Genomic DNA, 115,343 nt, shown 5'->3' with positions numbered 1-115,343 from the left:
TCTCCCGCGGGAACCGGAATTATGAGAGTTATTTTATTAACGGCAGGTATATTAAGAGCAAAATTATCTATAAAGCCATTGAGGATGGGTATAAAACGTTCACCATGGCCCACAAGTATCCGTTCGTATGCCTGAACATAGAAGTGGAGCCGGAACTTCTGGACGTCAATGTACATCCGACAAAGATGGAGATCCGTTTCCGCAACGAAAAAGAACTGTATGAGCTTTTGGCGTCGGGCATTAAGGAGACGCTGTCTCACAGAGAGATGATACCGAAAGCAGAGCTCGGAAAGCAGAAGAAAGAAGCAAAGCCTGTGCTTCCGGAAAAAATGCCGGAGCCCTTTGAACAGGTGAGAAGAGAAGAGCGTCACGAGGAGAAAGCAGCAGAATATACTGCTCCCGAAATTCCGGCCGGACCACAGGGGACTCTGAAGAAATATGCTGTGAAACCAGAGGCAAAGAAGTCTGTTTTTGCCGGAGTCAATTATAGAAACGATGACGGGAAAGAAGATTTACAGCAGATGACACTCAATGAAACCTCTCTTCTGGATGAGGAGGCAAAGCCGGACCGGAAAGTGATTGGACAGCTTTTTAAGACTTACTGGCTGATCGAGTACGAAGACCAGCTGTTTATCATGGACCAGCATGCGGCACATGAGAAAGTGAATTATGAAAAGCTCATGAAGAGCTTCAGAGAAAAAAAGATTTACAGCCAGGGAGTGGAGCCGCCCTACGTGGTAACGCTGTCTATGGCAGAGGCAAAAGTGCTCGAAGAGACAAAAGACATCTTTCAGGAACTCGGATTTACGATCGAGGCGTTCGGAGGCAATGAGTTCTGTATCCGGCAGGTGCCCGCAAATTTATACGGCCTGAAAGAGAAAGAACTGTTTATGGAGCTTTTGGACTCTCTCACCGCGGATGGGGTGAAAAAAGATCCGGAGATGATCACGGATAAGATCGCTTCCATGGCATGCAAAATGTCGGCGAAAGGAAACCAGAGAATGTCTCTTCCGGAGGTGAGAAATCTTTTAGACCTCCTGATGGAATGTGAAAATCCGTATACATGTCCCCATGGGCGGCCGACGATGATCAAGATGAGCAAGTATGAAATAGAGAAAAAATTCAAGAGAATAATATGAGTTTTTTATCACTATTGTTGGTTTTCAGGGAAAGGATGGGATTATGAACGATAAAGATTTGCTGGCTCTGGCGAAACGGGCCCGGGAGTTTGCTTATGCGCCCTATTCCGGGTTTTTGGTTGGCGCGGCTCTTTTGTGTAAGGACGGGACCGTCTTTACCGGGTGTAATGTGGAGAATGCCTCTTACGGCGCGGCGATTTGTGCGGAGCGCAATGCCGTGAGTACAGCCGTGGCTGCGGGATACAGGGAGTTTGAATCCATCGCCATTGCGGCAGAGGGAGACGGATGTGTTTATCCGTGCGGCATTTGTCTGCAGGTGCTGAACGAATTTTCGAAGGATCTGCGGGTGATCTGTCAGGACGGAGATGACTTCCGGAGTTTCCCGCTGAAAGAACTTCTGCCGAAAGGATTTGACAGCCTATGAAGCCGATGATCATATTGACCGGGCCCACGGCAGCGGGGAAGACAGAGCTGTCCATCAAACTGGCAGAGGCAGTCGGCGGAGAGATCATTTCCGCCGATTCCATGCAGGTCTACAAAAAAATGAACATTGGGACTGCAAAGATCATGCCGGAGGAGATGGATGGAATCCCTCATTATCTGGTAGATGAATTGGAACCGGATGAGGAGTTTCATGTAGTCCGGTTTCAGCAGATGGCGAAACGGGCGGCAGAGAAGATTTATGAAAAAGGGAAGATTCCAATCGTCGTCGGCGGAACCGGTTTTTATATTCAGGCTCTTTTATATGATATAGATTTTTCAGAAGAGGATGCAGACCGGGGATACAGAGACAGACTGAAGAAGCTGGCAGAGGAAAAAGGAAATGGATATCTCCACCGGATGCTTGCGGAAGTTGACCCGGAATCCGCACAGGCTGTCCATGAAAATAACATAAAAAGGGTGATCCGGGCATTGGAGTTTTACGAAAAGACGGGAACCAAGATTTCCATGCACAATGAACAGGAGAGAACCAAGGAATCCCGTTATAATTTTGTCTATTTTGTCCTGACTCATGAGCGGAAGATTCTGTATGACAGAATCAACCAGCGGGTTGACCGGATGATAGAGGCAGGGCTGATCGATGAGGTCAGACAGCTTGCCTGTGAGGGATATACAAAAGACATGGTATCCATGCAGGGGATCGGTTATAAAGAAGTTTTTGATTATCTGGAGGGGAAACAGGACCTTGCAGAGACCGCAGAGCGCATCAAAAAAGATACGAGGCACTTTGCAAAGCGGCAGCTCACGTGGTTTCGTCGGGAAAAGGAAGTTACGATGATCAACAGGCAGGATTACCGAATGGAAGATGAAATTCTGGCATTTATGCTGGAAAAAATCAGAGAGAAAGGCATATGGGATGGATCAGTTAAAAGAATACTATAAAGAACTAGGTGTGTCCGGAGAAGTATATGACTATGCAAAGAACATTGAGTCATCGCTTTCCGAGAGATTTGCAGAATTTGATGCAGTGGCAGAATTTAATCAGCTTAAAGTGCTGAAGGCTATGAAGAAGAACCGCATTTCAGAGGCACATCTCGGAGGAACCACGGGATACGGATATGATGATATCGGGAGAGAGGCGATCGAGGGAGTTTACGCGGATATCTTTCAAACTGAGGATGCTCTGGTACGCCCGCAGATTACCTGCGGCACCCACGCTTTAGGACTGGCACTGAGCGCAAATTTAAGACCGGGCGATGAAGTCATGTCTCCGGTCGGAAAGCCTTATGACACATTGGAAGAAGTGATCGGCATACGGCCTTCCAAAGGCTCTCTGGCTGAGTATGGAATCACCTATGCCCAGGCGGACCTGAAGCAGGACGGCTCTTTTGACTATGATGCCATAAAAAAAGCCATAAACGAAAGGACGAAACTGGTCACGATCCAGAGGTCCAAAGGCTATGCCACCCGGCCGACACTTTCTGTCGGGAGGATCGGGGAACTGATCTCATTCGTAAAGGATATAAAGCCGTCAGTCATTGTCATGGTGGACAACTGCTATGGAGAATTTGTCGAGGAGACAGAGCCGTCCCAGGCAGGAGCAGACTTAGTCGTTGGCTCGCTCATCAAAAATCCGGGAGGAGGGCTGGCACCGATCGGAGGTTATATCTGCGGAAAGAAGGAGTTGATCGAGCAGTGTGCATACAGACTGACGACACCCGGACTCGGAAAAGAAGTTGGGGCATCTCTGGGAGTCAACCGCCAGTTCCTGCAGGGATTGTTTCTCGCGCCCACAGTGGTGAACAGCGCCCTGAAAGGAGCCGTATTTGCGGCCAACCTGTATGAAAGTCTCGGGTTTAAAGTGGTCCCTGACGGAAAGGAGAGCCGTCACGACATCATTCAGGCGGTAGAGTTCAATGACCCTGAAAAGCTGAAAGCTTTCTGTCAGGGAATCCAGGCGGCTTCTCCGGTGGACAGCTATGTAACTCCGGAGCCGTGGGATATGCCGGGCTATGACAGCCAGGTCATTATGGCAGCAGGGGCATTTGTCTCAGGCTCCTCCATCGAACTCAGTGCAGACGGCCCGATGAAGCCTCCGTATGCAGCCTATTTCCAGGGGGGACTTACCTATCCCCATGCCAAGTACGGGATTACAATGTCTCTTCAGCGGATGGCGGAAAAAGGGCTTGTGCGGCTGTGATGTCGGATGCCGGTTTTTTGTGTCGGGGGAATAAGAAAAACTTAAGGAAACCGTCATAGTTCCTGGGTATACAAGAAAAAGATCTTATGGTAAGATTTATTAATGAGAAATGTTTTTTTGCGTATTCCTTTGAGGAAAGGAATCTATGGAAAAGAGACATTACACAATCAAAGAGCTTCCGGAGTCTGAGCGCCCTTATGAAAAATGCGAGCGGCTGGGACCGGAGGCGCTGACAGATGCGGAGCTTTTAGCTGCCGTTTTAAGAAGCGGTGCGAAGGACAAAAGAGCCACGGCTCTGGCTGTGGAGATCTTAGGCCTGCATCCATATTATGAGGGGCTTCTGGGTATCTGTCATGTTACAATGAATGAACTGATGAGGATCAGAGGCATCGGCAGGGTAAAGGCAGTACAGATTCTTTGTATTGCAGAGCTTTCCATGAGGCTGTCCTCTCAGAAAGTACATAAGAAGATCAGTTTTCATACTCCAAAGTCCATTGCGGATTATTATATGGAAAAAATGCGTCACTTGAACAGGGAAGAAATGATTTTAATTCTTTTTAATGGGAAGAATAAAGTCATCAAAGAACTGAAGGTATCCGTAGGTACGGTCAATCAGACAGTGGCGTCACCCAGGGAAGTATTCCTGGAAGCATTGAAGTATGAAGCGGTCTATTTAATTTTGCTGCACAATCACCCTTCCGGGGACCCCACTCCCAGCAGGCAGGATGTATCTGTCACGAAACGGATAAAAGAAGCAGGAGAACTGCTCGGCATTTATCTGTCCGACCATATCATCATCGGAGACCGTTCTTACGTAAGTTTTAAAGAACAACAATTACTATAGCCCGATGGGCGGTATGGAATGGAGTGCTTATGAAGAAGGGACTGATTGGAATCGAGCTGGGCTCAAAGAATCTGAGAATCTATTCGAAAGAAAAAGACCAGATTCTAAGGCTTAAAAATGTCATTGCCCTGACAGAAGATTCGGAGACAGCAGCGGTAGGAAACGAAGCGTTTTCAATGTATGAGAAAGAGCCGCATCAGATACAGATCATTACACCGATGGTCCACGGGGTGATCGGCGATTATACGAATATGCGCAGGCTTCTTGCCCAGATCCTCAGACGTTATCTGAGGAAGTTAAAAAAATATGAATTTTACATGGCTGTGCCGTCAGACATCACCGGTGTGGAACGCAGAGCATTTTATGATTTGATGCTTGAGTCATTCCGGTCGGTAAAAGAGGTCAGGCTATGTCCAAAACCGATGGCGGATGCAGTTGGACTGGGCATTGATGTAGGGGCTCCCTGCGGCAACATGGTGATCAATATGGGAGCCGATACGACCGAGATCTCTGTAATCTCCCTCGGGGGCATCGTGAGAAGCCGCCTGGTAAAGCAGGGAGGCAGTCAGATCGACCAGTGGATGATCTCAAAGCTAAAGAGAAACCACAATATTGAGATCGGGATGAAGAGCGCGGAGCGGTTAAAGCTTTTGTATGCCAGAAGGGAAAAAGAAGGGAAACCTGCCTATGTAAAAGGCAGAGACCTTGTCAGCGGGCTGCCAAAGAAGATCCAGGTTCCGGGAGATCTGGCTGAAGAAAAGGTAAGAAGTTATGTCAACGACATTATTATCGAAGCCAAAGCCATGCTGGAAGTGATTCCTCCGGAACTGGCATCGGATATCATGGTGGAGGGCATTTATCTGTCAGGGGGAAGTTCCTCCTTTCAAAAGATTCCGGAGTGGATGGAGGATGCCATCGGCATTCATATCCGCACCGGGGAACAGCCGGAGGAGAGTGTTGTCCGCGGCTTGAAGACGATGATGAACAAAGATTACAAATACCAGTGAGGAAAGTGAAATGAAATTTCAGAAGAAAAATATGCGTTCGAGGCATTACCTGTTCATTTTTGCAGGGGTGTGCTTTTTGTTAATCGGGATCAGTGTTTTTGCAGGGGGTGTGCTGTCTCCGGTCAAAGCATTGGCCACAGGAATTTTAAGTCCTATGCAGAAAGGGATTAATTCCATCGGGAACGGTATTTTTTCCTGGAATGAAAATATAAAAACCAAAGAACAGCTGAAAGAAGATAACAAAGTCCTTCAGGAGAAGATCGATTCCCTGAAGATGCAGAACCGGATTCTGTCTCAGGATCAGGTAGAGCTTGAGCGGCTTCAGGATCTTTTGAAGCTCAAAGCAAAATATAAAAAATACAGTACGGTCGGGGCCAGAGTCATCAGCAAGGGTTCCGGCAACTGGTTTGAAATCTTTGCCATCGACAAAGGCAGCAAAGACGGCATTAAGAAAAACATGAATGTGATTGCAGACAATGGGCTGGTAGGCATCGTATACGATGTGTCTGATCATTATGCAAAGGTGCGGACGATCATCAATGATACCAGCATGGTCAGCGCCATGTTTTTGAAGACAAAGGATTCCTGCATCGTCAGGGGAAGTCTGAGCACGATGTCTGACGGCTACCTGGAAGTCGTATATATTGATAAGAACGCAAAGGTCAAAGAAGGCGATGAGCTGGTGACCTCATATTTGAGTTCTAAATTTGTGGAAGGAATCTCCATTGGTAAAGTATCCGATATCAAGCTGGATTCCACAAAGCTTACAAAGACCGCAAAGGTCACACCGATCGTGGATTTCAAGCACTTAAAGGAAGTCCTTGTGATCACGGACCTGAAAGAAAATGTTAATCTGGATGAAAAGACAAAAGAATAGGCAGGTGGGATGATGAGACTGAAACGGACTTTATTTTATATTCTATCTGTAATCTTTTGTTTCCTTCTGCAGACATCGGTGTTTCAGTTTTTAAAGCTTGCCGATGTCATGCCGAACGTTCTGCTGATCCTGACGGTGACCCTGGGACTGATCAGGGGAAAGAAAGCAGGGATTGGCATCGGATTTTCCTGCGGTCTGCTGATCGATATATTTTTCGGTGACGTTCTCGGGCAGTATGCCCTTCTTTATCTGCTCATCGGCTATATCAACGGATGTTTCAACTCTTTTTTTTATGAAGACGACGTCCTTCTGCCGTTCGGGCTTTTAGTCATCAATACCCTGGCTTACAGCTTTGCAATCTTTTTCTTTTTCTTTGCACTGAGAGGAAGATTTGCATTTTTCAGTTACTTAAAAGATATTATGATACCGGAAGCGGTCTATACGGGGCTGATCGCGCTGCCTCTGTATAAACTTCTTCTGTTCATCGACGTACGCATCAGTGATTCAGAAAAAAGGAGCATGTTCTAGTGTTTAGAAAGTTACAAAACCGGGTTGAAAAATTATTGGCAAACAGGCTTCTGGCAATGGCTGTTTTATTTGCAGTTCTCTTTCTTGTACTGGTCTGCCGGCTGTTTGTCATTCAGATCGTTCAGGGGCAGTCACATAAAGAAGACTTCACCTACAAAGTAGAAAAGACCGTCAAGACTTCCGGTACGAGAGGAAATATTTATGACTGCAACGGAAAACTTCTGGCATATAACAAAATGGTTTATACGGTCAATTTTCAGAATGACAATAAGTTTAAAACACTGGCTCAGGAAAATAAGACTTCTGAGAACTATGAAAAAAATAAGGTGATTTATGAAGTGATCAAGATCCTGGAAAAAAATAAAGATTCCTTCAAGAGCGATATTCCGATCGAGATCACAGGAAACGGCACATTCCGCTTTACGGAGAAAGGCTCCAGACTGGAACGGTTCAAGAGGGAAGCATTCGGCATCGGGACAGATACGAAGGGTCTTTCCAAGGAACGTTTAAAGCTCCGTCAGCAGCAGCTGAATGCCAGTGCGGAGGAAGTGTTTGAATACTTAAGAAACGGGACTATGGGAAGTCCCGGGGTCGGGAAAATGTTTGACATCGATGAGAAGTATTCAGACAAAGATGCTTTAAAGATCATGTCTGTCCGATACAGCGCCTACTTAAGCCGCTATTCTCAGTATATGAAGGTGACCTTTGCCACGGAGGTGAGCAGCAGGAGCATCGCGGAGATCGAAGAACGCTCCAATGAGCTTACCGGCATCGACGTGAGCACCAAGTCCATCCGGGTTTATAAAAACAGTGAAGCCATGTCTCATGTGATCGGTTATACCGGTACCATCAATACCGAGGAGCTTGATGACTATAATAAAGGAAAAAAGGAAAGCGACAAAGATTATTATGCGATGGACGATGCGGTCGGAAAGGCAGGCATTGAAAAAGAGCTGGAGTCTTATCTGCACGGCAGCAGCGGCAGCCAGAGCATGATCGTTAACAATATAGGAAAGATCGTAAAAACGACTAAGACAGAAAAGGCAGGAACGGGAAATAACGTAGTCCTGTCGATCGACAGCGATCTTCAGGAATATGCATATAACTTGCTGGAGAGAAGAATCACAGGCATCGTTCTGTCCAAACTCACCACCTCTGATTCCAAGGGTGACAGAAGCAATATAAGAATTCCGATTAAAGATGTCTACTATTCACTGATTGGAAACAGTATTGTAGATATCACGGACCTGAACGGAGAGCGTGCAAACTCTTACGAAAAGAGCATGTATAAAAAGATTCAGAGCCTCAAAAAGGACAGTATTAAAATGATTCGGAAGAATCTTACGGTCAGTACAAAGGCTTACAAAGACGAGAGTGAGGAAAAGCAGAATTATGCTGACTATGTGTATAAGATGCTTTCCAGGAAAAAAGTTCTCTTAACCGGCTCTATTGACACGAAGGACAAGACATATCTCAGATGGAAAGATGAAAAGATCGGCCTGGGTGAGTTCCTCAAATATGCCATCAATAAAGAATGGATCGATATTTCCATGCTGGATCTGCCGTCCAAATACAGTGATACAGAACAGATCTTTGACGCGCTTGTGTCCTATGTGGAAGAACAGCTTGAAAAGGATGATGAATTTGATCTGACGGTTTGCGAACAGAAGATCGGAACCGGTGAACTCAGCGGAAGGTCTGTTTGTCTGCTTTTGTACGAGCAGGGGGTACTGAATAAGAAAAAAGACGCAGGGACCTATCAGAGCCTGAAGAGCGGTTCCCTGGATGCCTACTCCTTTATACGCCAGAAGCTTTCAAAAAGAGAGATCACACCGGCCCAGCTCGGACTGGATCCATGTTCCGGCTCCATTGTGATCACAGATCCCGACACGGGAAAAGTGAAAGCCATGGTCAGCTATCCGGGATATGACAGCAATAAGCTGTCCAACGGAATCGACAACGACTACTACCGGCAGCTGGCCAATTCCACGGCGACGCCTCTTTACAATCAGGTGCTGAACCACAGAACGGCTCCGGGGTCCACTTTCAAGCCTTTGTCTGCGATCACCGCCCTGAATGAGGGAACAATTTCCACTGGCACTCAGATACAGTGTACCGGCGTGTTTGACAAGATCAGTCCTGCGGCCCACTGCTGGATTTATCCCAACGGAAAGCACGGCTACAATAATGTGGCCGGGGCATTAGAAGTCTCTTGTAATTGCTTCTTTTATGAGGTAGGATATGACTTAGGCATGACAGGGTCATCATACAGCAGCAAGAAAGGCCTGGAGGCTTTGAAAAAATATGCGACCAAGGTAGGACTGAATAAAAAGTCCGGCATAGAGCTGAGCGAGATGGCTCCGCATATTTCAGATGAGACCTCTGTGCGTTCTGCCATCGGACAGGGAACAAACAGCTTCACGCCGAGCCAGATTTCCAACTACGTGACGACGCTGTCAAATAAGGGAACTGTCTACGACCTGAGTATCTTAGATAAAGTTACCACATCGGGCGGAAAGACAGTGAAAAAATACGGTGTCAAGAAGAAGAGCAAACTCACGCTGAATGATGACTCTTACTGGGATGCGGTCTGGTCCGGCATGCGCAGGGTTGTTTCCGGAAAGAAAGGCGCTGTGACCAGTATATTTAAAGGGCTCAATGTGAAAGTGGCGGGCAAGACAGGAACCGCCCAGGAAGATAAGAAACGGCCAAATCATGCGCTGTTCATATCTTTCGGTCCCTATGAGGATCCTGAGATCACGGTCACCGCGGTCATCCCTTACGGATATACGTCATCCAATGCGGCAGCCGCGGCGAAGGATGTCTATAAGTATTATTTTGCAAATGATAAAGAGAAGGCGAAATTAAGGAAGGACAAGAAAGTAATTTCTGCGGCCGGTTCAGTATCCGATTAAGAGAGGTGAATATATATGAAAGAACCAGTATTGTTAAAGGGTAACAATTTTGGTTTGACGATTGTCCTGGATGACAAGATAGAATTTGAAGAACTGCTTACCATTATTGCGAAAAAGTTTGTGGAGGCCGCAAAGTTCTTCAACACCAAGACCCAGGTTGTGTTAAAGATCGAAGGAAGGGTGTTGAGTGTGGAGGAAACCGAACGGGTTCTGGAGACAATCTCAGAAAACAGTTCCCTTTCTATTGCTTATGTAATGGAAGGGGACCAGGTTTTGGAAACGAAATTTAAAAAGGTGATCGAAGAACGGTCAATCAGGCTGAAAGAGTCCCAGAACGAATCCCGGTTAAAAAGCGGAGGAGTCTCCTTCGGACAATTTTATCAGGGGACTTTGAGATCCGGACAGAGTCTGGAATCCGATGCCAGTGTGGTAGTCATCGGGGATGTGAATCCCGGAGCCACCGTGAAGGCAAAAGGCAATATCGTCGTACTGGGATGTGTAAAAGGCTATGTGTTTGCAGGAGTGGACGGGAATGACAAAGCTTTCATCGCTGCCCTGGAGATGAAGCCGATGCAGATTCGGATCGGCAGTTATATTGCGAGATCATCCGATCAGGAATCTGCAAAGAAGCGGCTGTTTGGAAAAAAAGCAAAGCAGGGTGACGAGGAAGCCAAGATTGCATTTGTAGAGGATGAAAATATTTACATAGAACCTATATCAAAATCACTTCTGAATGAAATTACAGCTTAAAACAATGGAGGAAGAAAACAATGAGTGAAGTAATCGTAATCACATCAGGAAAAGGCGGCGTTGGGAAAACAACCACGACGGCCAACGTAGGAACCGGTCTGGCAAAAGAAGGGAAAAAGGTTGTACTGATCGACACGGACATCGGACTCAGGAATCTGGATGTGGTCATGGGGCTGGAAAACAGGATTGTCTATAATCTTGTCGATGTGGTAGAGGGAAACTGCAGGATCAAACAGGCGATGATCAAGGACAAAAAATATCCTGATCTTTATCTTCTGCCTTCTGCACAGACAAGGGATAAATCTTCTGTGAGTCCAGAGCAGATGAAAAAAGTTGTGGATGAGCTGAAAGAAGAGTTTGACTATATCCTTCTGGACTGCCCCGCAGGGATTGAACAGGGATTCCAGAATGCCATCGCAGGAGCCGACCGTGCACTGATCGTGACGACCCCGGAGGTATCTGCGATCCGTGATGCAGACCGGATTATAGGGCTTTTGGAGGCAAATGAGATACATAAGATCGACCTGGTCATCAACAGGATCCGTATGGATATGGTAAAAAGAGGGGACATGCTTTCCAAGGATGATGTGCTGGATATCCTGGCTATTGAGCTGATCGGAGTTGTGCCGGATGATGAGAACATTGTCGTCTCCACAAACCAGGGAGAACCTCTTGTGGGCAGTGACAGTATAGCAGGAAAGGCTTATACAAATATCTGTAAGAGAGTTATGGGACAAGAAGTACCGTTTTTGGATTTGGATACCAAATCATTCTTCGAGAAACTTGCCGGTATCTTCAAAAAATAGGGAAGGGGTAGAAGAATGGGTTTGTTTGACAGCTTTTTTAAAAAGAAAAATTCGGCGGATGAAGCCAAAGACCGGTTAAAGCTCCTGCTTGTTTCTGACCGTTCCAATTGCTCTCCGGAAACGATGGAACTGATTAAAAATGACATTATCAAAGTGATTTCAAAATATATGGAGATCGATGCCCAGGGACTGGACATCCAGATCACCCAAAACGACGAGGAACACACAGGACCGGCTCTGTTTGCGAATATCCCGATCCGGGAAATGAAAAAGAAAAAATAGACATGGAGTGATAAAATGCTTAGAAACTACCGACTGCAAAACTACAATATAAAGCTGGTTCTCAATGTATTGGTGCTGGCCACATTAGGAATTATTTTTATCCACAGCGCAAATCCGTCTTTTGTGATGAAACAGGGCTTGGGTCTGATCCTTTGTTTTGCGGTCATGGCAGTAGTTTCACTGATCGATTATCAGACGTGGCTTCGGAGTTCCAATCTGCTCTATATCATCAATCTTTTGCTGCTGATCGGCGTTAAGCTGTTCGGAAAAGACGTAAACGGGGCAAAACGCTGGTTTTCACTGGGCCCCCTGGGTACGCTTCAGCCGTCAGAACTCAGCAAGATCGTGATGATCATAGTCATCGCAGATTTCGTAGTCCGCCATGAGGATGATCTGAACGAACCGAAAGTATTGGGCAAACTTGCGCTTTTATGTGCACCGCCGCTGTATCTGATTTTAAAACAGCCCAATCTGTCCACGACACTGGATATCGTTTTTATCATTCTTGCCATCGTCTTTGTGGGAGGATTAAGCTCAAAGCTGATCCTTAGAGTTTTGATCATAGGGATTCCCCTCTTTGCAGTGTTTATATGGTATGTCCAGACACCGGGACAGATTCTTTTAGAGTCTCATCAGGTAGCACGGATTATGTCCTTTTTAAACCCGGCAGCCTATGCGGATTCTACGGCACTCCAGACAGCCAATTCTGTCATGGCCATCGGGTCCGGCGGTTTGTTCGGGAAGGGATTTGGGTCGAATACGATCTCGGATGTCTCCGCCAGCGATGTAAATCTGGTTTCAGAACGCCAGACAGACTTTATATTTTCTGTGGTGGGAGAAGAGTTCGGATTTTTAGGATGTCTTGTTGTGATCGGACTCCTGGTTCTTTTAGTAGCCCAGTGCCTGAATGTGGCCCGGAAAGCCGATAATGGAGCAGCCAAAATGGTAGCTGTGGGCGTGTCTGCCTATATGGGATTCCAGTCTTTTATCAACATTGGAGTCGCCACGGGAACTCTGCCCAATACAGGACTTCCGCTGCCGTTTATCAGCTATGGCCTGAGTTCACTCTTGTCGGCATCCATTGCCATCGGCCTGCTGCTGAATATCTATCTTCAACGCAAAAAATATTAGGAGGAACCTTTATGAATGTAGGATTAGTTGCGCACGATGCGAAAAAAATGCTGATGCAGAACCTCTGCATTGCTTATCAGGATATTTTGAGGCGGCATACGCTGTACGCCACAGCCACCACGGGAAAGGTGATCGAGGAAGTGACAAACTTAACGATTCACAAGCTTCAGGTGGGACATTTCGGCGGCATGCATCAGATCGGAGCGCTGATCGAAAACAATGAAATGGATCTTCTGATCTTTCTGCAGGATCCGGACAACAAGCAGAGGACACAGGGCTTCTATGACGTACTGAACCTTTGTGACAAACATAACATCCCATGTGCCACCAATCTGCCGACGGCAGAGGCTCTGATCATGGCCCTGGACCGGGGGGATCTGGACTGGAGAGAGATGTATACTCAATAGGCTGTCACATGGCAGTCTTTCTTTTCATTTCTCAGGGCATTTACTTGAAATCAGGAGGACAGAATGAAAAAACGAATTTTATGTATATGTTTGACGGCAGTACTGCTCATTTCTCTGACCGGGTGCAGCGCGGCGGATACACTGACGCAGCTTTCCGTCACTTATGAAAAACATCTGGAGAAGAATCAGGATGAGCTTAGGACGGAGACTCTGGGGGATAACTGGAAGTCGAAAGGAGCCTATGTAGGCGTTATATCCAGGGAGGATGCCGATACAGAGCAGTATTCCGGAGTGAAAGAAGCGCTGCTCGTCAACAATACGACAAATCAGGTGGTCGCTGCGCAGAAGGTATTTGACAAGGCCTACCCTGCGAGTATTACAAAAATCATGACGGCCCTTCTGGTGTTGGAAAACTGCAGGCTCGACGATGTTGTAACCATTGATAAAGATATCACCTTCGATGACCCGGCAGCGGTGAGCCTGCATCTGAAAAAAGGTGACAAGATTACAGTAGAAGCACTTTTAAACGGACTGATCGTCATGTCGGCCAATGATACTGCCATCGCTCTCGGAAGAAAGGTTGCATGCAGTGACAAAAAGTTTGTGGCAATGATGAATAAACGGGCCCGTGAACTTGGAGCTACCAATACAAATTTTGAGAATCCAAACGGCCTGCATTTGAAGAATCATTATACGACTGCGTATGACCTGTACCTGATCTTCCAGGAACTGGTGAAACATAATGAATTTTTATCCATTGCAGGAAAGGCGAGCAGTTATATAGAATATACAAACCAAAAAAACAAACTCCAGGCATTTGATATGGCAGCGACCAATCAGTACCTGCTGGGCAATTATAATCTTCCTCACAAAGTATTTATGCTGGGAGGAAAGACGGGGACGACAACAGAAGCAGGTTCCTGTCTGATCATTCTCACAAAAAACGAGGAGGGTGAAGAATTCATCTCTGTCATTTTAAAAGCTTCCAGCAAACAAACTCTATATCACACGATGACAGAAGTATTGAAAAAGGAAAATTAAGAAGATGGAACTCTACAACACTTACTCGGCACATTTGAAAAAGAGATTTGGGGAGAAAGTATATAAGCTCCCGGTCAATCTTCCTGTGACCTGTCCGAACCGGATGGAAGGCAGAGGCTGCAGTTTCTGTGCCGGAGTCGGGACCGGCTTTGAAGCCATGTCTGAAACAGTGCCTGTAAAGGATCAGCTGAACAGGACAAAAGCTTATATCGGCAAACGGTATGGGGCAAAAAAGTTTTTAGCCTATTTTCAGAATTACACGAATACATTTCTGCCTCTTGGGGAATTTCGTAACTATGTGCTAGAAGCACTGGAGGAAGAAGATATTGTGGGAATTTCAATATCCACAAGACCTGACTGTATCCGAAAAGATTATCTGGAGTTTTTAAATGAGATACAACAGGAGCGGGGAGCCGCCGTGACCATAGAATTTGGACTTCAGACGGTCAATTACCATACATTGAAGAAAATGAACAGGGGCCATACTCTGGCAGAGTATTTAAATGCGGTTCTCCTAACGGCCCCCTTCGGGTTTGAGATCTGTACCCATGTCATTCTAAATCTGCCCGGAGACACAGTAGAAGATGCAGTGGAGACAGCCAGGGTGATTTCTGCCCTGCCCGTGTCTGTGGTCAAGGCCCATTCTCTTTATATTCCGAAGAACTCCGTATTGTATGAAGAATACAGGGATGGTAAAATATCATTATGCACAAAAGAAGAATATATCAACCGGCTGGCAGAGTTTGTGGCAGAACTTAGAAAAGATATTGTCATCGAGAGGCTTTTCAGCAGAGTACCCGAGGAAGATGCCGTATTTTCAAACTGGGGAGTCAGCTGGTGGAAATTAAAGGATCTGTTTGAGGAAACGATGAAACAAAAAGGATATGTCCAGGGATGCAGATGTAATTATTTAGACGGGGCAGCTTTGAGGCGCTGGAGGATATAGATGGCTAGAAAAAAATCGAGATGGAATATAGGGACTATTGTTTTTCTTGTCCTGCTGATCTATGTTCTGATCAATGTATTGATCTTCGTAGGCAAGGAAAAGCTGACGGTTTATAAAGTGACAGAGGATAAAATTTCATCGACATATTCCCTCACCGGAATCGCCCTCAGGAACGAGAAACTCTTGAAGGCCGAAGATGACGGTTATATTACTTATTATACGGAAGAGGGAAAAAGGGTCAAAAAGTCCGGCATGCTTTATGTTTTGGACAAGAACGGAAAGGTCCAGAAAGAGTTTGCCAATCAGGTGGAAGAAATGAAGGGAAGAGGAGATATCCAGGAGAATACCAGGATCAAAAGCCGGCTTTCCGAGTTTAAATCTATCTACTCCGACAAAGATTTTGAAGATGTCTATGACTTGAAATATGATCTGAAAAATGCTGTGCTGGGCATCAATGAAAAATCTCTGAAGAAGGTCATGGAACAGGTCAAAGAACAGGTCGGGGATGCGTCGTTTTCTACCAGAAGGAGCAGTATCAGCGGCATTGCAAGCTTCTATTCGGACTCCTTCGACGGCAGGGAGGCAGGCCAGATAAAAGCGAGTGATTTTGAGAGAGAAAATTACAGGGTTACAAAACTGAATTCTACAGACAAAGTGAAAAAAGGGGACACCGTATGCAGGGTGACGAAGAGTGAAAAATGGACACTGGCGGTCCTTCTTGATAAGGAGCAGTATACCAGCCTAAAAGGCAGAAAGACTGTAACCGTGAAATTTGTGGATGATCAGATGAAAGCAGAGGCCGGCGTTGAGACCGAAAAAAAAGAAGACGGCTATTTTGCCTATCTGTCTCTGGATCAATATCTGATCCGCTACATCGGAGAACGGTATGTAGATATCGATCTGCTCCTGGATACGTATCAGGGACTTAAAATTCCGGATTCTGCGATCGTCTCAAAACAGTTTTATCAGGTTCCGGTCAAGTATATTACAAAAGGTAATAACGGAGCCGGCGAGGGGTTCAGTGTCAGAACCACGTCCAAGGACGGAAATGTCAAGGTGGAACAAAAAGAATTTAAGATTTATAAAAAGACAAAGAATTACTGTTATCTTGATCCGGAAGAGGTGGAGGAAGGCACTACCTTTGAGGCAATGGATGCCGGTGACCGCTTTACGGTAGGAGAAAAGAAGAGACTGAAAGGAGTCTACTGCACGAATCAGGGCTATGCTGATTTCCGTCCGGTACAGGTTATTGTAAATAAAGACGGCTATACCATAGTAGAGACAGATACGTTAAACGGCATGCGGCTGTATGATTTTGTCGTTCTCGACAGCAAAGCGATCAAAGAAAACCAAATCATATATTAAAGTTAGGAAGTGTGTGATATGTTAATCGACCAGTACAAATTAGTGAAAGAAAATGTAAAGGCTGCCTGTGAAAAGGCGGGGAGAGATCCAAAAGAGGTGACTGTGATCGCGGTCAGCAAGACAAAACCTCTGTCTATGATCGAGGAGCTGATGGACTGCGGGGTCATGGATTTCGGGGAAAACAAGGTCCAGGAAATCATGAAGAAATATGAGGAGATCAAGTCTCCGGTGCGCTGGCATATGATCGGCCATTTTCAGACAAATAAAGTAAAATATATAGTGGATAAGGTGGCGCTGGTCCACTCTGTGGATTCTGTAAAGCTGGCACGGCAGATCAGCAAAGAAGCCCTAAAGCATAAGATTCAGGTGCCGGTGCTGATCCAGGTGAACCTGGCAAGGGAAGAGACAAAATCCGGCTTTATGGAAGAAGAGCTCTTCGGTGCGCTGGAAGAAATTTCTAGGCTTCCGGGGGTTTTGGTGCAGGGACTCATGCAGATCGCACCATTCGTGGAAAATCCAGAAAATAACCGGGTATATTTCAGAAGGATGCGGCAATTATTTGTTGACATCAAAGAGAAAAACTTTGATAATATAGCTATGAACATCCTTTCCATGGGTATGACGAATGATTATCAGGTTGCGGTGGAAGAAGGCTCTACCATGGTGCGGGTAGGAACAGGTATTTTTGGGGAAAGAGACTACAACAAATAGTGGAGGATAAAGAGCATGGGTGCAGTGGATAAGCTGTTGAATTTTATGAAGCTTACGGAAGATGAAGAATATGATGAGTACGACGAATACGAAGAGGAGGAAGAAGAACCGGATACAGAACGGCGCTCATTCTTCCGGAAAAAAGATACGGTCAGAGAAGAGTCAAATGTGATTGAACCGATCACATACACAAGCAGAGAGACGAAAGATCCAAAACCCCGCCGCTTCGGCTCCGGGAAAGTGGTATCCATGAACGGTCACGGTGTAGAAGTTTACGTGATTAAGCCACAGGATTTTGCAGAGGCCCAGACGGCGGCAGATCTTCTGAAAGAAGGCAAGACAGTTGTCATCAATCTGGAAGGAGTTGAACTCACGGTTGCCCAGAGAAGCATCGACTTTGTGGGCGGAGCGACCTATGCGATTGACGGCTCCCTTCAGGCTGTTTCCAACAATATTTTTATTGCGGCACCGGACAGCATCGAGGTCAATGGAGATTTGAGAAGTGAGATTATGAATGAAAATATTATCTCACCTCAGTTAAAATAAGCCATGGACGAGCAGCTGTTTAAAAAGCGACTGGAAGAATTGGCTCAGACTGCATTTATGAATTCAGTGTATACCCATACACCGTTTCTGTCGGAGAGGGAACAGAGCCTCTTTCATGAGATGAGACAGGAACTTTCTTTTGCAGACGCATCACTTTATGGCGGCCATGAAGATTATGACCGCTGTATTGTTGTGTTCGGCTCAAAAGAGATGTTTGGATATGAAGGTGAGATTCCATTGGCATGTGCCAAAATCTCGCCTCTTTTTAAGAAGTTTGCAGAAACGCTCACCCACAGGGATTACCTCGGTGCTCTCATGAATCTGGGGATCGAGAGAAACCAGATCGGCGATATTTTAATTTCGGACGGGGAGGCTTATGTTTTCTGTTTCAGACATATGGCTGGATTCCTGTGCCGGGAACTTACAAAGGTCAGGAATACACAGGTGGAAACCGTCGGTGTAGATTTTAAGGAAATTCATTACCGGCAGGAATATAGTACAAAAGATGGATTTGTGTCTTCACCAAGGCTGGATGCTCTTGTGGGGCTGGCTTTCGGGCTCTCGAGGAGCAAGGCTCTTTCTTTATTTCAGAGTCAGAAAGTATTCATCCGCGGGAAAATGGAGACAAGGAACAGTTACCAGGCAAAACCAGAAGACGTTATATCTGTCCGGGGATTCGGCAAATTCCGGTTTCAGGAACTGGGAAGAGAGACGAAGAAGGGCAGGTTTCACGTAAAGCTGCAAATTTATAAATAGGAGGATGCACATGATTACACCAATCGAGTTATTAGGTAAGGAACTGAAAAGAGGATTTGGCTATAAAGCTATTGAAGTCGATGAATTTCTGGAGGAAGTGGCCAGAGATTACGAGAAAGTCTACAAAGAAAATAACGAACTGAAAGAGAGAGTCTCAGCCCTTACAGAGAATCTCGACCATTACCGTGTCATCGAAGAGTCATTGAAAAAGGCACTGGTGCTTGCGGAGGAAACTTCCAAGGAGACGATCGCAAATGCCGACAAGGCGGCCAAAGCCATGGAAGAGCAGGCTGAGATGGAAGCCAGGGAGATCTTAGAAAAGGCCAGAAGAGAAGCCGAGGATTTTGCAAGGCAGGCGAGAGAGGCATTTGATAAAGAAAACCAGGAAAAGCTGGAAGAGATCGCTTCTCTGGAAAAACAGATCAACAAACTGACCGGGGATTATGTGTCATACAAATCCAGAATGATGCAGTTTATCAACGGGCAGCTGGATTATCTGAAAAATCCCGTATATGATCTGGAGATCACAAAGAAATCAGAAAAAGAAGAGACAGAGGCAGCGGCTGCTGAGGAGCCTGAATATGATGGAAGAGAGTAAGCTTAGCGTCAGGGAACAGGGGAAAAAAATATACGATATCTATTTCAGGGACTCTTTTGATGACCTGACAGAGGCACTCTCTGAGGCCGGACTGTTAAACAGAAAAGTGTGCATTGTGACAGAGAGCAATGTGGCGCCGCTCTATTTAAAAGAGTTGTATGACTTGCTAAACCCTGTCTGTACGAAAGTGACCACATTCAGCTTCAGTGCCGGAGAAGCCCGCAAGCAGTTAAAGACCGTGGAACATTTATATGAGCAGCTGATCCGGAATCATTTTGACCGGAAGGACCTGATTGTGGCTCTGGGCGGCGGTGTGGCGGGAGACATGGCCGGGTTTGCCGCAGCGACTTATTTAAGAGGGATCGATTTCATTCAGATTCCGACGACTCTGCTTTCCCAGGTGGACAGCAGCATTGGCGGAAAGACCGGCGTGGATTTTATCCAGTATAAAAATATGATCGGAGCTTTTCACCAGCCGAAACTTGTATATATTAATGTAAATACGCTGAAGAGTCTTCCGGAACGGGAGTATGTTTCCGGAATGGCAGAAGTGATCAAACATAGTCTGATCAAAGATCAGGCTTATTACTGCTGGATCAGAGACCATAAAGATCAGATTCTCTCGAAAGATCCGGATACAATGCTTGAGATGATCCGAAAAAGCTGTGATATCAAACGGCAGGTTGTGGAGGCAGATCCGAAAGAGCAGGGAGAGCGTGCGCTGTTAAACTTTGGACATACGCTGGGGCATGCAGTGGAGACACTGATGGATTTTTCACTGCTCCACGGAGAGTGTGTGGCGATCGGGTGCCGTCTCGCCCTGAAGATCTCCAGAAACCGCGGTATGATTTCTGAAAAAGAAACAGAGGAAATATGTGCGCTGTTTGATGCCTTTTCCCTGGATCAAAGGTTTGACAGGCTGACGCCGGAACGGATCATTGAGACAACAAAATCCGATAAGAAGATGGCAGGCGGACATATCCGTTTTATCCTTTTAAAAAGGATCGGGGAGGCCTGTATTGACCTCACGGTCAGCGACGAAGAAATGATGGAAGTATTAGAGGAAGAGCTGAGATGAAGCAGATAAAAGTGTTTGCCGCGATCGCAATTTTTCTGGCCGCAGACCAGATTTCAAAGGCAGCGGCGGTGATGTCCCTGAAAGGGAGAGAAGGGATTTCAATCCTGAAAGATATATTTGAACTTCAGTACGTGGAAAACAGGGGTGCGGCTTTTGGAATTCTTCAAAACCAGCAATGGCTGTTTTTTGTTATCACAGTGCTTGCTGTGGCGCTGCTTACATTTGCTTATTCTAAGCTTCCGGATGAGAAAAAATACCGTCCGCTCCGCTTTTGCTATGTTTTTTTATGTGCCGGAGCCGTCGGCAATCTTATAGACAGAATTTTCAGGGGATATGTGGTGGACTTTTTCTACTTTAAGCCGATCAATTTCCCTGTGTTCAACGTAGCTGATATCTATGTGACAGTATCTATGGCAGTACTGTTTTTTCTCATTCTTGTTTATTATAAAGAAGACGATTTTGCATTTTTGGAAAAAAGGAAACAGGGCTGATGGAACAAGAGAGACAATTTACAGTTTCGCAGAAAGAGACTGGCAGCAGACTGGATGTCTGTCTGGCCGGAAGGTTCCCTGAATTTACAAGATCCTATTTACAGAAGCTTTGCAAAGATTCAGCGGTGCTGGTAGATGACGCTGAAAAAAAGAGCAATTATAAAGTCCGGGAAGGGGAACGGGTCATTTTGAAGGTTCCGAAGCCGACGGAGCTCTCCATTAAGCCTGAAAAAATGGATCTGGACATTGTCTATGAAGACCGGGACATTATTCTGATCAATAAACCCAAGAACATGGTCGTTCATCCGGCACCTGGCCACTATGAGGGCACTCTGGTTAACGGGCTGATGGAACACTGCAGGGATGAGCTGTCGGGGATCAACGGGGTACTGCGCCCCGGCATCGTCCACAGAATCGATAAGGATACCACAGGAATTCTCATCGTCTGCAAAAACGATATGGCCCACCAGTGTCTGGCAGAACAGCTGAAGGCTCATACGATCACAAGGCGATATCACGCCATTGTCTATCACAACATAAAAGAAGAATCAGGAACAGTGGATGCACCGATCGCAAGGAGCAGGAAAGAGCGAAAAAAGATGGCCATAGACCGGGAGGCCGGCAGGAGAGCAGTCACTCATTACCGGGTGCTGGAACGCCTGAAAGAAGGTTTTACCTACATCGAATGCAGCCTGGAGACGGGAAGGACCCATCAGATCCGGGTGCATATGGCATCCATCGGACATCCGCTTTTGGGCGATACCGTCTATGGTCCGAAAAAGTCTAAGTATTCCCTTGAAGGGCAGTGTCTTCACGCCAAAGTCCTCGGGTTTACCCATCCGAGGACGAAGGAATACATGGAGTTTGAGGTGGGGCTTCCTGCATACTTTGAAGAACTCTTAAAACGTTTAGGTTAAAGAAAGGAAATCAGCATGGAAATTGGATTTATCGGATGCGGAAACATGGCGAAGGCCATGATTTCGGGAATTCTTGCGGAAGGGACATTTACAAAAGACGAGATGATCGCTTCCGGGCCCTCTGAGGACAAAATGAATCAAATCTCAGAGCAGCTAGGCATAACAACAACGTCAGACAACATAAAAGCGGCGAAGAATTCAAGAATCATTGTTCTGTCTGTGAAACCGCAGATGTATGATAAGGTGATCCGGGAGATTCGGGACGAGGTCGGCAAAGACCAGATCGTTGTCACTATTGCGGCAGGACTTTCTATGGAGACTGTGGAGAGAAGCTTCGGAAAAGAAACAAAAATCATCCGTACCATGCCGAATACACCGGCTCTGGTAGGGGAAGGCATGACCGGCATGTGTATGAATCCATATGTTGAGGAGGAAGAAGCACGGGAAGTCCGGAAGATTTTTGAAAGTTTCGGGAAGGTAGAAATTGTGGATGAAAAGCTCATTGACGCGGTTGTCGGTGTCAGCGGAAGTTCACCGGCCTACGTCTATATGTTTATCGAGGCGCTGGCGGATGCTGCGGTGCTCGGAGGGATACCGAGAGAAAAAGCATATACCTTTGCTGCCCAGGCAGTGCTGGGCAGTGCAAAAATGGTTCTTGAGACAAAGGAACACCCCGGGAAATTAAAAGATGCGGTTTGTTCACCGGCGGGAACTACTATTGAGGCAGTCAGAGTACTGGAGCAAAAAGGACTCAGGAGCGCTGTCATAGAAGCAGCTAATGCAGCTGTGGAAGTGAGCAGAAATATGTAAATGATCCTTTACAGGGGATTTTTTCTGTGATATACTCATCAAGTTGACCGGTACTCAGATTTCGGACATCTCCGACCAAGTCTTAGTATCTGGCGGCTATTTCATATAATTTAAGGAGGAAACAAAATGATTTCATCAGAAAAGAAAAAACAGATCGTTGCAGAATTCGGAAGGGATGCCAATGACACCGGTTCACCGGAAGTGCAGATCGCGATCCTTACAGCAAGGATTGAAGAACTTCAGGAGCATTTTGATATGCACAAGAAGGATCACCATTCCAGAAGAGGTCTGTTAAAGATGGTAGGTAAGAGACGTAATCTTTTAGCATACTTAAAGAATAAGGATGTTGCTAGATACCGTGCGCTGATCGAGAGACTCGGACTGAGAAAATAGCAGAATTATGGGGACAGGAATTCAAATTCCTGTCTTCTTTTTTTCATTCAGTTGTGATACAATAAAAAAGTTGTGAAAGACGTATTCCGAGACTACTAAGGAGTCCACAGACTGTGCTGTGGACCGCTTAGTTGTTTCGGCGTCTTTTAAATATTGTTTTAAGGAGAATTAAACATGGTAAAAAAATTTAGTATGGAACTTGCAGGCAGGACTTTGACCGTAGAAGTGGGGCGTGTGGCGGCACAGGCAAACGGTGCGGCATTTATGCACTACGGAGACACCGTTGTCCTCTCGACAGCTACGGCTTCCGATAAACCGAGAGACGGAATTGATTTCTTCCCGCTGAGTGTCGAATATGAAGAGAAACAGTATGCAGTGGGTAAAATTCCGGGAGGATTTTTAAAGAGAGAGGCAAGACCTTCTGAGAATGCGATTCTCACAGACCGTGTAATCGACCGTCCGATGCGTCCTCTGTTTCCGAAAGATTACAGAAACGACGTACTGCTGGACAACCTTGTTATGTCCGTAGACCCGGACTGCAGCCCGGAGCTTACCGCAATGCTCGGTTCAGCTATCGCGACATGCATTTCTGATATTCCTTTCGACGGACCTACCGCATCCACGATGGTCGGATTGATTGACGGAGAGTTTATCATCAATCCGACGGCGGCTCAGAAAGAAGTATCCGAGATGTCACTGACTGTGGCCTCTACGAGAGAAAAAGTTATCATGATTGAGGCTGGCGCCAATGAAGTGCCGGAAGATATAATGATTGAGGCGATCTTTAAAGCACATGAGGTAAATAAAGAGATTATTGCATTCATCGACACGATCGTTGCAGAATGCGGCAAAGAAAAGCATGAATATGAGCATCATGAAATCGATCAGGAGATGTATGAGGATATGGTTTCCTTTATTACACCGGAAGCCATGGAAGAAGCGGTCTTCACCGATGAAAAACAGGTGAGGGAAGAAAATATCCGCGGTATTGAAGATAAATTAGCAGAGCGCTATGCCGACAATGAAGAGTGGCTGTCTCAGATCGGGGAGGCTGTGTATACCTTCCAGAAGAAGACCGTGAGAAAAATGATCTTAAAAGATAAAAAGCGTCCGGACGGAAGGGATATCACGGAGATCCGTCATTTGGCGGCAGAGGTTGACTGTCTGCCGAGAGTCCACGGCTCTGCACTGTTCCAGAGAGGACAGACCCAGGTTATGACCGTGACCACTCTGGGCTCTCTTTCAGAAGCGCAGAGACTGGACGGCATGGATCAGGACGAGACGAGCAAGCGCTACATGCACCACTATAATTTTCCTTCCTATTCCGTAGGAGAGACCAGACCGAGCAGAGGTCCGGGACGAAGAGAGATCGGACATGGAGCGTTGGCAGAACGTGCACTGATACCGGTGCTTCCGACAGAAGAAGAGTTCCCGTATGCGATCCGTACCGTATCTGAGATCATGGAATCCAATGGTTCCACATCCCAGGGAAGCATCTGTGCATCTTCTCTGTCTCTGATGGCAGCAGGTGTGCCGGTCAAAGCGCCGGTAGCCGGTATTTCTGTAGGACTGGTGACAGGAGACAGCGACGATGATTATCTGATCCTCACCGACATCCAGGGTCTGGAAGACTTTTTCGGAGACATGGACTTTAAGGTGGCAGGAACCGATAAGGGAATCACAGCCATCCAGATGGATATCAAGATCCACGGACTTACAGACCAGATTATCCGTGAAGCGATCGCAAGGACAAAAGAAGCGAGAACCTATATTCTTCACGACGTTATGAATCCGGTCATCGGAGAAGCGAGAGACCATGTAGGAAAATATGCGCCTAAGATCTCCCAGTACACCATTGATCCTGAGAAGATTTCCGAAGTCATCGGCAAACAGGGCAAGACGATCAATGCTATTATTGATGAGACCGGCGTGAAAATTGATATTGATGAGTCCGGAAGAGTGGATATCTTAAGTGAAGATCAGGAAATGATTGATAAAGCGATTGGTATTATTAAATCTATCGTGGAACCGCTGAATGTGGGCGATATCTATGAGGGCGAGGTCGTGAGAATCATGCAGTTCGGTGCCTTTGTACAGGTTTCACCGAACAAAGACGGACTGATCCATATTTCCAAACTTGCAAAAGATCGCGTGGAGAAAGTGGAAGATGTGGTCAACATCGGGGACCGCGTAGCCGTCAAAGTACTGGAAATTGACAAGATGGGCAGAATCAACTTAAAACTGGAAGAAAAATTATCATAGGGAAGAATATGAGACGAAAAGCACAAGCGTTTGGCATCCTGGCAGTGTTTGCGGCTGTGATGACTCTTACAGGATGTGCAGACAAAAAATCAGATAATGTAAAGCGGATCGGAATTCTGCAGCTGGTAGAACACGATGCGTTAAATGACGCCAGAAAAGGATTTGTTGACGGCCTGAAAGAAGACGGATACGTGGACGGCAAAAATATTGAGATTCAGTATAAAAACGCCCAGAATGATCAGTCCAACTGTCAGACCATCGCTTCCCAGTTTGTCGGGAACCGGAGTGATCTGGTGCTGGCCATTGCAACACCGGCTGCACAGGCTATGGCTACGGAGACGAAGGATATTCCGATCCTTGCCACGGCAGTGACAGACCACCAGGCTGCCAAGCTGGTAAAGGATAATAAAAAACCGGGTACAAATGTGTCGGGAACTTCTGACATGGCCCCGGTGAAAGAACAGATAGGGCTGATCAAAAAGCTGGTGCCGGAGGCAAAAAAGGCGGCGTTTCTCTATTGCTCTGCGGAAGCAAATTCTGTGCTTCAGGTAAAACAGGCCCGTTTGGCGGCTGAGGCACAGGGCTTTGAGACGATGGATGCCACAGTGTCGGAATCCAGTGAGATCCGGCAGGTTGTGGAGTCTTTAAAAGGCCGGGCAGACGTTATCTATGTGCCGACGGACAATATCATTTCCGCCAGCATGAATACTGTCAGCATGGTGGCCAATGAGGCTAAGATCCCGGTGATCGTTGGAGAGGAAGCTCTCTGTACGGGAGGCGGGCTTGCAACATACGGCATCAATTATTACCGGCTCGGAAAGCAGACCGCGAAACAGGCGGAAGAGATACTGGAAGGCAGGAAAAAGATTTCTGAACTGCCGGTAGGATATCAGGATCAGTATGATCTGATCATCAATGAAGACCAGGTGAAAAAACTGGGGATTCGGGTTCCGGATGAACTGAAAAAAACAGCCAAGTTCGTTAAAACACAGAATAAGAGCAAATAGAGAACTGCTCCGGGAGACCGGGGCAGTTTTTTGTTTCATAGGAAAGTTTGCCCTATGGGATAAAAACGCTCCGCGGGCTGTACACAGATGCATAGGGAAATCATTTGACTGCATCAAATTGAATCTGGTACGCGAAGTTGTCAAGCCCCTCAAAGATTGAGGGGTTGGGGAGTTCAAGCGGCTTGCCCACTTTGTTCTCTGCTTGACAATGAGGAACGGCAGTGCTATAATTTAGCACATAAAAGCGTTGAAGTGATGACGCAACAACAAGGACGGAGGACAGAGTTATGAGATTAAAGAAGTTTATGGCAGTGGGGCTTGTAGCCGTGATGAGTGCAGCGGTACTCTCCGGATGCGGGGGAAGTGACAAGAAAGACGAGGCAAAAAAGGAACAAAAGAAGATCGGCGTTGTGCAGCTTACCGAGCACGCAGCTTTAGATGCGGCTTACAAAGGCTTTAAAGAAGGCCTTGAGGATGCCGGATATAAAGACGGAGATAAGATCAAGATTGAATATAAGAATGCTCAGAATGAGCAGTCCAATTGTCAGACCATCGCATCTCAGTTTGTCAATGACAAGTGTGATCTGGTTCTGGCGATTGCCACACCTGCGGCTCAGGCGATGGCGAATGAGTCAAAGGATATTCCGATTCTGGTGACAGCCGTGACAGATCCGGCTGCATCAAAACTTGTAAAGAGCAATGATGAGCCAGGCAACAACGTTTCCGGAACTTCAGACCTGACACCAGTGAAAAAGCAGATGGAACTGTTAAAACAGATGCTTCCGAAAACAAAGAAAGTAGCTATGTTATACTGTTCAGCAGAAGCAAACTCAAAGATCCAGGTCGCTATGGCGAAGAAAGAAGCAAAGAAGTTAGGATTTGAGACCATAGATGCTACTGTATCCGAATCCAGCGAGATTCGTCAGGTAGTGGAATCCCTGAAAGGGAAAGCGGATGCCATCTATGCGCCGACAGACAATCTGATCGCAGCCGGAATGAATACCGTGTCTATGGTAGCCAACGAAGCCAAGATTCCTGTTATCGTGGGAGAAGAAGGTATGTGCACCGGCGGAGGCCTTGCTACATACGGAATCAACTACTACGAACTTGGAAAACAGACCGCTGCGCAGGCAGTCAAGATCTTAGAGGGCAAAGCAGAGACAAAGACAATGCCAATCGAATATCAGAGCAATGCTGATTTGATCATCAACAAAGATACCGTAAAGAAGCTGGGAATCAAGGTTCCGAAAGATTTAGAGAAAAAAGCTAAGATGGTGACAACGATCACAGAAAAGAAAAAATAAATCTACCGTAATAAATGATAGGTATATAAGCTGTCTTCTTTCATGGAGTGAAAGAAGACAGCTTTTTTCTTCAGGAGAATTAGTCCGCCTTTTAAGAAAGAAAATGGCAGTTATATTCATGGACAGCTTTCTCAGAACTTCACTGGTGCAAAGTCTTAAATCGTGGTATAATAAATTCTCGTGGACAGTAAAGTAAGAAAAGGAGAAGAAGAATGGATTTAGCAGTAAACATGCAGAGTGCGATTGCCCAGGGTACACTGTGGGGAATCATGGCGCTTGGTGTCTATATTACATTCAGGATATTGGATATTCCGGATTTGTCCTGTGAAGGTACGTTTGCCCTTGGGGGATGCATCAGCGCAGTTATGATCGTAAAAGGAGTGAACCCTTTTGTATCTCTTGTCATCGCATTGGCGGCGGGAATGGCGGCAGGAGCAGTTACCGGATTTTTACATACGAAATTAAAAATCCCTGCGATTTTAGCCGGTATTCTGACAATGATCGCCCTGTATTCGGTCAATATCCGCATCATGGGACAGCCAAACACATCACTGCTGGGAGAGGATACCGTATTCACCCAGGCTATTGATGCGCTGAAACTGGACCAGACGATGGCAACTCTGCTCGTTGGAGCAGTGATCAGTATTTTTGTGGTGCTGTGCATCTACTGGTTCTGCGGCACAGAGATCGGATGTGCCCTGAGGGCGACCGGAAACAATGAATATATGGTCAGGGCTTTGGGGGCTAATACGAATACATCAAAAGTCATCGGCCTTGTCATTTCCAACGGGATGATCTCCGTCTCAGGTGCTCTGGTCGGACAGAGCCAGGGATACGGTGATATTAAGATGGGGACCGGAGCCATTGTCATCGGTCTGGCATCCATCGTGATCGGAGAAGTAATCTTTGGAAAACGGTTTAATTTCATGTATATACTGGCTTCTGTCGTGTTTGGCTCTGTCATTTACCGCATGATCATTTCACTGGTGCTGTATATGGGACTCAGCACAGACGATATGAAGCTGTTTACGGCATTAGTCGTAGCGTTAGCTCTGGGTATCCCGGCGATCAAGTCCAGATACTCCCAGAAAAGAATTCCTGGAAAAGGAGGGAACACCGCATGTTAAACATCATCGATGTGCACAAGACATTTAATAAAGGCACGGTCAATGAAAAGAAGGCGCTGGACGGGATCGATCTTCACCTGAATCCGGGGGATTTTGTGACTGTGATCGGAGGCAACGGGGCAGGCAAGTCAACGATGCTGAACATGATCGCAGGCGTATATCCCATTGACCAGGGAACTATCCTTCTGGACGGCAAAGACATTTCGGACCTGCCGGAGCACAAACGGGCCTATATGCTTGGGCGTGTGTTCCAGGACCCTATGATGGGAACCGCAGCCGGCATGGAAATTCAGGAGAATATGGCCATGGCTCACCGCCGTGGGAAGAACCGCGGCCTGCGCTGGGGCATTACAAAGAGCGAGAAAAAGATGTATAAAGAAAAGCTGGCGATGCTGGACTTGGGACTGGAGGATCGTCTTACCTCAAAGGTAGGCCTTTTGTCCGGAGGACAGAGACAGGCCCTGACACTGCTCATGGCGACACTGAACAAGCCGAGTCTTTTGCTCTTAGACGAGCACACTGCGGCTCTGGACCCAAAGACGGCGAAAAAGGTATTGGAACTTACGGAGAAGATCATCGCAAGAGACAGTCTGACCGCTATGATGGTAACTCATAACATGAAAGATGCCATACGCATCGGAAACCGTCTGATCATGATGAACAGCGGCAGGATCATCTATGATGTTTCAGGAGAAGAAAAGAAGAACCTGAAAGTTGCTGATCTTCTGCAGAAATTTGAAGAAACCAGCGGGGAAGATTTTGCCAACGACAGAATGTTATTATCATAAGAGAAAGGAAGAATCATGAGCGATTATAAAATTGAGACAAAATGTATCCAATCCGGATGGGAGCCGAAAAAAGGGGAACCGAGGGTGGTGCCGGTTTATCAGAGCACTACATTTAAATATGACACAAGTGACCAGATGGGACGCCTTTTTGACCTGGAGGATGCGGGATATTTCTATACGAGACTTCAAAATCCTACCAACGACGCGGTGGCGGCAAAGATCTGTGATCTGGAAGGCGGAGTGGCGGCAATGCTCACTTCTTCCGGACAGGCGGCCAACTTTTATGCCATCATGAACATCGCGGAAGCGGGAGATCATATCATCTGTACAACGGCTCTGTATGGGGGGACCTATAATCTGTTTGCACATACCTTAAGGAAGATGGGTGTGGAAGCAACGTTTGTAGATCCGGAGGTCAGCGAAGAAGATTTAAATGCGGCGTTCAGAGACAATACAAAGGCCGTGTTCGGAGAGACGATCTCAAATCCTTCTTTAGTCGTTCTTGATTTTGAAAAGTTTGCAAAAGCGGCTCACGGACACGGAGTTCCACTGATTGTTGACAATACATTTGCGACACCGATCAACTGCCGCCCGTTTGAGTGGGGTGCCGATATCGTTACCCATTCCACAACAAAGTATATGGACGGCCATGCAGTATGTGTGGGAGGAGCCATCGTCGACAGCGGAAACTTTGACTGGGATGCACAGGGTGATAAGTTTGCATGCCTTACCCAGCCGGATGAAACGTACCATGGCGTGGTTTATACAGAAAAGTTTGGTAAAGGAGCCTATATTACAAAGGCAACGGTCCAGCTGATGCGGGATCTGGGCTCTATCCAGTCGCCTCAGAACGCATTTTACTTGAACATCGGTCTGGAGACTCTGCACTTAAGAGTGGCAAGGCACTGTGAGAATGCAAAGGCTGTTGCTGCATGGCTCAGGGACAACGATAAAGTCGCATGGGTACACTGTCCGATGCTGGAAGGTGATGAGGCTTATGAGAGAGCACAGAAATATATGCCAAACGGAGCCTGCGGAGTTATTACGTTTGGCCTGAAAGGCGGCCGTGAGGCATCCATCCAGATGATGGACAGCTTAAAGCTGGTAGCCATCGTAACACATGTGGCAGATTCCAGAAGCTGTGTGCTGCATCCTGCCAGTCATACCCACCGTCAGATGAATGACCAGGAACTTTTGGAGGCGGGAGTACAGCCGGACCTGATCCGTTTCAGCGTGGGAATCGAAAATGCTGAGGATATCATCGCAGACCTTGACCAGGCGCTGAGGCAAGTGAAATAAATACGAAATATAATATAGTGCCCGGAACTTTCTGAGAGGAATTTTTCCGGGCATTATTTATACGTTTAATTTCTGAGAAACAGAAAGGTATACAGCATCTAAAAGTAATCGAAAGAACACATCAAAGAGACATAAATTTATTTGCCCGCATTGCCCAAAATAGGTATGATATGCTTTCTTTGGACAAAGTAATAAGTTTTATTATAAAGGAGATTATATGGATATTTGGGCAAATACAGTATTGACAGATAAGGGGAGAGCATTACAGTTAAAACTTTTGCAGGGGCAGACATTGCAAATTAACAGAGCGGTAACAGGGGCGGGCAAGGTCCCGGAAGTGAATCTTCGCCAACAAACAAATGTTACAGAAGGGGGATATGAGATTAATTTGCAGCCTGTAAGAATAGAAGGGGAAAAATTAATTATTCCGGTGATGCTTGAAAATTTAGGACTGCAGCAAAGCTATAATTTGTGTCAGGTTGGATTCTATGCCGAAGATCCGGATGAAGGAGAAATTTTATTCTGTCTTGCTCAGGCATCTCATGAGAAATATATTCCTTAGAAATCAATAAAATTACTGAAACATTAAGTAATGTAGATTCTGTATTAGATCAAAAAGCAGACTGTACTGATATAGAGATCCAGGCAGAAAGGATTGCTAATCTTGTATCTTTTGCTACGGCATGTCTTGAAGCTGATAAGATATTGACGCAGACGGCATCCAAGCTGAATTTAACAAGAGGCGCAGACAGATATGGAAATTTAGATTTTTATAATCAGGGAATCCGCTGTCTGAAAGACGGTTATATCATTGTTTCTGCACAAGTCCGCTGTAACAGTAACTTTAATGATGGGGATACAATCACAATAAGAGTGTATCGAAATGCAGTGGACAGCGGTTATTCTCAAAATCGGATGTCAGGTAACAGCTACAATGTAATTCATTTTTCTCCACTGGTTATTAAGGTTCTTGCAGGTGATACGATTTATCTCTATGCAGATAACGGATCGGGCAGCCGCGGCACTGTTTCCAATACTTTTACGAGGATGACAGTGCTGCATTTTTGTGTCTGATAAAAAAATAATAACAGGTATCAGATATTATGCAGTTGGGGATATTGAACGTATGGGGGTAAATATCAATGTGCGGACGTTTTTTTATTGATGAACAATCTATACGTAAGGCAGAAAATCTTGTAAAAATGATCGATCTGAGCCTGGCAGGCAGAAGAGAAATCTTTCCGTCACAAAAGGCGCCGGTTATCTTTAAACAGGGAGAAGAGTATGCAGAAGAACTTTTCAGCTGGGGATTTTCCCGCTTTGACAAAAAGGGGCTGATGATCAATGCACGGTCTGAGACCGCTTTGGAGCGGAAAATGTTCAGAAAAAGCCTGTTGGAGCACCGATGCCTTATTCCGGCGGCAGGATTTTATGAATGGGACAGGGAGAAAAATAAAATTGCTTTTTTTAAAGAGACATCTCCGGTCATATTTATGGCCGGCTTTTACAGGCCGGATCAAGACAGCAGCAGATTTGTCATATTGACAACCAAAGCAAACCGATCGGTCAGGGGGATACATGAACGGATGCCCATGATAATTGAAGAAAGACACATCGAGAATTGGTTCGGTAATGAGACGTTTGAACATCTGCTGCATATCGAACCTGAGAGCTTATCCCATGTAGCAGCGGAAGCAAAAAATTAGAAAATCCCAGGACACTGTTTGTCCTGGGATAAACCTTATTCTGAGATCTTAAGACCAGCTTTCTCGGCTAACTTCAGAACTGATTCCCTGGATACTTTCTTTCCTTTGTATTCAATGAGATCCTCCATCTCCCCGGTAAAGATGTCTGCCGGCTGATACTTCTTAAGCAGAATTGTATCCTCATCTACAAAAATCTCCAGGGGATCTTTATCTCCCACACCTAAATTTCTCCTCAGTTCGATTGGTAAGGTAATACGCCCCAATTCATCGAGTTTTCTCACAACACCTGTACATTTCATTTATGACTCCTCCTATGTATTTTGGTGCTTTTATTATAAAATATCTACGAAATATTTCCAATGGAAAATAATACAAGCAGGGCAAAGGGCGGAAATACAGCAATAAATTATTGAAACTTCATAAATCAAAAAAACCGAAACACCGCATAAATACGATGTTCCGGTTGTATGACCCCAACGAGAATTGAACTCGTGATTCGACCTTGAGAGGGTCGCGTCTTAACCTCTTGACCATGGGGCCGTTTTGCTGTCACCTTTATCTATTATATAGGTTTTTTAGAAAAAGTAAAGACAAAATTTAAAATTCTTTGTATATTTTTTCAAACATAGAAGAATCGTAATGCTAAGGTGCTTTTTCCATTTTTAAATTTGTGCTATATTATACAGAAAGCAAAAGAAGAACAGACAGTATAGAAGAGGGTGCAGTGCGATGTTAAAAGAACAGCAGGCAATGCTGGAACTGGTTTTTAATTTAGTAAGAGGAAACACAGAACATATAAGCAAAGTAGATTTTATTCCGCAGAAGCCGTCATTTTACAGTCTGCCCGAGTCAGGACAGAAGCTGCCCAGGTCGATGCCTGAGGAGCAGGGGATCGATTCGGATCAGGTCAGGGGATTGATGGAAGACCTCTTGAGTCTTTCTAAAGTGGATATTCATCAGGTGATGATATTAAGACATGGATATGTAATCGGGGAATGTCATTACGCGCCGTATCCGGAAAATCTCTGGCATATTACCCATTCCCTGTGCAAGAGCATCACCGGAATGGCGATTGGCATGCTGATCGAAGAAGGCGGGTTAAGGCTTGATGATAAGATTCTGGGGATCTTCGACAAAAGTGTATTTTCTATCAGAGGATTTCAGCAGAGGAATCTTACAGTGGAACATCTTCTGACCATGACCAGCCGGGTGGCATTCAACGAAAAAGGTGCCGTGGCATGTAATGACTGGGTACAGGGCTTTCTGGATTCGCCGGTAAACGGCCCGGCGGGCTTGGAATTTGAATATAACAGTATGAACACCTATATGCTGTCCGCTATTGTGACGGAAATAACCGGACAATCTCTGATGGAGTATTTGAAGCCCAGGCTGTTTGAACCCCTCGGCATAACCAGGATCTTTTGGGAGAGCTGTCCCAAAGGCATCACGAAAGGAGGATGGGGGTTATTTCTCTGTCCGGAAGATGCGGCAAAGATCGGACAGCTTTGTCTTCAGAAAGGAGTATGGAATGGGCGGCAGCTTATACCACGGAGATGGATTGATGAGGCGTCCACATGTCATGTGGAAACCCCGAAGCAGTTCGGGGAGTATGGCTACGGCTATCAAATGTGGATGGCAGGCCGTCCGGGGAGCTATGCCTTTAACGGCATGCTGGGACAGAATGTCATGGTATATCCTGATTTGGATATGGTCATTGTCACCAATGCGGGAAGCAATGAACTATTCCACACATCCCTGCTCCTAGACACAGTGGCCAAATATTTTGAAGGCGGGTTCACTCCCGGGGAAAAGTTAAAGAAAAACCGGCGGGCTTATGATAAACTCTTAAAATTTCAGAATAGGACAGGACTCTATGATACCAGATTTCCGGCGGTCTCTTATCGCGGGCTGAAAAAAATTCTCTGGAACGGAAGTGAATCCTATAAGAGAAGAAAACTGATTCTTGGAGTTAAAGGCAGGTTTTTTAAGCTGAAAAAGCAGCATGTAGGACTTTTCCCATTGATCATGCAGGTGTTTCACAACAACTATACGGACGGAATCAGCGAGGCAGGTTTTTTTACAAAAGACCGTAAATTTTATTTTTGTTTCCGGGAAGGAGAAAAACCTTATTGTCTGGAAGTGGGGTGGAAGGAAGCCAGGATCACGGAGATGGATATGCACGGAGAGTCTTATTTGGTAGCAGTAAAAGGACAGGCAGCTTTTGATGAGGACGGATATACCGTGCTGAAACTGAAAATTTCCTTTATCGAGGAGGCGTCGTCTCGTCTGCTTAAAATCCGCTTTATCGGTGAAAACATAGAAATGCTGTGGAATGAGTGTCCGGGAAAAGACCTTCTTATGACCGGACTTGATTCCGTAATGACCGGTGGGACCAGCAGTTTTCTCTTAGACAGTCTGATGGAAAAGGACACAATCGGTCTGATGGATCTTCTGATGGATCAGACGGTCTGCCCTAAAGTTTTGGGAGAAGAAGACCATGAGGCAGGGGAGAGATTCCTTAGAGAGGTTCCAATTTCTTTTACTTTATAGTATGATAAAACATAATGTGTAATTTTTAAGAGGGAAAGAATCAGACTGACTGATAAAGAAGGAGTAAGATTTATGGAGTTTAAATTAGACGTGCATTCTCACACGATTGCCAGCGGACATGCATTTGGAACCGTCAGCGAGATGGCGGCTGCTGCAGCGGAGAGCGGTTTTGAACTGTTTGGGATCACGGAACATGCCAAAGGGATTCCGGGAACCTGTACAGACATTTATTTTAAAAACTTAAGAGTACTGCCGAGGCAGCTGTACGGCATCGAGATGATGTTTGGGTCAGAAATCAATATTATCGATTATAACGGAAGACTCAGCCTTGATAATGAATTGATGGAGGAATTTTTAGATATCAGAATTGCGGGAATCCATGAACTTTGTTATAAAATAGGAGATGAGGAACAGAATACTGCCGCATACTTAGGAGCTATGAAGCATCCTCTGGTGGATATCATAAGCCATCCCGACGACGGCAGGATTCCGATCAATTATGAAGCACTGGTTTTGGGTGCAAAAGAGACAAAAACACTGTTAGAGGTCAACAACAGTTCCCTTTGCCCCGAAAGCTTCCGGGTCAATGCCAGAGAAAACTATTTTATGATGCTGGATCTGTGCAGGAAGCATAATGTTCCTGTGATTGTCAACAGCGATGCGCATACTCCATATGCGGTAGGTGACCTGAATGAAGCAAAAGCCCTGCTTTCAGAAGTTGATTTTCCGGAAGAACTGGTGGTGAACCGCTCTGTTAAGGCGTTTAAAGAAGCTCTGAGCAATAAAAGAAACTAAGAAAAAAACCCCGCGTAAATTTTTTTGCGCAGGGTTTTTTATTCCATAAGAAAGTTCGTCCCATGGAATAAAAACGCTCTGCGGGTTGTACACAGATGCGTAAGGAAATCATTTGACAACTTTGTTCTTAGAAAAGTATTAATGCCAGAATGACCGTGATGATACCGGAAATCCCTATGGAGATGCCGCTCATGGCTCCTTCGATTTCACCCAGTTCCACTGCTTTGGAAGTTCCGACGGCATGGCTGCATGTTCCGATGGAGACACCGGCGGCAGCAGGATCTTTGACTTTAAACATTTTGATCAGCAGAGGGCTGATCACGGCTCCTAGAATTCCGGTGATAACAACTGCAGCCACCGTGATGGACGGAATGCCGGAAAGCTGACTGCTGATTTCTATGGCGATCGGGGTTGTGACGGATTTTGGAATCAGGGAGGCCGTCAGATGTTCATTGAAACCAAAGAGACGGCAGAGGACACAGACACTCAACATAGATGTCACAGAACCTACAAAACAGCTCACGAGGATTGGCAGCCAATGCTTCTTCAGCAGATCAAATTCCCGATAGATGGAGAGAGCTAATGATGCGGTGGCCGGAGCCAGGAACATGGAGATGACAGCGCCTCCGCTGTTATAATCCTCAAGAGGTATGGAAAATATCTTCAAAAACAAAATGATGAATGCAATTGAGAGCAGAAGAGGATTCAGCGCAGAAACTTTTGTTTTTCTCTGCAGGATACGGAATCCTTCATAGACACAGAGAGAAAGCGCGATTGGAAACATTGGATTAGCAGTTAGTTCTTTCATAGTCATTTCCTTTCTTTTGCAGGGCGAAGATGAGCCTCATAGATAACGAAGTAGTAAAAAATGTGAGGACGGTTGTGACCAGGCAGATCAGGAGAAACGGTATGATCCGGCCCTGTAACAGCTGGTATTTTTCCATAATGCCGATTCCGGCGGGGAGAAAGAAAAAGGCCATATGATGGAGAAGGAAATCGCAGATATCCTGGATCTGATGCTCTTTTACAATTTTTGAGAGCAGAAGGAGCAGGAGCAGGAACATGCTCATGATACTTCCCGGAAACGCAAACGGAAGCAGCTTAGCCAGCCCTTCCCCGGCCAGACAGACGAAGAAAAGGAAGCTCATTTGTAATAAGTGTCTCATGTTATTTATCCTTTCTAAGTAAGTAATATACGATATCTTTGCAGTACTGAAAGAGGTCACCGGGGTTGGAGCAGAAAGTCTCATCCGGACAAAACCTGGTATAACAGTTTTCCGGAACCGGCTTTAAAACTGCAGACCGGTCTACAAAGGCGGCCATGGATACAGGGATTACAATGTCTTCCAGAGGAAGATAACGGTAATCCTTTATATTTTTATGGTAGTGCTTCAGCTGGCCGTGTATCAGGGGACATTGAAGGTTTGCTTCTGCCCCGGAGATCTCAAGCCGATGTCCTGATTTCTTAAAAGAAAGTGGCACCGGAGTATTGAAAGGGAGAGAAAGGCGGACAGAAAAAGTATGTTCCGACAGGCTGTGTTCTTCCACTGAAAAATGGCCGCCGGCCAAAGGCTCAAAGATCAGCAGGGACTGGATCCGGGAAAGAGATAAGATGTCCTCTTTATTATGCTGCAAAATCACAGATTTTAATTCCGGATCCTTTGTTTTTATGTAGTCCTGATAAATTTTGATCAGCTGCCGTCCCGATATGCGGTCCGTTCTTTGAATCCCCAGGAATTCTTCCACTGATTTTTGTTTGAGATTTTTTAATGGGAGGAGGTGCCTGAAAGAACGGAGATTTTTATAAAGATCAATGCAGCGTTTGCCCTCTAAGGAATATGGAAGACCAAACTCCTCACACTTTTTTTTCAAAAAGAGAAGATCAAAGGTCCCACCGTTATAAGTGACAATGACGTCATAAGAATCCGCACAGCTTAAAAATGAGGCGAGGATTTGTTTTTGTTCCAATCCGGATTCATTAAACCACTGCCTGGGCTCCCGGCCTTTCTCACAGCATCCGATGACGGAGAGGGCAGAAGTTTCCGGTGAAAGTCCCGTAGTCTCGATATCCAGATATAAAAGCTTTTCTTTTGTTTCCATCGTCTCGTCTCCTTTCCAAAACTGCTGTTCTTCATTATAGTTCCTGTATGAATTTTTTTCAATCCCTAACCACAGGTGTGAGATTTATGTTATAATGACTTCAAAACGTCGCAAGGAGGATATGGAGTGATTTCATATATTAAGGGCATTTTAGTTTCCATGACGCCTGGGGGAGCGGTGGTAGAGAATAACGGCATAGGATATGATATCATGATGCCGGCCGGACAGGAGTTTCCGGGAGGCATCGGACAGGAAGTCAGGATCTATACCCACATGCATGTGAGGGAAGACGATATAAGCCTTTTTGGATTCCGGACAAAGGAGGAGCTGGAAGCGTTTGAACTTCTGATCGGAGTCAGCGGCATCGGTCCTAAGGTGGGACTTTCCGTTTTGTCGACCCTGTCTGTCTATGAATTAAAGATTGCGGTAATGAGCGATGATTCCAAGACGATTTCAAAGACTCCGGGGCTTGGACCGAAGGGAGCCAAGAAACTGATTCTGGAGCTCAGAGACAAACTGGACTTTGAAGAATTTGAGCAGGCTGAGCCGATGGACTTTGCAGGAGATTTACCGGCAGAAGATTCTGTGGCTGTTACGGCACAGGGGCTTGTAAGCCTTGGCTACTCCAGGTCTGAAGCGATGATGGCCATTAAGAAAGTAGAAAATGCAGCAGAGTACAGCCCTGAGCAGTTACTGAAAAAGGCGCTGACAAAGCTGATATAGAGGAACATTATGTTAGATAGAATGATTTCCACGGAACTGGTGGAAGAAGACATTACAATAGAAAATAATCTAAGACCTCAGAACCTGGACGATTACATCGGACAGGAAAAGGTAAAGCAGAATCTGAGAATTTTCATCGAGGCGGCAAAGAGCAGAGGCGAGTCCCTGGACCATGTTCTTCTTTACGGACCGCCGGGACTTGGAAAGACTACGCTGGCTGGCATCGTCGCCAATGAGATGGAAGTACACTTAAAGGTCACAAGCGGACCTGCCATTGAAAAGCCCGGGGAAATAGCCGCGCTGCTTAACAATCTCCAGGAAGGGGACGTGCTGTTTATCGACGAGATCCACCGGCTGAACCGTCAGGTGGAAGAAGTGTTGTACCCTGCCATGGAAGATTTTGCTATTGATATCCTGGTGGGGAAAGGACAGGCCGCCAGGTCTATCCGGCTGGAACTTCCGAAATTTACTTTAGTGGGTGCCACGACCAGGGCAGGGATGCTGACGGCTCCGTTAAGAGACCGTTTTGGTGTCGTCAACCGGCTGAATTTTTATGAGACAGAGGAACTCATGACCATTGTCATTAATTCAGCGGCGGTGCTAGGCATTCCGATTGAAGAAGAAGGAGCGAGGGAGATTGCCAGAAGATCCAGGGGGACACCGAGGCTGGCCAACCGCCTTTTAAAGAGGGTCAGAGATTTCGCGGAAGTAAAGTACGATGGAGTCATTACAAAAGAAGTGGCGATGTCTGCCTTAAACCATTTGGAGGTAGATACCCTGGGACTCGACCAGATTGACCGGACTCTGCTCAAGACGATGATCGAGGTCTTTCACGGCAGTCCGGTAGGACTCGACACACTGGCTGCAGCCGTAGGTGAAGATTCCGGAACCATCGAGGATGTCTATGAGCCGTATTTGATTCAAAACGGACTGATCCAGAGGACGCCGAGAGGACGAATTGTCACCGGCGCTGCCTATCAGCATTTTGGACTGCCAATCCCGGAATAGGAGGGCTTACTTATGAAAAAAAACGTCGTAGAAGTAGTCATAGACGGAAAGTTATATTATCTTGGCGGAGAAGAACCAGAAGAGTTTATGCACCAGATCGCATCTTATCTGAATGCAAAGATCCGCGACCTGAAAGCTTCGGAGCATTATCTGAAACTGCCGCCGGACATGCAGAGTTTTCATCTGGCACTGAGTGTGGCCGATGAATATATGTGCATGAAAAATACACTGGAGAAAAGCCGGGAAGACATGGAATTACAGGATACGGAATTGTACCGTATGAAAAATGAACTGGTAGAACTCCAGATCAAGAATGAATCACTGGAAAAACAGCTGACAGAGTACCGGGAAAGGATTCGGGTACTGGAAGAGGCATCAGTTGCAAAAAAGGAACGGTAATCATATGAAGTCAACAGAAGTACTGGCCCCCGCAGGTTCTCCCGAGAGCCTGAAGGCTGCCGTCTTAAACGGAGCGGACGCCGTCTATCTGGGCGGGAGCTGCTATGGGGCGAGAGCTTATGCAGATAATTTTGATCAGAAACAGCTGTTGTGGGCTATAGATTATGCTCATCTTTTTGGACGGAAGGTTTATCTGGCAGTCAATACCCTGATGAAGCAGGAGGAGATTTCGGGACTTGCAGGGTTTTTAGAACCTTATTATGAGAGGGGGCTAGACGGGGTCATTGTTCAGGACTTAGGAGCCTTGAGTGTAATCCGCCGCTGCTTTCCCGGCATGGAGATTCACGCCAGCACGCAGATGACCGTGACCGGCATCCATGGGGCGAGATTGGTAAAAGAGCTTGGAGGAAGCAGAGTCGTCCCTGCCAGAGAGCTTTCGCTTACAGAAATTCAAAAGATAAAAAAAGATACAGGGCTGGATATGGAGTGTTTTGTCCATGGAGCCCTTTGTTATTGTTATTCCGGACAATGCCTGATGAGCAGCATGCTGGGAGGCAGGAGCGGCAACCGGGGACGCTGTGCCGGAACCTGCCGTCTGCCCTTTGATTTGTATGAGAACGGCACAAAGTTAAACCAAAGAGGACAGAATTACCTGCTCAGTCCAAAGGATCTCTGCACAATCAGGGAACTGCCTGAACTGATCGGACACGGCGTAGATTCACTGAAGATCGAGGGCAGGATGAAACAGCCGGAGTACGTGGGAACTGTCACGAGGATTTACAGAAAATATGTGGATCTGTATGAAAGCGGACAGCTGTATCAGGTAGATGAAGAAGATGAGAAGGAACTGCTGGAACTATTTAACCGGGGCGGATTTACGTCCGGCTACTATAAAAAGCATAACGGCAGGGATATGATGTCGCTATACAGGCCGAATCATCAGGGGATTTTCGTTGGGAAAGTCCAGTCTGTTCAGGGCCGGCATATTATGTTTCAGGCAGCAGAGGATCTGGGAAAAGGAGATGTGCTGGAGATTTCTCTGGAAAGAGGAGAAAAGGTGGAGCTTACCAGCCCGGATATCTGGAAAAAGGGGGACAAAGTCTGCTTAAACGGACAGAAGCTGAAACATTTGAAACCGGGCATGCGTATCTTCCGGACGAAGAACCAGTCCTTAAAGGACAGGGCGGCAGAGAGTCTGAAAAAGAAATCGAAAGAAAATATTAAGGGAAAAATTATAATTTCTCCTGGAAAGTGTGCTAAACTTTTGATAACTTCAGGAGAACTGGAAGTGGAGGTCCCGGGTGCCTTGGCAGAACCGGCCAGGAAACGTCCCCTCTCCAAAGAGGATATCATAAAGCATATAACCAAAACCGGAGAGAGTGATTTTATCTTTACAGAGCTTGAGGCAGAAATCCATGGAGATATCTTTCTCCCGGTAGCGGCATTGAAGCAGCTGAGAAGAGATGCCTTTGAAAAACTTACAGAGGAGATCCTGAAAAAAAGCCGCAGGAAACCAGCCGCATATTTAATTCCTGATTTGCAGGTAAAACCAGAGATACATGGAATTGAAACTCCCGCTTTAACCGTTTCACTGGAAGACCGGTCGCTGCTTCCTGAAGTCCTCACATGGGACAGAGCAGAGAAGATCTATCTGTCTCTTTATGAAGCGGCGGAGGAACCGGAGATTTTATCACGGTGCAGAAGGGCAGGAAAGCAGGTCACGGTTATGCTGCCTCAGATTGTGAGGGAACCGGAGCTTCGGTTCTTGGAACAGTCCTGGGAGCTGCTGTCCGGTCCGGATGTGGATGAAATCTGCGTCCGCAGTTTAGAGGAACTCATATGGCTCAGAGAAAAGCAATGCAGGAAGAATGTACTGGCCGATTATATGGTCTATTGTTACAACCGGGAGGCATACCGGACGCTGAAACAGATATATGGACAGGATATCCGCATGACAATGCCCGCGGAACTGAATTTTGACGAACTGAGGGACCTGTCGTATACAGATGCAGATTTTCTGTTTTACGGACATCTGCCCCTCATGGTTTCGGCGCAGTGCCAGAGAAAAAACAGCACAGGCTGTGACCGGAAGAACTCCTGGATGACATTAAAAGACCGGTATGGAAAAGATTTTTATGTCAAAAATCAATGTAAAGGATGTTTTAATGAAATCTACAACGGAGAGCCTCTGTGGCTTGGATCTGAGATCCGAAAAGTTCGCAGGCTGGCCCCGGGGAATCTGCGCCTTCATTTCACGAAAGAGACAAGAGAGGAAGCTTCTGCAGTCTACAGGGCTTCCTGTGAAATACTTGAGGGAAAGCCGGCAGAGCTTCCATTCCCGAATTTTACAAAAGGACACTTTAAGAGAGGAATATTATAGGTGGTAATATGATTCAAATCATTGCAGTGGCTGCAAAATACCTGATACTGATCATGTGTCTGGTCTATACATTTTCTTGTTTTACCATGTTCCGGCCGAAAAATAAAAAACGGCAGGAGGCACTGCTTGACAATCAGGTCATTTATATGTTTATATTTTTGTTTCTGTGCAATCTGGTCTTGTTTTTAAAGACACTGGAACTGAAAGTTCTGATATTTTTTGCGGCACAGATCGTATTTTTTGAAATCGTCATGATCTTATATCCGAAAATTTATAAGAGGTCATCCAGGCTTCTGATCAACAATATGTGTTTTCTTTTGGGAACCGGATTTGTGATTCTCACAAGGCTTTCTTTTGAACTGGCCATGAAGCAGTTTGCCATTGTAGCCATCGGAGTGCTTGTCACAGGACTGATTCCCCTGATGATGCACAAACTGTCGTTCTGGAGTAAGCTGGGATGGGTCTATGCCATCGGCGGCTTTGCGCTGCTTTCCTCCGTATTTGTTTTCGGGGTCATGAAAAATGGTGCTTATAACTGGGTCCAGTTCGGAAGCCTGGCATTCCAGCCGTCTGAATTTGTCAAGATCATCTTTGTGTTTTTTGCTGCGGCTATGCTAAGCAAGGCAAAAGAATTTAGGGATCTGGTAAAGATCACGGTGATCGCAGGTCTCTATGTCCTGGTTCTTGTGGTGGAAAAGGATCTGGGAGGAGCGCTCCTCTATTTTATGATTTATCTGATGATGCTGTACGTTGCGACTGCCAAGCCGAGTTATCTTCTGGGCGGATTGGGGGCAGGAGCCTTTGCGGCAGTGATCGCCTATCATTTATTCTCTCATGTACAGGTCCGGGTAGCTGTCTGGCAGGACCCGTTTTCCATGATCGAGGGGAGAGGCGCACAGGTATGCCAGTCTCTGTTTGCCATCGGCACCGGCGGCTGGTTTGGGATGGGCCTTACCCAGGGAAGGCCGTTTGATATCCCGGTCCGGGAATCAGATTTTATTTTTTCCGTGATCAGTGAGGAATTCGGTGTGATCTTCGGGATCTGTCTGATCTTCGTACTGATCAGCTGTTTTATCTTGTTTATGGACATTTCCACCAGAAGCCGTACACTGTTCAACAAGCTGCTTTGTCTTGGCTTTGGTGTTTGTTTTATTTTTCAGGTGTTTTTAAGTATCGGCGGAGTGACCAAGTTCATACCGTCCACAGGTGTTACCATCCCTCTTGTAAGCTACGGGGGAACATCGGTGCTGAGTACTTTGATTATTTTAAGTGTCATTCAGGGACTGCACATGTTAGCAAATAGTGAGGAAGAAGAAAATGAGCTTATTCAAACGCAGAAAGAAAGCGGAAACGGAGATACCAAAGAAATCTCCCTCTCCAAAAACAGAACGAAGCGCGGGAAGAAAGAAAAAGCACGCCAATAGACAGATCCTTCAGATTACATATATCTTTGTGGGACTGTTTCTTGTGCTGATCGGTTATATCATACATTTTGTCGTCAGAGACAGTCAGAATGTAATCACCGATTCCCATAATTTAAGACTTCAGGAATTAGAGAAATATGTGGTGAGAGGAAAAATCATCAGTGCAAACGGAAAAGTCCTGGCCCAGACCGTCAGCGATGGAGACAGCGAGACAAGGGATTATCCGTATGGACGGATGTTCGCCCATGTGGTAGGGTACAACGCCAAAGGAAAATCCGGCCTGGAATCCAAATGTAATTTTGATCTGCTGAAATCCAATGCAAATCTTTTATCCCAGATCGAGAGTAATCTGAAAGGGGAAAAGAGCATCGGGGATAATGTTTACACTACGCTTGATACAAGGGTACAAAAGGCAGCGTATGATGCGCTGAGCGGAGAAAAAGGAGCGGTGGTGGCCATGGACCCGGAAACCGGAAAAGTGATCGCCATGGTTTCAAAACCGGATTTCCGTCCGGCTCTGGTAAAGGAAAACTGGAAAGAACTGAATACGGATGAAGATGCACTTTTGATCAACAGGGCCACACAGGGGCTGTATCCTCCGGGGTCTACCTTTAAGGTGATCACTGCCCTGGAGTTTATGAGAGAACACAAAGATTATAAAAACTTTACCTATCACTGTACCGGATCTACGACCATCAACAATGTAAAAATCCGCTGCTATGGGGGAACCGCCCATGGAACTGTGGATCTGGAAGGAGCAGTGGAAAAATCGTGCAATACCGCTTTTGTCCATATGGCTTCCCAGCTGAATAAAGGTAAATTTGCTTCCCTCGCAGAGGATATGATGTTTAACTCCAGAATTCCGATTAACCTGGCAGCGGTATCCAGCCGGTTTACATTTGACGGAAGTTCCAAAGACAGTCAGGTTCCCCAGATCGCAATAGGACAGGGAAGTACACTGATTACGCCGCTTCAGAATGCGGCAGTCATGAGTACCATCGCCAATGACGGAGTCATGATGGAGCCCTATCTTGTGGACAAGGTGAAAAATATAAACGGAGGGGTGATCAAAGAGACGAAGGCGAAAGAGACCGCCAGCCCGCTCAGCGCCGAAGAGTGTAAAAAACTCAGAAAAATGCTCAGGAAAGTTGTGACAAACGGAACGGGTACATCAGCCTACTCTTCAAGATATAAAGTTTATGGAAAAACCGGCTCTGCCGAGTATAACGATGATAAGGATTCCCACGCATGGTTTATCGGCTGTGCGGAGCATAACGGCAGAAAGATCGTCGTAAGCGTGATCGTGGAAGGCGGCGGATCCGGAGGCCGCGTGGCAGCTCCGATTGCAAAAAATGTCTTTGACGCTTATTTCAGGTAAGGAATGGGAAAGCAAAATCCAATGTTGAAATGCATATCCATTAACGTTATAATAATTTCTAGAGAGACCCAAAATAGCGTTGAGGCAGGATGATTGGAGGCCGCGATGACAGAGGCAACAAGCTGTGGAGGTGTCGTAATTTACAGAGGGAAGATATTGCTGTTGTACAAAAGTTATAAGAACAGATATGACGGCTGGGTACTTCCGAAAGGTACAGTTGAAAAAGGGGAAACGCACGAACAAACCGCTTTGCGTGAAGTAAAAGAAGAGACAGATGCCAATGCCCGAATTATCAAATATGTCGGAAAGAGCGAGTATTCCTTTTACTCTTTCCATGAGCAGATCGTAAAAAGCGTTCACTGGTATTTGATGGAGGCAGAAGGGTATCATTCAAAACCGCAGAAAGAAGAGTTTTTCGTTGACTCTGGGTACTACAAATTTCACGAAGCCTACCACTTGTTAAAGTTCCCGAATGAAAAAGAGATTTTAAAGGAAGCATACGAAGAATACAAAAAGCTAAAATCCAAAAATCAATGGGGAATCAGGCAAAGAAGATGAAAAAAGAATTGTAGATGGGTAAATCCATTTACAGTTCTTTTTTTTGTAATAAATCGGCTTGTTCCTTATTAAACTGTAACATAAGAGGTGAAAGGTTTATTTTATGAAAAAAGCAGCAATTTTTATTCTTTCGTTACTGTTATGCATTTCATCCGGAACCATGGTGTGTGCCACAGAACCGGAAACATTGCTTACAGTGGCTCAGGACGGAGAAGGGCTTGACTTGACTGCAAAATCTGCAGTTGTGATGGAGGCGGGGAGCGGCACCATACTGTATCAAAAGGACAAAGACATGAAACTGCCTCCGGCCAGTGTGACAAAAGTCATGTCTCTTCTTTTGATCTTTGAAGAACTGGACAAAGGAAATCTTAAGTATTCAGATAAAGTGACAGTCAGCGAGCACGCGGCTTCGATGGGAGGGTCCCAGGTGTTCTTAGAACCTGGAGAAAGCCAGACGGTGGACACGATGCTTAAATGTATCGTGATCTCCAGTGCCAACGATGCGGTTGTATCCATGGCGGAACATATCGCGGGAAGCGAGGGCGCTTTTGTAAAGCGGATGAATGAAAAGGCGAAGCAGCTTGGCATGAAAAATACCACATTTAAAAACAGCTGCGGACTGGATATCAAAGGACATGAGACTTCAGCCTATGATATTGCCCTGATGTCAAGAGAACTGACGACAAAACACCCGGATATTTTTAAATATACAAAAATATGGATGGACAAATTTACCCATGAGACGAAAAAGGGAACGAAGGAATTCGGTCTGAGCAATACAAATAAACTGTTAAAGCAGTATAACGGATGTACCGGCCTGAAGACAGGAAGCACCAGCACCGCAAAGTTCTGTCTGAGTGCCACGGCTACGAGAAACGGGGTCAGTCTGATTGCTGTTGTCATGGCCAGCGACGATTCCAAGACAAGGGTGAAAGATGCCAGTGCTTTGCTGGACTATGGATTTTCTCACTGCCAGGTCATGGAGGACCACACGAAAGCAAAGGATATCGGAAAGATTGCGGTGACAAAAGGAAAGAAAGAGACCGTCTCCTATCAAGAGGATATTCCTGCGAAGATTGTCCTGGTGAAGGGCAGTAAAAATGATGTGAAGAAGCAGATCCGTATCGGCCAGGTGAAAGCCCCTGTGAAAAAGGGTCAGGTATTGGGATATATTATATATAAAAGAGGAGATGAAGTCCTTCTGAAAAAACCGGTAAAAGCCACAGAGAGCGTAGAGAAAATGAACTTCCTTACCAGTCTGACACGATTGGCTGAGCGATATTTTTAAGTGAAAGTTAACAAAAATAGTAGATTATCATTTCTTGATAAGTTATAATAAAATACCTCAGATATAAACATTCTATAAACAAATCTGAATAATATATAAAGTATAATTTCCGTTTATTTCATAAATAAGACACTTCTTTTCATCGGCATGGAAAAAGACAGAATTAAATTTCTTCAGCATTGACTTTATAATGAAATCATCAAGTAAACAAGTCACATGTTAGGAGGATTATTTATGAGCGAATCATGGTTGGGCCTTGAAGGCAAGACAGTCATCGTAACCGGCGGGGCATCCGGAATCGGGAAAGCAGTTGCCCAGGAATTTTTAAATGTCGGGTGCAATGTAGTTGTTTCTGACATGGCGCCGGAAGCGCCGGAGTTTGACACTGCAGCCGGCAGGTTCCATTACGTGAAGACCGACGTGACCAGTGCAGAAGATGTGGATGCCATGGTAAAAGAAGTGGTGGACACATTCGGAACCGTAGATGTACTGGTGAACAACGCAGGGATCAATATTCCGAGACTCCTGGTAGACCCGAAAGAGCCGAAAGGACAGTATGAACTGGACGAAGCAGTCTGGGATAAAGTGTGCGGCGTCAACTTAAAGGGAGTGTTCTTCTGTGCACAGGCAGTGGGCAGAATCCTTGTGGAAAAAGGAGAAGGGGTCATCATCAACATGTCTTCAGAGAGCGGACTGGAAGGCTCCGAGGGACAGAGCGTGTACGCGGCGACAAAGAACGCAGTGAATTCCCTGACCAGAAGCTGGGCAAAAGAATTAGGGAAACAGGGAGTGCGCGTAGTAGGCGTGGCACCGGGCATCATGGAAGCGACAGGATTAAGAACGTTAGCGTATGAATCAGCGCTGGCTTACACAAGAGGGATCACAGTGGATGATTTAAGAGCGGGTTACAGCAAGACATCCACAACACCGCTCGGAAGATCCGGAAAGCTCTCCGAAGTGGCAGATATGTGTGTCTATCTGGCAAGCCAGAGATCTTCTTATGTACATGGTGTGACCATCAATGTAGCCGGCGGAAAAACAAGAGGTTAGGCTCCATACGGAGAAAAGGTGGTATTAGGTAAGCTTATGAAACTTTTTAATGATGAAAACAGAATGGCTGCTCTGTTGAGGAACGTGGAGGTACAGGATTCCTCCGACGTAGAACGCATTGCGGCGAAGCTCAGCGTTTCCACAAAGACTGTGCGGAACGATGTAAAAGAGCTGAACTGCCTGATGGGCGGATATGCAGTCATCAGCAATAAAAAAGGACAGTATAAGCTTATTGTATTCGATCAGAAGGGTTATGAGGAGATTCGAGATAAGATCTACGAACAGGAAGAATATTTTAATTCCCCTCAGACAAGGATGGCGTATATTTTCTGGCAGCTGATGGATGCCAAAAAGCCGTATCTGATCGATGACCTGTCGGAGGAGATGAAGGTAGGGAGAACGACAACCGTCGGAGATTTAAATCGTATCCGGGAACAGATAAAAAAGTATGATCTGACAGTGGAAGGAAAGGCAAACACAGGGCTCTCCCTTTGCGGGGAAGAGATTAAGATCCGCCTGTTTCTTCTGGAAAATGTCTATGAGCAGATTTATCTCAACTATCCGCTGGGCAGCCGGTTAAGGCAGCTTTTGTATGATATGCAGACAGAATATTCTCTGGATGCCTTGGGATTCGGACAATTTTTCAGGGCATTTGTAGTCATGATCGACCGCCTTGGGAACGGACATACGATTGAATCTCTGGACCACAGGTATCTGGAGCTTTATGACAGCAAAGTATACGAGATTGCGGACGAATTTGCGGACAAAGTGGAAGAGGCTGTTCCGTTCAAAATACCAAAACCAGAGAGGATCTTCCTCTGTCTGCCTATTGCAGGGATGAGGACTCCTGTTAATACGGAAGGGATAGAGAACTATATCCAGATTTCAGAAGAGGCGGCAGATCTGATTATTGAGATTTTAGACCGCATCCGGGATGAGATCGGTGTTACAGTGATCGTAAATGAACTGTTTGATGATTTTGTCTATCATGTATTTTTTATGATCAACCGGCTGAAATATGGATTTCATATCCGGAATGCTTTGGTGGAAGAAGTAAAAGATGAATACTCCGTTGCCTACACGATGGCCGGCATAGCCAAAGATGTCATCGAAACGAGGACCGGAGTCGAGGTGACGAAGGACGAGCTGGGGTTTCTGGCAATGTATTTCGGCGTGTTTCTTTTAGAACAGGCGCCGGAACAGAAGCAGTACAGAATTGCCATTGTATGCGGCTCAGGAAAGATCATCGGAAGACTGATCGCCAGCCAGCTGAAAAATATTTTTGAGGTGGAACCGGCTATCGATTATTATTTTAATGGAGATTTTGAGGCGGAAAAAGAAGATTCCTACGACTTGATTATTACGACAACAAATTTAAAGACAAAAGGGCCGACACCGATTATTGATATTGATGAGGTGTTCGACAAGAATCTGCTGAAAAGTAAAGTAGAAAGTGTAAAAAACATGGCGGAGATGGGAATACCGATTCGCCGGGGAATTGATTCAGTGTTCCTGAACATGCTGGACGAGGAACGGTTCTTTGTGCTTAGGCCGGAACTTGGCTATGAAGAGAATGTGGACATGATGACCGAAGAACTGTATAAACAGGGACTTGTGGACGAAGGCTTTGAGGAGAGAATCCGCATTCGGGAACAGGAATCGACAATGATATTTGAAAAAAATATTGCTTTTCCTCATACGACGAATAAACTGCAGAAGCTGACCCTTGCCTTCGGTGTATTTCCGGAAGAAGAGAAGGCAAAGGGAGAGGACGAAGTTCAGCTGGTGTTTTTGCTGGCCATCCCGGAAGAAATGAAAAATGATTCCGTGCTGATTCAGCTCTATGACAACATGCTGGCGATCGCCCATGAGCCAGACGTGGTGAAGAAGCTTCGGCAGATGAAGAGTTACAGGGAATTACTTCTGTATTTTGTGGAAGAGAACAATATTTTTAAATAAGGTTAAGGAGGATGCGTATGTCATACTATTTATTGATTGCAGGAGCGCTGCTGACGGCATTTATACTGCAGTTTCTGTTTTCAATGGTTCAGATGAAGGGCTTTAACGTCCACTACGGAAGAATGAGAAAAATCGGAAGAGTGGCAATCGGAAAAAGCAAAGGCGGTTTTCATGCCGGAGCTATGGTGATGTTTGCAATTGATAAACGTGGCATGATCAAAGAAGGATGTTTCATGCGGGGATTTACAATCTTTGCACGATTTAAGAAGTTTGATGATTTCAACGGAAAGAATGTGGGACTGATTACGAAAGAAGACTGCAAAGGCATGGAATATTCTTTGAGACGATCCGTTTTGAATGCAGCCTCCAACTACAACACGATCATGGACGGAGGCGAAGTAGTGGAGACGCCGGGACTCTTGACGAGAATTGCGGACATGCTTCTCGGCAAATCCAGAAAAGCCTGCAAATAGGAAGGAGAAATATATATGAACGTTATTGTAAAATTTGCGTCAGGATTTATGGGATTATTTGACACTGGTGCCCAGACTTTTATCGGATGGGTGTCAGGAATTGTACCGAAAGTATTACTGTTACTTATTTTAATGAACACCATCATCGCATTGGTTGGACAGGACAGGATCAACAAATTTGCGAAGGTGTGCTCTAAAAATGTTATTTTGGCTTATGGGGTGCTGCCATTTATCGCGGCATTCATGTTAGGTAACCCAATGGCGCTTTCTATGGGTAAATTCCTGCCGGAACGCCAGAAACCAAGCTACTATGCATCAGCAGCTTATCACTGCCACACAAACAGCGGTATTTTCCCGCATATCAACCCGGGTGAAATCTTCATCTACATGGGAATTGCAGCTGGAATCCAGAAACTCGGCTTAAACGAAACAGACCTTGCACTTCGTTATCTGTTAGTCGGTCTTGTCATGAACTTCTTTGCCGGATGGGTAACTGACTTTACGACAAAGATCGTTATGAAACAGCAGGGAATCGAACTGAGCAACGAGATTAAGTTAGAGGATCAATAAAGAGAGAAAAGGAGGATTCATCATGGCAGAATACAGAGCAATTAAAATTGAAAAAGGAAGCGGCGGATTCGGCGGACCTTTAACCGTAAAACCGGAAGAAGGAAAAGACGTTTTATTATTCATCACCGGAGGAGGAGCAGAACCTGATATCGTTCAGAAGATCGTAGACCTCACCGGATGCCGTGCGGTAAACGGATTTAAGACAACTGTACCGGAAAAGGAAATTTTCCTAGTCATCATCGACTGTGGAGGAACTCTTCGCTGCGGTATCTATCCTCAGAAAAGAATTCCTACCATCAATGTAAACCCGGTCGGAAAATCCGGACCGATGGCGAAGTACATCACAGAAGACATCTATGTATCCGGTGTCGGCATGAACCAGATCAGCGCAGCAGACGGATCTGCGGCTCCGATCAGATCAGAGGCGCCTAAGACAGAAGAAAGAGAATTCAAATACAGTGCAGACAAGAAAGTTTCCGAGCAGATGGGCGGAAACGGCGGAAAGAAATCCAGCTTCATCCAGAAGATTGGTATGGGCGCAGGGAAAGTCGTAGCGACATTCAACGCGGCTGCGAAAGAATCCGTCAACACCGTATTACATACGATTCTCCCGTTCATGGGATTCGTGTCACTGCTGATCGGTATTATCCAGGGCTCCGGTTTCGGAAACTGGTTTGCACAGATGTTAAAACCACTCTGCGGAAATATCGTGGGACTTGTGATCTTAGGACTGATCTGTTCTATCCCGTTCCTGTCCTGTCTGTTAGGGCCTGGAGCCGTTATCGCTCAGATCATCGGTACTCTGATCGGTGTGGAAATCGGAAAAGGAAACATTGCTCCAGGACTTGCACTGCCGGCATTGTTTGCCATCAACACACAGTGTGCCTGTGACTTTATTCCGGTAGGTCTGGGACTTGCAGAAGCAGATCCGGAAACAGTTGAAGTCGGTGTGCCTTCTGTGCTATACTCAAGGTTCATCATAGGTGTGCCGCGTGTGCTTGTAGCATTCGTAGCAAGTATCGGATTATACAAATAATTCAGTTTTAGCAGGAAAGGAAGAAGAACATGATTTATCAGACAACAATCAAAGGAATGGGAGATCAGGTAGAAGCATTTGTCGGAGAGGGGATCTTCGTAACATTTGGGGACAACGCTCCGGATACTTTAAAAGATTTCTGCTACTCTGTAGAAGTGACTCCGGTTCAGGGAGAGATCAAGCCGGGCAGTAAGCTTGTGATCGACGGACAGGAATACAAGATTACCATGGTTGGAGATGTTGCCAGAGAAAACCTGAACAACTTAGGCCACGTAACATACTCATTCAACGGAAGCGGGGAATGCCTTCCGGGAAGCATCTGTGTAGAAAAAACAGATGTGCCGACATTAAAAGTGGGAAGCACAATTTCTATCACAGAATAAATATTATGTTTCATAACAATGGACAATGGGGGACGGAAGCCCGTATGCGGCATCCGTCCCTCTTGTTTTTTTTCAAATTATTTAGTAAAATAGGGAAAGGTGTACCCGGACTGTCAAGAAAGGTACGGGAATGGCCTTTAAAAGAAACAGGACTTCCAAATACCGGGAAAGTGAGAGAGTATGTTGTTTATAATTTTAACTGCAGCTGTAATATTGGGGGCGGCTGTATGTTTTGCGAGTATGAATGAAAATCAAAACTTGTCGTTGGAAGAATATACGGTTGTTTCTGCAAAACTGCCGGAGGAATTTGACGGCTTTAAAATCGTGTTCCTGACAGACCTCCACTGCAATGAATTTGATTACCAGAATAAGGCGCTGATCGACATGATCGACGGCTGCAGTCCCGATGCCGTTTTTGTGGGCGGGGATATGCTTGTGAGCAGGGTGGACTCGTCTTATGAAGTCGCGCTGGATTTGATGAGAGAACTCTCCCGGAGATACCGTATCTATTATGCGGACGGGAACCATGAAATGAGGCTCAAGAGAAATGAGGAAGTCTATGGAGTGGCCTATAAAGAATACGTTCACCAGCTCAAAGAATGCGGAGTCGTTCATCTGTCCAACGAGAGTATCATGGTCGACAGCGGTATTTCTGCCATCTGTCTGACGGCTTATGATATGGAAGAAAAACAGTACCGCAAGTTTCATCCTGCTCCGCCTTCGCTGGAGGAGATGTCGGATGCGCTCGGAGATGCAGATCCGGAATTTTTTCAGGTACTTCTGGCCCACAATCCAAATTATTTCAGGCAGTATTCCAAGTGGGGGTGTGATTTGGTCTTATCCGGGCATTTCCATGGAGGAATGGTCAGACTTCCGAAGATCGGCGGTGTGATATCGCCTCAGTTTCAGCTGTTTCCGAAGTATGATGCGGGAGAATATCAGATCGGTACATCGATCATGATCTTGAGCCGCGGTTTGGGAAATCATTCAATTAAGATCAGGCTGTTAAACAGGCCTGAGGTATCGTGTATTACATTAAAGAAAAAGTAGGACATTTTAATATGGCAGCGATTGATATAAAATTAAATGTTTTTGAGGGACCCTTGGATCTTTTGCTCCATCTGATTGAGAAAAATAAGGTGGATATCTATGACATTCCTATCTCTGAGATCACGGAACAGTATCTTGCCTATATCCGTGAGATGGAGGAGGAAGATCTGGATGTGATGAGTGATTTTCTTGTGATGGCGGCGACACTGCTCAGGATCAAAGCCAAAATGCTTCTTCCGGCCAAAGAAGATGATGAGGAAGAAGGCGATCCGAGGGAGGAATTGGTTTTAAGGCTTCTGGAGTACAAAATATACAAGTACGCGTCCAAAGAACTGAAAGCCAGAGAGTACGAGGCGGAGAAGATCTTTTTTAAAGAAAGGGCCGTGCCGGAAGAGGTGCTCAGATACCGCCGTCCGGTTGACGTCCGGGAGATCACAAGGGATGTCACCATGGAGGATCTGAACAGGATTTTCCAATTTGTCATGCGCAAGAGGGAAGATAAGATCGATCCCATCAGGAGCAAGTTTGGAGAGATCAAACAGGAGGAAGTCCGGCTGGAAGATAAGATGGAAGAAGTGGAATATCTGATCTCTTCCAGGAGACGCATGTCATTCAGACAGCTGCTGGAAGGACAGATGACCAAAGAAAAAGTCGTGGTCACATTTCTTTCAGTTTTGGAACTGATGAAGGTTGGAAAGATACGGGCTGTCCAGGAAAAGATCGGACAGGAAATTATAATAGAGGTGTTGGAGAGGCATGAGACAGAAACAGGCAGTGATTGAGGCAATTTTATTTTCCATGGGAGAGAGCGTCTCGAAGAAACAGCTGATGGCGGCTCTGGATATCCCGGAGGATTTATTTTTTTACTTAATTGATCAGCTGAAAAGAAAATACAACAGAAAAGACAGCGGAATCCGGCTTCTTGAGCTGGACGGTTCTTACCAGCTGTGCACCAGGCCGGAATACTATGATCAATTAATTAAAATTGTAAACCAGCCGAAAAAACCGAAGCTTACCGATGTCATGATGGAGACTTTATCGATCATCGCATATAAGCAGCCGGTGACAAAACAAGAGATAGAAGCCATCCGAGGGGTCAAATGCGACCATCCGGTCAATAAGTTATTAGAGTACAACTTAATCCGGGAGGCCGGGCGTTTAGACGCCGTCGGACGACCGATATTATTCAGAACGACGGAAGAATTCTTGCGCTGTTTTGGAGTGGGATCCATAAAAGAGCTTCCTGAAATTGAACAGGATAAGGTAGAGGACTTTAAACAAGAAGCTCAGGAGGAAGTAAAATATGCATTAGAGGAACTGGAACAAAATTAAGGGAGGACAGCATATGGGAAAAATTACAGGAAACCAGCTTTTGGTAAAGGCATTGAAAGAAGAAGGCGTAGATACCGTCTTTGGGTATCCGGGGGCCTGCGTCATCGATATTTTTGATGAGTTATACAAAGATGACACGATCGACGTGATCCTTCCGAGACACGAACAGGGACTGATCCATGCGGCAGACGGGTATGCAAGGTCTACCGGTAAAGTGGGGGTCTGTCTTGCGACCAGCGGGCCGGGGGCGACAAACCTGGTGACGGGAATCGCTACGGCGAATTATGACAGTGTACCGCTTGTGTGCTTCACCGGGCAGGTGGCGCTTCCGCTGATCGGAAATGATACGTTCCAGGAAGTTGATATTGTGGGCGTGACAAGAAATGTCGCCAAATTTGTGATCGTTGTAAGGGACAGGGCAGATCTGGGACGTATTATCAAAGAAGCCTTTTACATTGCAAGGACCGGGAAACCGGGGCCGGTGCTGATCGATCTGCCAAAAGACGTGATGGGCACCTTCGGCAGCGAGGAGTATCCGGACAGCGTAAATATCAGAGGATACAAACCGAACACAAAAGTACATCACGGACAGGTGATGAGAGCCATGAAAGCTCTTCACAAGTCTAAAAAACCACTATTTTTGATCGGCGGAGGAACAAAGATTGCCGGAGCCCACAAAGAGATGACAAAGCTTGCGGAAATATTGAAGGTACCTGTGGTGTCTACGATTATGGGACGCGGAGTACTGCCAACGGACCATCCGCTCTACTTTGGCAACATCGGCATGCACGGAAACTTTGCGGCAAATGAAGCTATTGCAAACTGTGATGTCCTGTTTTCCATCGGGACGAGATTTAATGACCGGATCACGGGAAAACTTGGTACGTTTGCGTCCAAGGCAAAGATCATACATATTGATATCGACACGGCGGCCATTTCTAAAAATGTAACCGTGGATATTCCGATCGTTGCAGATGCAAAGGAAGCGATTTTAGATATTCTAGAATTGGCACAAAAAGAACCGGCTCTGAATGTGGGGCGCTGGATCTCCATGATGGAGAGCTGGCAGAAATCCCATCCGATCAAGATGGAGGATGCCGAGGGAAATCTGACTCCTCAGATGATCATAGAGGCCATCAACCAAGATTTTAAAGAACCGATCGTTGTCACAGACGTAGGGCAGAATCAGATGTGGGCGACACAGTATGTAGAACTCCATGGAAACCGCCAGCTGCTGACATCAGGAGGGCTGGGTACGATGGGATACGGATTCCCGGCGGCTTTGGGTGCATGTATCGGAAATCCCGGAAGGGAAGTCGTATGCATCAGCGGAGACGGCGGAGCCCAGATGAACATCCAGGAAATGGCGACAGCAGTTGTGCAGGAACTTCCTGTGGTATTCTGTATTTTCAACAACGGATATCTGGGCATGGTGAGACAATGGCAGGATCTCTTCTATAATAGAAGGTTCGCAAGCACATGTCTGAAATATAGAAAGAGCTGCAAAGGCAACTGTACGCCGGAGAACCATCCGTGCCCTCCGTATACACCGGATTTCGTGAAACTTGCGGAGAGCTATGGAGCTCAGGGTATCCGTGTGACCAGGCCGGAAGAGATTGATGCGGCATTTGAGAAGGCAAAAGAAAAGACTGACGGACCGACATTGATCGAATTCATTATTGACAGCGAGCAGCTGGTATTCCCGATGATGAAGACAGGCGGTTCCATCAACGAAATGATTATGGATCGATAGGAGGTTTTTCTATGGAAAAAAGATGGTTATCCTTATATGTTGAAAACCGTGTGGGAGTGCTGGCGAGGATTGCGGGTCTGTTCTCAGGAAAATCCTACAATCTGCAGAGTCTCACGGTGGGAACGACAGAAGATGAGACGGTGTCCAGAATGACGATAAGCGTAGAAAGCGATGACGCCACCTTTGAGCAGATCAAAAAGCAGCTGAACCGCAGCGTGGAAGTGATCAAAGTTATGGATTACACAAACATGTCGATCCGCATGAAAGAGATCATGTTTATCAAGGTGAAAGGCTGCACCCAGAAGGACAGAAATGAAGTGTTCCAGATGGCACAGGTTTTCAAATTCCGTGTGAAGGATATGGGGAAAGACAGTATTTTGATCGAATCTGTGCGGACAGAAGCAAAGAACAATTCGATATTAAAAGTTTTTAAGAAGAGATTTTCCAGCATTGAGGTTGTGCGGGGCGGAAGCGTCGCGATCGATTCTATCAGTATGCAGGACAGATAAGAAGACATTTTCTACATGATTTCCGTTCGGCTCTTAGAATGCCTCACTCCAATCATGCAGAAAATGGATATAATATCTGCCGGAGTAGATAGGGTCTAAATAGAAGGCACCATCCTGCGGCAGGAATAAAAGGTTATATACATGCAAAGGCTTAGGGGCAGACAGGCTCCTGAGCCTTTGCTTGTTTACAGCATACCTTATCGTGCGAAGGGTATGAAATACGGTGTGCCCTGTGGGCATTCTTATTTTGTGAAAAAACTGTGAACATTTATTTGATGAGTTGACAGACAGAAAAATAATTGTTATATTACATATAGAACAAATAAACAACATATAACAGTGCGGGATTCCCGCACAGAAGATAGAATAGGAGGAATGACTTATGTTGATGCCAAGTATTTTTGGAGAAAATCTTTTTGACGGATGGATGGACCGGGCGTTTAAAAATGCATTTCCTGCTGACCGTTTTGGCTTTGGAGATTTTGAACGCGGCATGAAGACAGATATTAAAGATACTGAAGACGGATATGAATTAAGTATGGAACTTCCCGGTTTCAGCAAGGAGGACATTTCCGCCCAGCTGAGAGACGGTTATCTGACTATCAGTGCGGCAAAGAACGAAGTAAAAGACGAGAAAGACAAAGAGGGAAACTATATACGGAAAGAGCGTTATTCCGGAAAGTGCAGCAGAAGCTTCTACGTCGGAAAAGAACTGAAACAGGAAGATATCAGGGCGAAGTTTGACAATGGCGAACTGGTGCTGAGATTTCCAAAGGCTGAGGAAAGAAAAGAAGTACCGTCAGAGGAGTTCATTTCAATAGAAGGATAACGCTGAAAGATTTGACCGGGGTGCTGAAAAGGCATCCCGGTATTGTTATTTCATAGGAAAGCTCTACGATCTTTCCTATGAAATAACGCTCTGCGGGTTGTACACAGCAATATCATACAAGAAATTTCTTGCCGTACAGGTTACAATAGAGCCTGTCAAAAAATCTGTTCACAAATGGAGGAATCAAATGGATATTGCGAATGAAAAATGTGTGGTTGTCATCGACGGGGAGCTTCCTGCCGGGATTGCGGTAAATACAGGGGTGATCCTTGGTATGACCATGGGGAAACATATGCCGGGGGCTATAGGCACGGATGTCATGGACAGCGGAGGAAACGAACATATGGGGATCATAACTTTTCCCGTTCCTGTTTTAAAAGGCAGCCGGAAAGTATTAAAAGAACTAAGAGAAAAAGTGAACCAGCCCGAATTCAGCGAACTCATCGCTGCAGATTTTTCGGATCTGGCACAAAGCTGTATGATTTATGACGAGTTCGCGGAAAAGATGTCAAAGACGCCGGGGGAACAGCTCAATTACCTTGGAGTGGCTCTTTGCGGACCTAAAAAGATGGTGAATAAATTAACCGGGAGTCTGCCTCTTTTAAGGTAAAAACAAAAGAAAAAAGGAAACACACACAGATGTTTTGATAAGTCTTCATATATAGTTCTCCAATTCATGGGAACTCCGGTTATAAGATGGTCTTTCAGCCCATCTTTTTTTAGTTTCCTGAGAAAAAAGACAGATCATATTGTTAAAATTGTGACGATATTAAGTTGATTTTAGGGGATACAATGTCTAAAAATATATAAAAGTTTTCTAAATAAAAAAACGAACATATGGCTGTATTTAAAAAAGTACAATCTATACTGCATACAAAAGACCGAAACAAACGGCTTAAATACGCAGTTTTTAAGATGATATGAAGCCTGTATCAAGGCCTGAAACAAATTTGTAATTGAAATGAAAAAGTGATTGTGATACTATTAACATATCGGCGGGAAACTGCCAAACACTATATAACACAGAATTATTATGGAGGAATTGATATGTCAAGAAAAGTAGTTATTGCAAGTGCTTGTCGTACAGCAGTAGGTAAGATGGGCGGAGCATTGAGCACAACTCCGGCTGCTGACTTAGGATCAATCGTTATCAAAGAAGCTCTGAACAGAGCCAATGTTAAGCCAGAGCAGGTAGATGAAGTATACATGGGATGTGTTATCCAGGCTGGTTTAGGACAGAACGTTGCTCGTCAGGCATCCATCAAGGCAGGTCTTCCGATCGAAGTTCCGGCAACAACGATCAACGTTGTATGCGGTTCCGGACTGAAAGCGGTAAACATGGCTGCAGACATGATCAGAAGCGGTGACGCTGACGTTGTCGTAGCAGGTGGATGCGAGAACATGTCAATGGCTCCATATGTATTAGATCAGGCGCGTTTCGGATACCGTATGAACAACGGCGTGTTGAAAGATGCTATGGTCAATGATGCATTATGGTGTGCATTCAACGACTATCACATGGGTATGACAGCAGAGAACATCTGTGACCAGTGGGGACTTACCCGTGAAGAATTAGATGAGTTTGCAGCAGCAAGCCAGCAGAAGGCAGTTGCAGCTCAGGAAGCCGGAAAGTTCGATGAAGAGATCGTGCCGGTAGAAGTAAAGAAGAAAAAAGAAACCATCATCGTGAATAAAGACGAAGGACCTCGTCCTGGAACAACAGCAGAAGGCATCTCAGGATTAAGACCGGCATTCAAAAAAGATGGAATGGTAACTGCAGCGAACTCTTCAGGAATCAATGACGGTGCGGCAGCAGTTGTCGTTATGAGTGAAGAAAAAGCAAAAGAATTAGGTGTTACACCGATGGCTACATGGGTTGCCGGAGCACTCGGCGGTGTAGATCCTAAGATCATGGGTATCGGACCGGTCGCTTCCACAAGAAAAGTTATGGAAAGAACAGGAATGAGCATCGATGACTTCGATCTGATCGAGGCAAACGAAGCATTCGCAGCTCAGTCTGTGGCAGTAGGAAAAGACTTAGGATTCGACTTAAGCAAATTAAATGTAAACGGCGGAGCAATCGCGATCGGACATCCGGTTGGAGCTTCAGGATGCCGTATCTTCGTAACTCTGCTTCACGCAATGAAAGACAGGGGAGCTAAGAAAGGTCTTGCAACACTTTGCATCGGCGGCGGTATGGGATGCTCTACCATCGTTGAAATGGACTAATTTAATTTGAAAGGAGAATGAATCCATGGAATTCATCACATATGAAACAGAAGGTTTTGTAGGAATCCTCACTATTAACCGTCCAAAAGCATTAAACGCGCTGAACAGCCAGGTGCTTGGAGAGATTGACGAAGTTTTGGATGCTGTTGATCTCGAAAATACAAGAGCCTTAATCCTCACCGGAGCAGGAGACAAATCTTTCGTAGCCGGAGCAGACATCGCAGAGATGAGTACATTGACAAAGGCAGAGGGAGAAGCGTTCGGTAAAAAAGGAAATGACGTATTCCGCAAGTTAGAGACATTTCCTATCCCGACCATCGCTGCAGTGAATGGATTTGCACTGGGCGGAGGATGCGAGATCTCTATGAGCTGTGACATCCGTCTCTGTGCAGAAAATGCAGTGTTCGGACAGCCGGAAGTAGGTCTTGGGATCACTCCTGGATTCGGCGGAACACAGAGGCTTGCCCGTCTCGTAGGCGCTGGAAAAGCAAAAGAAATGATCTACACTGCATTCAACATCAAGGCAGATGAAGCATACAGAATCGGACTCGTTAATGCGGTATATCCGCAGGCAGAGCTCTTAGACGCAGCAAAGAAGATGGCTGCAAAGATCGCTAAGAACGCTCCGATCGCAGTCCGCGCTTCAAAGAAAGCCATCAATGAAGGTCTGGATGTGGACATGGATCAGGCTATCGTCGTGGAAGAAAAAGCATTCGGAAGCTGCTTTGAGAGTGAAGACCAGAGAGCAGGCATGGAAGCATTCTTAAACAAGACGAAAGTCGACGGATTCAAAAATAAATAATCATTGGCAGGCAACAATTAGAGTTTAAATACAGGAGGAATCATAATGAAAGTTGGAGTTATCGGTGCTGGAACAATGGGCAGCGGAATTGCCCAGGCATTTGCGCAGACAGAAGGTTATGAAGTTTGCCTTTGCGACATCAATGAAGAGTTCGCAGCAAACGGAAAAGCAAGAATCGCAAAAGGATTTGAAAAAAGAGTTGCAAAAGGCAAAATGGACCAGGAAAAAGCGGATGCCATTTTAGCAAAGATCACAACAGGCGTAAAAGATATCTGCACTGACTGTGACCTTGTTGTGGAAGCAGCAATCGAAAACATGGAGATCAAAAAGCAGACATTCAAAGAATTACAGGATATCTGCAAACCGGAAGCAATCTTCGCTACCAATACATCTTCCCTTTCTATTACTGAAATCGGAGCAGGACTTGACCGCCCGATGATCGGTATGCATTTCTTCAATCCGGCTCCGGTTATGAAGCTTGTTGAAGTAATCGCAGGAATCAATACTCCTCAGGAGATCGTTGACAAAATCATCGAGATCTCTAAAGAAATCGGAAAAACACCGGTTCAGGTAGAAGAAGCAGCTGGTTTCGTTGTAAACAGAATCCTTATCCCGATGATCAACGAAGCAATCGGAATCTATGCAGACGGAGTGGCATCTGTGGAAGGTATCGATACAGCAATGAAATTAGGAGCTAATCACCCGATGGGACCGTTGGCGTTAGGTGACCTGATCGGATTAGATGTTTGCCTTGCTATCATGGAAGTACTTTACAACGAGTTTGGAGATACCAAATATCGTCCTCACCCATTGCTGAGAAAAATGGTACGCGGCGGTATGTTAGGTCAGAAGACCGGTAAAGGATTCTACGATTATAGTAAATAATTAAATGGAGGAATAAGAAATGGATTTCGCATTAAGTAAGAAACACGAAATGGCAAGAACTCTGTTCAAAGAGTTCGCCGAAAATGAAGTAAAGCCTCTTGCACAGGACGTGGATGAAACAGAACAGTTCCCGAAAGAAACTGCTGAGAAGATGGCTAAGAACGGTTTTCTTGGTATCCCGATCCCGAAAGAGTACGGCGGACAGGGCTGTGATCCTCTTACATACGTTATGTGTGTGGAAGAATTAGCAAAAGTTTGCGGTACTACAAGTGTTATCGTATCTGCACATACCTCTCTGTGCTGTGATCCGATCATGACTTACGGAACAGAAGAACAGAAGAAAAAATATCTTCCGGACCTTGCATCCGGTAAAAAATTAGGCGCATTCGGTCTTACAGAGCCGGGAGCCGGTACAGACGCTCAGGGTCAGCAGACAAAAGCTGTCTTAGACGGAGACGAGTGGGTATTAAACGGTTCCAAATGCTTCATCACAAACGGTAAAGAAGCAGACGTTTATATCGTGATTGCTGTTACAGGCATCATCGAAAAACGCGGAAGAAAATTAAAAGAGATTTCCGCATTTATCGTTGATAAAGGAACACCAGGCTTCTCCTTTGGAACAAAGGAAAAGAAAATGGGTATCCGCGGATCTTCTACTTATGAGCTGATCTTCGAAGACTGCCGCATTCCGAAAGAAAACTTATTAGGAAAACAGGGCAAGGGATTCGGAATCGCTATGCATACACTTGATGGTGGACGTATCGGAATCGCTTCTCAGGCTCTTGGTCTGGCAGAAGGTGCTTTAGAAGCAACCATCGAATATGTAAAAGAGAGAAAACAGTTTGGACGTACCATCGGACAGTTCCAGAACACTCAGTTCCAGTTGGCTGATATGGCAACAAAAGTTGAGGCAGCAAAACTGTTAGTTTATAAAGCGGCGATGGCTAAAGCTACACAGAAGGTATACAGCGTAGAAGCAGCTATGGCGAAGTTATATGCAGCAGAAGTTGCAATGGAAGTGACAACAAAGGCTGTTCAGTTACACGGTGGTTACGGATATATCAGAGAATACGATGTAGAACGTATGATGCGCGATGCTAAGATCACTGAGATCTATGAAGGAACATCTGAAGTTCAGCGTATGGTTATTTCTGGAAATCTGTTAAAATAAGGGAGGTACTTTACTGTGAAAATCGTTGTATGTGTAAAACAGGTACCAGATACTAAAGGCGGAGTTAAATTTAACCCGGATGGTACTTTGGATAGAGGTGCGATGCTGACTATCATGAATCCAGATGATAAAGCTGGATTGGAAGCAGCATTGAAATTAAAAGATGAATATGATGCAGAAGTGACAGTTCTTACAATGGGACTTCCGAAAGCGGACGAAGTTTTACGTGAGGCTATGGCAATGGGTGCAGATAAGGGAGTCCTTGTCACAGACAGAGTTCTCGGAGGAGCAGATACATGGGCTACTTCTACAACGCTTGCAGGTGCCATCCGAAATCTTGACTACGACCTGATCATCACAGGACGTCAGGCAATCGATGGAGATACCGCACAGGTAGGTCCTCAGATTTCAGAGCATCTGGATATTCCGGTTATTTCTTACGCTCAGGATATCAAGATTGACGGAGACAATGTTGTTGTTGAACGTCAGTATGAAGACAGATATCATGTTGTAAAGGCAAAAATGCCTTGCCTGATCACAGCACTTTCTGAATTAAACGAGCCGCGTTACATGACACCGGGCGGAATCTTCGATGCATACGATGCAGAAGTTACTGTTTGGGGAAGAAAAGACTTAAAAGATGTCGATGATGCAAACATCGGACTTGCCGGATCACCTACAAAGATCGCGAAAGCATCTGATAAGGTTCGTAAGGGTGCAGGAGAAAAGGTAACCTTAGATCCTGAAGAATCCGTAGCATATATCATGGACAAATTAAAAGAAAAACATGTAATCTAATTTAAAAAGGAAAAGTGGTGAATAAAATGGGTTTAGAAGAATATAAAGGAGTTTATGTCTTTGCACAGCAGGTAGACAATGAATTAAGCGGCATCGCTTTTGAATTACTTGGAAAAGCCAAAGACCTTGCAAAAGATTTAGATACTGATGTAACAGCTGTATTAATTGGATCTGAAGTGAAAGACCTTGCAGATGAACTTGCAGCTTACGGTGCGGACAAGGTAATCGTCGTTGATGATCCTGAACTGAAAGAATACAGAACAGAGCCTTATACTCATGCACTTGCATCTGTGATCAATGAATACAAACCGGAAATCATGCTGGTTGGTGCGACAGCAATCGGCAGAGACTTAGGACCTCGTGTGTCTGCGAGAGTTGCAACAGGTCTTACTGCTGACTGTACAGTCCTTGAAATCGGTGATTTCCCATTAGTTGCAATCCCTGGAAGAGAGCAGAAACACAATCAGTTACTGATGACACGTCCTGCATTCGGTGGAAACACGATCGCTACTATTGCCTGCCCGGACAACCGTCCTCAGATGGCTACGGTACGTCCTGGTGTTATGCAGGCGATCGATAAGATCGAAGGTGCAAAAGCCGAGGTCATCGAATTCAATCCTGGATTCACACCGGACAACAAATATGTTGAGATCATGGAAGTTGTAAAATCTGTGACAGATGTGGTAGATATCATGGATGCCAACATCCTTGTATCCGGAGGACGTGGAGTAGGAAGTCCAGAAAACTTCAAGATCTTAGAAGATTTAGCAGAAGTTTTAGGCGGAGAAGTAAGCTGCTCCCGTGCAGTCGTAGATGCAGGATGGAAACCGAGAGATATTCAGGTTGGACAGACTGGTAAGACAGTACGTCCGAACGTATACTTTGCAATCGGTATTTCCGGAGCTATCCAGCACGTAGCAGGTATGGAAGAAGCAGACATCATTGTAGCAATCAACAAAGATGACACAGCGCCAATCTTTGACGTGGCTGACTACGGTATTGTCGGAGATTTAAATAAGATCGTTCCGATGCTGACAGAACAGTTAAAAGCTGTTGTAAAATAATCACAAACATCAATAAAACTCACAAAAGAGGTCCTGCATCCGTGCAGGACCTCTTTTGCTACGGAAAGTAGCATAAAAAACTCATATGTAAACAACAGTTGCTTGTTGGGAAAAACTTTGACTGCTATACTTTCACCATCCAAACAGAGGAGGAACATAAAATGTTTTCAACAAAATTAAAAGACCTGCGCAGGCAGGCAAAGATGTCTCAGGAAAAGATGGCTGAAAAGCTTCGGGTATCCCGGCAGGCGGTGACAAAATGGGAAACCGGAGCGGGAGTGCCGGACATAGAGAACGTAAAAGCGATTGCGTCTCTGTTTGACATTTCCATTGATGAGCTGCTTGAAAGTGAAGAAAGAAGCAGACAAAAAGGTGACTATCTATATGACAGTACAACGGAATATGACATCGACTGCGGGAAAAATTACGATATTACTTTTTCGGGAGCAAAGAAAGTATCCCTCTGCGGATATAAAGGTGAGAAGATCCGGGTGTGCCTTGCGTCGGACCAGATTGAGGAGATTCAGTCCGTCTTTAAAGTCCGGATCGATGACGTAAGGAAAAAGATTGATATTGATGTCCGTCGGTTTGGAAACATGACGGAAGCCAGGGCGAAAAAGGAACTGGATGTGTTCATCTGGATTCCGCAGCAGTATACTGGCGAGGCGGAGATTTCCGGCAATACTTCTGTGCTGGAACTTACGCGTATGGGGGCAAAGAATATCGAGTTTTCAGGAAAGACAGAGAGAGTACTTGTGCATGATGTGACAGGACATGTGGAGATCAACAGCAATGAAGATATGAACATTGTCTGTGCCGGGCTTTGCGGACGCCTGGATATCAATCAGCTTTCATCGACCTCGAGGCTTACAGTGCCCGAAAATATGGAGTTCTTTGCCGTAAAGAAAGGGATCGGCAATCATATTTACTACGAAAAAGAAGGCGGTACCGCAGAAGATTTTTCTGTGAAAGAGGAAGAAATTGATGACAGTACCAATATGATCGAGCTGAATGGTATGAAAAGCGAACTGATCATCGAAGCGGTCCCTGAACCAGAATTTGAGGTGTGAGATATGAACCAATATCAATACCGCCCAATTCGGTTTTACCTGATTGTCTTTGGACTTACATGGGCTTTCTGGACGGCAGCAGCAGTCTGTAAAGATAATCAGGCGGCAATGACATGGATGTTCCTGGGATTGTGTGTTCCGGCAGGAACGGCAGTACTGACGGTTCTCCTGTCCAAAAGTAAGGCGCTTAAATCGGACCTGAAGCGAAAGCTGATTGGATTTTACCGCGTACATTCTGTAAATCTGTTTTCTGCTTTTACCCTGTTTGTATGTATTGTTGCAGTTTCAATTCTTCTGTCTGTATTTTTTGGTCAGAGTCTGGATCAGTTTTCGTTTGCTGAGGGATTTTCTTTTTCCATAAAGGGCAGTTCAGCCCTTCTCACGATACTGCTTGCCTCTGTTATAGAGGAGCTGGGGTGGAGAGGGTATGGTGAAGACGCCATTGCCCAGTACGGAAGCTGGTTTTGGGAATCAGTCCTGTTTGGTTTCATCTGGTCTGCCTGGCATATCCCCCTGTTTTTCATCGAAGGGTCTTATCAGGCTGGACTTCTGCAGCTTGGTACCGGCTATGCAATAAATTTCTTTATCAGTGTAATCCCTCTGGGATTTATTACGACGTGGGTGTACGTAAAGAATAACCGGAGTATGATGGCGAGCATCTTTTTTCATATCGTCGTAAATTTCTTTCAGGAAAAAATCGCTATGACGCCCCAGACAAAGTGTATAGAGACCATTGTCATTACAGCGGCTGCAGTCGGGATCGTCCTGGCAAACAAAGAAATGTTTTTTGAAACAGATCATGTGGGCAGAATTCTTGAGATAAACAATGAAAATACTGCTGACCGATAAAAAACAGATCAGCAGTATGACAGACATGCGGGTAAACAGACAGGAATTATCTGGTCCTGCTTTCATTTTCAAGATAAGTGATTACCTCGGACAGATCACCGAGCACAGTGCCGGTAAATTCCTTGAGTTGATCTGAATAAGGAATTTTATCAGGAATCATCACGGCGGTCATTCCGGCCCTGAAGATAGATTCCAATCCCGCAGGGGAGTCTTCCAGCCCTAGGCATACGGACGGATCGAGTCCTAGTTCTTTACATGCTTTCAGGAAAATGTCAGGGTGTGGTTTGCTTCTTGGGACCATCTCCCCGGTTACCACGGCGTCAAAGAAATCCATGATCCCGCCCTGATGAAAGTAGCGGGTAACACGCTCCAGGTCACAGGATGTGGCAACGGCGATCTTGTAGCCGTTGTCTTTTAAAAACGGCAGAAGTTCAAGCAGACCGGGTTTAAATGGGACTCCGTGTTCATCAATCCATTCATTTACGTAATCTTTTCTTATTTGAAGTGCTTTTTCAAAAGGGAATTTATCTCCGAACAAAGACATAAAGTATTCCTGCATACCTTGAACAGAAAAGCCGAAAGTATGTGCTACCTGCTCCTCTGTGATGGGAAATCCATAAGTTTTTCCGGCCTTAAGCCATGCGGGGATAGCCAGGGTCTCCGTGTCCAGCATCAGCCCGTCCATATCAAAAATTACACCTTGAATCATGTATGATACCTCCTTGATTTTAATCCTATCATACCACATTTTTGTCGTCGGTGTATAAAAGATAACTTAGGCTTCTGATGAAAGAACATTCATTGTATCATTTGTCTTTTCAGAGTAAATTAATATGAAAAGTTTTTGGAAAGCTATTGACATCTTTTGTTAGCGGGCATATAATAAAATTAAGATAAGGATAGATGACTAGGCCTTATCATACAATTGAATTATTCATCGGTAAAACTATTGAAAGATAGTGACACAAAGCCAAGGGTCTAAGGTCCTCAGAACGGGGATTATGACAGCCGGTTGCCACATTATATATTAATGTGTATGGATAATAATTATCTATCTTATATGATTATAAGCGCAGCCGTCTGTAAAGAATATTTTGCAGATGGTTTTTTATTTGGAGGGCTTACTTCCAGATAGATGCTCCGAATTTCATAAAGCTGGATTAATTAATATTCTGCACAGAATCACATCAGAAATGATAAGTTAATTAATCAGTAATTTAATATTTAGTAAAACTATCGAAAGGTAGTGACACAAAGCCAAGGGTCTAAGATCTCTAAGAGATTACGATAGCCGGTTGCCGCATGGGGAAGCTCATGTGTTATGAAATAAGCAGAGTGCTTTTTTCGTACCAGAGATCAGGATGGTCACTGGCTTGTGTCTATGAAATATAGGAGGCGCATGATCATGAAAAAAGCAATCAAAAAAGTTTTAGTAAGTGCATTGGCAGTTTTGCTTGTTGTCGGATTCACAGCTCCGGCCGCAGCAGCACCTGTGAAGGCAGCCAGCAGTAAAGTAACAGTCAAAACAAGTACATCCAAAAAAGTTAAAACAAAGACATATAAATTAAAGAAAAAAGTAAAACGCAAAAAAGTCACAACCAAAAAAACGAAAAAAACTTCTAAAAAAGTGATCACAAGCGTATCTAAAAAAGTAGAAGAGACAGTTCAGACGGATATTGTTGTAAAGACAACAAAAAAAGCAAAGAAAAAAACGGTCAAAACAACAACAACCATTAAGAAGGTCATCAAAACAACAAATCTTGCACAGGCAGGAAACGCAAATATCAGCCAGCTGAAGGGTATTGTCGATGACAAGGTAATCAGCGAATTCAACAGAGTGGGAATGACCATCGAGACAAATCCAAATTCTTCTTTGCTGAAAGGGGCAGACGGAGTATTCAGCCCATCTCAGAAGAAGATTGTGATAAAGAACAATGTCAACAGAGTTTTGGTTCACGAGGTAGGACACTTCGTAGCATATGTAAACAACAGAGCTGATTCCACAGCAGAGTTCAGGGCGATCTATAATGCAGAAAAGAACAATTTTGCCGGCGACAACAGAGCTTATGCAGTATCAAACAACAAAGAGTTTTTTGCAGAGGTATTTAAAGAGTATTCTATGAACAGAGCTTCTTTAAAGAGCCATTGCCCAAGAGCTTATGAATATGTCAAAAATGTCCTTGCAGATATGTAAGGTGAAGGGGTTATAGAGATCCGTTCGGAGTTGTCCGGACGGATTTTTTCTAGTATAATGGTCAAAGAAAATTTAATAGAAAGTAGGATGAACATGCAGATACAGAGAGATGATATTATCATAAGAAAAGGGATTATCCATATTCTGGACAGCCACAACGGGTATCTTGGACTGTCCAACGACCTGCTGGATTTGGGACCGGACTTGATGGAATTTATCAGGGGCCATATATTTAAGATCCTGGAGAGCGATGACACAAAAAAATGCCAGTTTGACGGAAGCCTTTCACCGGTCTTAAGCCTTTTGGAATCGATGGATGAAAAGGAGGATGAAAGCTTTGTGGAAGCCAGCCGTGTACTGTCGGAGAGTCTTTTTGATATTATGTGCGACAGTGTGACAATTCCGGCGGCAGATCTGATCGTGGTCAGTTTCCAGTTATACAGCGTTGTACATCTGGCGCTTCTGAAAATGAATTATAAGGAGACTTACATACATAAAGAGGAAGAAAATGAAGTCAACGACATTGTAAAGCAGCGGGTGATGCCTATGGACGGGGCAAAGCTCACGGAGGCTGTAATTGTGGATCTTCTGGAGTATAAAGTCCAGCTGGTGGAGAAGAAGTTTGAGATGCTGACAGGCGACAAGATAAACTATATTTCTGAGCGCTTTCTCCAGTGCCACGCAGATATGGCTCCCAAAAAGAAATTCCAGATCTTAAACAAGGTGATCACGGATATCAATAACCGGTACGAGAATGAACCGCTGAGAAACCGACTGGATGCCAGGAGTAAGCTGAGAGAAGAATTTGCGGAAAAAAATGAGTTTCGGATCAACGAGATCGGTGACAGAATTTTTGGGGACAGCACGGAGAAGAAACAGGAGTTTGACGACCGCATCGAGAGATATGATCTCCAGTATGACACCTTTACGGTGGCCAAAGAAAATACCGTGAAGAAGCTGGAATATCAGATTCTTGAGACCGACGCGGGGATCGAGATCAAGATCCCAATGGAAGAATATATTACAAAAGACAATGTAGAGATCCTGGAAGAACAGGGCGGAGGAAGCACGATCATCATTAAAAACATAGAACAGGTGAAGATAAAGTAGGTATCCTTTCGGTTTCTTGACAGACAGGAGAGAAAGGCATATAATAAGCAAAATTAATTTATTAGGGCGCTCTAAGCCGGACAGCCGGTTTAGGGCTTTTCTTACATCACCGCAGAAAGAAGAGGTACAAAAGTATGACACAGTTTTCAGAGAGAATCTTAAACACCCCGGCATCCTTTATCAGAGAAATATTAAAAGTTATCCAGCAGGATGACATCATCTCCTTTGCAGGAGGACTGCCTAATCCGGTTTCCTTTCCGAAGAAAGAACTTAAACAGTCTATGGAACGGGTTATAGACCAATTTGGTGACGAGGTTTTCCAGTATTCCAGCACGGAAGGCTATCGGCCGCTCAGGGAATGGGTGGCAGAGAGATACCGGGACGAATACGGGATGGATGTACAGGCAGACGATGTGCTGATTACGACAGGGTCGCAGCAGGCGTTGGATCTGATGGGAAAGGTGCTGATCAATCCCGGTGACGCGCTTGCGATCGAAGAACCTGGGTATTTGGGGGCGATTCAGGCGTTTACCGTATTTGAACCAGATTTCTGTCCGGTGCCTCTATTGGACGACGGGATCGATCTGGACAGGCTGGAGCAGATCCTGGAGGAGAGGAATGTAAAACTTTTATATACGGTTCCAAATTTTCAGAATCCAACCGGACTTACATATTCTGTGGAGAAAAGAAAAGCACTGTGTGCTCTTTTAAACCGTTATTCTGCCTATTTGATCGAGGATGATCCGTATGGACAGCTGAAGTTTGAGGGAGAAGTGTATCCCTATATCGGATCGTTTGGCCTGAAAAAGAGTGTGCTCTTCGGGACGATCTCAAAGATTATCACACCGGGAATGAGACTTGGATGGATCTGCACGAAAGACAGAGAACTGATGCAGCATCTTGTGACCGCAAAGCAGGCAGCTGATCTGCACAGCAATATTTTTGCTCAGTATGCAGTGTACGATTATCTCATGAACCATGAATTAAATGAACACATCGGCAAAATCAAAACCCTTTATAAAGAGCAGAGCGATGCCATGCTTCAGGCGATGAAAGATTTCTTTCCGGACACTGTTACCTACACCATGCCGAAGGGAGGCATGTTTGTATGGGGATCTCTTCCGGAAGGCGAGTCATCCCTCGAATTGTTCGACCGTGCGATGAAAGAGAAGGTTGCTTTTGTGCCGGGCAATCCATTTTATGTGGATGATCAGAAGCCGGTGCCTACATTCCGCTTAAATTATACGAATTCAGAGCCGGAGGTGATCCGGGAGGGCATCCGCCGGCTCGGCAGACTGATGGAGAGCTATTAATCTGACTCGAATTTGATTTCATAGTGGATCACCAGAGTCAGAAAAGATCTCAAAAGGATGACAGCTCCAAGCATATAAAGTTCGTTCATGTTTTTCGTGATGACGGTCCTGAGTATTTCACCTCCCAGCTTAAACTCCAGGGCAAAAGCCAGAATTTTGGCCAATTCCAGTTTGATCTCCCTTCCCTCCGTGGTAAATCCTGCCCGGAGATACTGGAGAAAAGCTTTGATACAGCCAAAGACGATGACAAAGATCCCGAAAAGTTCCAGGAGGTGAATGCAGAGCATCACAGTTTCTGTTAAAAGATGATCAGGCATATTGCTGTACGCTTTCTGTATTTTCATAAAATAGCTTCATTTTATCGTCTGCATATTTGTAAGATTTCATTCAGATATAGTATGACATTTTCTATACGATTTCCGTTCAGCTTTTAGAATGCCTCACTCCAATCGTGTAGAAAATGGACATATTATCTGCTGGAGCAGGCTGCTTAGAAATCAAAGGTGCCACCTGCGATAGTTTTTCTCCACTATTTCCGTCACGCTTTGAAATGCGTTTCTCCAATAGTGCTAAAAAACTATCGTTGGACGGTTTCATTTGTTTGGTGGATACTTATCCAGTAGATATTACGTCCATTTTGACCAGTTTGGAGGCCTTGCATTCGAAGAGATGTTAGTTTTTCTTCTTTCAGAAAAGGCTCGGAGGTGGTGTGCAAAGCACAGTGAGGCCGCCCCCGCGCCAGCGAGTTCCGAACGGGCCACCGCAGAGACTTTACTGAAAGTTAGAAAATCTTACATCTCTGAGACAGCAAGCCGGAAAACTGGTCAAAATGTCATACCAAAGGGCACACCGTATTTTATACTCTTCGGGTGGCGCGCTCTGCGCGATAAGGTATACTGATTTCCCAACCTATAAAATTGATAATTGCATACAAACCGCGGGAAATAGCCATTTGAAGGTGTATTGGAGAAAAATGTGAGAAAATTGATGACGGTTGGGAAATATTTAGAGAAACGTTGATTTTATCAGGAAAACTGGCTATAATGAAATGGAAGAATGGCTTAAAAGCGTTGGATAAACAGTAACAAGAGTTGTATTGAAATTTGCGTTGATTTATATGCCTTCTAACAGATAAAGACAGATAAACAGTAACAAGAGTTGTATTGAAATATAGTTATCACAGCATTTATAATTTGACGAGTGCGATAAACAGTAACAAGAGTTGTATTGAAATCAAGTAAGGACGACAGGAAGATTATCCATGAATGGATAAACAGTAACAAGAGTTGTATTGAAATGTTTGTATTATTATATTACAAATTGAGGGAATTTGGATAAACAGTAACAAGAGTTGTATTGAAATTTGATTGCAAGATCAAACCGTTTCATTACAGCCAGATAAACAGTAACAGAAATAAGATATACCTTGATAGTTAGGCACAGAAAAGTAGTCAATGTTTAACTGCCAGGGTATTTTTCTGTATGTCATGACATTTTTACCAGTTCTGCGGCTTGCTGTCTCAGGAAGGTAAGATTTTCCAACTTTCAGCAAAGTCTCTCCAGCGGCCCGTTCGAAGGAACTTAATGAGCAGGAGCCGCAGGCGAAGTGCAAATTTGGTGAATCGAACCTCCCCTCCTTGCCTCTGAACCTTTTCTGAAAGAAGTAAACGAACCTTTCTTCAAATGCAATGCCTCCGAACTGGTAAAAATGGACATAATGTCTGATGGATAAGTATTCTCTGAACAAAAAAAGCTATCCAACGATCGTTTGATAAGTATTTATCCAGTAGATATTACGTCCATTTTCTACACGATTTCCGTTCGGCTCTTAGAATGTCTCACTCCAATCATGTGGAAAATGTAATACCCTTCGGGTGGACGCGCTCCGCCCAATAAGGTATAATAAAACTACTATAATGAAAAGGCAGGACATGAAAATGAATCAAAGAAAAAACAGCGGTGCAGCTGTATTGCTGTATAATTTAGACGGTTCCGAGCGGGCAAGAAAGATAAAGTTTATCCTGGTCCGCATGGGTGTACGGATAAAAAATATAAAAAAAGAAGATTATCTGAAACCGATCGGGGCACTGGCAGGAGTTCCCGGCATCGAACCGGGCGGCAGCTGCTATGACGGTCCGGGATTCACAGAAGAGATGCTTGTCATGAAAGGCTTCACAGGCCGCCAGATTGATGAGATGATTATGAGTTTTCGAAAAGAGAAGCTTAAAAAGATAAATTTAAAGGCCGTTCTGACGGATACAAACCAGACTTGGGACTCTATGACTCTATATGAGAATCTCAGGGATGAACATGAAGAAATGTCCGGGCAGTGATCGAATCTGGGGAGTTATGCAATGAAAATCAGAAACTATTATAGGGATCTTGGGAAATCGACAGCGATTTTATCGGTTAAGCAGGGGCTGACATTAGTCATCCCCTTTTTAATCCTGGGTTCCTTTGCACTTTTATTTAAGAGTTTTCCATATCCGCCGTATCAGGAATTTATAACCGCTTTCCTGGGAGGGCGGATTTTGAATATTTTGGATGCAGTATATACGATTACGCTTGGTTCCCTTGCTCTGCTTCTCACTGTGACGATCAGCCTGTCTTTCGGCAGAATGTCGGAGTCCAATGAGGCATTTTACTATGCAGTTACGGCCTTGGTATCCTATATGGCCTTCTGCGGGGGTATCATGGAGAATGAAGAGTATATTTTCGGGCCTGAATGGGTTTTTACGGCTATGTGTATCACGATGCTGTCCTGTGCGCTGTTCCGGCTGAGTGTCAGGGCGGCAAGGAAGTTTGAGGCGATGCATACGGTGGGAGCAGAGTATTTGTTCAACTTATCCATCCTGAATCTGCTGCCGATCGTTATAATTACCCTTTTGTTCGCTGGAGCCGGCGTACTGCTGAGGGAGTGGACGGGAGCAAGCAATATTACAAATTTCGGTTCGTTTTTGTCTATGAAGGCATTTCGTCATTTGTCAGGGAACCTGTCAGGGGCCCTGCTGTATGTTTTCTTTTCTCATGTTCTCTGGTTTTTTGGAATCCATGGGACGAATACTCTGGATGCAGTGGCAAAGAGACTGTTTGAACCTGGAGTATCTGTCAATCAGACGCTGATCGCAGCGGGGAAAATGCCTACGGAGATCTACTCCAAGTCTTTTATGGATATTTTTGTGTTTATCGGCGGATGCGGGGCAGCTCTCTGTCTTATTACGGCACTCCTTATAGCGGCGAAAAAGAGTCATAATCGTAAGCTCGGTAAGGTCGCGGGGATTTCCGTCCTCTTTAATATCAGTGAGATCGCTATTTTTGGATTTCCGGTGATTTTTAATCCGGTTATGTTTGTGCCGTTTATTCTGACGCCTCTTGTGTTTGTGCTTACAAGTACTTTTGCGATGACGATGGGACTGGTGCCCTATGTGACCAGATCGGTAGAATGGACAGTACCCGTTATTTTCAGCGGCTATGAGGCAACGGGATCTGTAGCAGGAAGTGTTCTGCAGATTGTGAATCTGCTGATCGGCACATTGATCTATATTCCGTTTATCAGATACAGTGAAGAGAAGCAGACGAGAAATTTTAAAGAGGAAGTCCGGCAAATGACAGAGGATATGGATCAGGGAGATGAGTCAGGCCGCAGACCGATCCTCCTTTCCGATGATTACATCCACAGCTATGCCGCAAAAACTCTGGCATACGATCTGAAGAATGAACTGGAGAGAGGATGCCTTACCCTTCACTATCAGGTGCAGATGTCGGCTGACGGGGGCATCTATGGCGCGGAGGCCCTGCTTCGATGGAATCACCCGGTGGCAGGATATATTGCTCCGCCCCTGATTATCCAGCTGGCTTCAGAGAGCGGTCAGCTTCAGGCTTTGGGGAATTTTATTCTGGAAAAAGCCTGTACGGATATACAAAAAATGAACCGTGTGTCGGACCAGAGTCTGAGGGTTTCAGTCAACATCTCCCCGAGCCAGCTGGAGCAGAAGGACTGGAGCAGACATGTGCTGGATCTCTTGTCACACTATGACTTTGGGAAAAAACAGATGGTCTTTGAATTCACGGAACGGGTATTTTTGGACCACTCAGAAAAGGTGACCGGAGAACTGGAAAATATCAGGCGAAACGGCATCGAAATCAGCATGGACGATTTCGGCATGGGACATGGGTCTATGGTATATCTTCAGGACTATTTTTTCGAGGAAGTGAAGCTGGACGGCAGACTTGTCAGACAGCTTGTGGACAATGAGAGATCCAGAAATATTGTCTCCGGAATCGTGGATATGGCACAGACGCTGAAGTTTCATGTAGTCGCAGAATTTGTAGAGACAGAGGAACAGAGAGACTTGCTGAAAGAAATGGGATGCAAAGTCTTCCAGGGTTATTATTACGGCAGGCCGGTCCCGCCGGAGGAATTTATTAAGACTTATCTTTAACAGTCCGAAAAGGAGTGAGAGATGTGCAGCAGATGATTACAGTCCTGGACTTTGACGATCTGTACGATAAGGAAGAGTTTTATCAATCAGCTCCTCATCAGCGGATCAACCTGAGAGAAGTTCCGGGGACCAACGGATATTGTGAGGATACTGCGGCGGAGACGATCAGAGAGAGAATCAGGGCAGGAAAGCCATCTCATATTTATTTTCTCGGTTCGGGAAATTACCACTATGTCTCCTTTCTTCTGCAGAAAGAGATATGCAGGGATTTTACGCTGGTGCTGTTTGACTGCCACACGGATCTTCAGAAGCCGCTGTTTCCTGAACTTTTATCCTGCGGATGCTGGGTGCGGAGGGCCATGGATGAGATGGAACATCTGAAAAAAGTAATCCTGATCGGTACTTCGGCCGCATATCTGCGGGAGGTGGAGCCGAGATACAGAAATCACATGGCGGCAGTGCCGGAGGAAGAAGCTGTATCCCCGGATTTTGACTGGAAGACATGGCTTCAGAGAGAGATCCGGACGGATGTCTATCTGTCTTTGGACAAGGATGTGCTGAGCCTGAGCGAGTTGTCTACAAACTGGGACCAGGGCAGCATGACCACAGGGCAGGTATGCAGAATATGTACTATGATTGCGCAGGACAGAAACATCTTAGGGGCCGATATCTGCGGAGAATATCAGGGCGGCCTGTTGTCCGGCAGAAGAGAGATCATGCAGAGTGACCGTGTCAACAAAGAAGTTTTGGAATGTCTGGACGGGATGATGCCCCTTCCCGATGATCCTCAGAGGTAAAAAATCATTATTTACACAGAAAAGGGGATAGGTGCAATGAAGAGAAGGAAGATGAAAAGGTGCTGTGCGGCGGTGCTTATCTGTATGCTGGTACTGTGCGGGTGCAGCAGCAAGCATACGGTCATGAATGAAGAAGCAGATTCTGAAGATGTCACGACGATTACGTTTTTCGGAACCAAATATGAGCCTGAAAATGTCAAAGTGATCGAGGAGATTATTTCAGGCTTTATGAAGGAAAATCCTGATATCAGAGTATCATATGAGAGCCTGAAAGGGACACAATACTTTGAAGCCCTGGAAAAGCGGATGGAAACAGGGAAGGGCGACGATGTTTTCATGGTCAATCATGATATCCTTCTGAAACTGAAGTCGAAAGGACAGGCTGCAGACCTGTCAGGCCTTCGCACGATTCCGGACTATACAGATCAAATGCTGACTCAAATGAAAGATGAAGGAAAGATCTATTGGGTTCCGACTACGGTATCTGCATTTGGGCTCTACTGCAATGAAGATCTTTTGAAAAAACATAAGCAAAAGACCCCGGGAAATTTAAAAGAATGGGAAAGTGTGTGCAGCTATTTTACGAAAAAGGGGATCACTCCGGTCATCTGTAACAATGATATCTCTTTAAAAACGCTGGCTGTCGGCAGAGGCTTCTATTCCGTCTATCAGCAAAATAACCAGAAACAGGTGTTTGAAAACCTGAATAATGGGAAAGAGAAGCTGAGCCGATATCTGACTCCGGGATTTGATCTGGCGCAGAGCCTGATCCAACAGGGGTATATAGATCCTGACAAGTCTCTGAAGACTGAAAAAACTTCAGATGATCTTGAGGAATTTGCCAAAGGGAAATCTCCGTTTATGCTCACAGGCGCATGGGCAGCAGGAAGAGTAAAGACGATGAACCCGGATCTGAAATTCAGTGTCAGCCCTCTTCCTCTGCTGGAAAATGGCTCGATGCTGGTCGTAAACGCAGACACGCGTTTAAGTGTGAATGCAGACAGCCGTCATGTAAAAGCTGCTGAAATGTTCGTGGAATACTTTACTCAGGCTGAAAATATCCAAAAATTTTCGGACCAGCAGTGCTCATTCAGCCCGCTGAAAGGGGGAAAATCGTCTTCCGTAGAAGAAATACGTCCCCTGCTGTCCTGCTATAAGGACGGTAAAACAGTGATCGGTACAGACAGTATGCTCAAACTGCCGATTTGGAACCTGACAGCGGAGGCATCGAAACAGATTCTTTCAGGAAAGCCGGTGAGATCCGTCATGAACCGTATGGACCTGCAGACAGAAAAAGAGAGGAAAGTACAGTGATGAAAAAAAGATACTCCGGAAATATAAAGAGGAAGATTGCTCTTGCCGCAGTTATCATTGGCATCATTTTAAGCTTTTTGACATTCTTTCTTGTAAGGGGAGTAAAAAAGCAGCTGTGGGAACAGTCCATCAGCACTATAAGAGAGAGTACTCAGCAAGGATTAAATACTCTGGAAGTACAGCTGCGCAATGAGTATGATTCTATGAGCACGATGACAGGCTATTTAAAGAAGTTTTCAAAGACGGAGAAGGGGAAACTGAGGGAGGCGCTGGAAAGCTATGCACGCGCGGATAAAGGAATCAGCCTGTATCTCCCCGACGGGAGCTGTTTTTCCACAGAAACAGAACCGGATGCGCACGTACAAAAAGTGCTGGATAAGACGACAAAAAGAAACGGTATCATTGAACCTCATATCAGCAGTGTGACCGGTGTCAATGTATTTCACCTGTTTGTGAGAGTGGAATTAAAGGACGGCACCGCGGGCTATTTGGTCAAAGAATATGAGGTGGAGAATATTGCCGACAGTTTCAGCCTGTCTTTTTATCATGATACCGGTTTTTCCTACGTGGTCCATAAGAACGGGGATGTCCTGATCCGGTCTCCTCATATAAACAGCAACAAAACGATGAAAAATCTCTTTGATATGCTGCCAAAAGCGCAAAACGATTCGGAGAGTCTTAAGCGCTTTGCCGATTCACTGAAACAGCAGAAGACGGGGTGGGCAGTTTTAAATTATCAGGGAAAGGATACGGTTTTTTGTTATGCTCCTCTGAAGCTTGAGACAGACTGGTATGTTATGTCTATTATTCCGAAGGACGTGGTGACTGCCCAGACCGGAGTCATTCTGAGACGTTCCATGGAATTGATCGGAAGTATCCTGGCAGGTATCTTTCTCTTAGTATTTTCTTATTACTGGTACGCAAATAAAACAAATAAAAAACTTTCAAACCAGGCAGATTACATAGGACATTTATATAATGCCGTTCCGGAAGGAATTGCACTTATATCTGTAGACAAACCATATCGGTTTCTGCAGCTGAACCGGCAGGGAATGCAGCTTTTGAAGTATCCGGAAGGTGATGTTGAGGACACAGTTCTCGGTGAGCCGATAGAGAATCTGATTCATCCGGACGATTATGACAGGCTTGTGAAGATGATTGAAACTGCCGATACAGATGGCCGGAAAAGTACATTTGAGTTCCGCGTTCAAAGGGCGGGAGGAGAATATTTCTGGGTTTCCGGTATTCTGGAAAGAACATTTGATGAAAATGGAGAACCGGTTTTTGTTGCCGCTTTTCATGATGTTACAGAGGAAAAGCTGGCAGAACAGGAAGCAGAGAGGGAAATACTGCAGGAACGCATCACACTGGTAGGCGCAATTTCCAACGCCTATCCGGTGATCATCAGCATCAATCTGACAGAGGATACACTGAATTTTATTTACGTAAAACCGGGCCTGATGATTGGCCTGGGGCAGCAGAAATCTTACAGCAGACTGTTTCAGGACATGGCTCTGACGGTACACCCGGAACATGCTGATGAGTTTCGGCATCGTTTTGGAACGGAGTATCTTACAGAAACGCTGGGGCATGAAAAGGATGAAGTTTTTCTTGAAGTCAGGCAGAAACTCACAGACGGCAGATATCACTGGATCTCGACTCAGATTATCAATGTGGATAATCCATATTCAAATGATAAGCTGGCAATTCTTATTTCGCGGCGCACAGATGAACAGCGCTATGAGGAAGAACAGCAGCGCCAGGCCCTCCAGACTGCTTTGGACAATGCAAATGCGGCGAATAAAGCCAAGGGACAATTTTTATCCAACATGAGCCATGATATCCGTACGCCGATGAATGCCATCATAGGAATGTCGGCGATAGCATCGGCACACTTAGACGACCGTGAGCGGATCATGGAATGTCTTGGAAAGATCAATCTTTCAGGGAAGCATCTTTTAAGTCTGATCAATGATATTTTGGACATGTCTAAGATCGAGAGCGGAAAACTGTCTCTCAGGAAAGAACCGTTTAATTTGGCTGAGCTGATTACGGATACGGTCGAGCTGATCCGGCCGCAGGCGGATTCCAGAAGGATCAGAGTGAAGGTCCGGCTGAGATCTCTTAAAAATGAAAATGTAATCGGAGATCCTCTTCGTATCCGGCAGGTCTGCATTAATATTTTAAGCAATGCTGTCAAATATACGCCTGAAGGAGGAAAAATTGATATTCAGGTCCGGCAGGAGGACAGTGTCCGCAGAGAGTATCAAAATTTTATCTTCTGCTGTTCAGATACAGGAATCGGTATGGACAGGCAGTTTCTCAAAAAGCTGTTTCATCCTTTTGAGAGGGCATCGGATTCTACGAGCAGCAAAATGACCGGAACGGGTCTCGGAATGGCCATTACAAAAAATATCATAGACTTAATGAGCGGTGACATACAGGTAGAGAGCAGTCCCGGAAAGGGATCGGTCTTCACAGTGACTCTTCCGCTGAAACTGCAGGATGTGTCTCAGGATGAAACTCCGCTAAAATGGATTGGGATTCACAGCCTTGTGGTGGACGATGACAGGGAGATATGTGAGAACGCTGCACAGCTTCTTGAGAGCATGGGACTCAGGGCCTCATTTGTCACTGACGGAGAGACAGCCGTCAAGTATGCTGCAGAGGCAAAGGATACCTCTGACCCGGTTGAACTTGCACTCATTGACTGGAAAATGCCCGGGATGGACGGTGTGGAAACAGCCCGCCGCATCCGGAAGGAGACAGGACCGGATATCCCGGTGATTATTTTGACTGCCTATGACTGGACGGACATCGAAAGTGAGGCCAGGGTAGCAGGAGTCACAGCCTTTTTGTCCAAACCATTTTATTGTTCTAAGATCTGTTATCTGCTGAAAGAACTGGACGGTGACGCAGAACCTTTGGAGCAGAAACGTTTTGGTGATAAGCCCGATTATACCGGAAAGAGAATCCTGATTGCAGAGGATAACGACCTGAACAGAGAAATATCCAGAACTATGGTCACAGAAATGGGAATACAGGCGGAGGAAGCGGTTGACGGCGGGGAGGCTGTAAAGAAAGTCGCGCAGTCCCCGGAAGGTTATTATGATCTGATTCTAATGGATATCCAGATGCCTGTGATGAACGGTTATGAAGCATCCAGGGCAATTCGTGCACTGGACCGGGAAGATGTAACATCTCTGCCTATTATTGCAATGACCGCGGACGCGTTTGAAGAGGATGTGAGAAATGCAAAGCGGGCAGGCATGGACCGGCATTTTGCGAAACCGATCGACGTGAAAGCGTTTGAACAGATGCTGTATGAATACCTTCTGGGTAATCCTTAGGTTGTAACCCTATTCTTTTCTGCATATACATAGTGCAGACAAGAATAGAGGATGAAGCGGATGAACAAAGCAAAAAGAAGTTTTTGGCTGGTTTGCACATTATTTTTCCTTGGGCTCTTGGTCACAGCCGAGAGTTTGGCTGTTGAAAGGATTCTAAGGCGGAACGAAGCCATCGCAGAAGAAAAGGCATATCAGGAATACCGAAATACCGGATGTAAAAACGGAAGACCGGATCCGCTGATACAAGGGGAGATCAAGGGAGCTCCGGTGCCGGATGAATATATACCGTTTGTAAATTATTCGGATTCCTGGAATGAGGCGAGGAATTTTGGCGGAGACAGGCACCACGAGGGCACGGATATTATGTCCGGTACGGTTTCAAAGAAGAGAGGGGAAATACCTGTGCTCAGTATGTCTGACGGAGTCGTTGAGCAGATTGGGTGGCTGAAGCTTGGGGGCTATCGTGTCGGTATCCGTTCTCCGAAAGGTGTTTATTTTTATTATGCGCATCTTTACAGTTATGCTCCCGGAATCAGACGGGGAACAAAGATCCGTGCGGGAGATGTGATTGGATATATGGGAGATTCAGGGTATGGAGAGAAAGAAGGAACCGTGGGAAAATTCCCGGTACATCTGCACCTTGGCATATATCGGAAAGACACAAAATATGGGGAATACAGTCTGAATCCTTATAAATTTCTGCAGGCAGTATTAAAAAGAAGAATGAAATAAATATTTCATAGGCTATGTCATTTTCTTTTGGTGAGCTTTCTGTTAAAATGTAGTAAAAGTATGTTTATTTTTATGGGGTTAGATCAAGGAAATAAAATTATCCGGAAAGGGGGGATCCGATTATGAGTGCCAAAAGAAATCAGAGAGTCCAGAGAGAAGATGTACTGACTTATTCTCCGATTCTAAAGTATATGATGATCTTTTTACTGCAGCTATGTTTATAGTCTTGGTGGGAGGTATCTTTATATCCGCACAGAGGATGAAAAAAGATGCCAGAGCCGCGCATAAGAGCGTGGAGACTCAGGTTACCAACAGAGTGAATGAGTCTTTGAAACTGCTGGAATCACTGGCAGTACAGCCGGAATATTATGATCCCTCGCTCCCTCCTCTGAAAAAGGTTGAAAAGCTGGACAGAATTACAGAAAAGTATGGATATATGATGATCTGTTATGTAGACGCTGATATGAACGTTTACACGATAGGTGAGGAGCCGGCCAGCCTGGCCAGCAGGGATTACATGCAGCAGTTGTTTTCAACAGGGAAACCACAGGTGACAGACAGCTTTTTAGCCGGTGCAGACGGGGTCACGCTGAATTATACGGTGGCGTATCCGCTGAAAAAAGGGAATAAAATAACCGGATGCCTTTTTTGCGCCATCTATTTTGACGATGTCGTGGATATCCTTAAGAAGGCTGTGGAGACCAGTGACGCTCAGGCGGTCCTGATCGGCTCCAAAGGACAGATCATGTCTTCTACGAGTAATCTGCAGTATGGAGAACCGTATATGGATTATGTGAGAGAAGCCCATAATATCGGTGTGACGGCAGACCAGCTGGAAACAGAACTGCTTGCCAAAACGCCGGGAACTTACTGGAGTTACAGAGACGGGAATCTATATTACACGATGTATAATAACATAGAAAATACCGATTGGGATATTCTCACTACCATCGACTTCTGGTCTATATACAGGACAATTATTTCAGGATTTTTAGTGATTGTAGCGCTGATGGCGGTACTCTGTTCTGTCATATTTTTCTTGGTGAAGCGTTTTATCAGCAAACAAAAAGAAGTGGTGGATATGCTCGTGCAGTCTATTCAGGAACTGGAGGAAAAGATCTACCAGGATGAGCGTCCGGATAATATGGATTTCAGGGAGATCATACGGCTTACCAGCAACGGCCTTTCCGACGGACTTACCGGCGTTGTCACGAGAAGTGTATTTTTAAAGCAGGCACAGGCCCAGCTTGATAAGATTCCCGGGGACAAAATCACAATTTTATGCTTTGTGGATTTGGATAATCTAAAGAAATTAAATGACACCTACGGACATAAAACAGGGGATACGGCATTAAAGAGTATAGGGTACATCCTGCGCGAATATGAGAAGAAATATGACGGTGTCGTGGGGCGGTATGGAGGAGATGAATTTGTAATGCTCCTTACAGATATCGACGATGAAGATGAGCTTAGAAGTGTATTTGAATCTCTTGTTCTCAGACTTCACTCAGATATCGGAACGAAGGGAGAGTCTCTGCCGATCCAATGCAGCGTAGGCGTGGCAGTGAGACAGCAGGGAAGCAGTTTGGAACAGATGATAGCCAATGCAGATGAGGCGCTGTATTTTGTAAAACAAAATGGCAAAGGATATTATAAAATTTATCAGGATTGAGGAAACGTATGAAAGTTATGAAAAAAAAGACGCTTCTGTTCTGCACCGTGACAGTTTTGTGTATCCTAATGCTTTCGGTGGGAACAGGAAGGATCATACAGGATCATTATTCCGGGCAGAGAAAAAAAGAAGTCAGCCGTCTTCTGAAAATGTATAAGGATAATTTGACACTGGTTATTCGGGATCAGCTGAATTATGCTGCAGAAACAGTGAAGGCGGAGCCGGATATTTTAAATCATGAAGCGTGGTTTCAGAGACGTGCCAAAAATCTTGCAGAGCAGGAGGGAGTAGAAAAGATCCTTTTATTTAAAGGAGATAAGGTTCTGAGTTCTTTTTCTGCGGATGGAAATGAGAAAGATAAAGGAAAAGATCTGAGGGACTTTTCATATATTTATACGATGGCTAAAGTTGTGAAAGAACCGGTGGTGGAAGGACCTGTTAAATTAAACAAAGATGGGGAAAAGGAAGTTTTTTTGTTTATCCAGCCTTTGCTGAAAGGACAAGTTTATGAGGGAGAAGTTGTGGCTGTCCTGGATAAAGAGTTTGTCATCCGCAGACTAAATTTAAAACGTCTGTGTGATCTGGGCTATGAGTATCACCTGTGGAAAGTGAACAGTCAGGACGGAAGCAAGGATGTAGTGGCCTATTCCGACAGGAACCTCGATTATTCCTACGCGTCTAAAATAGAGATTTATCTGCCGACCCGATGGACACTGAGCATTATGCCGAAAGACGGATGGATTTCAAAGAAAACGGAGACCGGCATCATGGGAACATCAGTTTTTCTTGGAGTGCTGCTGTCTGTATTATTTATGAGCGTGTTTGTCCTTGCACTTCGCGTCAGATATTTTAAAAATCTCAGTATTTATGACGAAAAGACAGGACTGTATAACAGGGAGGGATTCATCAGGGAAGTCCAGCGGTGGATGGTGTCTGAACCCTGTGTTTTTTCCATGTTTTATTTTTCCATCGAGGAGTACAGCCGAGTGGAATTAATGGCAGGGTTTTTAAAAGAGAATGAATATTTGGCGAGTGTTCCGGCTGTTTTAGACGAATACATAAAAAGCCCTTATGTGTCGGGCCGGATCGCAGGGGGGAAATTTGCGGTAGCGGTAAAAGAAGAAATGACAGATGAGGAAAGACTGGATTTTGCCAAAGGTCTTTCTTTGAAACTTATGTGGAAGATCCGGATTCGCGGGGAGAAACTTTTTTTAAGTGCAAATTATCAGACTGCGGTTTACCCGAAGGACGGCAACAGCGCGGAGGATCTTTTAAATAAGCTGATCACAGACCACTATATGAGACTTTATGTGGAATCCCCCGCAGAAGACTTGACGGAAAAGTGCCGCCTGCTTGCCGCAGGAAGGACAGATGTGGAGTTCAGTGAGTATGCGGATTATCAGCTGACGGAACTTTCTAAAGCACTGAATCAGTACAGAAAAAGTGTGGAACAGATTGCCTACTTTGACCCGGTATATCATATAGGAAACCGAATGAAGTATTTAAAAGATGTGGATATGCTGATATCTTATGATGCCAAGAGGTATTTTAGAGTTTACAGTATGGATATTCGTTCTTTCAGCAAATACAATGAATTATTCAGCGTTTCAACGGGAGATGCCCTGCTGATGGAGATAACCAGGAGACTTGAACATATCTTCGGCAATAACTTATACAGGATTAACGGAGACGTTTTCATAGGAATTTCTTTTGAAGCGGATAAGGACAAAGATCATAAAGTCGGCAGGATCCGGAATGCCTTTCAGAGTCCGATTGTGGTAGAAGATTCCACCTTTACCCTGGATGTTCTGATCGGCATATGTGATTATCCTCTTCATGCAAAAACATCGGAAAAATTGCTGGAAAGCGTCCAGATGGCAGTCAATTATGCTAAAACTTCAGGAGCGGGTATGGCCAATAACGTCATTTTATACGATGATAAGCTGCTGGAAGTGCGCCGGGAAGAAGCGAGGATTGTCAGGCTGCTGGAAACGAGTCTTAAAGAAAAAACTCTGGAGGTTTGGTACCAGCCTCTTTATCATCTTAAAAGAGAACGGTTTACAGGTACAGAAGCACTGGTGAGGCTGCCCCACGGAAACGGCGGATATGTTCCGGCAGGACAGGTTATCGAGATTGCGGAGAAGAATGGTCTGGTCGGACAGGTAGGGGAGTACGTGATACACAGAGCCTGTACTTTCATGATGGAAAAGGGGAAAAAACTTGGGATTGAATCTATGGGAATCAACCTGTCAGTACAGCAGCTTCTTGTGGAAAATAGTGTTCCTTCAATCATAGGCCATATAAAAAAGACAGGTCTTGATCCGAAATGTATTACATTTGAGATTACAGAGACGGTCCTGATCCAGTCGATAGAACTTGCAAAAGGGATTTTAGATGAACTTTCGTCATACGGTGTCCGCATAGCTCTGGACGATTTCGGCATCGGATACAGCAGCCTGAATTATCTGCTGAATCTTCCGGTCAATGTCCTGAAGTTTGACCGGTCCATGACCAAAAAGAGTGTGGATTCGGAAAAACAATATGCATTGCTGAAAGCAATGATTCAAATGGCGGATATCAGCCAAATGGATGTGGTGGCAGAGGGGGTAGAAACGAAAGAAGAATGGAAGATGCTGACTTCAACCAGTGCTTCTTATATTCAGGGATTCTATTATTCGAAACCTCTGCCGGAGGAAAAGCTGATGCAGTTTTTGAGGGATAATAATCATATAGAAAATGTGAAACAATAAGGGGATTGGCAGGTGAAGAACAGTGAAGTGGAATATTGCCGCTGAGGCTATTTCTTTTGTAATGCTGGGGATTATATGGGTATATTCAAGGAAAGGGAGTCATCTCCCTACATTAAAAAACAGAATTTTTCAGGGATGCCTCCTTGTTACAGCCGGGGCTATTTTGACAAATATCTTATCTACGATTATGATTTATCGTCTTGATGAGTTTCCAATGTGGATGACCTGGTCTGTGACAATGGTTTACTATGTTCTGACACCGCTGATGGGGTTCGCGTATTTCCTTTATACCGTTTCTATAGTCTATACAGAGAGGAAGGAACTGAGGAAGGTCATAGGCTTTGGAGTCATGCCTGCTCTGGTGTATGGTGTGCTCGTTCTGATCAATCCATTGACGAAAAATTTGTTTGACATCAGCCTGGTGCAGGGGTATGTGAGGGGACCTTGGATTGTGTCCACATATTTGATCTTTTATGCTTACTGTGCTGCCAGCATTGTGGTCACAGTATTGAATAAAAAAAGGATTGACAGAAATATATACCACATCCTTGCGGCCTTTCCGATTCTGGCAGTACTGGTTATTTTGGTTCAGCAGATGTATCCGAATGTGATTCTGTCCGGATCTGCGGCGACCTGTGCCCTGCTGATCATTTATCTGCACCTGCAGAATAAACAGATCTCGATGGATTATCTGACCAATGTGCCCAACCGGAAAGAACTTCTCAATATGCTGGGGCTGATGATCAAAAAGTCACCTGAGAAGCAGTTTGTGCTTGTCGTTGTCTCTCTTAGGGACTTCCGTCAGGTAAATAATACATGCGGGCAGCAGAAGGGTGATGAATTTCTGAAAAATGTCTGTGATTTTCTCTATGAGATCGGGCCGAAGAATCATGTATACCGCTTTAGCGGAGATGAATTTGCACTTTTGTTTACACACAGCGATGAAACAGAGATCAAAAAGTGTATTACGGATATCCGGCAGCGTATGGAAAAACCATGGCAGATAGGGGATTACCGTTTTCTGCTCTCTGTTGTGATGGGGATCATATGGCATTCCGGTGACGGGGAAACCCTGGAAGAGGTCATCAATGCCGTGGAATATGCGGTTTTTCGGGCGAAATCAGGGAAAAGCGGTGAGATCTGCTACTGCGATAAAGAAATGCTGGATGGACTGGAGCGAAGACGAAAAGTCATCATGATCCTGAAAGAAAAAATCGCGGACCGCAGTTTTGAGATGTATTATCAGCCTATTTATTCCGTAGCCGACGGAGAATTCTGCTATGCTGAATCACTGATGCGGATACCGGAGTCTCCGATCGGTCCGATTTACCCGTCTGAGTTTATTCCGATCGCGGAGGAGACCGGACTGATCATTGACATAACTTATATCATGCTGGATAAAGTCTGCAGGTTTATCAGCAGGCTGTTACAAAGAGGGATTCCGATTCAGGCAATTCATGTTAATTTTTCTGCTGTCCAGTTTTCACAGAACGATCTCATGGAGAAGGTTCTGGAGATCATCCGGCGGAACCATACTCCCATGTCTGCCATTAAGATTGAGTTTACAGAGAGTACTTTGGCGGAGAACACACAGGTCGTATCAAAGTTTGCTGTGGAGATGGAAAAGCACGGAATCAAAATGGGCCTGGATGACTTCGGAACAGGCTACTCCAACATAGCAACCGTTATCAATATTCCCTTTGGCACAGTCAAGCTGGACAAGAGTCTGGTATGGGGTTCTGTCGAGAACAAAAAGTCTGCGCTTACCGTGAAAAATCTGTCGCGTACATTTCAGGAGCTGGGAATGACCGTTATCGCAGAAGGAGTGGAGACTGAAGAACAGAGCCGTTTGATTGCCAATTTTGGAATTGACCAGATCCAGGGATTCTATTATGCAAAACCAATGCCTGAGGATCAGCTGGAGATGTTTATGATAAAACACTGGACACCTGCTGACTGAAAGAGAGCTGTGCTGCTAAAGTTTTAGCGGACAGCTCTCTTTTGCTGCATATATTTATTTCCATTCTTGGAATCGGACAGGCTTTGATAGCTTTCCGAGCAGCCGTATATCAGGTCCACAGTTTTCAGGAAGTTTCACAGAGACGATATGGCTGTTATCATATGTCTTAAAGAAATATTCTTTTCCGGTAAGGCTTATGCAGGCGGTGTACTGGGTATAGTCAGAGGTTCCTCTGTCGGTTACCACTGCACCTTTTGGGATAGAGACTCCTTCTAATAGATGAAAGCAGGTGTTTACTGCCTGCTCTCTGTTGTCCGGTATCGGAGTGTGACTCTTTAGGTAAGCAGTTCTGACAAATCTGGCCGGAGGTGTGAAATCACCGGGCAGTCCAAAAGTGCCGGCGCCTTGCCCGAAAGGTTTCAAAGGAAAAGCCCCCCAGTTTTGTTCTGTGTGCTGAGACGGACTCATATTCATGTAATTCCGGAGGTTTGCCATATGCCATGGGAAGTCAGGGCTGTTGGAGAAGACACCAATAGGATTTTCCATGATCTTAAGACCTTCTGAGGTTGTTTCGATCACCATACATTTTCCGGATGAGTCTGCCATAATCCAGTGGAGAGGAGCAATGATTTCTGTGACCGGATCTTTGACTCCTGTGATCCGGACGGCGCGCAGCAAAGAAGCCGCCTGATCAGTGGATGCACATTGGCTTAGAAGAAATTTCACAAGCTCGGTGGAAGCCACTGCGATCTGCCTGGAGCCAGAAGGCGCCGGGGGATCATATAAGGCGTAACCTGGAAAATACAGCACAGCGGCTGCAAATCCCATTTCATTGACACCGTCCGCTAAAGTGACCGGAGAGAGATTTTGGCCGATTCCCATAAAACTATATTGATTTTTAATTCTGTGAGTATTCAGCAGATTTTTCCATTGATATCCTTTTGGTACGATATAAAATTCAGGGTCAAGGGGGTAGGAAAAATCCATCGTGCGGCCAAAATATACATCGCCCGCAGAATTCTGTGTTGTGAGTGCGGTACACATGGAGAACATCTCCTTAATCAGGCATTTAATTTTAGTATATGCTTCACACCAAAGAGTAGTATCCTGTTTTCGTCTGATGTATAATAAGACAGGGGAAGATAGGAGGAATGCATGAACAAGTTGTTTGAAGCTATGAATTTAAAGAATTTAAAAATAAAGAACCGTATCTGTGTGCCGCCGATGGTGTGCTATAACTGGGTGGAGGAAGACGGCTATGTAGTTCAGAGAAATATTGATCATTACAGAGCCATTGCCAGGGGCGGTGCCGGCCTGATCATTCAGGAGGCTACCTGTGTGGATCCGGAAGGGAAACTTTCCAAAGATCAGCTGGGCATCTGGGAGGATGGACAGATCGATGGGCTGAAAGAGATCGTAGATGCGGTGCATGAAGAAGACTGCCCGATATTTTTGCAGATCCATCATGCAGGGGTGAACGGCTCCGGTGAGTACCTGCTTTGTCCGAGTGATTATGAGATGGATAAAGACGGAGAAAAAAGAATCGGTCATGAAATGACGAAAGAACAGATACAGAAGGTGCAGGATCAGTTTGTGAAAGCTGCGGTGAGAGCTTATCAGGCCGGCTATGACGGGGTGGAACTGCACGGGTGCCACAGTTATCTGATGTGTGAATTTTTCAATTCCAGGGTCAACAAAAGGACCGATGAATATGGACAGTATCCGGAGAGGTTTGCAGTGGAGATTCTGGAAAAGATCAAAGAGGCAGTGCCGAAGGAGTTTATTGTGGGAATCCGGCTGGGAGCCTTTGAACCCGCTCTTGCAGACGGTATCCGTCATGCCAAACTTCTGGAGGAACACGGGATTGATTTTTTGGATATTTCCTATGGATTTTCCGGGGAAGATGAGCCTGGTGCTCCAAAAGATTTTCCATACAAAGATGTGATCCATGCCGCGGGGGAGATCAAAAAGCATGTATCGGTTCCTGTTTTTGCGGTCAACAGCATAACGGATGCCCGGATGGCAGAAGACATTTTAGAGCGCACCGGTGTGGATATGGCGGATATCGGCAGGGGTGTGCTGGTCAACTATAACTGGGCCATCGATGCGAAAGAAGGAAGAGATACCGGCAGATGTCTGCACTGCAAAGAATGCCAGTGGAGGATCGATGCCGAAAAATGTGCAGGAAGGGTCCTGCTGAACAGAAAAAGAAATATGGGAGAATAAAAAAACCTTTCAGTGTAAATTCATCGACACAGTCATCCCTTGAAAACCGCGGGAGAATGGATTAAAATGAAACATGTAAAATTAAATCGTGCAAAGATAAAAACACAGTCCCGGCCGGTAGTCCGGGCACAGAGATAGAATCTGTCAGTAACCTGCCTCCTCGGTTGTCCATTCTTTGCTGCCAAAAGCGAGGAGTGTTTTTTATGCAAAAAATTGAGAACAGGCTGACAGTATATTTTGATGAACCCTTTTGGGTCGGAATCTATGAACGTGTTCTGGACGGTGAGTTGGAAGTGTCCAAAATAACGTTCGGGGCAGAACCAAAAGACTATGAAGTTCTGGCATTTCTTATGGAGCGTCATGGAGAACTTCGTTTCAGTCCTCCTGTGGATGTTTCGGTGAAAGAGGTGAAAAACCTGAATCCCAAACGGATGCAGAGGAGCCTTAGAAGGCACAGAGACGCAGGGATGGGAACAAAATCCCAGCAGGCGCTGGCTGCCCAGAGAGAAGAACAAAAAGCCGGAAGGAAAGAGCGCAGGAGAGATCTGCGGGAAGAACGGAAGCGGCAGCAGTTTTTGATAAAACAGGAGAAGAAGAAACAAAGACACAGAGGAAGATAGGAGATAAAATGAAAGAAGTTCTAATGATGAAACTGGAAAGCTGTCCATACTGCCATCAGGCGCTGGATATGATGGAAGAACTCAAACGGGAACAGCCGGAGTATAAAAACATTCCTGTAAAAATGGTCAATGAGGATGAGGACACTGAACTTTCAGAGCCTCTCGACTACTGGTATGTTCCCACTTTTTATGTGGACGGAAAGAAACTTCATGAGGGGGTTCCCACAAAAGAAAAAATAAAGAAAGTTTTTGAAGGGGCATTAAAAGAATAAGCCCAGGAATTCCTTTTTTGACGGGTGCATATATTTAGAAAAAGACTGCAAAAAGGAATGAACTATGATATATGTAGTAAATGAAGGGGATACGATTGATTCTATCGCTGCCCAGTTTGGAGTTTCAAGGAGCAGGCTGATCTATGACAACCAGCTTTATGCCGGACGCGTTGTGACCGGTCAGGCGCTGCTGATTCTGGAGCCTTCTGACGTCCATACGGTACAGGAAGGGGATACGCTGACATCGATTGCACAGCAGTACGGCACTTCGGTTTCTTCGATTGTCAGAAAAAATCCATATCTGCTGAACGAATCAAATCTGATGCCGGGAGATGTGCTGACGATCCGCTATCGGCAGGAGCAGCTGGGGAACCTCAATGTAACGGGTTATGCATATCCATATATCAGCACGGAGATTTTAAGAGAAGTTCTCTTATATTTAGATGAACTTCTGATCTTTTCTTATGGCTTTACAACCGAAGGAACGCTCATACCGCCGGCGATGGAAGAACCTCTGATTGAACAGGCATTGGAGTTTGGGGTTGATCCTATGCTTGTGCTGACACCGTTTGCGGAGACCGGGAGTTTTAATAATCAGCTGGTGAAGGCTGTATCGGAAGATCTTCAGATGCAGCAGGTTCTGATTGAGAATCTGGTTCAGACAGTTCAGGAAAAGCAGTATGCCGGAGTGGATGTGGATTTTGAATACATCCTTCCGGAGGACCGGGAGGGATATGCAGCCTTCGTAGGGAACTTAAGAGAGCGGATGAATCCCTTAGGATATAAGGTGTCTGTCGCTTTAGCGCCTAAAATTTCCGCAGATCAGCCGGGCCTGTTATATGAAGGAATGGACTACGGACTTTTGGGTGCTAATGCAGATTCCGTATTTTTAATGACGTATGAATGGGGCTATACGTTCGGGCCGCCAATGGCAGTTGCACCGATCAACAAGGTACAGCAGGTTTTGGATTACGCGGTAACAGAAATACCGCCGGAAAAAATATACATGGGAATCCCGAACTATGCCTATGACTGGCCGCTTCCCTACGAGAGAGGAACAACAAGGGCAAGGACGATCGGAAATGTGGAAGCAGTCGAGATCGCAGACGAGAACGGGGTGCAGATTCGGTTCGATGAAACTGCCATGAGTCCGTTTTTTAACTATACGTCAAATGGAACAGAACATGAAGTATGGTTTGAAGATGTCCGGAGCATTGATGTAAAAGTACGGACGGCGAAAGAATATGGTTTTACAGGTGTGGGATACTGGAATCTGATGAGGCCGTTTCGGGCCAACTGGCTGCTGCTGGACAGTTTATTTCAGTTAAACGACAGACCGTAGACGGGAGGAATCTTATGGGGAAACATATTGTAAGTATGATGCTGGCGGCACTGATCGGGCTTGGTGCATCCGTTCAGGAGATAAGAGAAAGGAACCCGTCAAACCGGCATTTTCTAATAAAAGTATCAGAGGTTTTTCTTACGAAAAGGTTCCGAAGGCAGTGAAAGAAAAAATTAGCGGGGTTTCTTACAGGCCCAATCCGAACATCACATTTCAGGACCTTCGATATGTTAAGGTAAAATATTACGGTTATGACGGAAAGATCAGGAGCGGACAACTGCTTGTGAATAAGTCCATTGCCAAAGATACCGTGGAAATTTTTCAGGAGCTTTATGATATGCAGTACCCGATTGAGAGCATCCGCCTGATCGATGATTACGGAGCCGATGACACCAAATCTATGGAAGCCAATAACACCTCTGCCTTTAACTATCGGATTGTAGAAGGGACCAGTCATCTGTCAAAACACGCTTATGGCAGGGCGATTGACATTAATCCGAGAGTCAACCCCTTTGTAAAGAGGAATTCCATCACACCTGAAAACGGAAAGATCTATGCACAGAGAGATGTGAAAAAGTGTAAAGGAAAGTATAAGTATAACATGATTCACAGAAATGACCGGGTGTACCGGATTTTCAGGAAACACGGGTTTCAGTGGGGCGGTGACTGGATTACATATAAAGACTATCAGCACTTTGAAAAACGGTAAATGACAAGACACATGAAAAAACTCCGGTAAAGATTTATGACCGGAGTTTTTTGAACTTATAAAAGATTTTGATTTAATGTTTCTGCCAGACGGTTTCTGGCTTTGGTCACCATTTTGTCTGAAACTTTTTTTGCAGACAGGCACTGTTCCAACTGTTCCATACGGGAGTCTACCCGTGAGAAAGTGGTTTTTTGATTTTTTTCGTGTTGTTCAAACGCATTTTTGATATCTTCAAATTGTTCGCTGGCCAGATCTCTTGAAAGGTCGGCGTTTAAATATTTATCTGTCGTCTCGATCGCCCTCAGGCCCAGCCTGTATTCATTGTCACTGAGTCCTTCCGGTTTTATGTGGGCCGTGCCGCAGCCGCTTAAGGCAGCGGAAACTGCAAAAGCTAATATACCGGTCAAGAGATATCTTTTCATATGAAAACCTCACTTTTTGTATGAATCTAATAAAAAATCAGTAAATTTTTGTTTGAATCATACAATAGCACAGATCTCATAACGTGTAAATATTTCCACTGTACTTTTTTGGATACATAAGATATAAAACCGATTTTGCTATAAATCCAGGGAAGAAAGAATTTCTTTCAGCTGGCCTGCAGACTTATGCAGCAGACTGGATTCTTCACTGTTTAAGTCAATCTCGATGACCTGTTCCGCACCGTTTTTGTTGACGATGGTCGGTACGCTCAGACAGAGATCGGACAGGCCGTATTCACCGCTAAGCAGACTGGAAACCGGAAGGATGGAATTTTTATTCCGGATAATGCTCTCTGCAATATGGCTGACTGCGATGGCGACGCCGTAATACGTAGCGCCTTTTTTTTCGATGATCTCATAGGCGCTGTTTTTCACATCGTCGAAAATTCTTTTCATGGACTTCTCGTGGTCAAAGTGCCCGCGCATTTCACAAAATTCGTTGATGCCGATCCCTGAGACATTGGTGTCGCTCCAGACCGCCAGTTCACTGTCTCCGTGCTCCCCGATGATAAATGCCTGAATGCTGCCGCTGTCTACTTCCAGATGTTCGCTGAGCAGGTATTGGAAACGTGCCGAATCCAGGACAGTTCCGGAGCCAAAGACCCGGTTTTTTGGAAATCCGGAAAGTTTTAAGGTCACATAAGTAAGAATATCAACCGGATTGGCAACAACCAATAAGATTCCTTCAGAGTTTCGTCTGGTGATCTCCGGAATAATGGATTTAAAAATGGATACATTCTTGTGTACCAGGTCGAGACGGGTTTCATCGGGCTTCTGATTTGCACCGGCGGTTATGATAATCAGCCCGCAGTCCGCGACATCATCATAGGAGCCTGCATATATCTTGGATGTATCTACATACGGGCGTCCATGGCTTAAATCCATCGCCTCACCCCGGGCTTTTTCTTCGTTTACATCGATTAAGACCAGCTCGGAAAACAGTCCCTGGTGCATCAGGCTGAATGCGGTGGATGCACCGACAAATCCGCAGCCGATGATGGCCGCTTTTCTATTATTAATCATAAAAAATCCTCCTTTGTATTAAGTAGTTTAACAAAGGAGGATAAAATATTCATCGAATTTTGATAAAGTGAGAAACTGTATCAAAAACTATTTGTTGGATCTTCTCCAGATGTGAGCTTTTTCTGCGTCTTTGATCAGCTGGTCTCTGAAGTCCGGATGAGCGATATTGATCAGGGCTTCCGCGCGCTGCCATGCAGAGAGTCCTTTCATGTTTGCCATTCCGTATTCGGTGACGATATAGTGTGCATTGGCACGGGTGTCTGTGACAATAGACCCGTTATGCAGGGTAGGAAGAATACGGGAATGCATCTGTCCGGCCTTGTCAGTGAAAGTGGAAGACAGGCATACAAAACTCTTTCCGCCGTTGGATAAGTAAGCTCCCATAACGAAGTCTAACTGACCGCCGGCACCGCTGATCTGTTTGATTCCTGAAGACTCAGCACTGATCTGTCCGTATAAATCCACATCTACGGCATTGTTGATAGAGATGAAATTGTCAATGGAAGAAACCCTTGCAATATCATTTGTATAGTTAACAGGAGCACTCATACATTCCGGATTGTCATTTAAGTAGTCATATAATTTTTTGGTCCCTGCTGCGAATGCATAAGTCTGACGGTAGCGGTCGATATTTTTTCTGGCACCGGTGATCTTTCCTGCTTTTGCAATGTCTACAAACGCATCCACATACATTTCAGTGTGAACGCCCAGGTCTTTAAGGTCAGATTCCGCGATCATGGAACCTACTGCATTCGGCATTCCGCCGATGCCAAGCTGGAGACATGCGCCGTTCGGGATCTGGTCTACGATGAGTTTTGCAACGGCTTTGTCCACGTCGGTGGCTGCTCCGCCTCCGCCCAGCTCTGCGATCGCAGGATTTTCGCCTTCGACGATCATGTCAACTTTGGAAATATGTACACCCTCTTCAAATCCGCCTAAGCAGCGAGGCATATTTTCGTTGACTTCCACGATGACACAGTCGGCTTTTTCAAGCATTGCAGCCAGGTGGGATGCACTCGGCCCGAAGTTGAAGAATCCGTGTTCGTCCATCGGGGCAACCTGCATCATCGCAACATCCACGTGATCGATGTAATTGCGGTAATATCCCGGCAGCTCGGAATAACGGATCGGTGCGTAGTAGGAAAAGCCTTCCTTGATCCATTTTCTCTCCAGTCCGCCCATGTGCCAGGAATTCCATGTAAAGTGATCGGCAGGGGAGTCGATCTTAGTGATTTCCAGCGGCCACATGACGATTCCGCCCCGGATATTAATATTTTCCAATTCCGGCATTCTTTTTGCCAAAGCCTTGTCAAGGGCAGCCGGTGTGGTGACGCACCAGCCGTACTCCAGCCAATCGCCGGATTTCACAACTTTTACGGCCTCATCGGCTGTTTTAAGTTTCTTTTGGTATTCTTCCTTAAATGACATAAGTAATCCTCCTGTCTTTTATCTGTTAATTTATTAACATACCATTCCATTGTACCATCCGCATAAAAGAAACACAAGTAAAATAATTTAAATTATGGGTGGCCTTTTTACAAGTTTTGTACTATAATTAGATACTAAGTTTAGGAGGACATTTATGGAACACAAAAAATTTACTTGGAAGCATTACACCCTGATCGCAGTCGGGATTGTTTTTGTGATCTACTGCTGTATCGCAGTGTATTTCAGCAAGAAGTTTACATATGGGACAAAGATCAATGGTGTCGATGTTTCCAACAAGACAGTTGACGAAGTTACAGACATTTTCAAAAAAAAGGCGGACGGCTATTCGCTGACCGTCAAAGAACGAAAAGGCAGAGAGGAAGTTTTAAAGAGCAGTGTGCTCAAGGTTTCCTTTGATGGTGAAGACCAGATCAGGAAGATTAAAGACGGACAGAGTTCTTTTCTGTGGATTAAAGGTGTTTTCGGGGGAGAGAAGTACAAAGATATTGATATGTTTGCTTATGACAAAGCCGCTTTTCAAAAGGCCTTTCAAAAGCTTGACTGCTTCAAAAAGAAAAATATCATCAAGATCCAAAATGCCAAACCGGTTTACAAAGACGGATCTTATCAGATCCAGAAAGAAGAGATCGGTACGGTCTTAAAGAAGAAAAAGACGGAAAAGCTCATAGAGAGTGCCGTAGAAGGCGGTGTCGCTGCTGTGGATCTGGACAAGGAGGGCGCCTATGATGCCCCGAAGTATACGAGCAAGAGCAAAGAGATCATTTCTCTGAAAGACAGGATGAACGATTCTCTGAAGGGAAGCATTACGTATAAGTTCGGGAAACAGACGGTAGTTCTCGATAAGGACGTATACCACAAGTGGTTTAAGATTAAAAATGACACAGATTTTACTGTTGATATGAAGAAAATGGAAAACTGGGTCATGAAGTTTGCATACGAATATAACACGATGGGGACCATGCGTACCGTCAAGACTCATGACGGACGAACCAAAAAGATTTTCGGAGGTCCTTACGGCTGGAGAATGAGCCGTGAAAAGGAAGAAGCCGCAGTCAAAAAAATGCTGAAAGAGGGCACCACCGAGACAAGAGAGCCATACTGGCGCCAGAAGGCAAAAGTATACGACGGATATCAGGGAGACATCGGCGACACTTATATCGAGGTAGATATGGGACAGCAGGAAGTTTTCTACATTAAAAAGAAAAAGATTGTCTTTTCTTCATCCGTAGTCACAGGCAAGATGGAAGCTGGAAGAAAAACACCGGAATGTGTGGCATTTGTACTGTATAAACAGCGCAATGCGACATTGAGCGGTCAGGGTTATAACTCACCGGTATCTTACTGGATGCCGTTCAACGGCAACGTGGGACTTCACGATGCAAGCTGGAGGTCTTCTTTTGGAGGAAGCGAGTACATTTCCGGGGGATCACACGGATGTGTCAATATGCCGCCTTATGCAGCTGCATCACTTTACAATATGATCGATGCCGGAACACCGGTTATCTGCTATTACTAAAATGAAACCGAGAGAGCAGGATTTAGATAGTCTGGGCTCTCTCTTTTTGTTATTTCAATAGGAAAGGTCTGCGGCCTTTTTGTCCATGGAACAGGAGGAGATGAAAATGAGGGTCAGCATAACACAGTGGGTGCATGAAGAGCTGAGACGCTTTATCAGACAAGGAGACTTATGTATCGATGCAACGGTTGGAAACGGAGGTGACACTGAGTATTTGTGCGGACTGACAGACAGGGTGATCGGATTTGAAATACAGGAGGAAGCACTGCTCAATACAGGGAAAAGACTGGAGTTAAAAGGATACCATCCGGAGCTTATTTTGGACAGCCATGAAAATATGGACCGGTATGCAGAAAAAGGCACAGTGCAGGCGATCTTGTTTAATCTGGGCTATCTTCCAGGTGGGGACCACAGGATTGCCACGAGGCCGAACAGTACGATACAGGCTGTTAGAGTGGGACTTGAGCTTTTGAAACCGGGAGGAATTATCAGTGTTTGTGTGTATAGTGGAGGAGATACCGGCTTTGCGGAGAAAGAAGAAGTTCTTCAATACTTAAGGCAGCTGGATGACAGGAGATATATTGTTATTAAACAGGACTTCTATAATAAACAGAATCATCCTCCGCTTCCGGTACTTATTTTGAAACTGGGATTTTGATTTTCTGCGGTATTTGAAAGATGGAGGAATATTTTATGAAAAGAACTGAGGGAGAGAACGGTGCGTTCCATATAGACGGACAGGCGTTTTATGATGCGATCGTCAGCAGTACTGAAGATTATATCTATATCATAGATATGACAACCGATATGGCTCTGATTTCCGATAATATGCTGCAGGATTTTGATCTGCCGGGAAGGCTCGTACCCGGGCTTGTTCCCGTGTGGGGCAAACTGGTACATAACAAAGATAAAAAACGATATTTCGACTCTGTGGATGATATGCTCAGAGGGATGACGGATATACATAATGTAGAGTATCAGGTAAAAAACAGAGATAATGAATATGTATGGGTTGTATGCCGCGGACTGTTAAAGAGAGACCAGAATCAAAATCCGCTCTCCTTTGCAGGTGTGGTGACTCCGATCGGCAGCAAAGGAAAGATTGACTGCACCACAGGGCTGTTCACCCAGGAAAAGTGCAGGGAACGGATAGAATTTCTGCTGAACCAGGGAAGCGCCAGGGGAGGGCTTTTGCTGTTAGGGCTGGACGATTTTAAACAGATCAATAATCTGAAAGACCATACTTTTGGAGATCTGGTGCTTCGGCAGATGGCACAGAATATACAGCAGATGCTGCCTTCTAAGACTGAGATTTTCCGGTTCGACGGTGATGAATTTGCAGTTGTCTGTCCGGAAGCATCATTAGAGGAGATCGAAGAATTATATCGGTCTATTCATACATATGCCAACTGTGAACATGAGATTGACAGAATTTCTTATTTCTGTTCTGTTTCGGGAGGGATATCCATCATAGGAAAAGACGCGGATAACTATTTAGATCTGCTCAAATTTGCAGCAAGCGCTTTGGATGCATCCAAGAAGCGGGGAAAAAATACTTGTACTGTGTTTTCACCGGATCTTTTACAGTCAGAATTGAGATTAATGGAATTAAACAGGCAGCTTCAGCGCTGTGTAAGAGATGGAATGCAGGGGTTTACATTGGTTTACCAGCCGCTTGTCAGAGCTGACGGACTTGGACTTACCGGGGCTGAAGCCCTGCTCCGCTGGTCCTGTCCTGACACCGAAGATGCGGGCCCTGCTCAGTTTATACCTCTCCTTGAAAACAGCGGGCTGATGATAGAAGCAGGAAAATGGATTTTGGATCAGGCATTCTCTGTATGTAAACGATGGCTGCTTTACTGTCCTGATTTTATTATGCATATCAATGTCTCCTACCTTCAGTTTATAGATAAAGATTTTGTTCCGACAGTGGTGCTGCTGCTGGAAAAATATCATCTGGACGCGCAGCACATTGTACTGGAACTTACCGAGAGCTACTTTGTGACCGATATGCCGGCACTGAAAGAAACCTTCCAAAGACTCAGGCAGCTTCATATCCGGATCGCCATGGATGATTTCGGAACGGGATATTCCTCACTGGGAATGTTGTCCCAGACTCCCGCAGATATTGTAAAGATTGACAGGGTCTTTATTTCCTTTATTAATGACCGGGATCATGTATTTAATCATTCTTTTATCGGGGCGGTCATAAAGCTGTGCCACAGTGTAGGAATTGCTGTATGTGTGGAAGGAGTTGAGCATCCGGGAGAACTGGAAGCAGTGTGTTCCCTGGAAGCAGACAGTATACAGGGATTTTATATCTCAAAACCGATCCCGGCGGATCAGTTTGAGGAGAAATATTGGAAAAGGGACGGGAGGCAGTGAATATGACGTCGATAGACCAGACAGAAGACAAGTATGTAAAGCTTATTTACCGGCGCATTATTATCCTGGCTTCTGCGGCGCACTTTTCTTATATCGTTATATTTGCACTCACCGGTGTATATCCTCTTGCTGTATACAATATCGCAAGTGTGTGCTTTTATCTTGCTATGGGGCAGAGCGTGGAAAGAGGATACTACCGCATGGCGGTAACATGTGTGCACTTTGAGGTCTGTGTGTTTGCTGTGGTCTGTACATTGTCTGCGGGATGGGATATTGGAATTTCTCCTTATCTGATTGCCATGACTTCCCTGACTTATTTTTGCCCCTTCAAACATAAATATGTGCCTTATCTTTTCGCGGGATTTGAGATCTGCGTATTCCTTGCGCTGAGATTATATACTGGATTCGCCTGCCCTGATTTTTTGGCAGTTTCTGAAAAAGAGGCACTGTGGATCTCAATTTTCAGTATCTGTGCCTGTTTTACGATTATTTTATATGCGGCTGTTTCTTCGAAGCTGTCTGCCGCTGTCAGCCGGCAGGAACTGCAGGATGAAAACCGCAGCCTGTCGACGCTTGCGAACTATGACCAGCTCACCGGCCTGCTGAGCCGGCATGCTTTCCTAAAAAGGGCGGAACATTGTCAGGCATCCTCTGCAGTGCTGGTACTGAGCGATATTGATGATTTTAAGGTTGTCAACGACACATGGGGACATTCCTGCGGAGATAAGATTCTGAGTGAAACAGCAGAACTTATCCGTTCTTTCCTGGGAGGAAACGTGGATGTCTGCCGGTGGGGAGGAGAAGAGTTTGTCTTTCTTTTCCGGGACACGCCGCTGAAGGATGTGCTCGTAAAGCTTCAGGAACTGTGTGATACGGTAGCCGGACATACTTTCTGCTGTGACGATAAAAAACTGCATATTACCATGACCTTCGGAGTCAGCCCTTCCGGAGAAGGAGCCTCACCCGAGGAGATCATTGCCCTGGCCGACAGACAGATGTACAAAGGCAAGACAGAAGGGAAGAACCGCGTCGTCTGCGGGAAATCATGAGACTGCGTGCGGTGCACGTCCGTCTGAAAGGCATGAATTACGGTGTGCCCTGTGGGTATATTTTGGTTTTACATTTCATATAGTATTAATTGTATGACATTTTCCACATAATTTCCGTTCGGCTCTTAGAATGCCTCACTCCAATCATGTAGAAAATGGACATAATGGCTACTGGAAAGGTATTCTTCGAATAAAATGGGCTATTCAATGTAAGATTTTTTATTCATTAGCCTTCTCCAGAAGAAACTATGTCCATTTTGACCAGTTTGGAGGCAATTGCATTCGAAAATCTTACATCTCTGAGACAGCAAGCCGGAAAACTGGTCAAAATGTCATGACATTTTCTCCTTTATCCCAGCCGGTTTTTAACAGGCCCTTTACACGATAACGGAGAGAAATATCTTAGCTGGCTTGAAGGAGAGGAAATGGAATGAAGAAGATTTTCTGTGTAATATGGTCTCTGTTTTTGTGTCTGCAGCTCGGTTTTCACACGGTCCGGGCGGATGATACGTTAAAATTGTATGCAAAATCAGCCATTTTGATGGATGCGGGCAGCGGACGAGTCTTATTTGATAAATCCGGGAAATCCAAAATGCCGAATGCCAGCACCACAAAAATTTTAACATGCCTGTATATTATTAAACATTGTAATCTGGAAGAGGAAGCGACAGTTTCTAAAAATGCCGCTGCCCAGCCACAGGTCCATCTGGGAGCCAGGGCCGGGGAAAAATACAAAGTTAAGGACCTCCTTTACGGTCTGATGCTTGAGTCTTACAATGACTGTGCGGTGATCCTGGCGGAGCATGCGGCCGGATCAACCGAAAACTTTGCGAAAAAACTCAATGCAGAGGCACGATCCTATGGGGCAAAGTCGACCCATTTTGTCACACCCAACGGACTGGACCGCACCGACAAAAACGGGATTCATTCCACTACGGCATATGATCTGGCACTGATCATGAAACAGTGTATTAAAAACAAAGAGTTTTTGGAGATCACCAGAGCCAAAAGCCATTCTTTTCATGATGCATCCGGGCAGCGTTCTTTTACGTGCAATAACCACAATGCCCTGCTTTCCATGATGGACGGCGCGGTTTCCGGAAAGACCGGATTCACTTCCAAAGCCGGGTACTGCTACGTGGGAGCCGTGAAGAAAAATGGCATGACCATGATCGCGGTCGTGCTGGCCTGCGGCTGGCCTCCCCATAAAACCTATAAATGGTCTGATGTCAGAACTTTGGTAGACTACGGTGCCAAAAATTATTCCTACCACAAGATTATCCCGGACTACAGCAAATTGACGGACTTGTATGTCAACGGAGGGATGGAGCATAAAGTTTCCATAGGAGCAAAAGGCGGAGGCATGACGCTTCTGCTGAAAAAGGGGGAAAAGGTCGATATTAAATGCCAGATCCCGAAGAGTCTTAACGCACCTGTAAAGAAGAAAGAACAGGTGGGGAAGATTGAATATGTGCTGAACGGCAGGGTGATCCGGGAGGAAAAAGTATTTACGAAAGATTCTATCGACAAAAAGGATTACTGGTGGTATCTCGGAAAAACACTGGATGAGTTCTGCCTGTAAAAAATATCGGAGGAAAAGGTTGTTGAGATTCTGGATCAACTGCCTTTTTTTCTAAACTGAAATATGATAAGATAACCGGAGAATAAACCAAGGAAAGGAGAATAAGACAATGTTATTTATAGAATATCCGAAATGTACAACCTGTAAAAGGGCGAAAAAATGGCTGGACGAGCATCAGGTTTCCTATGAGGAACGTCATATCGTGGAGGACAATCCGAAGGCAGAGGAATTAAAAAAATGGATTGCAAAGAGCGGACTTCCAATCAAGCGTTTTTTTAATACAAGCGGGATGAAATACAGGGATCTGGGACTGAAAGACCGTCTCCCGGAAATGACTGAGGAGGAGCAGATTGAGCTTCTGGCGACAGACGGAATGCTCGTAAAACGCCCTTTAGTCATAGGTGATGACTTTGTCCTGGTTGGATTTAAAGAGGAACAATGGGGCAATACTATCAAATGAAAAAGTATTTCACAGACAGAAAGGATATTGCGAATGGAACGAAAGAATACATGGCATTCTTATACAGAAGAAGATATAGAAAAACTGGAATCTTTGGCGTCTGACTATAAAGAGTATCTCACCGGCGGAAAAACAGAGAGGGAATGTGTAAAAGAATCCGTGAAGCTGGCTCAGAGAGCGGGATATGAGGATTTAGAGCATTTCATAGCAGAAAATAAACAGCTGAAACCGGGGGATAAAGTTTACCGCACGTGGATGGACAAAACCATTGTCCTGTTCCAGATCGGGGAAAAACCGATGGAAGACGGACTGAATATTTTAGGGGCGCACATTGATTCCCCAAGGATGGATTTAAAACAAAACCCGCTGTATGAGGACACAGAGATGGTACTTCTGGATACCCATTACTACGGGGGTGTGAAGAAATATCAGTGGGTGACGCTGCCTTTGGCCCTTCACGGAGTTGTGATCAAAAAAGACGGAACTACGATTGAGATCAGCATTGGCGAGAAGGATACTGACCCTGTGGTAGGAGTGACGGATCTTCTGATTCATCTTTCCGCCCAGCAGCTGGAGAAGAAGGCCAAGGTCGTGATCGAGGGCGAAGACCTGAATGTACTGATCGGAAGCCGTCCGGTTAAAGGCGAGGAGAAGGATGCGGTTAAAAAAGAGATGCTCAGGATATTAGAGCAGGAATACGGGATTGAGGAAGAAGATTTCCTGTCAGCGGAGATCGAAGTTGTCCCGGCAGGACCTGCCAGAGATTTCGGATTAGACCGCAGTATGATCATGTCTTACGGACAGGATGACAGGGTTTGTGCCTATACATCCCTTGCGGCTATGCTGAATGTACAGGACGCCCGGAGGACGACCTGCTGCATCCTCGTGGACAAAGAAGAAATTGGAAGCGTTGGCGCTACGGGCATGCATTCCAGATTTTTTGAAAATACACTGGCCGAGATCATAGCACTGACAGGAGAATACAGTGAGTTAAGACTCCGCAGAATCCTTCAGAACTCCCACATGCTCTCTTCCGATGTGAGCGCGGCCTTTGATCCGAATTATCCTCAGGTTATGGAAAAAAAGAATGCGGCTTACTTCGGAAAGGGGCTGGTCCTGAATAAATACACCGGCTCCAGAGGAAAGTCCGGTTCCAACGACGCCAACCCTGAGTTCGTTGCGAAACTCCGCAGAATGTTCGATGAAAATCAGGTGGCATTCCAGACTGCGGAACTCGGAAAGGTGGATGAAGGCGGCGGGGGAACCATCGCTTATATTCCGGCTTCCTATGCTATGGACGTCATCGACTGTGGTGTAGCAGTGCTGAATATGCATGCACCGTGGGAGATCACAAGCAAATCCGATCTCTATGAAGTGGAAAAGGGGTATGAAGTCTTCCTGCGGAACTGCTGAACATTATGCAGATAAAAAGAGAATCCTGTCAGTTATAAAAAACTGTCAGGATTCTCTTTTGGTGTTTGAAAAGTAATTATTTTTTGCTCGGTATGATCTCGATCCAGTAGCCGTCGGGATCACTGATGAAATAAATCCCCATGTCAGGATTTTCGTAACAGATGCATCCCATCTCCTCATGGCGCTTGTGGAGGGCTTCCATATCGTCGGTCTCCAGTGCAAGATGATATTCCAGTTCTCCCAGATTATACGGTTCGGTGCGGTCCTTTAACCATGTGAGTTCCAGTGAGAAGCCTGTGGTCTGATCTCCCAGAAAAACGAGTTTAAAGCTCCCGTCGGATGCGTTTTTTTCACGGACAGGCTCCAGATCCAATGCTTTTTTATAGAAGTCAAGGCTTTTGTCCAAGTCCAGAACGTTGAAGTTAAAGTGATTAAATGCGATCATAATGTCCTCCTTGATATTTTACGATTTTCTTAAATTTATCATAACATACTTTTTGCTATTTACAAGTGTAAAAGAGAGCGGATATAATGGTAGAGTATTTAGGATAGACGAAAGGGGAAGTTATGAAGCAGCAAATCAGCAAGTTAAAGAAGTTGACAGCAGTCCTTCTGATGCTGTCTTTGTTTATCGGGACAGGAATCGGTCCGGCTAAGGCAAAGACCGTCAGCGCGGCACAGACAAAGTACTGGATCAAGGTAAATAAGCAGGCAAATGTGGCCACTGTATATAAGCTTACCAAAGGAAAGTATAAACCGATCAAGGCATTTTTGGTGTCCTGCGGGGGCTCCAATACACCGTCCGGAACCTTTTATACTCCGGCGAAATACCGCTGGCAGACATTGATGGGGCCGAGCTACGGACAGTATTGTACAAGGATTCACGGAGGAATTTTATTCCACTCTGTATGGTATTACAGCCACAGCAAGGCCAGTCAGTCCACCGTCCAGTTCAATAAGCTTGGAAAGACCGCATCACACGGATGTATCCGGTTAACTGTGGCGGATGCCAAGTGGATCTATGACAACTGTAAGCTGGGCACAAAAGTTACGATTTACAGCAGTAAGAATCCGGGACCGTTAGGAAAACCAAAAGGATTTAAAGTATCTACATCCAGAAAGATGTATTGGGACCCTACAGATCCGGATAAGAACAATCCGTACCGCAAGGTAAAACCGACCATCAAAGTTTCTTCCAAGAAGAAAAAAACAGTGGAGTACGGCAAATCTTACAGCGTGAAGTCTAATGTGACGGCGAAAGACAACGTGACAAAGAAAAGCCTTACGAAGAAAGTGAAGTATTCAGTCACCAAGTACAACGCAAAGAAGAAAAAGTACTATAAAGCCAAATTCAGTACAAAATCTTTAGGTACATACAAGATTAAGTATTCTGTAAAATCTGCCCTTGGAAAGAGCACAAGCAAGACGATCAAGGTGAAGGTTGTAGATACGCTGGCACCGGTGATTTCTAATGCGGCAAACAAAACAGTTGCGATCAATACGAAGAACGCTGTGTTTAAGACAACGGCCAAGATGAGAAGCGGCAAGAGCAGGACTTCTGCCATGACAGTCTCCATCACAAAACCGGGTGAGAAGAAGGCCACGACCATGTCTTACTCAAAAGCCAAATCTTACGTGTTTAACAAAGCCGGAACTTACACTGTGAAGTATACGGTGAAGAACAGCAATAAGCCTTACAGGGCGGCATCCAAGACAGTCAAAGTTACAGTCAAAGCTTATAAGAATGCTGAGATAAAGATAAATCCAGAGACGTTCACAATGACGGTGACGGACGATAAATTTGATGAAGCAAAGAATGCTTTGCAGCAGGAAATTTTAAAGGCTGTTTCTATTAAAGACAATGGAACATCCATCAATTCCAATAAAGCTAAAGTTGATCTGAATAAAATTCAAAACGCAGACGGCACATATGATGTGACCATCAGCTACAAAGGAATGAATGGGAAGACAGTTTCTAAAACAGTAAAGGTTACCGTCCAGAAAATACCGGCTGCGACAGAGACATCTGCCCCAACAGCCACAGTGAAAACAACAGAACAAAATTAATGAAATCAGAAAGGCTGTCCGTTTCGTATTATTTGAAGCGGACAGCTTTTTCTCATGATAGGACAGCAGAAATATTGACATCAAACAGGTATATGATAAAATGAATAAGTTAATATGTATATTTAGTTTATTTTATATATTGTATTTAGACAAGAGATACAGTTTAGGAGGATGAAATTATGGCAGTACCTTATAATCATAAGGCAATCGAACAGAAGTGGAGGAAACACTGGGAGGAACATCCGGTCAACGTAAATGACGGCAAAAAGCCGAAATACTATTGTCTGGACATGTTCCCGTATCCGTCAGGAAGCGGACTCCATGTGGGACACTGGAGAGGCTATGTGATCAGCGATGTGTGGAGCCGTTACAAAATGCTCAACGGATATTACGTGATCCACCCTATGGGATGGGATGCCTTTGGACTGCCGGCGGAAAACTATGCCATCAAGATGGGCGTGCATCCGAAAGAATCCACCGCAAAGAATATAGAAAATATCAAACGCCAGATCGGTGAGATTGCGGCGGTCTATGACTGGGATATGGAAGTCAATACCACAGATCCTGAATTCTACAAATGGACCCAGTGGATCTTTGTACAGATGTTTAAAAAGGGCCTGGCCTACGAAAAACAGATGCCGATCAACTGGTGCCCTTCCTGTAAGACAGGACTTGCCAACGAAGAGGTTGTCAACGGCAAGTGTGAGCGCTGCGGTGCAGATGTGACAAAGAAAAATCTGAGACAATGGATGTTAAAGATCACAGAATATGCAGACCGTCTCCTGGGTGATCTGGATAAACTGGACTGGCCGGAAAAAGTGAAGAAAATGCAGGCAGAGTGGATCGGAAAGAGCCACGGCGCCGAGGTAGACTTTAAACTGGAAGACAGGGACGAGGCGATCACCGTCTATACCACAAGACCGGATACGCTTCACGGAGCGACCTTCATGGTATTGGCGCCGGAGCACAAACTGGCTGCAGAATTGGCTACGGATGAGACAAGAGCGGCAGTGGAGGATTATATTTACCAGGCATCCCTGAAATCTTCTGTGGACCGTCTTCAGGATAAGGAAAAGACTGGTGTGTTTACCGGAAGCTATGCAGTCAACCCGATCAACGGCAAAAAGGTTCCGATCTGGCTGTCCGACTATGTTCTTGCGGACTACGGAACAGGTGCTATTATGTGTGTTCCTGCCCATGATGACCGGGACTTTGAATTTGCCACGAAATTTGATATTCCGATCGTACAGGTCATTGCGAAAGACGGAAAAGAAATCGAAAATATGACAGAGGCATATACAGAGGCAGCCGGAACCATGATCAATTCCGGTGATTGGAATGGTATGGAATCTTCTGTGTTAAAAGAGGAAGCCCCTGCAATCATCGAGAAGATGGGAGTGGGCAAAAAGACAACCAACTATAAACTTAGAGACTGGGTATTCAGCCGTCAGCGCTACTGGGGAGAACCGATTCCGATCGTTCACTGTCCGGACTGCGGCGCCGTGCCGGTGCCGGAAGAAGAACTTCCTCTGACCCTTCCGGAAGTAGAAAAATACGAGCCTACGGGAACCGGAGAATCTCCGCTTGCAGACATTGACGAATGGGTCAACACAACCTGCCCGGTCTGCGGAAAACCGGCCAAGAGAGAGACAAATACCATGCCTCAGTGGGCGGGATCATCCTGGTATTTCCTGCGCTATATCGACAGCAAGAACAGTGAAGAACTGGTTTCCAAAGAAAAAGCGGACAAATACCTGCCGGTTGACATGTATATCGGCGGTGTGGAGCATGCAGTACTCCATCTTTTATATTCCAGATTTTACACGAAGTTCTTGTATGATATCGGTGCAGTAGACTTTGATGAACCGTTCCACAAGCTGTTCAACCAGGGTATGATCACCGGTAAAAATGGAATTAAGATGAGCAAGTCTAAAGGAAATGTAGTTTCACCGGATGATCTGGTAAGAGATTACGGATGTGATTCCCTCAGAATGTATGAACTCTTTGTGGGTCCGCCGGAACTGGATGCGGAGTGGGACGAGAGAGGAATCGACGGTGTGCGCCGTTTCTTAAGCCGTTTCTACAACGTGGTTCTGGATCAGAAGGATAAGGATGTCAAAGAGACAAAGGATCTGCTGAAGGTGCGGAACCGCCTTGTATATGATGTGACAAGCAGGCTTGAGAAATTCAGCCTGAATACAGTGGTCAGCGGATTCATGGAGTATAATAATAAGCTCAATGATATGGCGAAAAAGGGCGGAGTGGACAAAAAGACTCTGGAAACCTTTATTGTGCTGCTGGCACCTTTCGCACCTCATATTTCTGAGGAACTCTGGAGGGAACTTGGTCATGCGGACAGTGTATTTTCAGAGGAATGGCCGTCCTATGATGAGGCATATCTGAAAGACGATGAAGTTGAGATTGCCGTACAGATCAACGGAAAAGCGAGAACAACCATTACTATCGGAGCAGACGATGCGAAGGATGCGGTTATAGCAAAAGCAAAAGAAGCATTGGGTGATAAACTGAACGGAACCGTTGTAAAAGAGATCTATGTTCCGGGAAGAATCGTAAATATCGTGCAGAAATAAGAAAAGAGAATCCAGAAAATGGCGCAAGTGGAGACATTGCTTGCGCCATTTTTAGATTTGATGATAAAAGGAGAATCAGAACATGATAAAAGCAGTATTTTTAGACATTGACGGCACATTGCTTTCTAATACAACCGGTCAAATACCCAAAAGCGCAGGGGAAGCCATAGACAGTATGAGAATGAATGGAGTCAAGGTCTTTACGGCCACCGGCAGACATATGTCAGAGATCAGAGATCTGCCGGTCGATGATATACGGTTTGACGGCTACATTACACTGAACGGGCAGCTCTGCCTGGACAGCAGAAAAGAACTGCTTTACGGAGAAGCAATCGGCGAGAGGGATGTTGAGCTGATGCTTGCTATGTTTGAGGAGAAGAAGGTGCCGGTAATGCTGGTTGAAAAAGACAGAATGTATATTAATTATATTGATGAGCTGGTGGAGAAGGCACAGGCAGCGATCAATACACCAGTTCCTGAAATCGGCACTTATTCCGGAGAGCCGATCTATCAGTTTATTTTGTATTCAGAGGAAAGAATGGCAGAGGAAATCGTGGCGGGACTTGATGGCTGCAAGATGACCAGATGGAATCCATATGGGGTCGATATCATATCAAAAAACGGGGGAAAAGTGGCCGGAATCAGGCAGATTCTACAGGATTGTGGGATTCGACAGAATGAAATCATGGCATTTGGAGATGGAGAAAATGATATGGATATGCTCCGATACGCAGGAATCGGGGTCGCGATGGGCAATGCAGAGGAAGACGTCAAGGTTTGTGCGGATTACATAACAGATGATGTGGAGAAAGATGGAATTGAAAAGGCATGCAAATATTTTAAAATGATTTAATGGAATGAAATGGCGATAAAAGGTGTTTCGCTGTCTGTGGGGAATACAAAATGATCTTCTCCTGTTATAATGAGCATAAAAAGGAGGGGATCATCTTGGATCAGAAGAAAATCGGAATATTTATTGCCCTGCTGCGCAGGGAGCGCGGCATTACTCAGGCAGAACTGGGTGAAAAAATCGGAGTGACGAATAAGGACGAATAAGACTGTTTCACGGTGGGAAAATGGAAATTACATGCCGGATATTGCGACGATGCTCAGTTTGTGTGAAGAATTTGAGATCAGCATCAACGAACTGCTGAGTGGACAGAGACTCGGCAGCGATGAGTTCCGGAAGAAGGCAGATGAAAATGTCGTTGGTTCCCTGAAAAGAGAAAAGGCCATATGGAAGAAAAAGAAGCTGATCGATTTTTTGGAGGGCGGAGGAACCGGTATTTTAGTGTCCATTATTTTTTCACCGGACGGACCGCGGAAGACAGCGGCTTTGATCGTCGGATTGGTTATGCTGTGTGTCGGCTGGTTTTTTAGAGCCAAATATGAGCGGTATATCCTTCAGGGAGGAAAAATCATAGGGTAGTTATGTTGACATACCTTGTGAATTCCACTATAATGAACAATGTTCAATATAGAAGGAGGGATGATTTGAATAAAACAGTGACTTCCAGAGAAGCGATTCTGGCTGCCAGCCAAAAGCTTGTAATGGAAAAAGGACTTCAGGCAGTGAATATGAGAACTGTGGCATCCGTCTGCGGTGTAGCTGTTGGCTCTGTTTATAACTATTTTCCCTCAAAGGCAGAGCTATTGACTGCAACTGTGGAAAATGTTTGGAGAGAAATTTTCCATATGCCCGAAGGTTCTGTTCAGTTTCTGAATTTTGCGGACAGTGTTGCATGGGTGTATGAAAGGATACAAAAGGGTTCAAAACAATATCCTGGATTTTTTACTCTGCATTCTGTGAGTTTTGCCGCAGGGGAGAAAGAAACGGGGCGGCTTAAGATGGAACAATATTTTGACCATATGAAGACTGAACTTTGCCGTGTGCTAAAGATGGATCAGTGTGTGAATCCAGAGGCCTTCAATGATAAACTGACACCCCAAAGTTTTGTCGATCTTGTTTTTACAAATATCACATCATCACTGCTGGAAGAGAAGAGGGATTGTTCCGCTCTTATAGAAATAATAAAACGTGTTATTTATTAATAACCTGCCGGGTTTGGCAGGTAAATTTACAGACTAAAGTGAACGAAGTTCATTATTGAGGAGGTATTATGAAGGTAAGAAAAAAACAGCTGCTTTTGGCAGCAGGTATCATATGGGGATTCGCGGGAATCAATATTTTGAGAATTGGAATTCTCGCATACCGTCAGAATTGGTCTGTACGAAACGCCCTGATTTCTTTGGCAGTGTTTGCTGTTTTCAGAGCTATGGTGTTTGGAAAACTTGTGAAGAAACATACGGCCCGAATCATGAATTATACAGAGGAAAAGCAGTTTATTCTGAAGTTTTTTGACGTAAAATCATTTTGTATCATGGCCTTTATGATGTCTTTTGGCATTGGTATCCGGATGTCCGGTATTTGGCCCGACTCATGGATTGCCGTATTTTATACCGGATTGGGGACAGCTTTGTTTCTTGCCGGAACAGGCTTTATCAGCCGTTATATAAAGGTTCACAGTCTGGGACGGCGATCAGCGGCAGCGGAAATGTAAGAAGGAGGAGAAGACAATGCAGGCAGTGATGGAAACAATTTTTGATGTAATTTATCTTACCACAGTGATCTCACTTGGGATCATCATGATACGCAAAAGCCGGGGCAGAATGCAGTATAAAGTTTTCGGCATTATGGCTGTGATCCTCGGAGCAGGAGATTCTTTTCATCTGATTCCGAGAGCGGTCGCCCTATGTACTACTGGGCTGGAACATTATACACAGGCTTTGGGGATTGGAAAACTGGTAACTTCCATAACAATGACGATTTTTTATATTCTGCTCTATCATATATGGAGAATGCGCTATCATGTAACCGGTAAAAACATTTTGACAGCTGCTGTTTATTTTCTGGCTGCTCTTCGAATCGTTTTGTGCCTGATGCCTCAAAATCAATGGACCAGTGCAAATGCGCCCCTTCAGTGGGGAATCTACCGGAATCTTCCGTTTGCGGCATTAGGATTGTTGATTATCATTTTATTTTATCAAAGGACAAGAAAAGGGAAAGACCGCCCATTTCGGTTCATGTGGCTTACCATTACTCTGAGCTTCGCTTTTTATATACCGGTTGTTCTGTTTTCCGACCGGTTTCCGACGGCAGGCATGCTGATGATACCAAAGACATGTGCCTATGTATGGACCGTGCTGATTGGTTTTTTAGATATGAAAAATTGATACCTTTCTCTGCTTATGCTACACTGATCATGACAGTTATTTGCTTATAAAAAGGAGCCGTTATGTATACATTTGAGAGCAGAGTAAGATATAGTGAGGTAGACGCGGAGGGAAAACTTCCGGTGCCGGGAATTATTGATTATTTTCAGGACTGCAGTGTGTTCCAGTCAGAAGATTTGGGCGTGGGAGTGCAGTATCTGAAGTCTAAGAACAGGGCGTGGGTGCTCAATTCCTGGCAGGTCGTGATTGAGCGTTTCCCGCTGGAAGGGGATTTGGTAAGGACCAGTACCTGGGCATCGGGGTTTGAGCGTCTGTTTGGCCTGAGAAATTTTACGATGAAAGATGAAAATGATGCGATGCTGGCTTATGCCAACTCCTATTGGGTTTATATGGACTTAGAGACGGGCCGTCCGGTAAAAGCTTCACCGGAGGAAATCGCGGTATATGCCCCGGAGCCTGCGCTGCCCATGGAGTATGCGCCCAGAAAAATCAAACTTCCGGACAGCTTGGAGGAAAAGGAGGGGTTGAAAGTACCCAAATCCTGGATTGACAGCAACCACCATGTCAATAACAGCCAGTATGTGAGGCAGGCGTGGAATGAACTCCCTCTATATACAAACATACAGCAGGTGAGAGTTGAATACAAAAATTCTGCTAAACTGGGGGACTTAATGATACCGAGAATATCTGTGGAAGAGGAACGGATTGTGGCGGAATTGTGTGATGAGACAAGAAAGCCGTATGCAGTAGTTGAATTTAAAATCAAGAAATGAGGTTATCTGGTATTATGAAAAGTAATACCAGTTTTTCTTTTTACTAAGGAAGTTTTATAAGTATCGTTTCTGCATAAAAATATTTTTCTTTTATCTAACTGTTTCAACAGGCACCTATACCTGATAAGAAAAAATGTCAGATTACGAGGAAAAGGAGCAATAGTCATGAAAAGAAAATTTTTAGTTTTCCTGTTGGTCATTGTATTTGGAACGGGACAAGCTATGGTTTTTGCCGAGGCCGGTGTACAGGAAGCAGCAGAGGTGGAAACAGAACCGACAGAAGATAGAAAGCCTGAAGCGGACATAGGAAATACAGAGGAAACAGAACCGACAACAGAAGAATCGGAGACCGAAACCAGTACCCAAGCGGGAGATTCGTCAAAAGACATGGAAAAAATTGGGGGGGGGCTTAAGCAGATTTAAGAATACAGAAACCTTCCTGGGTGCTGATGAGACGATCGTTCCTTTGGTGAATAAAGTTTCAGAAAAGCCTCTGAAGAAAACAAAAGAAGGACAGACCATGCTGGATGTGAGCCTTGGGAATATCAGGATCAATCAGACAGGAGCATCAGGCGGAGGTCTTTCAGAGGCAGAGAAAGAACTGAATCCGAACGGCTATTATATTACAGGAAAAACCAATAATTATAACGTGATTGTGGCAAGAGGGGTTAAGACAGAACTGACATTTGATAGTGTAGAGATTGAAAGCAATGCAACGACGCAGAGCTGTGTGGTTGTTTCGCATGCAGATGTGACAATCACACTGAAGGGTATAAATAAATGGGGATGCAACTTCGGATCTAGTTCAGGATATTCAGGAGGAGCAGCACTTGCCAAAAATGGTATGGACGGATCGCTGATTTTACAGTGTGAATATGCATGCCAGGAAGGGCATCAGTGTGATGATGATTGTGGTACATTAATAGCAAAAGGCAATGTGGTTCATGCCGGAGCAATCGGCAGCACAATGACAAATGTTCAACAGCTCAGTGAAGCAGGGTTTTGTAATTTTAGAATTAGAGGCGGAAATCTTGAAGTCAGCGGAGGTACTCATGTAGCTGGAATCGGGGCGGCATGTAATACACAGGCCCATAATGCATCAGCATATACAAAAAATATTTATATCTCAGGAGGAAATATCAAAGCAACCGGAACGGACAGTGGCCCGGGGATAGGTGGATGATTCGGAGGTGACTTCGATGGCCTGTATATAACCGGGGGGAAAATTGAGGCACGAGGAGGCAAAGATGCACCTGGAATAGGGACAAGTGCTGCGGGAACGACTAAAACCTATAAGCTGAAAAATGTGCATATCAGTGGCGGAGATACGGTTGTCATTGCCATCGGAGATAAAAGCACAAATATGCCCGGGATCGGAGCGGCCGGAGGGAATGCTTATGTCAGCAATGTAACGGCAGAGCCTGACCCTGGATATCAGGGATATATTCAGGACGGCACGAGCCTTGAGGATTACAGCTTTATGGAGGGAACGCCGTTCCATGAAAAGACCGATATCCGGGTAGGAAGATTCTACACGAAGGTTTACTTTGGACCGTTTCGGGATGTAAACGGGATCGAGGATGATACGAAAGAGCAGATCGGAGCCAACCATGTGATCAGCAAGAGCGG

General features: G+C 45.2%; 113 protein-coding genes, 1 tRNA gene, 1 pseudogene, 1 CRISPR repeat array and 2 riboswitches (1 of these 118 running past the window's edge). Of the genes and pseudogenes, 103 read left to right on the top strand and 12 right to left on the bottom strand.

The features are described from left to right. The 35 genes from mutL to DWV34_RS03285 form a co-directional block, all read left to right on the top strand. Positions 1-1,139, top strand: partial view of a DNA mismatch repair endonuclease MutL gene (gene mutL / locus DWV34_RS03455; protein WP_009290500.1) — the 3' portion only. The gene continues 724 nt to the left of window position 1, outside the view; the window shows 1,139 of its 1,863 coding nt (coding positions 725-1,863); its start codon lies beyond the left edge, outside the window; it ends in the stop codon at positions 1,137-1,139. 43 nt (positions 1,140-1,182) lie between these two features. Then, the gene (cdd, locus tag DWV34_RS03450; protein WP_009290501.1) at positions 1,183-1,563 is read left to right on the top strand and encodes a cytidine deaminase; all 381 of its coding nucleotides are present in this window, start codon (positions 1,183-1,185) and stop codon (positions 1,561-1,563) included. Further along, the gene (gene miaA, locus DWV34_RS03445; RefSeq protein ID WP_006565831.1) at positions 1,560-2,522 is read left to right on the top strand and encodes a tRNA (adenosine(37)-N6)-dimethylallyltransferase MiaA; all 963 of its coding nucleotides are present in this window, start codon (positions 1,560-1,562) and stop codon (positions 2,520-2,522) included. The genes cdd and miaA overlap by 4 nt, the downstream gene beginning before the upstream one ends. After that, positions 2,497-3,780, top strand: a complete 1,284-nt coding sequence (locus DWV34_RS03440) for a methionine gamma-lyase family protein (RefSeq protein WP_006565830.1) — start codon at positions 2,497-2,499, stop codon at positions 3,778-3,780. Before miaA ends, DWV34_RS03440 begins: the two co-directional genes overlap by 26 nt. A 145-nt stretch (positions 3,781-3,925) precedes the next feature. Continuing rightward, complete coding sequence (gene radC / locus DWV34_RS03435; protein ID WP_006565829.1) at positions 3,926-4,624, top strand: RadC family protein; 699 nt, start codon at positions 3,926-3,928, stop codon at positions 4,622-4,624. Positions 4,625-4,653: 29 nt separating this feature from the next. Next, positions 4,654-5,631 (top strand): rod shape-determining protein, encoded by a 978-nt coding sequence (locus tag DWV34_RS03430; protein ID WP_118475489.1) that lies wholly within the window; start codon positions 4,654-4,656, stop codon positions 5,629-5,631. Between the two features lie 10 nt (positions 5,632-5,641). Further along, on the top strand, positions 5,642-6,508 hold the full coding sequence (gene mreC / locus DWV34_RS03425) for a rod shape-determining protein MreC (protein ID WP_006565827.1): 867 nt from the start codon (positions 5,642-5,644) through the stop codon (positions 6,506-6,508). Positions 6,509-6,517: 9 nt separating this feature from the next. Beyond that, positions 6,518-7,036 carry a rod shape-determining protein MreD gene (gene mreD / locus DWV34_RS03420; protein WP_006565826.1) on the top strand — a complete coding sequence of 173 codons (519 nt, stop codon included), beginning with the start codon at positions 6,518-6,520 and terminating at the stop codon, positions 7,034-7,036. Further along, positions 7,036-9,951 carry a penicillin-binding transpeptidase domain-containing protein gene (locus DWV34_RS03415; RefSeq protein WP_118475487.1) on the top strand — a complete coding sequence of 972 codons (2,916 nt, stop codon included), beginning with the start codon at positions 7,036-7,038 and terminating at the stop codon, positions 9,949-9,951. Before mreD ends, DWV34_RS03415 begins: the two co-directional genes overlap by 1 nt. Positions 9,952-9,966: 15 nt before the next feature. After that, positions 9,967-10,701 (top strand): septum site-determining protein MinC, encoded by a 735-nt coding sequence (gene minC / locus DWV34_RS03410; protein ID WP_006565824.1) that lies wholly within the window; start codon positions 9,967-9,969, stop codon positions 10,699-10,701. Between the two features lie 20 nt (positions 10,702-10,721). After that, a complete protein-coding gene (gene minD / locus DWV34_RS03405) occupies positions 10,722-11,507 on the top strand; it encodes a septum site-determining protein MinD (RefSeq protein ID WP_006565823.1) in 786 nt (261 codons plus the stop codon). Between the two features lie 15 nt (positions 11,508-11,522). Then, positions 11,523-11,789 carry a cell division topological specificity factor MinE gene (gene minE / locus DWV34_RS03400; protein ID WP_006565822.1) on the top strand — a complete coding sequence of 89 codons (267 nt, stop codon included), beginning with the start codon at positions 11,523-11,525 and terminating at the stop codon, positions 11,787-11,789. Positions 11,790-11,804: 15 nt separating this feature from the next. After that, the gene (locus tag DWV34_RS03395; RefSeq protein ID WP_006565821.1) at positions 11,805-12,920 is read left to right on the top strand and encodes an FtsW/RodA/SpoVE family cell cycle protein; all 1,116 of its coding nucleotides are present in this window, start codon (positions 11,805-11,807) and stop codon (positions 12,918-12,920) included. A gap of 11 nt (positions 12,921-12,931) precedes the next feature. After that, on the top strand, positions 12,932-13,327 hold the full coding sequence (locus tag DWV34_RS03390; protein ID WP_006565820.1) for a methylglyoxal synthase: 396 nt from the start codon (positions 12,932-12,934) through the stop codon (positions 13,325-13,327). A gap of 63 nt (positions 13,328-13,390) precedes the next feature. Continuing rightward, a complete protein-coding gene (locus DWV34_RS03385; RefSeq protein WP_199485878.1) occupies positions 13,391-14,368 on the top strand; it encodes a D-alanyl-D-alanine carboxypeptidase family protein in 978 nt (325 codons plus the stop codon). A gap of 4 nt (positions 14,369-14,372) precedes the next feature. Then, the gene (locus DWV34_RS03380) at positions 14,373-15,314 is read left to right on the top strand and encodes a TIGR01212 family radical SAM protein (RefSeq protein WP_118475485.1); all 942 of its coding nucleotides are present in this window, start codon (positions 14,373-14,375) and stop codon (positions 15,312-15,314) included. Beyond that, positions 15,315-16,679, top strand: a complete 1,365-nt coding sequence (locus DWV34_RS03375) for an HlyD family efflux transporter periplasmic adaptor subunit (protein WP_118475483.1) — start codon at positions 15,315-15,317, stop codon at positions 16,677-16,679. An 18-nt stretch (positions 16,680-16,697) separates the two neighbouring features. Further along, positions 16,698-17,390: a YggS family pyridoxal phosphate-dependent enzyme gene (locus tag DWV34_RS03370; protein ID WP_006565816.1), complete on the top strand. Its 693-nt coding sequence runs from the start codon at positions 16,698-16,700 to the stop codon at positions 17,388-17,390. 15 nt (positions 17,391-17,405) lie between these two features. Continuing rightward, positions 17,406-17,936 (top strand): cell division protein SepF, encoded by a 531-nt coding sequence (locus DWV34_RS03365; RefSeq protein ID WP_006565815.1) that lies wholly within the window; start codon positions 17,406-17,408, stop codon positions 17,934-17,936. Positions 17,937-17,939: 3 nt separating this feature from the next. Beyond that, positions 17,940-18,692 (top strand): YlmH family RNA-binding protein, encoded by a 753-nt coding sequence (locus DWV34_RS03360; RefSeq protein WP_009290518.1) that lies wholly within the window; start codon positions 17,940-17,942, stop codon positions 18,690-18,692. Positions 18,693-18,702: 10 nt separating this feature from the next. After that, the gene (locus tag DWV34_RS03355) at positions 18,703-19,290 is read left to right on the top strand and encodes a DivIVA domain-containing protein (RefSeq protein ID WP_009290519.1); all 588 of its coding nucleotides are present in this window, start codon (positions 18,703-18,705) and stop codon (positions 19,288-19,290) included. Continuing rightward, complete coding sequence (gene aroB / locus DWV34_RS03350) at positions 19,277-20,368, top strand: 3-dehydroquinate synthase (protein WP_118475572.1); 1,092 nt, start codon at positions 19,277-19,279, stop codon at positions 20,366-20,368. Before DWV34_RS03355 ends, aroB begins: the two co-directional genes overlap by 14 nt. Then, entirely contained in the window at positions 20,365-20,859 is a 495-nt protein-coding gene (lspA, locus tag DWV34_RS03345; protein WP_006565811.1) for a signal peptidase II, read from the top strand. Before aroB ends, lspA begins: the two co-directional genes overlap by 4 nt. Continuing rightward, positions 20,859-21,776, top strand: coding sequence for an RluA family pseudouridine synthase (locus DWV34_RS03340; protein WP_118475481.1), 918 nt, complete (start codon positions 20,859-20,861; stop codon positions 21,774-21,776). The genes lspA and DWV34_RS03340 overlap by 1 nt, the downstream gene beginning before the upstream one ends. A 15-nt stretch (positions 21,777-21,791) precedes the next feature. Beyond that, positions 21,792-22,586 carry a pyrroline-5-carboxylate reductase gene (gene proC / locus DWV34_RS03335; RefSeq protein WP_006565809.1) on the top strand — a complete coding sequence of 265 codons (795 nt, stop codon included), beginning with the start codon at positions 21,792-21,794 and terminating at the stop codon, positions 22,584-22,586. Positions 22,587-22,712: 126 nt separating this feature from the next. Beyond that, a complete protein-coding gene (gene rpsO / locus DWV34_RS03330; RefSeq protein WP_006565808.1) occupies positions 22,713-22,979 on the top strand; it encodes a 30S ribosomal protein S15 in 267 nt (88 codons plus the stop codon). A 174-nt stretch (positions 22,980-23,153) separates the two neighbouring features. Beyond that, positions 23,154-25,241, top strand: a complete 2,088-nt coding sequence (locus DWV34_RS03325) for a polyribonucleotide nucleotidyltransferase (RefSeq protein ID WP_009290523.1) — start codon at positions 23,154-23,156, stop codon at positions 25,239-25,241. An 8-nt stretch (positions 25,242-25,249) separates the two neighbouring features. Beyond that, the gene (locus DWV34_RS03320; protein ID WP_009290524.1) at positions 25,250-26,248 is read left to right on the top strand and encodes an ABC transporter substrate-binding protein; all 999 of its coding nucleotides are present in this window, start codon (positions 25,250-25,252) and stop codon (positions 26,246-26,248) included. A gap of 287 nt (positions 26,249-26,535) precedes the next feature. After that, entirely contained in the window at positions 26,536-27,552 is a 1,017-nt protein-coding gene (locus DWV34_RS03315; RefSeq protein ID WP_118475479.1) for an ABC transporter substrate-binding protein, read from the top strand. A gap of 212 nt (positions 27,553-27,764) precedes the next feature. Continuing rightward, positions 27,765-28,679, top strand: coding sequence for an ABC transporter permease (locus DWV34_RS03310; protein WP_009290526.1), 915 nt, complete (start codon positions 27,765-27,767; stop codon positions 28,677-28,679). Continuing rightward, the gene (locus DWV34_RS03305; RefSeq protein ID WP_006565802.1) at positions 28,673-29,467 is read left to right on the top strand and encodes an ABC transporter ATP-binding protein; all 795 of its coding nucleotides are present in this window, start codon (positions 28,673-28,675) and stop codon (positions 29,465-29,467) included. The genes DWV34_RS03310 and DWV34_RS03305 overlap by 7 nt, the downstream gene beginning before the upstream one ends. A gap of 15 nt (positions 29,468-29,482) precedes the next feature. Next, positions 29,483-30,766, top strand: a complete 1,284-nt coding sequence (locus DWV34_RS03300; RefSeq protein ID WP_009290527.1) for an O-acetylhomoserine aminocarboxypropyltransferase/cysteine synthase family protein — start codon at positions 29,483-29,485, stop codon at positions 30,764-30,766. Positions 30,767-30,983: 217 nt separating this feature from the next. Continuing rightward, a complete protein-coding gene (locus DWV34_RS03295; RefSeq protein WP_118475477.1) occupies positions 30,984-31,328 on the top strand; it encodes a hypothetical protein in 345 nt (114 codons plus the stop codon). Positions 31,329-31,471: 143 nt separating this feature from the next. Further along, on the top strand, positions 31,472-31,840 hold the full coding sequence (locus tag DWV34_RS03290) for a hypothetical protein (protein WP_009290529.1): 369 nt from the start codon (positions 31,472-31,474) through the stop codon (positions 31,838-31,840). 68 nt (positions 31,841-31,908) lie between these two features. Then, the gene (locus tag DWV34_RS03285; RefSeq protein ID WP_022261012.1) at positions 31,909-32,472 is read left to right on the top strand and encodes an SOS response-associated peptidase; all 564 of its coding nucleotides are present in this window, start codon (positions 31,909-31,911) and stop codon (positions 32,470-32,472) included. A gap of 35 nt (positions 32,473-32,507) precedes the next feature. Here DWV34_RS03285 and DWV34_RS03280 read toward each other — a convergent pair whose 3' ends face one another. Both DWV34_RS03280 and DWV34_RS03275 read right to left on the bottom strand, forming a co-directional pair. Next, positions 32,508-32,771, bottom strand: a complete 264-nt coding sequence (locus DWV34_RS03280; protein WP_009290531.1) for an AbrB/MazE/SpoVT family DNA-binding domain-containing protein — start codon at positions 32,769-32,771, stop codon at positions 32,508-32,510. Positions 32,772-32,940: 169 nt separating this feature from the next. Continuing rightward, positions 32,941-33,012, bottom strand: a tRNA-Glu gene (locus DWV34_RS03275). 189 nt (positions 33,013-33,201) lie between these two features. Here DWV34_RS03275 and DWV34_RS03270 point away from each other — a divergent pair. Both DWV34_RS03270 and DWV34_RS03265 read left to right on the top strand, forming a co-directional pair. After that, entirely contained in the window at positions 33,202-35,022 is a 1,821-nt protein-coding gene (locus DWV34_RS03270) for a serine hydrolase domain-containing protein (protein ID WP_118475475.1), read from the top strand. A gap of 72 nt (positions 35,023-35,094) precedes the next feature. Continuing rightward, positions 35,095-35,817 (top strand): phosphatase, encoded by a 723-nt coding sequence (locus tag DWV34_RS03265; RefSeq protein WP_118475473.1) that lies wholly within the window; start codon positions 35,095-35,097, stop codon positions 35,815-35,817. 127 nt (positions 35,818-35,944) lie between these two features. Here the strand turns inward: DWV34_RS03265 and DWV34_RS03260 are convergent, their stop codons facing one another. From DWV34_RS03260 to DWV34_RS03250, 3 genes are read right to left on the bottom strand one after another with little or no spacing between them, the layout of a single operon-like run. After that, complete coding sequence (locus DWV34_RS03260) at positions 35,945-36,625, bottom strand: LrgB family protein (RefSeq protein WP_006565794.1); 681 nt, start codon at positions 36,623-36,625, stop codon at positions 35,945-35,947. Continuing rightward, complete coding sequence (locus DWV34_RS03255) at positions 36,606-36,983, bottom strand: CidA/LrgA family protein (RefSeq protein WP_022261014.1); 378 nt, start codon at positions 36,981-36,983, stop codon at positions 36,606-36,608. The genes DWV34_RS03260 and DWV34_RS03255 overlap by 20 nt, the downstream gene beginning before the upstream one ends. Position 36,984: 1 nt before the next feature. Continuing rightward, the gene (locus DWV34_RS03250; RefSeq protein ID WP_022261015.1) at positions 36,985-37,917 is read right to left on the bottom strand and encodes a ribonuclease H-like domain-containing protein; all 933 of its coding nucleotides are present in this window, start codon (positions 37,915-37,917) and stop codon (positions 36,985-36,987) included. A 126-nt stretch (positions 37,918-38,043) separates the two neighbouring features. Here DWV34_RS03250 and ruvA point away from each other — a divergent pair, with 126 nt between their 5' ends. The 29 genes from ruvA to DWV34_RS03105 all read left to right on the top strand — a co-directional run bounded on the left by ruvA (position 38,044) and on the right by DWV34_RS03105 (position 66,887). Next, positions 38,044-38,640 carry a Holliday junction branch migration protein RuvA gene (gene ruvA, locus DWV34_RS03245; protein WP_009290538.1) on the top strand — a complete coding sequence of 199 codons (597 nt, stop codon included), beginning with the start codon at positions 38,044-38,046 and terminating at the stop codon, positions 38,638-38,640. A gap of 9 nt (positions 38,641-38,649) precedes the next feature. Further along, positions 38,650-39,648 carry a Holliday junction branch migration DNA helicase RuvB gene (gene ruvB, locus DWV34_RS03240; RefSeq protein WP_006565790.1) on the top strand — a complete coding sequence of 333 codons (999 nt, stop codon included), beginning with the start codon at positions 38,650-38,652 and terminating at the stop codon, positions 39,646-39,648. Between the two features lie 12 nt (positions 39,649-39,660). Beyond that, positions 39,661-40,047 carry a cell division protein ZapA gene (locus tag DWV34_RS03235; protein ID WP_006565789.1) on the top strand — a complete coding sequence of 129 codons (387 nt, stop codon included), beginning with the start codon at positions 39,661-39,663 and terminating at the stop codon, positions 40,045-40,047. A gap of 4 nt (positions 40,048-40,051) precedes the next feature. Next, positions 40,052-42,427, top strand: coding sequence for a U32 family peptidase (locus DWV34_RS03230; RefSeq protein ID WP_022261016.1), 2,376 nt, complete (start codon positions 40,052-40,054; stop codon positions 42,425-42,427). Positions 42,428-42,435: 8 nt separating this feature from the next. Next, complete coding sequence (locus tag DWV34_RS03225) at positions 42,436-43,851, top strand: FtsW/RodA/SpoVE family cell cycle protein (RefSeq protein ID WP_006565787.1); 1,416 nt, start codon at positions 42,436-42,438, stop codon at positions 43,849-43,851. Then, positions 43,745-45,229: a peptidoglycan D,D-transpeptidase FtsI family protein gene (locus DWV34_RS03220; protein WP_225103692.1), complete on the top strand. Its 1,485-nt coding sequence runs from the start codon at positions 43,745-43,747 to the stop codon at positions 45,227-45,229. Before DWV34_RS03225 ends, DWV34_RS03220 begins: the two co-directional genes overlap by 107 nt. A gap of 105 nt (positions 45,230-45,334) precedes the next feature. Continuing rightward, on the top strand, positions 45,335-45,787 hold the full coding sequence (locus tag DWV34_RS03215; protein WP_006565785.1) for an NUDIX hydrolase: 453 nt from the start codon (positions 45,335-45,337) through the stop codon (positions 45,785-45,787). Positions 45,788-45,890: 103 nt separating this feature from the next. Continuing rightward, positions 45,891-47,075, top strand: a complete 1,185-nt coding sequence (locus tag DWV34_RS03210; RefSeq protein ID WP_006565784.1) for a D-alanyl-D-alanine carboxypeptidase family protein — start codon at positions 45,891-45,893, stop codon at positions 47,073-47,075. Between the two features lie 234 nt (positions 47,076-47,309). Continuing rightward, positions 47,310-48,125, top strand: coding sequence for an SDR family oxidoreductase (locus tag DWV34_RS03205; RefSeq protein WP_009290544.1), 816 nt, complete (start codon positions 47,310-47,312; stop codon positions 48,123-48,125). Between the two features lie 36 nt (positions 48,126-48,161). Further along, positions 48,162-50,084 carry a BglG family transcription antiterminator gene (locus DWV34_RS03200; protein ID WP_006565782.1) on the top strand — a complete coding sequence of 641 codons (1,923 nt, stop codon included), beginning with the start codon at positions 48,162-48,164 and terminating at the stop codon, positions 50,082-50,084. A 17-nt stretch (positions 50,085-50,101) separates the two neighbouring features. Beyond that, a complete protein-coding gene (locus DWV34_RS03195; protein ID WP_009290546.1) occupies positions 50,102-50,557 on the top strand; it encodes a transcriptional regulator GutM in 456 nt (151 codons plus the stop codon). A gap of 15 nt (positions 50,558-50,572) precedes the next feature. Then, positions 50,573-51,127, top strand: coding sequence for a PTS glucitol/sorbitol transporter subunit IIC (gene srlA / locus DWV34_RS03190; RefSeq protein WP_009290547.1), 555 nt, complete (start codon positions 50,573-50,575; stop codon positions 51,125-51,127). A 22-nt stretch (positions 51,128-51,149) separates the two neighbouring features. Then, positions 51,150-52,163: a PTS glucitol/sorbitol transporter subunit IIB gene (srlE, locus tag DWV34_RS03185; RefSeq protein ID WP_006565779.1), complete on the top strand. Its 1,014-nt coding sequence runs from the start codon at positions 51,150-51,152 to the stop codon at positions 52,161-52,163. 29 nt (positions 52,164-52,192) lie between these two features. Further along, positions 52,193-52,546, top strand: a complete 354-nt coding sequence (locus tag DWV34_RS03180; protein ID WP_006565778.1) for a PTS glucitol/sorbitol transporter subunit IIA — start codon at positions 52,193-52,195, stop codon at positions 52,544-52,546. Positions 52,547-52,726: 180 nt separating this feature from the next. Continuing rightward, positions 52,727-53,596 (top strand): metallophosphoesterase, encoded by an 870-nt coding sequence (locus DWV34_RS03175; RefSeq protein ID WP_118475471.1) that lies wholly within the window; start codon positions 52,727-52,729, stop codon positions 53,594-53,596. An 11-nt stretch (positions 53,597-53,607) separates the two neighbouring features. Next, positions 53,608-54,378, top strand: a complete 771-nt coding sequence (locus DWV34_RS03170) for a segregation and condensation protein A (protein WP_009290548.1) — start codon at positions 53,608-53,610, stop codon at positions 54,376-54,378. Then, entirely contained in the window at positions 54,353-54,928 is a 576-nt protein-coding gene (gene scpB, locus DWV34_RS03165) for an SMC-Scp complex subunit ScpB (RefSeq protein ID WP_006565774.1), read from the top strand. Before DWV34_RS03170 ends, scpB begins: the two co-directional genes overlap by 26 nt. 13 nt (positions 54,929-54,941) lie before the next feature. Continuing rightward, complete coding sequence (ilvB, locus tag DWV34_RS03160; RefSeq protein WP_009290550.1) at positions 54,942-56,681, top strand: biosynthetic-type acetolactate synthase large subunit; 1,740 nt, start codon at positions 54,942-54,944, stop codon at positions 56,679-56,681. Positions 56,682-56,692: 11 nt separating this feature from the next. After that, positions 56,693-57,190: an acetolactate synthase small subunit gene (gene ilvN / locus DWV34_RS03155; protein ID WP_006565772.1), complete on the top strand. Its 498-nt coding sequence runs from the start codon at positions 56,693-56,695 to the stop codon at positions 57,188-57,190. Positions 57,191-57,572: 382 nt separating this feature from the next. Further along, complete coding sequence (locus tag DWV34_RS03150) at positions 57,573-58,019, top strand: Hsp20/alpha crystallin family protein (RefSeq protein ID WP_009290551.1); 447 nt, start codon at positions 57,573-57,575, stop codon at positions 58,017-58,019. A 187-nt stretch (positions 58,020-58,206) separates the two neighbouring features. After that, positions 58,207-58,629, top strand: coding sequence for a DUF2000 domain-containing protein (locus tag DWV34_RS03145; protein WP_009290552.1), 423 nt, complete (start codon positions 58,207-58,209; stop codon positions 58,627-58,629). 437 nt (positions 58,630-59,066) lie between these two features. After that, the gene (locus DWV34_RS03140) at positions 59,067-60,248 is read left to right on the top strand and encodes an acetyl-CoA C-acetyltransferase (protein ID WP_039930536.1); all 1,182 of its coding nucleotides are present in this window, start codon (positions 59,067-59,069) and stop codon (positions 60,246-60,248) included. A 25-nt stretch (positions 60,249-60,273) separates the two neighbouring features. After that, positions 60,274-61,050: an enoyl-CoA hydratase-related protein gene (locus DWV34_RS03135; protein WP_006565766.1), complete on the top strand. Its 777-nt coding sequence runs from the start codon at positions 60,274-60,276 to the stop codon at positions 61,048-61,050. A 45-nt stretch (positions 61,051-61,095) separates the two neighbouring features. Beyond that, positions 61,096-61,935 (top strand): 3-hydroxybutyryl-CoA dehydrogenase, encoded by an 840-nt coding sequence (locus tag DWV34_RS03130; RefSeq protein ID WP_009290554.1) that lies wholly within the window; start codon positions 61,096-61,098, stop codon positions 61,933-61,935. A gap of 19 nt (positions 61,936-61,954) precedes the next feature. After that, entirely contained in the window at positions 61,955-63,106 is a 1,152-nt protein-coding gene (locus DWV34_RS03125) for an acyl-CoA dehydrogenase (protein WP_009290555.1), read from the top strand. Positions 63,107-63,121: 15 nt separating this feature from the next. Continuing rightward, entirely contained in the window at positions 63,122-63,904 is a 783-nt protein-coding gene (locus DWV34_RS03120) for an electron transfer flavoprotein subunit beta/FixA family protein (RefSeq protein WP_006565763.1), read from the top strand. Between the two features lie 26 nt (positions 63,905-63,930). Beyond that, positions 63,931-64,968, top strand: coding sequence for an electron transfer flavoprotein subunit alpha/FixB family protein (locus tag DWV34_RS03115; protein ID WP_006565762.1), 1,038 nt, complete (start codon positions 63,931-63,933; stop codon positions 64,966-64,968). A gap of 161 nt (positions 64,969-65,129) precedes the next feature. After that, on the top strand, positions 65,130-66,038 hold the full coding sequence (locus DWV34_RS03110) for a helix-turn-helix transcriptional regulator (protein WP_009290557.1): 909 nt from the start codon (positions 65,130-65,132) through the stop codon (positions 66,036-66,038). 3 nt (positions 66,039-66,041) lie between these two features. Next, positions 66,042-66,887 (top strand): CPBP family intramembrane glutamic endopeptidase, encoded by an 846-nt coding sequence (locus DWV34_RS03105; RefSeq protein ID WP_009290558.1) that lies wholly within the window; start codon positions 66,042-66,044, stop codon positions 66,885-66,887. A gap of 46 nt (positions 66,888-66,933) precedes the next feature. On the opposite strand, the gene DWV34_RS03100 is transcribed toward DWV34_RS03105, so the two are convergent. Beyond that, the gene (locus tag DWV34_RS03100) at positions 66,934-67,596 is read right to left on the bottom strand and encodes an HAD family hydrolase (RefSeq protein WP_022260980.1); all 663 of its coding nucleotides are present in this window, start codon (positions 67,594-67,596) and stop codon (positions 66,934-66,936) included. 220 nt (positions 67,597-67,816) lie between these two features. Continuing rightward, a riboswitch (cyclic di-GMP riboswitch) is annotated at positions 67,817-67,907 on the top strand. Between the two features lie 196 nt (positions 67,908-68,103). Further along, a riboswitch (cyclic di-GMP riboswitch) is annotated at positions 68,104-68,190 on the top strand. Between the two features lie 102 nt (positions 68,191-68,292). Between DWV34_RS03100 and DWV34_RS03095 the strand changes: the two genes are divergently transcribed. The 3 genes from DWV34_RS03095 (at position 68,293) to DWV34_RS03085 (ending at position 71,504) form a co-directional block, all read left to right on the top strand. Continuing rightward, entirely contained in the window at positions 68,293-69,081 is a 789-nt protein-coding gene (locus DWV34_RS03095; protein WP_233444266.1) for an anthrax toxin lethal factor-related metalloendopeptidase, read from the top strand. A gap of 93 nt (positions 69,082-69,174) precedes the next feature. Further along, positions 69,175-70,191: a nucleoid-associated protein gene (locus DWV34_RS03090; protein ID WP_225103690.1), complete on the top strand. Its 1,017-nt coding sequence runs from the start codon at positions 69,175-69,177 to the stop codon at positions 70,189-70,191. Between the two features lie 134 nt (positions 70,192-70,325). Then, positions 70,326-71,504 carry an aminotransferase-like domain-containing protein gene (locus DWV34_RS03085; protein ID WP_118475467.1) on the top strand — a complete coding sequence of 393 codons (1,179 nt, stop codon included), beginning with the start codon at positions 70,326-70,328 and terminating at the stop codon, positions 71,502-71,504. Here the strand turns inward: DWV34_RS03085 and DWV34_RS03080 are convergent. Continuing rightward, positions 71,501-71,848: a DUF1622 domain-containing protein gene (locus tag DWV34_RS03080; protein WP_009289399.1), complete on the bottom strand. Its 348-nt coding sequence runs from the start codon at positions 71,846-71,848 to the stop codon at positions 71,501-71,503. The two genes, DWV34_RS03085 and DWV34_RS03080, sit on opposite strands and share 4 nt — an antisense overlap. 729 nt (positions 71,849-72,577) lie before the next feature. Then, a CRISPR array of direct repeats spans positions 72,578-72,867; the repeat unit is 30 nt; unit sequence GATAAACAGTAACAAGAGTTGTATTGAAAT. A 574-nt stretch (positions 72,868-73,441) separates the two neighbouring features. Here DWV34_RS03080 and DWV34_RS03070 point away from each other — a divergent pair. The 9 genes from DWV34_RS03070 (at position 73,442) to DWV34_RS03030 (ending at position 88,521) form a co-directional block, all read left to right on the top strand. After that, entirely contained in the window at positions 73,442-73,837 is a 396-nt protein-coding gene (locus tag DWV34_RS03070) for a DUF3783 domain-containing protein (RefSeq protein WP_009289400.1), read from the top strand. 21 nt (positions 73,838-73,858) lie between these two features. Next, the gene (locus tag DWV34_RS03065) at positions 73,859-75,946 is read left to right on the top strand and encodes an EAL domain-containing protein (RefSeq protein WP_006566605.1); all 2,088 of its coding nucleotides are present in this window, start codon (positions 73,859-73,861) and stop codon (positions 75,944-75,946) included. 32 nt (positions 75,947-75,978) lie between these two features. Beyond that, entirely contained in the window at positions 75,979-76,743 is a 765-nt protein-coding gene (locus DWV34_RS03060; protein ID WP_006566606.1) for an arginase family protein, read from the top strand. A gap of 36 nt (positions 76,744-76,779) precedes the next feature. Next, positions 76,780-78,057: an ABC transporter substrate-binding protein gene (locus DWV34_RS03055; protein ID WP_118475463.1), complete on the top strand. Its 1,278-nt coding sequence runs from the start codon at positions 76,780-76,782 to the stop codon at positions 78,055-78,057. Continuing rightward, the gene (locus DWV34_RS03050; protein ID WP_118475460.1) at positions 78,057-81,407 is read left to right on the top strand and encodes a response regulator; all 3,351 of its coding nucleotides are present in this window, start codon (positions 78,057-78,059) and stop codon (positions 81,405-81,407) included. Before DWV34_RS03055 ends, DWV34_RS03050 begins: the two co-directional genes overlap by 1 nt. A gap of 60 nt (positions 81,408-81,467) precedes the next feature. Next, the gene (locus DWV34_RS03045) at positions 81,468-82,139 is read left to right on the top strand and encodes a M23 family metallopeptidase (RefSeq protein ID WP_233444267.1); all 672 of its coding nucleotides are present in this window, start codon (positions 81,468-81,470) and stop codon (positions 82,137-82,139) included. 259 nt (positions 82,140-82,398) lie between these two features. After that, positions 82,399-83,811: a sensor domain-containing diguanylate cyclase gene (locus DWV34_RS03040; RefSeq protein ID WP_233444268.1), complete on the top strand. Its 1,413-nt coding sequence runs from the start codon at positions 82,399-82,401 to the stop codon at positions 83,809-83,811. Positions 83,812-83,819: 8 nt separating this feature from the next. Then, a complete protein-coding gene (locus DWV34_RS03035; protein WP_118475456.1) occupies positions 83,820-86,561 on the top strand; it encodes a bifunctional diguanylate cyclase/phosphodiesterase in 2,742 nt (913 codons plus the stop codon). A 22-nt stretch (positions 86,562-86,583) separates the two neighbouring features. Then, complete coding sequence (locus DWV34_RS03030; protein ID WP_009289410.1) at positions 86,584-88,521, top strand: GGDEF and EAL domain-containing protein; 1,938 nt, start codon at positions 86,584-86,586, stop codon at positions 88,519-88,521. A gap of 54 nt (positions 88,522-88,575) precedes the next feature. Here DWV34_RS03030 and DWV34_RS03025 read toward each other — a convergent pair whose 3' ends face one another. Beyond that, on the bottom strand, positions 88,576-89,565 hold the full coding sequence (locus tag DWV34_RS03025; RefSeq protein ID WP_022261364.1) for a linear amide C-N hydrolase: 990 nt from the start codon (positions 89,563-89,565) through the stop codon (positions 88,576-88,578). A gap of 111 nt (positions 89,566-89,676) precedes the next feature. Between DWV34_RS03025 and DWV34_RS03020 the strand changes: the two genes are divergently transcribed. The 6 genes from DWV34_RS03020 (at position 89,677) to DWV34_RS03000 (ending at position 93,690) form a co-directional block, all read left to right on the top strand. After that, complete coding sequence (locus tag DWV34_RS03020; protein ID WP_009289413.1) at positions 89,677-90,747, top strand: oxidoreductase; 1,071 nt, start codon at positions 89,677-89,679, stop codon at positions 90,745-90,747. A 203-nt stretch (positions 90,748-90,950) separates the two neighbouring features. Further along, positions 90,951-91,367, top strand: coding sequence for a YjdF family protein (locus DWV34_RS03015; RefSeq protein ID WP_006566627.1), 417 nt, complete (start codon positions 90,951-90,953; stop codon positions 91,365-91,367). Positions 91,368-91,375: 8 nt separating this feature from the next. After that, positions 91,376-91,639, top strand: coding sequence for a glutaredoxin family protein (locus DWV34_RS03010; protein WP_009289414.1), 264 nt, complete (start codon positions 91,376-91,378; stop codon positions 91,637-91,639). Between the two features lie 64 nt (positions 91,640-91,703). Further along, the gene (locus DWV34_RS03005; protein ID WP_009289415.1) at positions 91,704-92,981 is read left to right on the top strand and encodes a glycosyl hydrolase family 18 protein; all 1,278 of its coding nucleotides are present in this window, start codon (positions 91,704-91,706) and stop codon (positions 92,979-92,981) included. 14 nt (positions 92,982-92,995) lie between these two features. Beyond that, positions 92,996-93,145, top strand: a complete 150-nt coding sequence (locus tag DWV34_RS17550) for a hypothetical protein (protein WP_243000808.1) — start codon at positions 92,996-92,998, stop codon at positions 93,143-93,145. Further along, on the top strand, positions 93,142-93,690 hold the full coding sequence (locus DWV34_RS03000) for a M15 family metallopeptidase (protein ID WP_243000806.1): 549 nt from the start codon (positions 93,142-93,144) through the stop codon (positions 93,688-93,690). The genes DWV34_RS17550 and DWV34_RS03000 overlap by 4 nt, the downstream gene beginning before the upstream one ends. Positions 93,691-93,746: 56 nt before the next feature. On the opposite strand, the gene DWV34_RS02995 is transcribed toward DWV34_RS03000, so the two are convergent. From DWV34_RS02995 to DWV34_RS02985, 3 genes are all read right to left on the bottom strand, one after another. Next, positions 93,747-94,112: a hypothetical protein gene (locus tag DWV34_RS02995; protein WP_009289416.1), complete on the bottom strand. Its 366-nt coding sequence runs from the start codon at positions 94,110-94,112 to the stop codon at positions 93,747-93,749. 138 nt (positions 94,113-94,250) lie between these two features. After that, on the bottom strand, positions 94,251-95,195 hold the full coding sequence (locus DWV34_RS02990) for an L-lactate dehydrogenase (RefSeq protein ID WP_009289417.1): 945 nt from the start codon (positions 95,193-95,195) through the stop codon (positions 94,251-94,253). 87 nt (positions 95,196-95,282) lie between these two features. After that, on the bottom strand, positions 95,283-96,623 hold the full coding sequence (locus DWV34_RS02985; RefSeq protein ID WP_009289418.1) for a butyryl-CoA:acetate CoA-transferase: 1,341 nt from the start codon (positions 96,621-96,623) through the stop codon (positions 95,283-95,285). Positions 96,624-96,777: 154 nt separating this feature from the next. Between DWV34_RS02985 and DWV34_RS02980 the strand changes: the two genes are divergently transcribed. The 7 genes from DWV34_RS02980 (at position 96,778) to DWV34_RS02945 (ending at position 105,049) form a co-directional block, all read left to right on the top strand. Further along, positions 96,778-98,160 carry a L,D-transpeptidase family protein gene (locus DWV34_RS02980; RefSeq protein WP_118475454.1) on the top strand — a complete coding sequence of 461 codons (1,383 nt, stop codon included), beginning with the start codon at positions 96,778-96,780 and terminating at the stop codon, positions 98,158-98,160. A 106-nt stretch (positions 98,161-98,266) separates the two neighbouring features. Beyond that, positions 98,267-98,818, top strand: a complete 552-nt coding sequence (locus DWV34_RS02975; RefSeq protein WP_009289420.1) for a tRNA (mnm(5)s(2)U34)-methyltransferase — start codon at positions 98,267-98,269, stop codon at positions 98,816-98,818. A gap of 35 nt (positions 98,819-98,853) precedes the next feature. Next, positions 98,854-100,545 (top strand): bifunctional diguanylate cyclase/phosphodiesterase, encoded by a 1,692-nt coding sequence (locus DWV34_RS02970; RefSeq protein WP_118475452.1) that lies wholly within the window; start codon positions 98,854-98,856, stop codon positions 100,543-100,545. Positions 100,546-100,547: 2 nt separating this feature from the next. After that, positions 100,548-101,594, top strand: a complete 1,047-nt coding sequence (locus DWV34_RS02965; RefSeq protein WP_118475567.1) for a GGDEF domain-containing protein — start codon at positions 100,548-100,550, stop codon at positions 101,592-101,594. A gap of 430 nt (positions 101,595-102,024) precedes the next feature. Then, on the top strand, positions 102,025-103,176 hold the full coding sequence (locus DWV34_RS02955) for a D-alanyl-D-alanine carboxypeptidase family protein (protein ID WP_022261284.1): 1,152 nt from the start codon (positions 102,025-102,027) through the stop codon (positions 103,174-103,176). A 109-nt stretch (positions 103,177-103,285) separates the two neighbouring features. Then, positions 103,286-103,636 carry an arsenate reductase family protein gene (locus DWV34_RS02950; RefSeq protein WP_009289425.1) on the top strand — a complete coding sequence of 117 codons (351 nt, stop codon included), beginning with the start codon at positions 103,286-103,288 and terminating at the stop codon, positions 103,634-103,636. A 33-nt stretch (positions 103,637-103,669) separates the two neighbouring features. Then, complete coding sequence (locus tag DWV34_RS02945) at positions 103,670-105,049, top strand: aminopeptidase (protein ID WP_118475450.1); 1,380 nt, start codon at positions 103,670-103,672, stop codon at positions 105,047-105,049. Between the two features lie 76 nt (positions 105,050-105,125). On the opposite strand, the gene DWV34_RS02940 is transcribed toward DWV34_RS02945, so the two are convergent. Beyond that, the gene (locus DWV34_RS02940) at positions 105,126-105,494 is read right to left on the bottom strand and encodes a VOC family protein (RefSeq protein ID WP_006566643.1); all 369 of its coding nucleotides are present in this window, start codon (positions 105,492-105,494) and stop codon (positions 105,126-105,128) included. A 122-nt stretch (positions 105,495-105,616) separates the two neighbouring features. On the opposite strand from DWV34_RS02940, the gene DWV34_RS02935 reads away from it, so the two are divergent. The 12 genes and pseudogenes from DWV34_RS02935 to DWV34_RS17535 form a co-directional block, all read left to right on the top strand. Next, complete coding sequence (locus DWV34_RS02935; protein WP_009289427.1) at positions 105,617-107,116, top strand: L,D-transpeptidase; 1,500 nt, start codon at positions 105,617-105,619, stop codon at positions 107,114-107,116. Between the two features lie 179 nt (positions 107,117-107,295). Beyond that, positions 107,296-109,707, top strand: coding sequence for a leucine--tRNA ligase (gene leuS / locus DWV34_RS02930; RefSeq protein WP_118475448.1), 2,412 nt, complete (start codon positions 107,296-107,298; stop codon positions 109,705-109,707). Between the two features lie 82 nt (positions 109,708-109,789). Beyond that, positions 109,790-110,560 (top strand): Cof-type HAD-IIB family hydrolase, encoded by a 771-nt coding sequence (locus tag DWV34_RS02925; protein WP_009289429.1) that lies wholly within the window; start codon positions 109,790-109,792, stop codon positions 110,558-110,560. 95 nt (positions 110,561-110,655) lie between these two features. Then, positions 110,656-110,763 (top strand): helix-turn-helix domain-containing protein, encoded by a 108-nt coding sequence (locus DWV34_RS17545; RefSeq protein ID WP_233444269.1) that lies wholly within the window; start codon positions 110,656-110,658, stop codon positions 110,761-110,763. A 31-nt stretch (positions 110,764-110,794) separates the two neighbouring features. Continuing rightward, positions 110,795-111,136, top strand: coding sequence for a hypothetical protein (locus DWV34_RS02920; RefSeq protein WP_233444270.1), 342 nt, complete (start codon positions 110,795-110,797; stop codon positions 111,134-111,136). A gap of 65 nt (positions 111,137-111,201) precedes the next feature. After that, positions 111,202-111,759 (top strand): TetR/AcrR family transcriptional regulator, encoded by a 558-nt coding sequence (locus tag DWV34_RS02915; RefSeq protein ID WP_009289431.1) that lies wholly within the window; start codon positions 111,202-111,204, stop codon positions 111,757-111,759. 68 nt (positions 111,760-111,827) lie between these two features. Then, positions 111,828-112,268 (top strand): hypothetical protein, encoded by a 441-nt coding sequence (locus DWV34_RS02910; protein ID WP_006566649.1) that lies wholly within the window; start codon positions 111,828-111,830, stop codon positions 112,266-112,268. 16 nt (positions 112,269-112,284) lie between these two features. Then, positions 112,285-112,941, top strand: a complete 657-nt coding sequence (locus DWV34_RS02905; RefSeq protein WP_009289433.1) for a hypothetical protein — start codon at positions 112,285-112,287, stop codon at positions 112,939-112,941. 62 nt (positions 112,942-113,003) lie between these two features. Continuing rightward, positions 113,004-113,714, top strand: coding sequence for an acyl-[acyl-carrier-protein] thioesterase (locus DWV34_RS02900; protein WP_009289434.1), 711 nt, complete (start codon positions 113,004-113,006; stop codon positions 113,712-113,714). Positions 113,715-113,879: 165 nt separating this feature from the next. Next, the gene (locus tag DWV34_RS02895) at positions 113,880-114,137 is read left to right on the top strand and encodes a hypothetical protein (protein WP_118475446.1); all 258 of its coding nucleotides are present in this window, start codon (positions 113,880-113,882) and stop codon (positions 114,135-114,137) included. Beyond that, positions 114,112-114,897: a hypothetical protein gene (locus DWV34_RS17540; protein ID WP_225103688.1), complete on the top strand. Its 786-nt coding sequence runs from the start codon at positions 114,112-114,114 to the stop codon at positions 114,895-114,897. Before DWV34_RS02895 ends, DWV34_RS17540 begins: the two co-directional genes overlap by 26 nt. 123 nt (positions 114,898-115,020) lie before the next feature. Next, a pseudogene (locus DWV34_RS17535) lies at positions 115,021-115,343 on the top strand (hypothetical protein); the annotation flags it as partial.

Source organism: Anaerostipes sp. AF04-45, assembly GCF_003461725.1.
GTDB lineage: Bacteria > Bacillota > Clostridia > Lachnospirales > Lachnospiraceae > Anaerostipes > Anaerostipes caccae.
Note: the sequence above shows the minus strand (reverse complement) of the source record. Positions and strands in the feature narration are given on the sequence as shown.

Coding starts and splice junctions, on each gene's coding strand:
- DWV34_RS03375 (WP_118475483.1), top strand. CDS start 15,315: ATGGCTAGAAAAAAATCGAGATGGAATATAGGGACTATTGTTTTTCTT.
- DWV34_RS02905 (WP_009289433.1), top strand. CDS start 112,285: ATGCAGGCAGTGATGGAAACAATTTTTGATGTAATTTATCTTACCACA.
- DWV34_RS03010 (WP_009289414.1), top strand. CDS start 91,376: ATGAAAGAAGTTCTAATGATGAAACTGGAAAGCTGTCCATACTGCCAT.
- minD (WP_006565823.1), top strand. CDS start 10,722: ATGAGTGAAGTAATCGTAATCACATCAGGAAAAGGCGGCGTTGGGAAA.
- DWV34_RS03325 (WP_009290523.1), top strand. CDS start 23,154: ATGGTAAAAAAATTTAGTATGGAACTTGCAGGCAGGACTTTGACCGTA.
- DWV34_RS03305 (WP_006565802.1), top strand. CDS start 28,673: ATGTTAAACATCATCGATGTGCACAAGACATTTAATAAAGGCACGGTC.
- DWV34_RS03225 (WP_006565787.1), top strand. CDS start 42,436: ATGATTCAAATCATTGCAGTGGCTGCAAAATACCTGATACTGATCATG.
- DWV34_RS03355 (WP_009290519.1), top strand. CDS start 18,703: ATGATTACACCAATCGAGTTATTAGGTAAGGAACTGAAAAGAGGATTT.
- DWV34_RS03040 (WP_233444268.1), top strand. CDS start 82,399: ATGAAAAAAGATGCCAGAGCCGCGCATAAGAGCGTGGAGACTCAGGTT.
- DWV34_RS02965 (WP_118475567.1), top strand. CDS start 100,548: ATGACGTCGATAGACCAGACAGAAGACAAGTATGTAAAGCTTATTTAC.
- DWV34_RS03260 (WP_006565794.1), bottom strand. CDS start 36,625: ATGAAAGAACTAACTGCTAATCCAATGTTTCCAATCGCGCTTTCTCTC.
- DWV34_RS03005 (WP_009289415.1), top strand. CDS start 91,704: ATGATATATGTAGTAAATGAAGGGGATACGATTGATTCTATCGCTGCC.
- DWV34_RS02980 (WP_118475454.1), top strand. CDS start 96,778: ATGGAACACAAAAAATTTACTTGGAAGCATTACACCCTGATCGCAGTC.
- DWV34_RS03385 (WP_199485878.1), top strand. CDS start 13,391: ATGAAAAAACGAATTTTATGTATATGTTTGACGGCAGTACTGCTCATT.
- DWV34_RS03270 (WP_118475475.1), top strand. CDS start 33,202: ATGTTAAAAGAACAGCAGGCAATGCTGGAACTGGTTTTTAATTTAGTA.
- rpsO (WP_006565808.1), top strand. CDS start 22,713: ATGATTTCATCAGAAAAGAAAAAACAGATCGTTGCAGAATTCGGAAGG.
- DWV34_RS03020 (WP_009289413.1), top strand. CDS start 89,677: ATGAACAAGTTGTTTGAAGCTATGAATTTAAAGAATTTAAAAATAAAG.
- DWV34_RS03250 (WP_022261015.1), bottom strand. CDS start 37,917: ATGGAAACAAAAGAAAAGCTTTTATATCTGGATATCGAGACTACGGGA.
- DWV34_RS02920 (WP_233444270.1), top strand. CDS start 110,795: ATGCCGGATATTGCGACGATGCTCAGTTTGTGTGAAGAATTTGAGATC.
- DWV34_RS03340 (WP_118475481.1), top strand. CDS start 20,859: ATGGAACAAGAGAGACAATTTACAGTTTCGCAGAAAGAGACTGGCAGC.
- DWV34_RS02895 (WP_118475446.1), top strand. CDS start 113,880: ATGAAAAGAAAATTTTTAGTTTTCCTGTTGGTCATTGTATTTGGAACG.
- DWV34_RS03265 (WP_118475473.1), top strand. CDS start 35,095: ATGGAGTTTAAATTAGACGTGCATTCTCACACGATTGCCAGCGGACAT.
- DWV34_RS02985 (WP_009289418.1), bottom strand. CDS start 96,623: ATGTCATTTAAGGAAGAATACCAAAAGAAACTTAAAACAGCCGATGAG.
- DWV34_RS02995 (WP_009289416.1), bottom strand. CDS start 94,112: ATGAAAAGATATCTCTTGACCGGTATATTAGCTTTTGCAGTTTCCGCT.
- DWV34_RS02940 (WP_006566643.1), bottom strand. CDS start 105,494: ATGATCGCATTTAATCACTTTAACTTCAACGTTCTGGACTTGGACAAA.
- DWV34_RS03080 (WP_009289399.1), bottom strand. CDS start 71,848: ATGAAAATACAGAAAGCGTACAGCAATATGCCTGATCATCTTTTAACA.
- ilvN (WP_006565772.1), top strand. CDS start 56,693: ATGGAAAAAAGATGGTTATCCTTATATGTTGAAAACCGTGTGGGAGTG.
- ilvB (WP_009290550.1), top strand. CDS start 54,942: ATGGGAAAAATTACAGGAAACCAGCTTTTGGTAAAGGCATTGAAAGAA.
- DWV34_RS03295 (WP_118475477.1), top strand. CDS start 30,984: ATGGATATTTGGGCAAATACAGTATTGACAGATAAGGGGAGAGCATTA.
- DWV34_RS03150 (WP_009290551.1), top strand. CDS start 57,573: ATGTTGATGCCAAGTATTTTTGGAGAAAATCTTTTTGACGGATGGATG.
- DWV34_RS03215 (WP_006565785.1), top strand. CDS start 45,335: ATGACAGAGGCAACAAGCTGTGGAGGTGTCGTAATTTACAGAGGGAAG.
- DWV34_RS03365 (WP_006565815.1), top strand. CDS start 17,406: ATGGGTGCAGTGGATAAGCTGTTGAATTTTATGAAGCTTACGGAAGAT.
- DWV34_RS02975 (WP_009289420.1), top strand. CDS start 98,267: ATGAGGGTCAGCATAACACAGTGGGTGCATGAAGAGCTGAGACGCTTT.
- DWV34_RS03135 (WP_006565766.1), top strand. CDS start 60,274: ATGGAATTCATCACATATGAAACAGAAGGTTTTGTAGGAATCCTCACT.
- DWV34_RS02900 (WP_009289434.1), top strand. CDS start 113,004: ATGTATACATTTGAGAGCAGAGTAAGATATAGTGAGGTAGACGCGGAG.
- DWV34_RS02955 (WP_022261284.1), top strand. CDS start 102,025: ATGAAGAAGATTTTCTGTGTAATATGGTCTCTGTTTTTGTGTCTGCAG.
- DWV34_RS03180 (WP_006565778.1), top strand. CDS start 52,193: ATGATTTATCAGACAACAATCAAAGGAATGGGAGATCAGGTAGAAGCA.
- radC (WP_006565829.1), top strand. CDS start 3,926: ATGGAAAAGAGACATTACACAATCAAAGAGCTTCCGGAGTCTGAGCGC.
- DWV34_RS03175 (WP_118475471.1), top strand. CDS start 52,727: ATGTTGTTTATAATTTTAACTGCAGCTGTAATATTGGGGGCGGCTGTA.
- cdd (WP_009290501.1), top strand. CDS start 1,183: ATGAACGATAAAGATTTGCTGGCTCTGGCGAAACGGGCCCGGGAGTTT.
- DWV34_RS03045 (WP_233444267.1), top strand. CDS start 81,468: ATGAACAAAGCAAAAAGAAGTTTTTGGCTGGTTTGCACATTATTTTTC.
- DWV34_RS03320 (WP_009290524.1), top strand. CDS start 25,250: ATGAGACGAAAAGCACAAGCGTTTGGCATCCTGGCAGTGTTTGCGGCT.
- DWV34_RS03255 (WP_022261014.1), bottom strand. CDS start 36,983: ATGAGACACTTATTACAAATGAGCTTCCTTTTCTTCGTCTGTCTGGCC.
- DWV34_RS03065 (WP_006566605.1), top strand. CDS start 73,859: ATGAAAATCAGAAACTATTATAGGGATCTTGGGAAATCGACAGCGATT.
- DWV34_RS02925 (WP_009289429.1), top strand. CDS start 109,790: ATGATAAAAGCAGTATTTTTAGACATTGACGGCACATTGCTTTCTAAT.
- DWV34_RS03390 (WP_006565820.1), top strand. CDS start 12,932: ATGAATGTAGGATTAGTTGCGCACGATGCGAAAAAAATGCTGATGCAG.
- DWV34_RS03015 (WP_006566627.1), top strand. CDS start 90,951: ATGCAAAAAATTGAGAACAGGCTGACAGTATATTTTGATGAACCCTTT.
- DWV34_RS03070 (WP_009289400.1), top strand. CDS start 73,442: ATGAATCAAAGAAAAAACAGCGGTGCAGCTGTATTGCTGTATAATTTA.
- DWV34_RS03430 (WP_118475489.1), top strand. CDS start 4,654: ATGAAGAAGGGACTGATTGGAATCGAGCTGGGCTCAAAGAATCTGAGA.
- ruvB (WP_006565790.1), top strand. CDS start 38,650: ATGTTAGATAGAATGATTTCCACGGAACTGGTGGAAGAAGACATTACA.
- DWV34_RS03360 (WP_009290518.1), top strand. CDS start 17,940: ATGGACGAGCAGCTGTTTAAAAAGCGACTGGAAGAATTGGCTCAGACT.
- DWV34_RS03170 (WP_009290548.1), top strand. CDS start 53,608: ATGGCAGCGATTGATATAAAATTAAATGTTTTTGAGGGACCCTTGGAT.
- DWV34_RS03110 (WP_009290557.1), top strand. CDS start 65,130: ATGTTTTCAACAAAATTAAAAGACCTGCGCAGGCAGGCAAAGATGTCT.
- DWV34_RS03280 (WP_009290531.1), bottom strand. CDS start 32,771: ATGAAATGTACAGGTGTTGTGAGAAAACTCGATGAATTGGGGCGTATT.
- DWV34_RS03105 (WP_009290558.1), top strand. CDS start 66,042: ATGAACCAATATCAATACCGCCCAATTCGGTTTTACCTGATTGTCTTT.
- miaA (WP_006565831.1), top strand. CDS start 1,560: ATGAAGCCGATGATCATATTGACCGGGCCCACGGCAGCGGGGAAGACA.
- DWV34_RS02990 (WP_009289417.1), bottom strand. CDS start 95,195: ATGATTAATAATAGAAAAGCGGCCATCATCGGCTGCGGATTTGTCGGT.
- DWV34_RS03125 (WP_009290555.1), top strand. CDS start 61,955: ATGGATTTCGCATTAAGTAAGAAACACGAAATGGCAAGAACTCTGTTC.
- DWV34_RS03055 (WP_118475463.1), top strand. CDS start 76,780: ATGAAGAGAAGGAAGATGAAAAGGTGCTGTGCGGCGGTGCTTATCTGT.
- DWV34_RS03285 (WP_022261012.1), top strand. CDS start 31,909: ATGTGCGGACGTTTTTTTATTGATGAACAATCTATACGTAAGGCAGAA.
- DWV34_RS03380 (WP_118475485.1), top strand. CDS start 14,373: ATGGAACTCTACAACACTTACTCGGCACATTTGAAAAAGAGATTTGGG.
- DWV34_RS03140 (WP_039930536.1), top strand. CDS start 59,067: ATGTCAAGAAAAGTAGTTATTGCAAGTGCTTGTCGTACAGCAGTAGGT.
- DWV34_RS02950 (WP_009289425.1), top strand. CDS start 103,286: ATGTTATTTATAGAATATCCGAAATGTACAACCTGTAAAAGGGCGAAA.
- scpB (WP_006565774.1), top strand. CDS start 54,353: ATGAGACAGAAACAGGCAGTGATTGAGGCAATTTTATTTTCCATGGGA.
- DWV34_RS02910 (WP_006566649.1), top strand. CDS start 111,828: ATGAAGGTAAGAAAAAAACAGCTGCTTTTGGCAGCAGGTATCATATGG.
- srlA (WP_009290547.1), top strand. CDS start 50,573: ATGAACGTTATTGTAAAATTTGCGTCAGGATTTATGGGATTATTTGAC.
- mreC (WP_006565827.1), top strand. CDS start 5,642: ATGAAATTTCAGAAGAAAAATATGCGTTCGAGGCATTACCTGTTCATT.
- DWV34_RS02935 (WP_009289427.1), top strand. CDS start 105,617: ATGAAGCAGCAAATCAGCAAGTTAAAGAAGTTGACAGCAGTCCTTCTG.
- lspA (WP_006565811.1), top strand. CDS start 20,365: ATGAAGCAGATAAAAGTGTTTGCCGCGATCGCAATTTTTCTGGCCGCA.
- DWV34_RS03025 (WP_022261364.1), bottom strand. CDS start 89,565: ATGTGTACCGCACTCACAACACAGAATTCTGCGGGCGATGTATATTTT.
- DWV34_RS03090 (WP_225103690.1), top strand. CDS start 69,175: ATGCAGATACAGAGAGATGATATTATCATAAGAAAAGGGATTATCCAT.
- DWV34_RS17550 (WP_243000808.1), top strand. CDS start 92,996: ATGGGGAAACATATTGTAAGTATGATGCTGGCGGCACTGATCGGGCTT.
- DWV34_RS03200 (WP_006565782.1), top strand. CDS start 48,162: ATGAAACTTTTTAATGATGAAAACAGAATGGCTGCTCTGTTGAGGAAC.
- minC (WP_006565824.1), top strand. CDS start 9,967: ATGAAAGAACCAGTATTGTTAAAGGGTAACAATTTTGGTTTGACGATT.
- DWV34_RS03035 (WP_118475456.1), top strand. CDS start 83,820: ATGAAAGTTATGAAAAAAAAGACGCTTCTGTTCTGCACCGTGACAGTT.
- DWV34_RS03210 (WP_006565784.1), top strand. CDS start 45,891: ATGAAAAAAGCAGCAATTTTTATTCTTTCGTTACTGTTATGCATTTCA.
- DWV34_RS03440 (WP_006565830.1), top strand. CDS start 2,497: ATGGATCAGTTAAAAGAATACTATAAAGAACTAGGTGTGTCCGGAGAA.
- DWV34_RS03370 (WP_006565816.1), top strand. CDS start 16,698: ATGTTAATCGACCAGTACAAATTAGTGAAAGAAAATGTAAAGGCTGCC.
- mreD (WP_006565826.1), top strand. CDS start 6,518: ATGATGAGACTGAAACGGACTTTATTTTATATTCTATCTGTAATCTTT.
- DWV34_RS03205 (WP_009290544.1), top strand. CDS start 47,310: ATGAGCGAATCATGGTTGGGCCTTGAAGGCAAGACAGTCATCGTAACC.
- DWV34_RS03050 (WP_118475460.1), top strand. CDS start 78,057: ATGAAAAAAAGATACTCCGGAAATATAAAGAGGAAGATTGCTCTTGCC.
- DWV34_RS03115 (WP_006565762.1), top strand. CDS start 63,931: ATGGGTTTAGAAGAATATAAAGGAGTTTATGTCTTTGCACAGCAGGTA.
- DWV34_RS03195 (WP_009290546.1), top strand. CDS start 50,102: ATGTCATACTATTTATTGATTGCAGGAGCGCTGCTGACGGCATTTATA.
- aroB (WP_118475572.1), top strand. CDS start 19,277: ATGGAAGAGAGTAAGCTTAGCGTCAGGGAACAGGGGAAAAAAATATAC.
- DWV34_RS03235 (WP_006565789.1), top strand. CDS start 39,661: ATGAAAAAAAACGTCGTAGAAGTAGTCATAGACGGAAAGTTATATTAT.
- DWV34_RS03145 (WP_009290552.1), top strand. CDS start 58,207: ATGGATATTGCGAATGAAAAATGTGTGGTTGTCATCGACGGGGAGCTT.
- DWV34_RS03130 (WP_009290554.1), top strand. CDS start 61,096: ATGAAAGTTGGAGTTATCGGTGCTGGAACAATGGGCAGCGGAATTGCC.
- DWV34_RS02945 (WP_118475450.1), top strand. CDS start 103,670: ATGGAACGAAAGAATACATGGCATTCTTATACAGAAGAAGATATAGAA.
- srlE (WP_006565779.1), top strand. CDS start 51,150: ATGGCAGAATACAGAGCAATTAAAATTGAAAAAGGAAGCGGCGGATTC.
- DWV34_RS03085 (WP_118475467.1), top strand. CDS start 70,326: ATGACACAGTTTTCAGAGAGAATCTTAAACACCCCGGCATCCTTTATC.
- DWV34_RS03300 (WP_009290527.1), top strand. CDS start 29,483: ATGAGCGATTATAAAATTGAGACAAAATGTATCCAATCCGGATGGGAG.
- DWV34_RS03220 (WP_225103692.1), top strand. CDS start 43,745: ATGAGCTTATTCAAACGCAGAAAGAAAGCGGAAACGGAGATACCAAAG.
- DWV34_RS02970 (WP_118475452.1), top strand. CDS start 98,854: ATGAAAAGAACTGAGGGAGAGAACGGTGCGTTCCATATAGACGGACAG.
- leuS (WP_118475448.1), top strand. CDS start 107,296: ATGGCAGTACCTTATAATCATAAGGCAATCGAACAGAAGTGGAGGAAA.
- DWV34_RS03230 (WP_022261016.1), top strand. CDS start 40,052: ATGAAGTCAACAGAAGTACTGGCCCCCGCAGGTTCTCCCGAGAGCCTG.
- DWV34_RS03395 (WP_006565821.1), top strand. CDS start 11,805: ATGCTTAGAAACTACCGACTGCAAAACTACAATATAAAGCTGGTTCTC.
- DWV34_RS03100 (WP_022260980.1), bottom strand. CDS start 67,596: ATGATTCAAGGTGTAATTTTTGATATGGACGGGCTGATGCTGGACACG.
- DWV34_RS03310 (WP_009290526.1), top strand. CDS start 27,765: ATGGATTTAGCAGTAAACATGCAGAGTGCGATTGCCCAGGGTACACTG.
- DWV34_RS03060 (WP_006566606.1), top strand. CDS start 75,979: ATGATTACAGTCCTGGACTTTGACGATCTGTACGATAAGGAAGAGTTT.
- DWV34_RS03315 (WP_118475479.1), top strand. CDS start 26,536: ATGAGATTAAAGAAGTTTATGGCAGTGGGGCTTGTAGCCGTGATGAGT.
- minE (WP_006565822.1), top strand. CDS start 11,523: ATGGGTTTGTTTGACAGCTTTTTTAAAAAGAAAAATTCGGCGGATGAA.
- DWV34_RS03095 (WP_233444266.1), top strand. CDS start 68,293: ATGAAAAAAGCAATCAAAAAAGTTTTAGTAAGTGCATTGGCAGTTTTG.
- proC (WP_006565809.1), top strand. CDS start 21,792: ATGGAAATTGGATTTATCGGATGCGGAAACATGGCGAAGGCCATGATT.